Annotated in this window: 110 protein-coding genes, 1 pseudogene and 1 riboswitch (1 of these 112 running past the window's edge); of the genes and pseudogenes, 56 read left to right on the top strand and 55 right to left on the bottom strand. The window is 73.4% G+C overall.

The genetic code is table 11. The features are described 5' to 3' along the window. Both ACZ67Q_RS27435 and ACZ67Q_RS27430 read right to left on the bottom strand, forming a co-directional pair. Nucleotides 1–857, bottom strand: partial view of a SpoIIE family protein phosphatase gene (locus tag ACZ67Q_RS27435; RefSeq protein ID WP_471187518.1) — the 5' portion only. The gene continues 433 nt to the left of window position 1, outside the view; only the first 857 of its 1,290 coding nucleotides appear in the window; the start codon lies at nucleotides 855–857; the stop codon falls past the left edge of the window. Next, a complete protein-coding gene (locus tag ACZ67Q_RS27430; RefSeq protein ID WP_471187175.1) occupies nucleotides 857–1,660 on the bottom strand; it encodes an alpha/beta fold hydrolase in 804 nt (267 codons plus the stop codon). The genes ACZ67Q_RS27435 and ACZ67Q_RS27430 overlap by 1 nt, the downstream gene beginning before the upstream one ends. A 211-nt stretch (nucleotides 1,661–1,871) precedes the next feature. Between ACZ67Q_RS27430 and ACZ67Q_RS27425 the strand changes: the two genes are divergently transcribed. The 4 genes from ACZ67Q_RS27425 (at nucleotide 1,872) to ACZ67Q_RS27410 (ending at nucleotide 5,078) form a co-directional block, all read left to right on the top strand. Beyond that, complete coding sequence (locus ACZ67Q_RS27425) at nucleotides 1,872–2,432, top strand: hypothetical protein (protein ID WP_471187172.1); 561 nt, start codon at nucleotides 1,872–1,874, stop codon at nucleotides 2,430–2,432. A 31-nt stretch (nucleotides 2,433–2,463) separates the two neighbouring features. Beyond that, complete coding sequence (locus ACZ67Q_RS27420) at nucleotides 2,464–3,048, top strand: hypothetical protein (RefSeq protein WP_471187170.1); 585 nt, start codon at nucleotides 2,464–2,466, stop codon at nucleotides 3,046–3,048. A 226-nt stretch (nucleotides 3,049–3,274) separates the two neighbouring features. Further along, entirely contained in the window at nucleotides 3,275–3,991 is a 717-nt protein-coding gene (locus tag ACZ67Q_RS27415; RefSeq protein WP_471187167.1) for a lysophospholipid acyltransferase family protein, read from the top strand. A gap of 58 nt (nucleotides 3,992–4,049) precedes the next feature. Next, on the top strand, nucleotides 4,050–5,078 hold the full coding sequence (locus ACZ67Q_RS27410; RefSeq protein ID WP_471187165.1) for an NAD-dependent epimerase/dehydratase family protein: 1,029 nt from the start codon (nucleotides 4,050–4,052) through the stop codon (nucleotides 5,076–5,078). Nucleotides 5,079–5,146: 68 nt separating this feature from the next. On the opposite strand, the gene ACZ67Q_RS27405 is transcribed toward ACZ67Q_RS27410, so the two are convergent. The 8 genes from ACZ67Q_RS27405 to ACZ67Q_RS27370 all read right to left on the bottom strand — a co-directional run bounded on the left by ACZ67Q_RS27405 (nucleotide 5,147) and on the right by ACZ67Q_RS27370 (nucleotide 12,124). Then, complete coding sequence (locus ACZ67Q_RS27405; protein WP_471187162.1) at nucleotides 5,147–6,742, bottom strand: alpha/beta hydrolase; 1,596 nt, start codon at nucleotides 6,740–6,742, stop codon at nucleotides 5,147–5,149. Between the two features lie 130 nt (nucleotides 6,743–6,872). Next, nucleotides 6,873–7,628, bottom strand: a complete 756-nt coding sequence (locus ACZ67Q_RS27400; RefSeq protein WP_471187516.1) for an urease accessory protein UreD — start codon at nucleotides 7,626–7,628, stop codon at nucleotides 6,873–6,875. A gap of 209 nt (nucleotides 7,629–7,837) precedes the next feature. Then, nucleotides 7,838–8,515 carry an urease accessory protein UreG gene (gene ureG, locus ACZ67Q_RS27395; RefSeq protein ID WP_471187159.1) on the bottom strand — a complete coding sequence of 226 codons (678 nt, stop codon included), beginning with the start codon at nucleotides 8,513–8,515 and terminating at the stop codon, nucleotides 7,838–7,840. Nucleotides 8,516–8,573: 58 nt separating this feature from the next. Beyond that, a complete protein-coding gene (locus ACZ67Q_RS27390; RefSeq protein WP_471187157.1) occupies nucleotides 8,574–9,248 on the bottom strand; it encodes an urease accessory protein UreF in 675 nt (224 codons plus the stop codon). Between the two features lie 10 nt (nucleotides 9,249–9,258). Further along, nucleotides 9,259–10,980, bottom strand: coding sequence for an urease subunit alpha (locus tag ACZ67Q_RS27385; RefSeq protein ID WP_471187154.1), 1,722 nt, complete (start codon nucleotides 10,978–10,980; stop codon nucleotides 9,259–9,261). After that, nucleotides 10,973–11,284, bottom strand: a complete 312-nt coding sequence (locus ACZ67Q_RS27380) for an urease subunit beta (RefSeq protein ID WP_471187151.1) — start codon at nucleotides 11,282–11,284, stop codon at nucleotides 10,973–10,975. The genes ACZ67Q_RS27385 and ACZ67Q_RS27380 overlap by 8 nt, the downstream gene beginning before the upstream one ends. 12 nt (nucleotides 11,285–11,296) lie before the next feature. Beyond that, entirely contained in the window at nucleotides 11,297–11,599 is a 303-nt protein-coding gene (locus ACZ67Q_RS27375; protein WP_471187148.1) for an urease subunit gamma, read from the bottom strand. A gap of 237 nt (nucleotides 11,600–11,836) precedes the next feature. Beyond that, entirely contained in the window at nucleotides 11,837–12,124 is a 288-nt protein-coding gene (locus ACZ67Q_RS27370; RefSeq protein ID WP_471187145.1) for a type II toxin-antitoxin system Phd/YefM family antitoxin, read from the bottom strand. 97 nt (nucleotides 12,125–12,221) lie between these two features. Here ACZ67Q_RS27370 and ACZ67Q_RS27365 point away from each other — a divergent pair, with 97 nt between their 5' ends. The 3 genes from ACZ67Q_RS27365 (at nucleotide 12,222) to ACZ67Q_RS27355 (ending at nucleotide 14,146) form a co-directional block, all read left to right on the top strand. Continuing rightward, the gene (locus ACZ67Q_RS27365) at nucleotides 12,222–12,845 is read left to right on the top strand and encodes an ATP-dependent Clp protease proteolytic subunit (RefSeq protein ID WP_471187143.1); all 624 of its coding nucleotides are present in this window, start codon (nucleotides 12,222–12,224) and stop codon (nucleotides 12,843–12,845) included. A gap of 8 nt (nucleotides 12,846–12,853) precedes the next feature. Continuing rightward, nucleotides 12,854–13,159, top strand: coding sequence for a hypothetical protein (locus ACZ67Q_RS27360; protein ID WP_471187140.1), 306 nt, complete (start codon nucleotides 12,854–12,856; stop codon nucleotides 13,157–13,159). 376 nt (nucleotides 13,160–13,535) lie between these two features. Beyond that, nucleotides 13,536–13,669: riboswitch (cyclic di-AMP (ydaO/yuaA leader) on the top strand. A 3-nt stretch (nucleotides 13,670–13,672) separates the two neighbouring features. After that, nucleotides 13,673–14,146 (top strand): C40 family peptidase, encoded by a 474-nt coding sequence (locus tag ACZ67Q_RS27355; RefSeq protein WP_471187137.1) that lies wholly within the window; start codon nucleotides 13,673–13,675, stop codon nucleotides 14,144–14,146. A gap of 308 nt (nucleotides 14,147–14,454) precedes the next feature. Here ACZ67Q_RS27355 and ACZ67Q_RS27350 read toward each other — a convergent pair whose 3' ends face one another. Further along, nucleotides 14,455–14,928, bottom strand: a complete 474-nt coding sequence (locus ACZ67Q_RS27350) for an ATP-binding protein (protein ID WP_471187134.1) — start codon at nucleotides 14,926–14,928, stop codon at nucleotides 14,455–14,457. A gap of 212 nt (nucleotides 14,929–15,140) precedes the next feature. Here ACZ67Q_RS27350 and ACZ67Q_RS27345 point away from each other — a divergent pair, with 212 nt between their 5' ends. Together ACZ67Q_RS27345 and ACZ67Q_RS27340 are read left to right on the top strand one after the other, a co-directional pair. Continuing rightward, a complete protein-coding gene (locus ACZ67Q_RS27345) occupies nucleotides 15,141–15,998 on the top strand; it encodes a helix-turn-helix domain-containing protein (protein ID WP_471187131.1) in 858 nt (285 codons plus the stop codon). 9 nt (nucleotides 15,999–16,007) lie between these two features. Next, on the top strand, nucleotides 16,008–16,238 hold the full coding sequence (locus ACZ67Q_RS27340; RefSeq protein WP_471187128.1) for a DUF397 domain-containing protein: 231 nt from the start codon (nucleotides 16,008–16,010) through the stop codon (nucleotides 16,236–16,238). Between the two features lie 42 nt (nucleotides 16,239–16,280). Here ACZ67Q_RS27340 and ACZ67Q_RS27335 read toward each other — a convergent pair whose 3' ends face one another. Then, the gene (locus ACZ67Q_RS27335; RefSeq protein ID WP_471187125.1) at nucleotides 16,281–17,408 is read right to left on the bottom strand and encodes an 8-amino-7-oxononanoate synthase; all 1,128 of its coding nucleotides are present in this window, start codon (nucleotides 17,406–17,408) and stop codon (nucleotides 16,281–16,283) included. 146 nt (nucleotides 17,409–17,554) lie between these two features. Here ACZ67Q_RS27335 and bioB point away from each other — a divergent pair, with 146 nt between their 5' ends. The 4 genes from bioB (at nucleotide 17,555) to ACZ67Q_RS27315 (ending at nucleotide 21,810) form a co-directional block, all read left to right on the top strand. Beyond that, the gene (gene bioB, locus ACZ67Q_RS27330; protein WP_471187122.1) at nucleotides 17,555–18,811 is read left to right on the top strand and encodes a biotin synthase BioB; all 1,257 of its coding nucleotides are present in this window, start codon (nucleotides 17,555–17,557) and stop codon (nucleotides 18,809–18,811) included. Continuing rightward, a complete protein-coding gene (locus tag ACZ67Q_RS27325; protein WP_471187119.1) occupies nucleotides 18,804–20,084 on the top strand; it encodes an adenosylmethionine--8-amino-7-oxononanoate transaminase in 1,281 nt (426 codons plus the stop codon). The genes bioB and ACZ67Q_RS27325 overlap by 8 nt, the downstream gene beginning before the upstream one ends. Before the next feature lies 1 nt (nucleotide 20,085). Further along, nucleotides 20,086–20,802, top strand: coding sequence for a dethiobiotin synthase (bioD, locus tag ACZ67Q_RS27320; protein ID WP_471187116.1), 717 nt, complete (start codon nucleotides 20,086–20,088; stop codon nucleotides 20,800–20,802). Between the two features lie 327 nt (nucleotides 20,803–21,129). After that, the gene (locus ACZ67Q_RS27315; RefSeq protein WP_471187114.1) at nucleotides 21,130–21,810 is read left to right on the top strand and encodes a class I SAM-dependent methyltransferase; all 681 of its coding nucleotides are present in this window, start codon (nucleotides 21,130–21,132) and stop codon (nucleotides 21,808–21,810) included. Nucleotides 21,811–21,819: 9 nt separating this feature from the next. Here ACZ67Q_RS27315 and ACZ67Q_RS27310 read toward each other — a convergent pair whose 3' ends face one another. Together ACZ67Q_RS27310 and ACZ67Q_RS27305 are read right to left on the bottom strand one after the other, a co-directional pair. Beyond that, a complete protein-coding gene (locus ACZ67Q_RS27310) occupies nucleotides 21,820–22,194 on the bottom strand; it encodes a fic family toxin-antitoxin system, toxin component (RefSeq protein ID WP_471187111.1) in 375 nt (124 codons plus the stop codon). A gap of 4 nt (nucleotides 22,195–22,198) precedes the next feature. Continuing rightward, entirely contained in the window at nucleotides 22,199–22,465 is a 267-nt protein-coding gene (locus ACZ67Q_RS27305; RefSeq protein WP_471187108.1) for an antitoxin, read from the bottom strand. A gap of 147 nt (nucleotides 22,466–22,612) precedes the next feature. Here ACZ67Q_RS27305 and ACZ67Q_RS27300 point away from each other — a divergent pair, with 147 nt between their 5' ends. The 9 genes from ACZ67Q_RS27300 to mug all read left to right on the top strand — a co-directional run bounded on the left by ACZ67Q_RS27300 (nucleotide 22,613) and on the right by mug (nucleotide 34,078). Continuing rightward, complete coding sequence (locus ACZ67Q_RS27300; RefSeq protein WP_471187105.1) at nucleotides 22,613–23,428, top strand: ABC transporter ATP-binding protein; 816 nt, start codon at nucleotides 22,613–22,615, stop codon at nucleotides 23,426–23,428. A gap of 3 nt (nucleotides 23,429–23,431) precedes the next feature. After that, on the top strand, nucleotides 23,432–25,999 hold the full coding sequence (locus ACZ67Q_RS27295) for an ABC transporter permease (protein ID WP_471187102.1): 2,568 nt from the start codon (nucleotides 23,432–23,434) through the stop codon (nucleotides 25,997–25,999). Nucleotides 26,000–26,035: 36 nt separating this feature from the next. Then, nucleotides 26,036–26,926, top strand: a complete 891-nt coding sequence (locus ACZ67Q_RS27290; protein WP_471187099.1) for an LLM class F420-dependent oxidoreductase — start codon at nucleotides 26,036–26,038, stop codon at nucleotides 26,924–26,926. 160 nt (nucleotides 26,927–27,086) lie between these two features. After that, entirely contained in the window at nucleotides 27,087–27,512 is a 426-nt protein-coding gene (locus tag ACZ67Q_RS27285; protein WP_471187097.1) for a GNAT family N-acetyltransferase, read from the top strand. A gap of 143 nt (nucleotides 27,513–27,655) precedes the next feature. Next, complete coding sequence (locus tag ACZ67Q_RS27280; RefSeq protein ID WP_471187094.1) at nucleotides 27,656–28,999, top strand: hemolysin family protein; 1,344 nt, start codon at nucleotides 27,656–27,658, stop codon at nucleotides 28,997–28,999. Then, nucleotides 28,996–30,009 carry a hemolysin family protein gene (locus ACZ67Q_RS27275; protein WP_471187090.1) on the top strand — a complete coding sequence of 338 codons (1,014 nt, stop codon included), beginning with the start codon at nucleotides 28,996–28,998 and terminating at the stop codon, nucleotides 30,007–30,009. Before ACZ67Q_RS27280 ends, ACZ67Q_RS27275 begins: the two co-directional genes overlap by 4 nt. 527 nt (nucleotides 30,010–30,536) lie before the next feature. Beyond that, a complete protein-coding gene (locus ACZ67Q_RS27270) occupies nucleotides 30,537–31,307 on the top strand; it encodes an SGNH/GDSL hydrolase family protein (RefSeq protein WP_471187088.1) in 771 nt (256 codons plus the stop codon). A 769-nt stretch (nucleotides 31,308–32,076) separates the two neighbouring features. Continuing rightward, the gene (purB, locus tag ACZ67Q_RS27265; protein ID WP_471187085.1) at nucleotides 32,077–33,519 is read left to right on the top strand and encodes an adenylosuccinate lyase; all 1,443 of its coding nucleotides are present in this window, start codon (nucleotides 32,077–32,079) and stop codon (nucleotides 33,517–33,519) included. Between the two features lie 13 nt (nucleotides 33,520–33,532). Then, nucleotides 33,533–34,078 carry a G/U mismatch-specific DNA glycosylase gene (mug, locus tag ACZ67Q_RS27260; RefSeq protein WP_471187082.1) on the top strand — a complete coding sequence of 182 codons (546 nt, stop codon included), beginning with the start codon at nucleotides 33,533–33,535 and terminating at the stop codon, nucleotides 34,076–34,078. Nucleotides 34,079–34,295: 217 nt separating this feature from the next. Here the strand turns inward: mug and ACZ67Q_RS27255 are convergent, their stop codons facing one another. The 3 genes from ACZ67Q_RS27255 to ACZ67Q_RS27245 form a co-directional block, all read right to left on the bottom strand. Next, nucleotides 34,296–34,742, bottom strand: a complete 447-nt coding sequence (locus tag ACZ67Q_RS27255; protein WP_471187079.1) for a hypothetical protein — start codon at nucleotides 34,740–34,742, stop codon at nucleotides 34,296–34,298. An 88-nt stretch (nucleotides 34,743–34,830) separates the two neighbouring features. Further along, entirely contained in the window at nucleotides 34,831–35,553 is a 723-nt protein-coding gene (locus ACZ67Q_RS27250; protein WP_471187076.1) for an ABC transporter permease, read from the bottom strand. A 2-nt stretch (nucleotides 35,554–35,555) separates the two neighbouring features. Continuing rightward, a complete protein-coding gene (locus tag ACZ67Q_RS27245; RefSeq protein WP_471187074.1) occupies nucleotides 35,556–36,476 on the bottom strand; it encodes an ATP-binding cassette domain-containing protein in 921 nt (306 codons plus the stop codon). A 109-nt stretch (nucleotides 36,477–36,585) separates the two neighbouring features. On the opposite strand from ACZ67Q_RS27245, the gene ACZ67Q_RS27240 reads away from it, so the two are divergent. The 4 genes from ACZ67Q_RS27240 (at nucleotide 36,586) to ACZ67Q_RS27225 (ending at nucleotide 40,532) form a co-directional block, all read left to right on the top strand. Further along, nucleotides 36,586–37,767, top strand: coding sequence for a sensor histidine kinase (locus ACZ67Q_RS27240; RefSeq protein ID WP_471187070.1), 1,182 nt, complete (start codon nucleotides 36,586–36,588; stop codon nucleotides 37,765–37,767). A gap of 14 nt (nucleotides 37,768–37,781) precedes the next feature. After that, entirely contained in the window at nucleotides 37,782–38,444 is a 663-nt protein-coding gene (locus ACZ67Q_RS27235) for a response regulator transcription factor (RefSeq protein ID WP_471187067.1), read from the top strand. Between the two features lie 108 nt (nucleotides 38,445–38,552). Beyond that, nucleotides 38,553–39,710, top strand: a complete 1,158-nt coding sequence (locus tag ACZ67Q_RS27230) for an ROK family transcriptional regulator (protein WP_471187064.1) — start codon at nucleotides 38,553–38,555, stop codon at nucleotides 39,708–39,710. 39 nt (nucleotides 39,711–39,749) lie between these two features. Next, a complete protein-coding gene (locus ACZ67Q_RS27225) occupies nucleotides 39,750–40,532 on the top strand; it encodes an endonuclease/exonuclease/phosphatase family protein (protein WP_471187513.1) in 783 nt (260 codons plus the stop codon). A gap of 239 nt (nucleotides 40,533–40,771) precedes the next feature. Here the strand turns inward: ACZ67Q_RS27225 and ACZ67Q_RS27220 are convergent, their stop codons facing one another. Continuing rightward, nucleotides 40,772–41,533 (bottom strand): GntR family transcriptional regulator, encoded by a 762-nt coding sequence (locus ACZ67Q_RS27220; RefSeq protein ID WP_471187061.1) that lies wholly within the window; start codon nucleotides 41,531–41,533, stop codon nucleotides 40,772–40,774. Between the two features lie 230 nt (nucleotides 41,534–41,763). Between ACZ67Q_RS27220 and ACZ67Q_RS27215 the strand changes: the two genes are divergently transcribed. The 3 genes from ACZ67Q_RS27215 to ACZ67Q_RS27205 all read left to right on the top strand — a co-directional run bounded on the left by ACZ67Q_RS27215 (nucleotide 41,764) and on the right by ACZ67Q_RS27205 (nucleotide 46,077). Further along, nucleotides 41,764–42,597: an alpha/beta fold hydrolase gene (locus ACZ67Q_RS27215; protein ID WP_471187058.1), complete on the top strand. Its 834-nt coding sequence runs from the start codon at nucleotides 41,764–41,766 to the stop codon at nucleotides 42,595–42,597. Between the two features lie 212 nt (nucleotides 42,598–42,809). Further along, nucleotides 42,810–44,393: an alkaline phosphatase D family protein gene (locus ACZ67Q_RS27210; RefSeq protein ID WP_471187055.1), complete on the top strand. Its 1,584-nt coding sequence runs from the start codon at nucleotides 42,810–42,812 to the stop codon at nucleotides 44,391–44,393. A gap of 214 nt (nucleotides 44,394–44,607) precedes the next feature. Beyond that, on the top strand, nucleotides 44,608–46,077 hold the full coding sequence (locus tag ACZ67Q_RS27205) for a GNAT family N-acetyltransferase (RefSeq protein WP_471187052.1): 1,470 nt from the start codon (nucleotides 44,608–44,610) through the stop codon (nucleotides 46,075–46,077). 159 nt (nucleotides 46,078–46,236) lie between these two features. Here ACZ67Q_RS27205 and ACZ67Q_RS27200 read toward each other — a convergent pair whose 3' ends face one another. Beyond that, entirely contained in the window at nucleotides 46,237–47,445 is a 1,209-nt protein-coding gene (locus ACZ67Q_RS27200; protein ID WP_471187049.1) for a trans-sulfuration enzyme family protein, read from the bottom strand. Nucleotides 47,446–47,567: 122 nt separating this feature from the next. On the opposite strand from ACZ67Q_RS27200, the gene ACZ67Q_RS27195 reads away from it, so the two are divergent. Together ACZ67Q_RS27195 and ACZ67Q_RS27190 are read left to right on the top strand one after the other, a co-directional pair. Next, nucleotides 47,568–48,056 carry an Lrp/AsnC family transcriptional regulator gene (locus ACZ67Q_RS27195; protein ID WP_471187046.1) on the top strand — a complete coding sequence of 163 codons (489 nt, stop codon included), beginning with the start codon at nucleotides 47,568–47,570 and terminating at the stop codon, nucleotides 48,054–48,056. Nucleotides 48,057–48,173: 117 nt separating this feature from the next. Next, nucleotides 48,174–49,862 carry a DUF885 domain-containing protein gene (locus ACZ67Q_RS27190; RefSeq protein WP_471187043.1) on the top strand — a complete coding sequence of 563 codons (1,689 nt, stop codon included), beginning with the start codon at nucleotides 48,174–48,176 and terminating at the stop codon, nucleotides 49,860–49,862. Between the two features lie 111 nt (nucleotides 49,863–49,973). Here ACZ67Q_RS27190 and ACZ67Q_RS27185 read toward each other — a convergent pair whose 3' ends face one another. Continuing rightward, nucleotides 49,974–50,453 carry a rhodanese-like domain-containing protein gene (locus ACZ67Q_RS27185; protein WP_471187041.1) on the bottom strand — a complete coding sequence of 160 codons (480 nt, stop codon included), beginning with the start codon at nucleotides 50,451–50,453 and terminating at the stop codon, nucleotides 49,974–49,976. A gap of 184 nt (nucleotides 50,454–50,637) precedes the next feature. Between ACZ67Q_RS27185 and ACZ67Q_RS27180 the strand changes: the two genes are divergently transcribed. Further along, the gene (locus ACZ67Q_RS27180) at nucleotides 50,638–51,084 is read left to right on the top strand and encodes an Lrp/AsnC family transcriptional regulator (protein WP_469811287.1); all 447 of its coding nucleotides are present in this window, start codon (nucleotides 50,638–50,640) and stop codon (nucleotides 51,082–51,084) included. 21 nt (nucleotides 51,085–51,105) lie between these two features. Here the strand turns inward: ACZ67Q_RS27180 and ACZ67Q_RS27175 are convergent, their stop codons facing one another. The 5 genes from ACZ67Q_RS27175 to ACZ67Q_RS27155 all read right to left on the bottom strand — a co-directional run bounded on the left by ACZ67Q_RS27175 (nucleotide 51,106) and on the right by ACZ67Q_RS27155 (nucleotide 57,393). Then, a complete protein-coding gene (locus ACZ67Q_RS27175; RefSeq protein WP_471187037.1) occupies nucleotides 51,106–54,087 on the bottom strand; it encodes an AAA family ATPase in 2,982 nt (993 codons plus the stop codon). Nucleotides 54,088–54,157: 70 nt separating this feature from the next. Next, nucleotides 54,158–55,321, bottom strand: a complete 1,164-nt coding sequence (locus ACZ67Q_RS27170; protein ID WP_471187034.1) for an exonuclease SbcCD subunit D — start codon at nucleotides 55,319–55,321, stop codon at nucleotides 54,158–54,160. A 108-nt stretch (nucleotides 55,322–55,429) separates the two neighbouring features. Beyond that, nucleotides 55,430–56,056 (bottom strand): YigZ family protein, encoded by a 627-nt coding sequence (locus ACZ67Q_RS27165; RefSeq protein WP_471187031.1) that lies wholly within the window; start codon nucleotides 56,054–56,056, stop codon nucleotides 55,430–55,432. A gap of 40 nt (nucleotides 56,057–56,096) precedes the next feature. After that, nucleotides 56,097–56,642 carry a SixA phosphatase family protein gene (locus ACZ67Q_RS27160; RefSeq protein ID WP_471187028.1) on the bottom strand — a complete coding sequence of 182 codons (546 nt, stop codon included), beginning with the start codon at nucleotides 56,640–56,642 and terminating at the stop codon, nucleotides 56,097–56,099. Between the two features lie 16 nt (nucleotides 56,643–56,658). Continuing rightward, a complete protein-coding gene (locus ACZ67Q_RS27155) occupies nucleotides 56,659–57,393 on the bottom strand; it encodes a hypothetical protein (RefSeq protein ID WP_471187026.1) in 735 nt (244 codons plus the stop codon). 115 nt (nucleotides 57,394–57,508) lie between these two features. Here ACZ67Q_RS27155 and ACZ67Q_RS27150 point away from each other — a divergent pair, with 115 nt between their 5' ends. After that, nucleotides 57,509–57,916 (top strand): CoA-binding protein, encoded by a 408-nt coding sequence (locus ACZ67Q_RS27150; RefSeq protein ID WP_471187023.1) that lies wholly within the window; start codon nucleotides 57,509–57,511, stop codon nucleotides 57,914–57,916. Between the two features lie 28 nt (nucleotides 57,917–57,944). After that, on the top strand, nucleotides 57,945–59,153 hold the full coding sequence (locus tag ACZ67Q_RS27145) for a 4-hydroxybenzoate 3-monooxygenase (protein WP_471187020.1): 1,209 nt from the start codon (nucleotides 57,945–57,947) through the stop codon (nucleotides 59,151–59,153). A 48-nt stretch (nucleotides 59,154–59,201) separates the two neighbouring features. Here ACZ67Q_RS27145 and ACZ67Q_RS27140 read toward each other — a convergent pair whose 3' ends face one another. Further along, complete coding sequence (locus tag ACZ67Q_RS27140; protein ID WP_471187017.1) at nucleotides 59,202–59,561, bottom strand: ArsR/SmtB family transcription factor; 360 nt, start codon at nucleotides 59,559–59,561, stop codon at nucleotides 59,202–59,204. Between the two features lie 61 nt (nucleotides 59,562–59,622). Between ACZ67Q_RS27140 and ACZ67Q_RS27135 the strand changes: the two genes are divergently transcribed. Continuing rightward, entirely contained in the window at nucleotides 59,623–60,741 is a 1,119-nt protein-coding gene (locus ACZ67Q_RS27135; protein ID WP_471187014.1) for a cation diffusion facilitator family transporter, read from the top strand. An 18-nt stretch (nucleotides 60,742–60,759) separates the two neighbouring features. On the opposite strand, the gene ACZ67Q_RS27130 is transcribed toward ACZ67Q_RS27135, so the two are convergent. After that, on the bottom strand, nucleotides 60,760–61,317 hold the full coding sequence (locus ACZ67Q_RS27130) for a YbaK/EbsC family protein (RefSeq protein ID WP_471187011.1): 558 nt from the start codon (nucleotides 61,315–61,317) through the stop codon (nucleotides 60,760–60,762). Between the two features lie 43 nt (nucleotides 61,318–61,360). Continuing rightward, nucleotides 61,361–61,933, bottom strand: a complete 573-nt coding sequence (locus tag ACZ67Q_RS27125; protein WP_471187008.1) for a helix-turn-helix domain-containing protein — start codon at nucleotides 61,931–61,933, stop codon at nucleotides 61,361–61,363. 109 nt (nucleotides 61,934–62,042) lie between these two features. On the opposite strand from ACZ67Q_RS27125, the gene ACZ67Q_RS27120 reads away from it, so the two are divergent. Then, complete coding sequence (locus tag ACZ67Q_RS27120; protein WP_471187005.1) at nucleotides 62,043–62,900, top strand: EamA family transporter; 858 nt, start codon at nucleotides 62,043–62,045, stop codon at nucleotides 62,898–62,900. A 118-nt stretch (nucleotides 62,901–63,018) separates the two neighbouring features. Here the strand turns inward: ACZ67Q_RS27120 and ACZ67Q_RS27115 are convergent, their stop codons facing one another. Continuing rightward, on the bottom strand, nucleotides 63,019–63,810 hold the full coding sequence (locus ACZ67Q_RS27115) for an acyltransferase (protein ID WP_471187002.1): 792 nt from the start codon (nucleotides 63,808–63,810) through the stop codon (nucleotides 63,019–63,021). 113 nt (nucleotides 63,811–63,923) lie between these two features. On the opposite strand from ACZ67Q_RS27115, the gene ACZ67Q_RS27110 reads away from it, so the two are divergent. Further along, nucleotides 63,924–64,451, top strand: coding sequence for a gamma carbonic anhydrase family protein (locus ACZ67Q_RS27110; protein ID WP_471186999.1), 528 nt, complete (start codon nucleotides 63,924–63,926; stop codon nucleotides 64,449–64,451). Between the two features lie 64 nt (nucleotides 64,452–64,515). Here the strand turns inward: ACZ67Q_RS27110 and ACZ67Q_RS27105 are convergent, their stop codons facing one another. The 4 genes from ACZ67Q_RS27105 to ACZ67Q_RS27090 form a co-directional block, all read right to left on the bottom strand. After that, the gene (locus ACZ67Q_RS27105) at nucleotides 64,516–65,160 is read right to left on the bottom strand and encodes a DedA family protein (RefSeq protein ID WP_471186996.1); all 645 of its coding nucleotides are present in this window, start codon (nucleotides 65,158–65,160) and stop codon (nucleotides 64,516–64,518) included. A gap of 139 nt (nucleotides 65,161–65,299) precedes the next feature. After that, nucleotides 65,300–67,774 (bottom strand): beta-glucosidase, encoded by a 2,475-nt coding sequence (locus ACZ67Q_RS27100; RefSeq protein WP_471186993.1) that lies wholly within the window; start codon nucleotides 67,772–67,774, stop codon nucleotides 65,300–65,302. Between the two features lie 213 nt (nucleotides 67,775–67,987). Continuing rightward, nucleotides 67,988–69,808, bottom strand: a complete 1,821-nt coding sequence (locus ACZ67Q_RS27095; RefSeq protein WP_471186990.1) for an RICIN domain-containing protein — start codon at nucleotides 69,806–69,808, stop codon at nucleotides 67,988–67,990. A gap of 324 nt (nucleotides 69,809–70,132) precedes the next feature. Beyond that, nucleotides 70,133–70,585, bottom strand: coding sequence for a DUF4442 domain-containing protein (locus ACZ67Q_RS27090; RefSeq protein ID WP_391682777.1), 453 nt, complete (start codon nucleotides 70,583–70,585; stop codon nucleotides 70,133–70,135). Nucleotides 70,586–70,726: 141 nt separating this feature from the next. Between ACZ67Q_RS27090 and ACZ67Q_RS27085 the strand changes: the two genes are divergently transcribed. Then, nucleotides 70,727–71,794 (top strand): DUF8017 domain-containing protein, encoded by a 1,068-nt coding sequence (locus ACZ67Q_RS27085; RefSeq protein WP_471186987.1) that lies wholly within the window; start codon nucleotides 70,727–70,729, stop codon nucleotides 71,792–71,794. A gap of 103 nt (nucleotides 71,795–71,897) precedes the next feature. Beyond that, nucleotides 71,898–73,193 carry an MFS transporter gene (locus ACZ67Q_RS27080; RefSeq protein WP_471186983.1) on the top strand — a complete coding sequence of 432 codons (1,296 nt, stop codon included), beginning with the start codon at nucleotides 71,898–71,900 and terminating at the stop codon, nucleotides 73,191–73,193. On the opposite strand, the gene ACZ67Q_RS27075 is transcribed toward ACZ67Q_RS27080, so the two are convergent. From ACZ67Q_RS27075 to ACZ67Q_RS27065, 3 genes are all read right to left on the bottom strand, one after another. After that, nucleotides 73,155–74,000 (bottom strand): spermidine synthase, encoded by an 846-nt coding sequence (locus tag ACZ67Q_RS27075; protein ID WP_471186979.1) that lies wholly within the window; start codon nucleotides 73,998–74,000, stop codon nucleotides 73,155–73,157. The genes ACZ67Q_RS27080 and ACZ67Q_RS27075 overlap by 39 nt on opposite strands. Before the next feature lie 27 nt (nucleotides 74,001–74,027). Further along, nucleotides 74,028–75,197, bottom strand: coding sequence for an elongation factor Tu (gene tuf, locus ACZ67Q_RS27070; RefSeq protein ID WP_471186976.1), 1,170 nt, complete (start codon nucleotides 75,195–75,197; stop codon nucleotides 74,028–74,030). Nucleotides 75,198–75,473: 276 nt separating this feature from the next. Next, the gene (locus tag ACZ67Q_RS27065) at nucleotides 75,474–76,190 is read right to left on the bottom strand and encodes a DNA alkylation repair protein (RefSeq protein ID WP_471186973.1); all 717 of its coding nucleotides are present in this window, start codon (nucleotides 76,188–76,190) and stop codon (nucleotides 75,474–75,476) included. Between the two features lie 78 nt (nucleotides 76,191–76,268). Here ACZ67Q_RS27065 and ACZ67Q_RS27060 point away from each other — a divergent pair, with 78 nt between their 5' ends. From ACZ67Q_RS27060 to ACZ67Q_RS27045, 4 genes are all read left to right on the top strand, one after another. Then, complete coding sequence (locus tag ACZ67Q_RS27060) at nucleotides 76,269–77,045, top strand: TVP38/TMEM64 family protein (protein ID WP_471186970.1); 777 nt, start codon at nucleotides 76,269–76,271, stop codon at nucleotides 77,043–77,045. Nucleotides 77,046–77,184: 139 nt separating this feature from the next. Next, nucleotides 77,185–78,060 (top strand): undecaprenyl-diphosphate phosphatase, encoded by an 876-nt coding sequence (locus ACZ67Q_RS27055; protein ID WP_471186967.1) that lies wholly within the window; start codon nucleotides 77,185–77,187, stop codon nucleotides 78,058–78,060. 34 nt (nucleotides 78,061–78,094) lie between these two features. Continuing rightward, complete coding sequence (locus ACZ67Q_RS27050) at nucleotides 78,095–78,613, top strand: DUF1877 family protein (RefSeq protein WP_471186964.1); 519 nt, start codon at nucleotides 78,095–78,097, stop codon at nucleotides 78,611–78,613. A 103-nt stretch (nucleotides 78,614–78,716) separates the two neighbouring features. After that, complete coding sequence (locus tag ACZ67Q_RS27045; protein WP_471186961.1) at nucleotides 78,717–78,896, top strand: hypothetical protein; 180 nt, start codon at nucleotides 78,717–78,719, stop codon at nucleotides 78,894–78,896. A gap of 365 nt (nucleotides 78,897–79,261) precedes the next feature. Here ACZ67Q_RS27045 and ACZ67Q_RS27040 read toward each other — a convergent pair whose 3' ends face one another. Continuing rightward, entirely contained in the window at nucleotides 79,262–79,996 is a 735-nt protein-coding gene (locus ACZ67Q_RS27040) for an SDR family oxidoreductase (protein ID WP_471186958.1), read from the bottom strand. Between the two features lie 39 nt (nucleotides 79,997–80,035). After that, nucleotides 80,036–80,647, bottom strand: a complete 612-nt coding sequence (locus ACZ67Q_RS27035) for a DUF4291 domain-containing protein (protein WP_471186955.1) — start codon at nucleotides 80,645–80,647, stop codon at nucleotides 80,036–80,038. A gap of 113 nt (nucleotides 80,648–80,760) precedes the next feature. Between ACZ67Q_RS27035 and ACZ67Q_RS27030 the strand changes: the two genes are divergently transcribed. Both ACZ67Q_RS27030 and lnt read left to right on the top strand, forming a co-directional pair. Then, nucleotides 80,761–81,222, top strand: a complete 462-nt coding sequence (locus ACZ67Q_RS27030) for a nuclear transport factor 2 family protein (protein WP_471186952.1) — start codon at nucleotides 80,761–80,763, stop codon at nucleotides 81,220–81,222. A 71-nt stretch (nucleotides 81,223–81,293) separates the two neighbouring features. Further along, nucleotides 81,294–82,868, top strand: a complete 1,575-nt coding sequence (gene lnt, locus ACZ67Q_RS27025) for an apolipoprotein N-acyltransferase (RefSeq protein WP_471186949.1) — start codon at nucleotides 81,294–81,296, stop codon at nucleotides 82,866–82,868. Here lnt and ACZ67Q_RS27020 read toward each other — a convergent pair. Further along, nucleotides 82,786–83,697 carry a Gfo/Idh/MocA family protein gene (locus ACZ67Q_RS27020; protein WP_471186947.1) on the bottom strand — a complete coding sequence of 304 codons (912 nt, stop codon included), beginning with the start codon at nucleotides 83,695–83,697 and terminating at the stop codon, nucleotides 82,786–82,788. The two genes, lnt and ACZ67Q_RS27020, sit on opposite strands and share 83 nt — an antisense overlap. 11 nt (nucleotides 83,698–83,708) lie before the next feature. Further along, entirely contained in the window at nucleotides 83,709–84,893 is a 1,185-nt protein-coding gene (locus tag ACZ67Q_RS27015) for an FAD-dependent monooxygenase (RefSeq protein WP_471186944.1), read from the bottom strand. A gap of 93 nt (nucleotides 84,894–84,986) precedes the next feature. Between ACZ67Q_RS27015 and ACZ67Q_RS27010 the strand changes: the two genes are divergently transcribed. The 3 genes from ACZ67Q_RS27010 (at nucleotide 84,987) to ACZ67Q_RS27000 (ending at nucleotide 86,739) form a co-directional block, all read left to right on the top strand. Continuing rightward, on the top strand, nucleotides 84,987–85,580 hold the full coding sequence (locus ACZ67Q_RS27010; protein ID WP_471186941.1) for a TetR/AcrR family transcriptional regulator: 594 nt from the start codon (nucleotides 84,987–84,989) through the stop codon (nucleotides 85,578–85,580). 45 nt (nucleotides 85,581–85,625) lie between these two features. Then, on the top strand, nucleotides 85,626–86,141 hold the full coding sequence (locus ACZ67Q_RS27005; RefSeq protein WP_471186938.1) for a DinB family protein: 516 nt from the start codon (nucleotides 85,626–85,628) through the stop codon (nucleotides 86,139–86,141). A 112-nt stretch (nucleotides 86,142–86,253) separates the two neighbouring features. Then, complete coding sequence (locus ACZ67Q_RS27000; RefSeq protein WP_471186935.1) at nucleotides 86,254–86,739, top strand: hypothetical protein; 486 nt, start codon at nucleotides 86,254–86,256, stop codon at nucleotides 86,737–86,739. Nucleotides 86,740–86,849: 110 nt separating this feature from the next. Here the strand turns inward: ACZ67Q_RS27000 and ACZ67Q_RS26995 are convergent, their stop codons facing one another. The 5 genes from ACZ67Q_RS26995 to fabG all read right to left on the bottom strand — a co-directional run bounded on the left by ACZ67Q_RS26995 (nucleotide 86,850) and on the right by fabG (nucleotide 91,755). Then, nucleotides 86,850–87,323, bottom strand: a complete 474-nt coding sequence (locus ACZ67Q_RS26995) for a hypothetical protein (RefSeq protein ID WP_471186933.1) — start codon at nucleotides 87,321–87,323, stop codon at nucleotides 86,850–86,852. Nucleotides 87,324–87,646: 323 nt separating this feature from the next. After that, on the bottom strand, nucleotides 87,647–88,333 hold the full coding sequence (gene ung, locus ACZ67Q_RS26990) for a uracil-DNA glycosylase (RefSeq protein WP_471186930.1): 687 nt from the start codon (nucleotides 88,331–88,333) through the stop codon (nucleotides 87,647–87,649). Nucleotides 88,334–88,415: 82 nt separating this feature from the next. Then, complete coding sequence (locus ACZ67Q_RS26985; protein ID WP_471186927.1) at nucleotides 88,416–90,041, bottom strand: ABC transporter substrate-binding protein; 1,626 nt, start codon at nucleotides 90,039–90,041, stop codon at nucleotides 88,416–88,418. 172 nt (nucleotides 90,042–90,213) lie between these two features. After that, nucleotides 90,214–90,981, bottom strand: coding sequence for an SDR family oxidoreductase (locus ACZ67Q_RS26980; RefSeq protein ID WP_471186924.1), 768 nt, complete (start codon nucleotides 90,979–90,981; stop codon nucleotides 90,214–90,216). A gap of 12 nt (nucleotides 90,982–90,993) precedes the next feature. Next, nucleotides 90,994–91,755 carry a 3-oxoacyl-ACP reductase FabG gene (gene fabG / locus ACZ67Q_RS26975; protein WP_471186922.1) on the bottom strand — a complete coding sequence of 254 codons (762 nt, stop codon included), beginning with the start codon at nucleotides 91,753–91,755 and terminating at the stop codon, nucleotides 90,994–90,996. A 285-nt stretch (nucleotides 91,756–92,040) separates the two neighbouring features. Here fabG and ACZ67Q_RS26970 point away from each other — a divergent pair, with 285 nt between their 5' ends. After that, on the top strand, nucleotides 92,041–92,463 hold the full coding sequence (locus ACZ67Q_RS26970; protein WP_471186919.1) for an excalibur calcium-binding protein: 423 nt from the start codon (nucleotides 92,041–92,043) through the stop codon (nucleotides 92,461–92,463). A 270-nt stretch (nucleotides 92,464–92,733) separates the two neighbouring features. On the opposite strand, the gene ACZ67Q_RS26965 is transcribed toward ACZ67Q_RS26970, so the two are convergent. Together ACZ67Q_RS26965 and ACZ67Q_RS26960 are read right to left on the bottom strand one after the other, a co-directional pair. Beyond that, entirely contained in the window at nucleotides 92,734–93,183 is a 450-nt protein-coding gene (locus ACZ67Q_RS26965; protein WP_471186916.1) for a DUF3037 domain-containing protein, read from the bottom strand. A gap of 34 nt (nucleotides 93,184–93,217) precedes the next feature. Further along, the gene (locus tag ACZ67Q_RS26960) at nucleotides 93,218–93,982 is read right to left on the bottom strand and encodes a HipA family kinase (protein WP_471186913.1); all 765 of its coding nucleotides are present in this window, start codon (nucleotides 93,980–93,982) and stop codon (nucleotides 93,218–93,220) included. 95 nt (nucleotides 93,983–94,077) lie between these two features. On the opposite strand from ACZ67Q_RS26960, the gene ACZ67Q_RS26955 reads away from it, so the two are divergent. Together ACZ67Q_RS26955 and ACZ67Q_RS26950 are read left to right on the top strand one after the other, a co-directional pair. Next, a complete protein-coding gene (locus tag ACZ67Q_RS26955) occupies nucleotides 94,078–94,506 on the top strand; it encodes a Rieske (2Fe-2S) protein (RefSeq protein WP_471186910.1) in 429 nt (142 codons plus the stop codon). A gap of 91 nt (nucleotides 94,507–94,597) precedes the next feature. After that, complete coding sequence (locus ACZ67Q_RS26950; RefSeq protein ID WP_471186908.1) at nucleotides 94,598–95,062, top strand: pyridoxamine 5'-phosphate oxidase family protein; 465 nt, start codon at nucleotides 94,598–94,600, stop codon at nucleotides 95,060–95,062. On the opposite strand, the gene ACZ67Q_RS26945 is transcribed toward ACZ67Q_RS26950, so the two are convergent. Then, nucleotides 95,052–95,978: a LysR family transcriptional regulator gene (locus tag ACZ67Q_RS26945; RefSeq protein WP_471186905.1), complete on the bottom strand. Its 927-nt coding sequence runs from the start codon at nucleotides 95,976–95,978 to the stop codon at nucleotides 95,052–95,054. The genes ACZ67Q_RS26950 and ACZ67Q_RS26945 overlap by 11 nt on opposite strands. 104 nt (nucleotides 95,979–96,082) lie before the next feature. On the opposite strand from ACZ67Q_RS26945, the gene ACZ67Q_RS26940 reads away from it, so the two are divergent. Next, entirely contained in the window at nucleotides 96,083–97,021 is a 939-nt protein-coding gene (locus ACZ67Q_RS26940) for a DMT family transporter (RefSeq protein ID WP_471186902.1), read from the top strand. 341 nt (nucleotides 97,022–97,362) lie between these two features. Here the strand turns inward: ACZ67Q_RS26940 and ACZ67Q_RS26935 are convergent, their stop codons facing one another. After that, a complete protein-coding gene (locus tag ACZ67Q_RS26935; protein ID WP_471186899.1) occupies nucleotides 97,363–98,694 on the bottom strand; it encodes an aminotransferase class I/II-fold pyridoxal phosphate-dependent enzyme in 1,332 nt (443 codons plus the stop codon). 66 nt (nucleotides 98,695–98,760) lie between these two features. On the opposite strand from ACZ67Q_RS26935, the gene ACZ67Q_RS26930 reads away from it, so the two are divergent. Together ACZ67Q_RS26930 and ACZ67Q_RS26925 are read left to right on the top strand one after the other, a co-directional pair. Beyond that, nucleotides 98,761–99,438 carry a pyridoxamine 5'-phosphate oxidase family protein gene (locus ACZ67Q_RS26930; RefSeq protein WP_471186896.1) on the top strand — a complete coding sequence of 226 codons (678 nt, stop codon included), beginning with the start codon at nucleotides 98,761–98,763 and terminating at the stop codon, nucleotides 99,436–99,438. Nucleotides 99,439–99,548: 110 nt separating this feature from the next. Next, a pseudogene (locus tag ACZ67Q_RS26925) lies at nucleotides 99,549–99,788 on the top strand (FMN-binding negative transcriptional regulator); the annotation flags it as partial. A 76-nt stretch (nucleotides 99,789–99,864) separates the two neighbouring features. Here ACZ67Q_RS26925 and ACZ67Q_RS26920 read toward each other — a convergent pair. From ACZ67Q_RS26920 to ACZ67Q_RS26910, 3 genes are all read right to left on the bottom strand, one after another. Then, nucleotides 99,865–100,797 (bottom strand): DMT family transporter, encoded by a 933-nt coding sequence (locus tag ACZ67Q_RS26920; protein WP_471186893.1) that lies wholly within the window; start codon nucleotides 100,795–100,797, stop codon nucleotides 99,865–99,867. 181 nt (nucleotides 100,798–100,978) lie between these two features. After that, nucleotides 100,979–101,983, bottom strand: a complete 1,005-nt coding sequence (locus tag ACZ67Q_RS26915; protein WP_471186891.1) for an EamA family transporter — start codon at nucleotides 101,981–101,983, stop codon at nucleotides 100,979–100,981. Between the two features lie 46 nt (nucleotides 101,984–102,029). Next, a complete protein-coding gene (locus tag ACZ67Q_RS26910) occupies nucleotides 102,030–102,569 on the bottom strand; it encodes a hypothetical protein (protein ID WP_471186888.1) in 540 nt (179 codons plus the stop codon). A 200-nt stretch (nucleotides 102,570–102,769) separates the two neighbouring features. Here ACZ67Q_RS26910 and ACZ67Q_RS26905 point away from each other — a divergent pair, with 200 nt between their 5' ends. Beyond that, nucleotides 102,770–102,958, top strand: coding sequence for a hypothetical protein (locus ACZ67Q_RS26905; RefSeq protein WP_471186885.1), 189 nt, complete (start codon nucleotides 102,770–102,772; stop codon nucleotides 102,956–102,958). A 94-nt stretch (nucleotides 102,959–103,052) separates the two neighbouring features. Here the strand turns inward: ACZ67Q_RS26905 and ACZ67Q_RS26900 are convergent, their stop codons facing one another. Both ACZ67Q_RS26900 and ACZ67Q_RS26895 read right to left on the bottom strand, forming a co-directional pair. Next, entirely contained in the window at nucleotides 103,053–103,697 is a 645-nt protein-coding gene (locus ACZ67Q_RS26900) for a PadR family transcriptional regulator (RefSeq protein ID WP_471186882.1), read from the bottom strand. A gap of 188 nt (nucleotides 103,698–103,885) precedes the next feature. After that, nucleotides 103,886–107,908 (bottom strand): hypothetical protein, encoded by a 4,023-nt coding sequence (locus tag ACZ67Q_RS26895; RefSeq protein WP_471186879.1) that lies wholly within the window; start codon nucleotides 107,906–107,908, stop codon nucleotides 103,886–103,888. A 189-nt stretch (nucleotides 107,909–108,097) separates the two neighbouring features. Between ACZ67Q_RS26895 and ACZ67Q_RS26890 the strand changes: the two genes are divergently transcribed. Further along, complete coding sequence (locus tag ACZ67Q_RS26890) at nucleotides 108,098–108,913, top strand: PhzF family phenazine biosynthesis protein (protein WP_471186876.1); 816 nt, start codon at nucleotides 108,098–108,100, stop codon at nucleotides 108,911–108,913. Nucleotides 108,914–108,931: 18 nt separating this feature from the next. On the opposite strand, the gene ACZ67Q_RS26885 is transcribed toward ACZ67Q_RS26890, so the two are convergent. Beyond that, a complete protein-coding gene (locus ACZ67Q_RS26885) occupies nucleotides 108,932–109,732 on the bottom strand; it encodes a CPBP family intramembrane glutamic endopeptidase (RefSeq protein ID WP_471187510.1) in 801 nt (266 codons plus the stop codon). Nucleotides 109,733–110,203 lie beyond the last annotated feature (471 nt).

The raw sequence follows: 110,203 nt of genomic DNA, 5'->3' as shown, positions 1-110,203 counted from the left end.
ATCGCGGTGCAGTAGCGCGGGTCGCCACCGGAGGAGTAGCGCTCGTGCAGCACCGTGTTCAGGGTGGACAGGGCGGATACCGGGTCGGGGTCGTGCATCGCCGCGGCGCGCAGGGTGTAGCGGGTCAGCGAGGTGACCGCGGCCGCCTGGGGCCCCTTGCCGCACACGTCGCCGAGGAAGAAGGCGAAGCGCTTGCCGTCGACGGGGAAGACGTCGTAGAAGTCGCCGCCGAGCCGGTCGGGCGAGGCGGTGTGGTAGTGGGCCGCCGTCTCCACTCCGGGCACCACCGGCAGGATGTCCGGGAGCAGTGAGCGCTGGAGTACGGCGAGGGCCTCCTGGAGGCGGGCTCGGTCGGCCTCCGCCTGCCGGCGGGCCGCTTCGGCCGCTTCCCGGCGGCGCAGCAACTCCTCCTCGTAGGCGCGGCGGTCCCGTGCGTCGAAGACGGTGGTGCGGATCAGCAGCGGCTCGCCCATGGTGCCGTGCTTGACGACGGAGGAGACCAGTGCGGGCATCCGGCCGCCGTCGCCCTGCTTGATGTCGAGGGCTATGCCGCTGATCTCGCCCTGCATCCGCAGCAGCGGCGCGAAGTGCGTCTCGTGGTACAGCTTGCCCCCGACGGTCAGCAGGTCGGTGAACCGCATCCGGCCCACCACCGTCTCCCGGTCCAGGCCGAGCCAGCCCAGCAGCGTGGCGTTGATCTTGGCGATGGTGCCGTCCATCAGGGTGGACAGGTATCCGCACGGGGCGCTCTCGTACAGGTCCTCGGCGCTGTCCTCCAGCAGCGCGGCGAACGCCGCGGCCTCGGCTTTGTCGCGGTCGGCGCCGTGGGGTTCCGGCTGCCGGCCGGCCCGGCACATCATCGCAGGCCGGCCAGGAAGGTGGTGATCGCCGCGTTGGTGGCCTCCGGCGCGGACAGGTGCGGGCAGTGACCGGTGGCGTCGAGGGTGACCAGGGCGGAGCCGGGTATCGCCCGGTGGACGAAGGCGCCGACCTCGCGGGGCGCGATGACGTCCTGGGTGCACTCCAGGATCAGCGTCGGCACGCTCACGCCCTTCAGGTCGTCCCTGGAGTCCGACAGGAAGGTGGTGCGGGCGAAGACGCGGGCCATGTCCGGGTCGGTGGCGCAGAAGCTGTTCTTGAGTTCGTCGCCCAGCTCGGGCCGGTCGGCGTTGCCCATGATCACCGGGGCCATCGCCGCCGACCAGCCCAGGTAGTTCGCCTCCAGCGACTGGAGCAGTTCGTCGATGTCCTCGGCGCCGAACCCGCCGCGGTAGTCGTCGTCGTCGATGTACCGCGGAGACGGGGCGACCATGACCAGCGCGCCGATGCGCCCGGGGGCCGCGGAGGCGGCCAGCACCCCGATCATCGCGCTGACCGAGTGCCCCACGAACACCGCGTCCCGCAGGTCGAGCGCCTCGCACACCTCGACGACGTCCCGGGCGTACCCGTCCAGGGAGGAGTACCGGTCGGCCGAGAACGCCGAGGCGTCCGAGCGGCCGGAGCCGACGTAGTCGAAGAGCACGATCCGGTAGTCCTCGGCCAGCGCGGGCACCGTGAGCCGCCACATGTTCTGATCACAGCCGAAGCCGTGCGCGAGCACCACCGCGCGTCCTTGCGGGTTGCCGGTGACGGTCACGTTGTTCCTGCGGGCGATGTCCATACCCCCAGTCTCGCAGCCCGGAACGGTGTGCTCCGGCGCCCCCTTGCATCGCCCCGCCGGCGAACGCTTCCTGTTCATCGCCCCCCTCGCAGGCGGGTCGGGCCGATTCCGCACGGTTGATCACTGACAGCAGCGCGACAGAAATGAATAAAACGTACAAAGCGGGGCAGTCGGGGTCTGCACATCACTACTCCAAGGGGAGCGTGAACCCATGTCGACGGGAACGCTTCTGGCGATCATCATCCCGATCGTGGTGGTCGTCGCTCTGGCTGCTGTGGCGGCCTCGATGATGATGCGGCGCCGTCACCTCCGTGAGCGCTTCGGCCCGGAGTACGAACGGACCGTCGAGGGAGCCGACAACCGGCTCGCCGCCGAGCGTGAGCTCCGCGAACGCGAAAGGCGGCACGACTCGCTGGAGATCAAGCCGCTGCCCGCGGTCTCCAGGGACCGCTATTCGCGGGAGTGGACCAGCGTCCAGGCGGAGTTCGTCGACCGGCCGGAGGACGCGGTCCATGACGCGGACCGACTGGTGACGTCGCTCATGCACGAACGCGGGTATCCGACCGAAAGGTTCGAGCAGCAGCTGAAGGACCTCTCGGTGGAGCACGGTGCCACGCTGGAGCACTACCGGGCCGCGCACGAGGTGGAGACGCTCTCCACGCACCGGCAGGCAACGACCGAGCAGTTGCGCGGCGCCATGGTGCACTACCGTGCCCTGTTCGACGAACTGCTCTCCAATGGCGGCGGCCGGGCCCAGCCCTCCCGCTCCTGACCCCGATCACGACGCCGCATGGAGGAACGCCATGCACACCAACGAGGAACCGCACCGGACGACGGACGGCCTGTCCACCGACGACATCGCCCAGCCGACCGGCACCGGCGCCAAGACGGCGGCGGCCTCGACCGGAACCCCCGTCTACCCGGGGGAGAGCACGGCCGTGACGGGCGCCGAGCGCTCGGGCGGCGGGTTCGCACCCGACGGAGCCGATGCCGACGCCCCGGCCGGGGCGCGTACGCCGGAGACGTCCCGTGCCCCCGAGGAAACGCGTTCGCCGGAGATGTCCGGCACCCCGGCCGGAACACGTGCGCCGGAAGCCTCCGGCGCCGGGGACGACGAGCTTCCGCAGCTGCTGACGGACGACGAGGAGCGTGGCTTCCGCGACCGCTGGCAGGAGATCCAGAACCGGTTCGTGGACGACCCCCGCGAGGCGGTGCACCAGGCCGACGCCTTGGTCGCGGACGTCATGCAGACGCTGGCCTCCACCTTCGCGCAGCACAAGAAGGATCTGGAGGGACAGTGGGGCCAGGGCGAGCAGGTGGACACGGAACAACTGCGCGGAGCCCTGCGCCGCTACCGCTCCTTCTTCAACCGGCTCCTCAGCACCTGATCAGCGATGTGAGGCACGGTCCGGCTGATGCCGGGAGGATGAGTCGCACTCTCAAGGAGGGTGCGACTCATTTCCATGTCCCATCCGCACGGCTCTCGGGAGGGAGATCCTCCGCCGGCTGACGATCAATCAGCTTGGTCGGCAAGCGTCGGCATGGGTCCTGGCGGACATGGTTACAGATGACTGTGGGTGCGCACAGCGGAGCAGCTGGTGTGAGGAGAGAGCCGTGTTCTACTTCCTGCTCAAGTACGTGCTGCTGGGTCCGCTGCTGAGGGTGTTGTTCCGGCCGCGCATCGAGGGGCTGGAGCATGTCCCGGAGTCCGGTGCGGCGATCGTCGCGGGCAACCATCTGTCGTTCTCGGACCACTTCCTCATGCCGGCCGTGCTCAAGCGGCGCATCACGTTCCTCGCGAAGGCCGAGTACTTCACCGGCTCGGGGCTCAAGGGCAAGCTGACGGCGGGCTTCTTCCGCAGCGCCGGGCAGATCCCGGTCGACCGCTCCGGCAAGGAGGCCGGGCAGGCCGCCATCCGGGAGGGGCTCGGCGTGCTGCGCAAGGGCGAGCTGCTCGGCATCTATCCGGAGGGCACCCGCTCGCACGACGGCCGGCTGTACAAGGGGAAGGTGGGCGTGGCGGTGATGGCGCTCAGGGCGGGGGTGCCGGTCGTACCGTGCGCGATGATCGGCACCTTCGAAGCGCAGCCGCCCGGCCGGAAGGTGCCGCGGCTGCACCCGGTGGTGATCCGCTTCGGTGAGCCGCTGGACTTCTCCCGGTACGCCGGCATGGAGAACGAGAAGGCGATCCTGCGTGCCGTCACCGACGAGATCATGTACGCGATCCTTTCGCTGTCGCAGCAGGAGTACGTCGACGAGTACGCGGCCGTGGCGAAGGCGCAGCAGGCCGAGGGTGGTGAACGCCGCTTTCCGCGGATGCCGCTGAGCTGATCTCTGCCCTGGGCAGAACAGGCGTGCCGGGGCGGGCCCGGGGGCCTACGGTCGGCTCATGAAACATGCGTTGGTGATCGGAGCGACGGGCCAGATCGGACGGCCGACGGTACGGGCGTTGGCCGAGGACGGCTGGGAGGTGCTGGCAGCCTCGCGCGGTGGCGGCCGGGACGACAGGTGGCCCGAGGGGGTGCGGCCGCTGCGGCTGGACCGGGAGGACGACGCGGCGCTGGCGTCGGCCGTCGGCGACGGCTGCGAGCTGGTGGTCGACCTGGTCGCCTACGGGGAGCGGCACGCACGGCAGTTGACCGCGCTGACCGGCCGGGTCGGTTCGGCGGTGGTGGTCTCCAGCGTCGCGGTGTACGAGGACGACCGGGGCCGCTCCTTCGACACCCAGGACAGTCCCGACGGCTTCCCGCGCTTTCCGGTGCCGCTGACCGAGGACCAGCCGACGGTGGCACCGGGCGAGGCCTCCTACAGCACCGGGAAGGTGGCACTGGAGCGCGAACTGCTCGGTGCCGGGGAGAAGTTGCCGACGACGGTGCTGCGTCCGGCCGCGGTGCACGGGCCGTACAGTCCGCTTCCGCGCGAGCTGTACTTCGTGAAGCGGAACCTGGACGGGCGGCGCCGACGGGTCCTGGCCCACCGGGGCGAGAGCCGGTTCCATCCGTCGGGCGCGGGCACGATCGCCGAGCTGGTGCGGCTCGCGGCGGCCCGGCCGGGTTCACGGGTGCTCAACGCCTGCGATCCACAGGCGCCCACCGTGGCCGAGATCGGAGCGGCGGTGGACGCGGCGATGGGGGTGCGGACCGAGACGGTACTCCTCGACGGTCCGCCGCCGTCACCGTCCGTGGGCCAGACCCCGTGGTCGATCGAGTGGCCGGTGGTGTGCGACATGTCCGCCGCCGCAAGGGAGTTGGGATTCGGCGGCGGCGTCCCGTACGCGGAGAGCGTGCGCGCGTCGGTCGACTGGCTGGTGGAGCGGCTGACGGGCCGGGACTGGCGGGAGGAGTTCCCGCTGCTCGCCCGGGCCTACCCCGAGCTGTTCGACTACGCGGCGGAGGACGCCTGGTTCGAGGAGGCATGACGGAGGAGGCATGACGAAGGGGCGGCCCCCCGTGAGAGGGGCCGCCCCTGTGCCGTATGCGAAGACGGTTACGGCTTGGGCGTGGCGTGCGGGCCGCACGTCACGTCGGCCGCGTCCAGCTTGCCCTCGAGGAGGTAGGCGTCGACCCGGGTGTTGATGCAGGAGTTGACCAGTCCGGTCACACCGTGCGAGCCCGCGTCCTTCTCGGTGATCAGGCGGGAGCCCTGGAACCGCTGGTGCAGCTCGACGGCACCGGCGTACGGGGTGGCGGCGTCGTTGGTGGACTGCACGATCATCACCTGCGGCAGGCCCTTGCCGGTCTTGACGTTCACCGGGGTCTGCTGCTTGGTGTGCCAGGTGGCGCACGGCAGGTTCATCCAGGCGTTCGCCCAGGTCATGAACGGGTAGTCCTTGTTGAGCTGTGTGTTGTCGCGGTCCCACTTGCGCCAGCTGGTGGGCCACTTCGCGTCGGCGCACTCGACGGCCGTGTAGACGGCGTTGCCGTTCTCCGCGGAGATGTTGCCCGCGGTGTCCGACATGTCGGGGGCGGCGGCGTCGACGAGGGCCTGGGTGTCGCCCGCGAAGTACTTGCTGAACACCGTGGCGACCGGTACCCACGAGGAGTCGTAGTACGGGGCGCTCTGGAAGAAGGAGATCAGCTCGGCCGGACCGACGACCCCGCCGATGGGGCTCTTCTTCGCGGTGGCGCGCAGCTGGAGCCACTTGGCCTGGACGGCGTCACGGGTGGTGCCGAGGTGGAAGGTGGCGTCGTTCTTGGCGACCCAGTCCTCCCAGTCCTTCCAGCGGCCCTCGAAGGCGACGTCCTGGTCCAGGTTGGCCTGGTACCAGATGTTCTGGCGCGCGGGGTTGACCACGCTGTCCACGACCATGCGGCGGAGGTGGCCCGGGAACAGCGTGCCGTAGACGGCGCCGATGTAGGTGCCGTAGGAGACGCCCAGGTAGTTGAGCTTCTTCTCACCGAGCGCGGCGCGGATGACGTCCAGGTCGCGCACGGTGTTCGGCGTGGTCATGTACGGCAGCATCTCGCCGCTGCGCTCGTAGCAGCCGTCGGCGTACTCGCGGGCCAGCTTGCGCTGGGCGAGCTTGTCGGCCTCCGAGTCGGGCACCGGGTCCATCTTGGGTGCCTTGACGAACTCCTGCGGGTCCACGCAGGAGATGGGCGCGGAGTGGCCGACGCCGCGCGGGTCGAAGCCCACGAAGTCGTACGCCTTGGCCACGTTGGCCCAGATCGCGTTCTTGGTGACGACGCGGCGCGGGAACTTCATGCCCGAGCCGCCGGGGCCGCCGGGGTTGTAGACCAGGGCGCCCTGGCGCTCCTGCTTGGTCCCGGTGTTGCCGATGCGGTCGACGGCGAGCTTGATCTGCTTGCCGAAGGGGTGCGCGTAGTCGAGCGGCACGCTGACCCAGCCGCACTGGATCGGCTTCTCCAGGCTCCAGTCGGCCGGGCAGTCCTGCCAGTCGATGCCGGCCTGTGCGGCCCGCGCGGCGGCGATCGCGGCGCCGCGGGCCTCGCGGTCCTGTCCGTGCCCGGCGCTGGCGCTCGCCGTGGGCGCGGCGACCGCGCCTGCTATCAGGGTGGCTGCGGCGACGACGCTCGCCGAACCGAGTGTCGTGGTCCGCTTCTTCGGTCTGATGTCCCTCAAGTGGGCCCTCCCCGTACCTTGTGAGTACCTCATGACGACAGGTACGGGGATCCTTGCTGCTGTGAGGGGCCTGAGAACAGGGTTGATTGACCTTCTTTGCCAATCCGATAACCGGAAAATCGTGTACCGCTCAGCGGACCGGGGACGCAGGCCCTTCGACGAGCGCCAGTGCCGCGTCCAGAGTGCGGCGCAGCAGCAGCCCGTCGGGGGCGACGGCGGTGACGAGCACGGCCGGCCCGGGCAGGGGGACGATCGCGCACCCCTCCCCCACCGTCGTCGCGGCCGCCGGCGCGTCGGCGAACTCCGGCCGCACCACGAGGAGCTGCCCGACGGCCCGGTGCCCGGCCAGCACGGCCGGCCCGTCCCAGCCGCCCGGGGCGCCGGGACCGCAGGCCAGTTCCTGGTCGAGGACGGTTCGCTCGCCGATGCGCAGGGTGAGACGGCTGGAGAGCCGCCCGGGTTGCTCGGCGGCCCGGCCGAGGATCTGTTCCTCCCGGAAGACCAGGCGGGCGCCCGGGGCGAGGTCGAGCCCGGTGGTGACGGCCAGTTCACTGCCGGCGGCCGAGATCAGCGGCTCGGGCAGCCACACCAGCTCGCCGCCGTCGGCCACGCGCAACCGCACGTCGTAGCGGGCCTCGCCGCCCGCGGCGCCGGGCAGCGCGATGGTGGCGGCGGCCGAGCCGACGCTCAGCCGGGCCCCGGCGGCCACGTCGGCGGTGACGGTGAGGTGGTCGCCGCCGAGCGGGGCGCTCATCGCGCCGACCAGCAGGACGCGCGCCTCGCCGCCGGTGCCGCGGGTGCGGCGCGGGGCCAGCGGTCCCTCACCCTCCAGCACGGGCAGCGCGGTACCGCCCCGCCCGTCGGGCCGGGCATGGACGCGGGCCACGGCCCGGACCCGGTAGGCGCTGCCGTGGCCGGCGCGGGCGGCCGTGCCTGCACCGGGCGCGGAGGAATCCTCCGCGTGGGCGGCCGTGCCTGCACCGGGCACGCAGGCGTCCTGCGCATGGGCGGCCACGTCCGCGCCGGGCACGGTGACGCCGTCCGGGAGGGCGGGCCCGCCCGCCCTCCGGGTGGCCACCCCGGCCCCCGTGCTCGTCACGCCGTCCACGCGGTGAGCCGGCCGCGTACCCAGGCGGCGACGTCACCGACGCCCTTCTCACCGCGCAGGGACTGGAACACCACGGGCAGGTCACCGCGCTGCGCCTTGGCGTCGGCCGCCATCCGGGCGAGGTCGGAGCCCACGTACGGCGCCAGGTCGGTCTTGTTGACGATGAGCAGGTCCGCGGTGGTGACGCCGGGACCGCCCTTGCGCGGGATGTCGTCGCCGCCGGCCACGTCGATGACGAAGATCTGCGCGTCGACGAGGCCCTTGGAGAAGGTCGCGGTGAGGTTGTCGCCGCCGGACTCCACGAGGATCAGATCCAGCGGGCCGACCTCGTCCTCGAGGTCCTCCACGGCCTCCAGGTTCGCGGAGATGTCGTCGCGGATCGCGGTGTGCGGGCAGGCGCCGGTCTCCACGGCGGCGATGCGCTCCGGCGGCAGGACCGCCTCGCGCAGCAGGAACTCGGCGTCCTCGCGCGTGTAGATGTCGTTGGTGACGACGGCGAGGGACAGCTCGTCGCGCAGGGCGCGGCACAGCGCGGCGACGGTGGCGGTCTTGCCGGAGCCGACGGGGCCGCCGAGCCCGACGCGCAGCGCGCGGCGGCTGCCGTCGGGGCGGCGGGCGTCGGCGCTGACGGCGGCCGGGCCGTCGTGGGTGTGGTCGAGGTGCATGTACGACTCCTACGTTCAGGGGGCGCCGGGGCGTGGGACGCGCCGGGGCGCCGGTGTGTCAGGACGCGAAGAGGCGGACCGGCCAGGCGGCGTGGGCCTCGGCGCCGATCTCCAGCAGCGGGGCGGAGGCCGCGGGGAGGGCGTCGACGCCCTCGTCGGCGACCCGGTGGGCGGCGCGGACGGCCCGCTCGACGACCTGGTCCAGTTCCGGCGCCAGCCGTGCGAGCACGGCCGTGGCGTCGAAGGGGTCCAGGCTGAGCAGCCGCACGGTCGCGGTCGCCGGGCCGCCGATGCTCTCGTAGGCCGCGCAGTAGGCGGCGTCGAGCGGTGCACAGCCGGCCGCGCGCGCCGCGAGGCCGAGCACGACCGGCTGGTGCGCGCCCTTGGGGAAGCGCGCCGCGAGGGCGTCGAGGTCGGCGGACGGCCAGGTCGCCCGCGCGGCCCGCATGAGCTGCCGGCCGAGCTTGCGCGCGGCCGTGCGCAGCGCCGGTGAGGGGGTGCGGGCGTCGGCGGCCGCGTCCAGTGCCGCGGGGTCGGTGCCGAGGGCGGCCGCCGCGGCCAGCGCGGCGGACACCAGGCCCGTGGTGTGCAGCCGGCCGCGGCAGAACCGCTCCAGGCCGGCCGCGTCGGTGACGCGTCCCGCCCGGACGGCTTCCTCGGCCCCGCCGGAGTGCGCGTGCCCTCCGGCGGGGAACCGGCCGTCGGCCAGGACGAGTAGTGCTGCTCGTGTCATCGCCCGGCCGTCAGAAGAGGAAGTACCGCTGCGCCATGGGCAGTTCGGTGGCGGGCGTGGACTCCACCAGCTCGCCGTCGACGCGTACGGCGAAACTGTCGGGGTCGATGTCCACGCGCGGGCGGGCGTCGTTGTTGCGCATGTCCGCCTTGGTCACGCCGCGGGTGGACTCGATCGCGGTGAACCGCTTGCCGAGTCCGAGCCGCTCCGGCAGCCCGTCCTCCAGAGCGAGCGGGGCGACGAAGTTGACCGAGTTCGCGGCGGGCGCCCGGCCGATCGCCCCGTACATCGGGCGGGGCAGGATCGGCTGCGGGGTGGGGATGGAGGCGTTGGCGTCGCCCATCTGCGCGTAGGCGATCTGGCCGCCCTTGATGACGAGCAGCGGCTTGACGCCGAAGAACGCCGGTTCCCACAGCACCAGGTCGGCGAGCTTGCCGGTCTCCACCGAGCCGATCTCGTGGGCCATGCCCTGCGCCAGCGCCGGGTTGATCGTGTACTTGGCGACATAGCGGCGTACCCGCTGGTTGTCGGCGCGGCCGTCGCCGGGCAGGGCGCCGCGGCGGCGCTTCATCACGTGCGCGGTCTGCCAGGTGCGCATGATCACCTCTCCGACCCGGCCCATGGCCTGCGAGTCGGAGGAGATGATCGAGATCGCGCCCAGGTCGTGCAGGACGTCCTCGGCGCCGATGGTCGAGGGCCGGATGCGGGACTCGGCGAACGCCAGGTCCTCCGGGACGGCCGGGTTGAGGTGGTGGCAGACCATCAGCATGTCGAGGTGCTCCTCGACGGTGTTGACGGTGAACGGGCGGGTCGGGTTGGTCGAGCTGGGCAGCACGTGCGGCTCGGAGACGACCGTCATGATGTCCGGCGCGTGCCCGCCGCCCGCACCCTCGGTGTGGTACGAGTGGATACCGCGCCCGGCGATCGCGGCGAGCGTGTCACCGACGAAACCGGCCTCGTTGAGGGTGTCGGTGTGGATGGCGACCTGTACGCCGGTCATGTCGGCGACGGTCAGCGCGGCGTCGATGGCGGCGGGGGTGGCGCCCCAGTCCTCGTGGATCTTCAGACCGGCGGCGCCGCCGCGGATCTGGGACAGCATCGCCTCGTGCGAGACGGTGTTGCCCTTGCCGAGGAAGCCGACATTGACCGGGTAGGCCTCCATCGCCTCGAACATGCGGGCAAGATGCCAGGGTCCGGGCGTCACGGTGGTCGCCTTGGAGCCCTCGGCGGGTCCGGTACCGCCGCCGACGAGGGTGGTGATGCCGGAGGCGAGGGCCTCGTCGGCGACCTGCGGGCAGATGAAGTGCACGTGCGCGTCGATGGCGCCGGCGGTCAGGATGCGCCCGTTGCCCGCGATGACCTCGGTCTCGGGGCCGAGGACCAGATCGGGGTGGACGCCGTCCATGGTCTCGGGGTTGCCGGCCTTGCCGATGCCGGTGATGCGGCCGTCGCGGATGCCGACGTCGGCCTTGACCACGCCCCAGTGGTCGACGATGACGACGCCGGTGATGACGGTGTCGGGGGTGCCGTCCGCGCGGGTCGCCCGGGACTGGCCCATGGACTCGCGGATGACCTTGCCGCCGCCGAAGACGGCCTCGTCGCCGGAGCGCCCGGGGCCGCCGGAGCGGTCCTCCTCGATCTCGATCAGCAGGTCGGTGTCGGCGAGCCGGATGCGGTCGCCGGCGGTGGGGCCGAACAGGTCGGCGTAGGCGCCGCGGGAGATCTCAGGCATCGAGGGCACCTCCGACCTGGCCGCGCAGGCCGGACACCACACGGGCACCGGTGAGGGGGACGAGTTCGACGTCGACCGGCAACCCCGGCTCGAAACGTACGGCGGTGCCGGCGGCGACGTTCAGCCGCTTGCCGTGGGCGGCGGCGCGGTCGAAGTCCAGGCCGGGGTTGGCCTCGGCGAAGTGGTAGTGGGAGCCGACCTGCACGGGCCGGTCGGCGGCGTTGAGTACGGTCAGCCGGGTGACCTCGCGCCCTTCGTTGCACACGACGGGCTCCTCGGCGAAGAGGATCTCTCCGGGAATCATGGTGCGCCCCCGTCAGATGATCGGCTCGTGGACGGTGACGAGCTTGGTGCCGTCCGGGAAGGTGGCCTCGACCTGCACGTCGTGGATCATCTCGGCGACGCCGTCCATGACGTCGCTCCGGGTGAGCAGCTTGCGTCCGGTGGCCATCAGTTCGGCGACGGTGCGGCCGTCACGGGCGCCCTCGAGGATGTGCGAGGTGATGAGGGCGACCGCCTCGGGGTGGTTGAGCTTGAGTCCGCGCGCGCGACGTTTCTCGGCCACATCGGCCGCGACATGGATGAGCAGTCTCTCTTGCTCGTGCGGGGTCAGTTGCACGTGCCACCTCACAGTCCTTGCTCCGGACCGTGCGGGGTCCGGCTGCCGCAGCCACCGCGACGGGGACAGGTGTAACACACAGACAAATTTCCCGACCGCGCTCAATTGCGGGCAGAAAAGCCCCTGGTGGCGTGGGTCGCGAGGCTAGCCCGTCGGAGTTTCAACGACGTTAACCAGCCTTTGATCATCACATGACCGGCAGCAGACCTTCTTCATACCGGCGACAGGAGCGCCGGGTCAGCGCGCGTCGGGCCGCCGGTGCTCGGCCGCGATGCCGAAGCGCTGCTGTTCGCGCGGAGCGGACGCCACCTCGCGCACCGCAGAGACGGAGCTGATCATCTGCTCCCGGGCAGCCTCGTCCGCCTCCCGCAGCTCCTCGAGTCGCTCCAGGTCGGCGGCGGAGACAAGGGCGACGAGGGGCTTGCCGTGGCGGGTCACGACGACGCGCTCGCCGCCGTAGACCACCCGGTTGATCAGGTCGGCGAGCTCAGCCCTTGCTTGCGTCACCGGAATCTCGTAGGCCATGGACCCATTCTAACGTCACGTACATCCTGTACATTTTTTACAGATGCGTCTTACAGACGCAGCTTGCGCGTCGCGCATCGCTTCGAGGAGGCCCGTGATGTCCCGACCGTCCGCCCGCCAGGTCCTGCCGGAGTTCACCGAGCGCACGAGTTTCGGCCACCGGACGACGGATCCGTACTCCAGGCTGCTGGAGGGGCGGATCGTGTTCCTCGGGACACCGATCGACGACGCCGCGGCGTGCGATGTCATCGCGCAGCTCATGCAGCTGGAGCACCGGGACCCGGACCGGCCCGTGCAGCTCTACATCAACTCGCCGGGCGGCTCGTTCCAGGCGATGACGGCGATCTACGACGCGATGCGGTACGTCGCGTGCGAGGTGGAGACGTACTGCATGGGCCAGGCGGGCTCGTCCGCCGCGGTGTTGCTGGCCGCGGGCGCGCCGGGGCGCCGGTTCGCGCTGCCGGGCGCCCGGATGGTGATGCGTCAGCCCGCGTTGCCGGAGCCGGTGGAGGGGCAGGCCAGTGACCTCGCCCTTCAGGCCGCGGAGTTGACGCGCATCCGGGCGACCCTGGAGGAGATGCTCGTCCGGCACACCGGGCGCAGCCGGCGGCAGGTCGGCGCGGACATCGAGCGCGACCACGTCCTCGACGCGGCCGGGGCGCTGGCGTACGGGCTGGTGGACGAGATCATCACCGTCCGCGCGCAGCCGGGCGGGAGGTGAGCCGTCCGATGCTGCCGGATCTTCCGCCGCTGCCCGCCCTCACCCGGGCGGAGGGGGAGCTGATCGACCGTTACCTGGAGGTCGTGGACCTGCTCGGCCGGATCAACCCGGCCTGTCCCGGCGACACCTACCGGGGGCTGCGGGCCGCGCAGGCGCTGGTGACCAAGGCGGTGGCGCTGCGCGACGCGCTGACGCTGATGCACCAGCGCGGCGAGAGCGAGCTGCACGCCGGCACCCTGGCACGCGCGTTGCGGGTGCTCGACGGCGAGCGCCGCACGGCGCGGGTCACCCTGCCGCCACCGGCGGGGAGTTGAGCCGAGGGCCGAGCGGGTTCAAACGGACCGAACGGCGTACCCCCCATCGGCCTATCCGAACGCCTTTTTTTCGGGGGTCCGAGTTGCGTGACCGGCGGGACGAGAGGCCGGAATGAAGTGTTCCGCCGCTGGTCCGGGGCTCGCCGGATCAGTGAACACCCCACCGAACACAGGGCTGTCCACCCGAACGGGTGAGTGGTGAGGAACCCCACAAATACCCGTTTCCGTTGGGATTTTCGGACAGTTGTGGGCCAAGATCCCTGACTGACGACAAGCCCCCGCCGCAGCGGCGGGGCGATCCGGGCGGACGCCGAGTCCTGCCGCCGTCCGGATGACCGGTCGACAGGAGTGGATCGGCAGGAGTGGAGGACCCAAGCACGACGGGTCGCCGGAACGGTCATGCCACGACCGGGCCGAGCAGCCCTTGGGGTGAAGCCGCGTCAGCGGCCGGGCTACTTCGCCAGCCCGAATCCGACAGGTCATCCTTCACAGGCGGCTGACGAAGGGTTGCGCATGACTGCGCTCAATCGTGTCCCGTCGCTCATGGCCCGGGCCGGTACGGCTTCCGCCCTGACCATCGCCGCGGTGGGCGGCTCGATCGTGGTCCCGGGCCTCGCCTCGGAGGCCGCCGCCGCGACGCCGGCGACCAAGGCGCTGCAGATCGCCGCGTCCAAGAAGGGCGCGCCGTACCAGTGGGGCGCCACCGGGCCGCGCCGGTTCGACTGCTCGGGACTCACGCTGTACTCGTTCAAGAAGGCGGGCAAGAAGCTGCCGCGCACGGCCGCCCAGCAGTACAACAAGACGCACCACATCCCGGCCCGCAGCCGTAAGGCCGGTGACCTGGTGTTCTTCCACTCGGGGTCGAACGTCTACCACGTCGGCATCTACGCCGGGAAGAACAAGATCTGGCACGCCCCGAAGACGGGCGACGTGGTGCGCCTGCAGAAGATCTGGACCAAGAGCGTCTGGTACGGCCGGGTGAGCTGACCGACGCCCCTCCTCGGCACACGGCCCTCACGCGGCCACGAGCCCGACGGCACGGCCCTCAGCGGCCGCTGTCGGGCCGAGGAGGGCCGTCAGCGGGCTCCAGCGGCGGCTGCCGGGACAAGGCCGGGGTGGCCGCGGGCCAACGGCGCCAACGGCGCCAACGGCTCGGGCATACGGGTGAGCGGGTGTCACGCCCTGGGGCCCCCGTCGCCGAGGCTCACGGCGTGCGTTCGGCGGCGGTGCCGCCGGGGGCGGTCCGGTGGGCGCGGTGTGACAAGCCCGCGGGAGTCGTCCCGGAACCGAACGGTTCAGCAGGGCTGCGGTTTTGGTTCTGTCTGTTGCGTCGAGGGGACCGGCTCGGGCGGGAGTGCCCAGGGCAGTTCGATGGCGACCGTCTTGCCGCCCTCGCGGGTGGGGCGGACGCGGAGTCTGCCGCCGCACTCGGCGGCCAGCCAGCGGATGATGACCATGCCCCGGCCGTTGTCCTGCTGGACGGCCGCGGGCAGCCGCTTGGGAAAGCGGGGGTGGCTGTCCGTGACACCGATGCGCAGCAGCTCGTCGCGGTCCAGGGTGACGTCCACCGTGAACGTCGGGGATTGCCCGAACGTGTGCTGCACGGAGTTGGTGGCCAGTTCGGAGACGATCAACCGGATGCTGTCCGCCAGCTCCGCGTCCGACGGCAGACCCCATTCCGCCAGGGTGCCGGCCACGAAGCCGCGGGCCGCGGACACCGAGGCCGGATCGCTCGGCAGAGTGACGGATGCTTCCAGGTGGTCTGCCATGGCGACGTCGTCCCTTTCCCACGGGACCGCAGTCCGGCACGGAGCCGGTGGTTCGAGTACGGTCCCGGACTGGTGCTTCGCCGCCAGACTGCCATCACCACGCCGGTCACGGAGGCGATCCACCAAGATATGCATATATCTGTCGCTCGAAGCGGTGAACTCTGCCACGGCAGACCGTATCCGGGCGGCTCGGACGGAGTAAGGAGGGGCGCATGCAGCACGGTCCCGCGGTGCGCCGCCGGAAGCTGGGCGCCGAACTGCGCGCGCTGCGCGCCCGGGCGGGACTCACCAGCGGGGAGGCCGCCCGGCTGGTGGGCTGGCACCAGTCGAAAGTCAGCCGGATCGAGACCGGCTCGAGTGGCGCGAAACCGTCCGATGTGCGGTTACTGCTGAACGCGTACGGCGTCGAGGACGACGAACTGCGGGACCTGCTGCTGGTGTTGGCCGGCTCCCAGGTCGGCGGCAGGGAGCACTGGTGGCACGCCTACCGCGGGGTGCTGCCGCCCACGTACCGCGACTTCATCAGTCTGGAGTCGCAGGCCAGCGCGATGCGCACGCTGGAGACCTCGGTCGTGCCGGGGCTGCTGCAGACGCCCGCCTACGCCCGCGCGGTGACCCGGGCGGCCGTCGGCGCGGTGGACGAGGAACGGCTGGACGCGCTGGTGGAGGTGCGTCTGGCCCGCCAGGACGTGCTGCACGCGCCGCGTCCGCTGAAGCTGAGCGCCGTGCTGGACGAGGCGGTGCTGCGCCGGGAGGTGGGCGGTCCCGAGGTGATGGCGGAGCAGCTGCGGCGGCTGCTTCAGGCCGCACGGCTGCCGCAGGTGCGGTTGCAGGTGTTGCCGTTCTCCGCGGGGGCGCATGTCGGCATCACCGGGCCTTTCGTTATTTTCTCATTTCCGAGCACTTCTGATCTGGACGTGGTTGTTCTCGACCACATGACGAGTAGCCTCTACCTCGAACGGAAAGAAGACCTCCGGGCCTACGCGGAGGCCTTCAACTCCCTTCGGATCCACGCCCTTTCCCCCGAGGACTCGTTGGATTTCATCGCCTCACTAGGTGACGGCGCGTAAGGAGGCACCATGACCGCACTGCCTCGCACCATCCCTTTCAGTACCGATCTGCACGGCGTGCGCTGGCTGCGCAGCAGCTACAGCACCGGAGCGAACAACTGCGTCGAGACGGCCCGGCCGGCCTCCGGGCACTGGGCCGGGCTGCTCGCCGTACGCGACTCCAAGGCCCCGGACGGGCCCGCGCTGCTCTTCTCCCCCGGGAGCTGGGCGGCGTTCACCGCCGCCGTGCGCCGCGACTGAGCACGGCACACCCCGGGCGAGGGCACGGCCGTGGACGCCGACTCATGGCCGCGTCTCGCCGATCACCCGTACAGCGCGTTCGATCTGATCTTCGGTCAGGTCCGCACGGGCGGTCAGCCTGAGCCGTGAGATGCCGTCGGGCACGGAAGGAGGTCGGAAACAGCCCACAGCCAGGCCGGCCGTCCGGCAGTCGGCCGCCCAGCGCACGGCCTGCTCCGGGGACGGAGCGCGCACCGAGACCACGGCGGCGTCCGGCCGTACCGCCTGATGACCCGCGGCCGTCAGCCGGGCGTGCAGCTCTGCGGCCACCGCGCGGGCCCGTGCCGCCCGCTGCGGCTCGCGGCGCAGCAGCCGCAGGGCCGCGAGGGCGGAGCCCGCCGCGGCCGGGGCGAGCCCCGTGTCGAAGATGAAGGTCCGGGCCGCGTTGACCAGGTGGTCGATCACCCGTGCGGGCCCCAGGACGGCGCCGCCCTGGCTGCCGAGCGACTTCGACAGCGTCACGGTCACGACCACGTCGTCCCCGCCGGCGAGCCCCGCCGCGTACGGCGCGCCGCGCCCGCCGTCACCCAGGACGCCCAGCCCGTGGGCGTCGTCGACCACCAGGCCGGCGCCGAATTCCCGGCAGGCGACGGCCAGTTCGGCCAGTGGGGCGGCGTCGCCGTCCACCGAGAACACGGTGTCGGAGACGGCGATCGAGGTGCCCTCATGGGTGCCGAGCGCCTTGCGCACGGCGTCCGGTTCGGCGTGCGCGACGACCTGCGTGGTGCCGCGGGCCAGCCGGCAGCCGTCGATCAGGGATGCGTGGTTGCCCGCGTCGGAGACGATCAGCGAGCCGTGCGGGGCGAGTGCGGTGACCGCGGCGAGGTTGGCGGCGTAACCGGAGGAGAAGACGAGCGCGGCCTCGAAGCCGCAGAAGTCCGCGAGCTCGCGTTCCAGCTCGGTGTGCAGCTCGGTCGTACCGGTGACCAGGCGGGAACCCGTCGCGCCGCCGCCCCATGTCCGGGCGGCCCGTGCCGCGCCCTCGGTGACCTCCGGATGGCGGGCCAGACCCAGGTAGTCGTTGCTCGCCAGGTCCAGCAGCGGCGTGTCGGCGGGGCGGGGACGCAGGGTGCGCACGAGTCCCGCACGGCGGCGCGCGTCCGCCTGCTCGTCGATCCAGCCGAACGCCATGGGTCCTCCGGGATTTTGTAGGCAGTGCACAGACACTAGCGGGACACACCGCAGCTCAGGATGTGGCAATACCCACACCTCGAACGGCCTTGTTTGTGCGAACTCTCCTTGGCCTGGCCTACCCCCGTAAGACAGGATCAGCTCCCATGGACCTGCTGAACACGCTGGTGGACAAGGGACTGCGGCGCGAGCTGCCGACCCGCGAGGAAGCCCTGGCCGTCCTCGCCACGACCGACGACGAACTGCTCGATGTGGTGGCCGCGGCCGGCAAGGTACGCCGGCACTGGTTCGGCCGACGGGTGAAACTCAACTACCTGGTCAACCTCAAGTCCGGCCTGTGCCCGGAGGACTGCTCGTACTGTTCGCAGCGCCTGGGGTCCAAGGCCGACATCCTGAAGTACACCTGGCTCAAGCCCGACGAGGCCTCCCAGGCCGCCGCCGCGGGTCTGGCCGGCGGCGCCAAGCGGGTGTGCCTGGTGGCCAGCGGGCGCGGCCCGACGGACCGGGACGTGGACCGGGTCTCCGAGACCATCAAGACGATCAAGGAGCAGAACGAGGGCGTCGAGGTGTGCGCCTGCCTCGGTCTGCTCTCCGACGGCCAGGCCGAGCGGCTGCGCGAGGCGGGCGCGGACGCCTACAACCACAACCTCAACACGTCCGAGGGCACGTACGCGGACATCACGACCACGCACACCTACGCCGACCGGGTCGACACGGTGACCAAGGCGCACGCGGCGGGCCTGTCGGCCTGCTCCGGTCTGATCGCCGGCATGGGCGAGAGCGACGAGGACCTGGTGGACGTGGTCTTCTCGCTGCGCGAGCTGGACCCGGACTCCGTTCCGGTGAACTTCCTGATCCCCTTCGAGGGCACCCCGCTGGCCAAGGAGTGGAACCTCACCCCGCAGCGCTGCCTGCGCATCCTGGCGATGGTCCGCTTCGTCTGCCCGGACGTGGAGGTCCGTATCGCGGGCGGCCGCGAGGTCCATCTGCGCACGATGCAGCCGCTGGCGCTGCACCTGGCCAACTCGATCTTCCTTGGCGACTACCTGACCAGCGAGGGCCAGGCCGGTAAGGCCGACCTGGAGATGATCGCGGACGCCGGGTTCGAGGTGGAGGGCGCCGGCGAGGTGACGCTGCCGGAGCACCGGGCGGGCGCGGCCGGCGGCTGCGGGTCGCACGAAGCGGCAGGTGGCTGCGGTTCCGACGCGGCGGCGGGCGGCTGCGGTGGCCACGAGGGCGCGGAGGGCTGTGGGTCGCACGCCTCGGCCGGCGGCTGCGGATCGCACGAAGGCGCCGGGATCTGCGGTACGGCCGCCCCCGCGCCGGCGGCGAGCGAGCCCCGTACCGACCTGGTCGCCGTGCGCCGGCGCGGCGCGGGAACGGACCTCGCGCCCAATGCCTGACCTGAGCGTGCCCGAGCTGCTGGAACTGGACCGGCGGCATGTGTGGCATCCGTACGGCCCGATGCCCGGGCAGACCGAACCGCTCGTCGTCGAGGCGGCGAGCGGGGTCCGGCTGAAGCTCGCGGACGGCTCGGGTGAACTGGTCGACGGCATGTCGTCGTGGTGGTCTGCCATCCACGGCTACAACCACCCGGTGCTCAACGAGGCCGCGACCGAACAGCTGGGCCGGATGAGCCATGTGATGTTCGGCGGGCTCACGCACGAGCCCGCCGTGCGGCTGGCGAAGCTCCTTGTCGACATGTCGCCCGACGGCCTGGAGCACGTCTTCCTCGCCGACTCCGGTTCGGTGTCCGTCGAGGTCGCGGCCAAGATGTGCCTGCAGTACTGGCGTTCGCTCGGGCGCCCCGAGAAGCAGCGGCTGATGACGTGGCGCGGCGGCTACCACGGCGACACCTGGACGCCGATGTCGGTGTGCGACCCCGAGGGCGGCATGCACGAGCTGTGGTCCGGGGTGCTCCCGCACCAGGTCTTCGCCGACGCGCCGCCCGCCGACCACGACGAGGCGTACGCCGAGCACCTGCGCGCGACGGTGGAGCGCCACGCCCATGAACTCGCCGCCGTCATCGTCGAGCCGGTGGTGCAGGGCGCGGGCGGCATGCGCTTCCACTCCCCCGCCTATCTGCGGGTGCTGCGCGAGGCGTGCGACGCGCACGACGTGCTGCTGGTGTTCGACGAGATCGCGACCGGGTTCGGCCGTACGGGCGCGCTGTTCGCCGCCGACCACGCGGCGGTGTCCCCGGACGTGATGTGCGTCGGCAAGGCGCTCACCGGCGGCTATCTGACGATGGCGGCGACGCTGTGCACCGCGCGCGTGGCGGACGGCATCTCGCGGGGCGAGGTGCCGGTGCTGGCGCACGGGCCGACCTTCATGGGCAACCCGCTCGCCGCGTCCGTCGCCTGCGCCTCGATCGAGCTGCTGCTCGGGCAGGACTGGCTCGCCGAGGTCAAGCGGATCGAGTCGGGACTGCGCGAGGGTCTCGCGCCGGCCCTGGACCTGCCCGGCGTACGGGACGTGCGGGTCCTCGGCGCGATCGGCGTCGTCCAGCTGGACCACCCGGTGGACATGGCCGCCGCGACCCGCGCCGCGGTGCGGGAGGGCGTGTGGCTGCGGCCGTTCCGCGACCTGATCTACACGATGCCGCCGTACGTCACGTCGGACGCGGACGTGGCACGGATCTGCCGTGCGGTGTACGCGGCGGCCGAGGAGGGATGACATGCCGGTACTGGTGATCTCGGGCACGAACACGGATGTCGGCAAGACGGTCGCGACCGCCGCGGTGGCGACCGCGGCCCTCGCGGCCGGCCGCTCGGTGGCCGTGCTGAAGCCCGCGCAGACCGGGGTGGGCCCCGACGAGCGCGGGGACGCCGACGAGGTGGCGCGGCTCTCGGGCGGCGTCACGGTGGCCGAACTCGCCCGCTACCCCGAGCCGCTGGCGCCGGCCACCGCCGCGCGACGGTCCGGACGGGCGCCGCTGCATCCGCAGGAGATCGCCGAGGCGGCCGCCAAGCTGGCCACCGAGCACGATCTGGTGCTGGTGGAGGGCGCGGGCGGGCTGCTGGTGCGGTTCGACGCGGCGGGTGGCACGCTCGTGGACGCGGCGGCGCTGCTGCGCGCGCCGGTGCTGCTCGTGGCCTCGCCGGCGCTCGGCACGCTGAACATCTCGGAGCTGAGCGCGCGGGAACTGCGGCGACGGGACGTGGAGCTGCTCGGCGTGGTGATCGGCAGCTGGCCGCGCACGCCCGACCTGGCCATGCGCTGCAACCTGGAGGACATGCCGGTCGTGGCCGGCGCCCCCCTCCTCGGCGCCCTGCCGGAGGGCGCGGGCGCCCTGTCCCCGGCCGACTTCCGCACGGCGGCTCCCGGCTGGCTGGCCCCGCGCCTGGACGGCACCTGGGACGCGGAGGCGTTCCGGGTACGCGAGGCGCCCTGACGGCCGGTCCGGGCCGGCCCGCGAGGGCGCGACGCGGACGTGGGCGGTGCGCTGCCGCGCGGTGCGGTGCAGTGCGGTGCAGGGGGCTCAGTCTCCGGTCGGTCGCCTTTCATCCCGCGCCACGGGGAGGGCCGGCACGGGCGGGGTCCGAAGGGGTGGCTCCGCCTCACCGTCGCACCACGGCGGGCCGGTCGTGTCGGCGCCAGGCGGGCGGGCCCGCGCGGGGGGTTTCCCGGCGTGCCGGTGCCGTAGGCGGAGCGGAAGGGGTGGGTCCGGGCGGGGCGGGGGAGAATCGGCGTAAGGCCCGTCCTGCCGAGGAGGTCTCCCATGCCGTTGCGAGCCGCCGGCTCCGGCAAGGTGCCACCGGACGCCGTCCACCATCCGCTGTTCGCCCGCTACTACGCCCGCGTGAGCGTCGCCATGGAGTCCCGGGCCGGTATGGCCGGTATCCGCGGGCGGCTGCTGGCCGGGTTGTCCGGGCGGGTGATCGAGGTCGGCGCGGGCAACGGACTGAACTTCGCGCACTACCCGGCGGAGGTCGCGGAGGTCGTCGCCATCGAACCGGAGCGCACCTTGCGGCAGTTGGCGCAGCAGGCGGCCCTGCGCACAGAGGTACCGGTCGACGTGGCGCCGGGCGCGGCGGAGGCGCTGCCCGTCAAGAGCGAGGCCTTCGACGCGGCGGTGGTCTCGCTGGTGCTGTGCAGCGTGCGGGACGTGCCGCGCGCGCTGGCCGAGGTGCGGCGGGTGCTGCGCCCGGGCGGGGTGGTGCGCTTCTTCGAGCACGGCGCCGGCGGCGGTACGGCGATGCGGTTCACCCAGCGGGCCCTGGACCGCACGGTGTGGCCGGCGCTGAACGGCGGCTGCCACCTCTCGCGCGACCCGGTGGCCGCCTTGCGCGCCGCCGGGTTCGAACTCGGGCCGTACCGGCGGGTACTGATGCCGGAGCAGGGGCTGCGGCTGCCTCCGTCCTACTGTGTGCTGGGCACAGCGTGGCGGCCGGTGGAGTGACGCGGTGACTCACGCGCTCCACTGCCGCAGCTCGCGCGCGATGTCGTCGACGGACGCCTCACCGCTCTTGACCAGCCGGGCCAGTTCGCGGACCTGCTCGGGCGAGGTGACGACCTTCAGACCGCTCGCGACCAGGTAGGCGTAGGCCACGGCGGAGGCGAACAGCGCGTTGGAGCGCTCCAGCGCGGGCACGTGGATCAGCAGATGCAGCAGGGCGGCGGCGCGATCGTACGGGGTGTCGTAGACGGGGACGTCGAAGATCTCGGCCTGATGGCGGGCGACGGCGGCGACCAGCGCGCCCCAGTCGGTGACCTGCGGGTCTCCCGGTGTCTGCTGCTCGGCGAGCATCAGCAGCCAGGCGAGATCGATGCGGAGGCTGCTCAACGGATCAGCTGTGTCCGTCCCGGGCCCCGTCCCGGGGGCCCTCCCGCCGCGCGCCGTCCCGGTCGGCGCCGAACTCCTCCGCGAACACCGACGCGTAGCTCTTCATGAAGTCGGCGGCGGCTTCCACGAACGTGCGCCCCGCCTCACCGGCGTCCTGCCGGACCAGTTCCTCGATGTAGCGGTTGACGCTCATCCCGCGGGCCAGCGCGCGCTCCCGGGCGGCGCGGGCGGTGTCCTCGTCCACCCGCACGTTCAGCTGGGTCTTCGCCATACCTCGACGCTAGCGCCGATGCGCTAGCACCGGCAAGGGCGCGCGGGAGGCCGCACGTGTACCGCGTGTGCGCCGGGTCACACTACGCTCGGCCGGGGACGACCGCCCGGGCCGTACCGCCGCTCCGGGCCGCCACGAGGAGGCAGCGTGTCCAGAACTGCAGCGGAGCACCCGCCCGGCTCCGCCCCGGCCGACGTCACCGCGGCCCGTGCCCGCGGGCTCACCAAGGCGTACGGCCAGGGCGAGGCCGCCGTGCTCGCCCTGGACGCGGTGGATGTGGACATCGCCCGGGGCCGCTTCACCGCGGTGATGGGCCCCTCGGGTTCCGGCAAGTCCACGCTGATGCACTGCCTGGCGGGTCTCGACTCCGTCTCGGCCGGCCGGGTGTGGCTCGGCGACACCGAGATCACGGGGTTGCGGGAGCGGGAGCTGACCCGGCTGCGGCGGGACCGGATCGGGTTCATGTTCCAGTCGTTCAACCTGATCCCGACACTGAACGCGCTGGAGAACATCACCCTGCCGATGGACATCGCGGGCCGCCGGCCGGACCGGCAGTGGCTGGACCGGGTCGTGGACACCCTCGGCCTGCGCGACCGGCTCGGCCACCGTCCGGCCCAGCTCTCCGGTGGCCAGCAGCAGCGTGTCGCGTGTGCGCGGGCACTGCTCTCCCGGCCGGAGCTGATCTTCGCGGACGAGCCGACCGGGAATCTGGACTCGCGGGCCGGCCTGGAGGTGCTGGGGTTCCTGCGGGAGGCCGTCGACGCCCTCGGGCAGACGGTCGTCATGGTCACCCACGACCCGGGCGCGGCCGCCCATTCCGACGTGGTGCTCTTCCTCGCCGACGGACGGATCGTGGACCGGATGGAGCATCCGACGGCGGAGGCGGTGCTCGAACGCATGAAGCGGTTCGACGTGCTGCGCGCCCAGGCCGACAGCGCCGCCCTCCCCGTCGAGGAGGGCTGACGCGTGCTCCGCGCGACCCTGCGCAGCTTCCTCGCCCACAAGGGCCGCCTGCTGCTGTCCGCGCTGGCGGTCGTGCTGTCCGTCGCGTTCGTCGCGGGCAGCCTGATCTTCTCCGACACGGTCACCCGCACCTTCGACCGGCTCTTCGCCTCCACCGCCGCCGACGTCACCGTGGCCCCGAAGGAGGACCTGCGCACGTCGGGGCCCAGCGGCGCCGTCCAGACCCTGCCCGCCTCGCTCGCCGCCCGCGCGGCGAAGGCCCCCGGGGCCGCCTCGGCGCACGCGGACGTGAGCGTGCAGAACGTCACCGTCGTCGACAGCCGGCGCCGGTCGGTGAGCCCGACCACCGGCGCGCCCACCCTCGCGCGGGACTGGCACGTCACCGACCGCAGCCCGGTGAAGCTGACCTCCGGGCACGCCCCGCACGGAGTGCACGAGGCGCTGCTGGACGCCGACACCGCCCGCAAGAAGCACGTGCGGATCGGCGACACGCTGACCGTGCTGGCCCAGCCGGGCACCTTCACGGTCCGCGTGACCGGTATCGCCACGTTCACGACGACCAACCCGGGCTCGGCCCTGCTGTACCTCGACCCGGCGCACGCGGCCCGGCTGCTCCTCGGGTCCGCCGACCGCGCGACGGCCATCTCCGTCACGGCGGCCCCGGGCGTGGGGGACACCGTGCTCAAGCACGGGGTCGCGGCGGCGCTCGGCACCGGGCCGTACACCGTGAAGACGGCCGGTGAGCAGGCGAAGTCGGCGGCGCAGCAGCTCGGCACCTTCCTGAAGGTCATCAAGTACGTCATGGTGGGCTTCGCCGGGGTCGCCGTGCTGGTGGGCATCTTCCTGATCGTCAACACGTTCTCGATGCTGATCGCCCAGCGCACCCGTGAACTGGGGCTGCTGCGCGCCCTGGGCGCCGACCGGCGGCAGGTGCGCCGTTCCGTACTGACCGAGGCCGTGCTGCTCGGCCTGGTCGGTTCCACGCTGGGCCTGGCGGCCGGGATCGGTCTCGCGGCCGGGCTGATCCACCTCATGGCCGCCTTCGGGATGCATCTGACCACGGCCGAGATGGCCATCGGCTGGGTGACCCCGCTGACGGCCTACGCCGTCGGGGTCGGCGTCACCTTCGTCGCCGCGTATCTCCCGGCGCGGCGGGCCTCCGCCGTCTCCCCGATGGCGGCGCTGCAGGACGCCGAGGTCGCCGGGGTGGGCCGGCCACTGAAGGCGCGCGCGATCGCCGGCGCGGTGGTGGGCGCGCTGGGCGCGGCGGCGCTCGCGGGCTGCGCGGCCTCCTCCCGGACCGCGACGGCGGCCTCGCTGCTCGGGCTCGGTGTGGTCCTCACCCTGATCGCGACCGTCGTCGCGGGACCCCTGCTGGTGCGCCCGGTGATCCGGGTGCTCGGCGCGGCCTTCCCGGCCGTGTTCGGTTCCGTCGGCCGGATGAGCCAGCGCAACGCGCTGCGCAACCCGCGCCGGACGGGGGCGACCGCGGCCGCCCTGATGGTCGGGCTCGCCCTCGTCGGCGGGCTGTCGGTGGCGAGCGCCTCGATGTCCCGCTCGTTCGACGAGCGGATCGACAAGACGCTCGGCGCCGACTTCGTGGTGCAGAGCGGCCGGTACGCGGCGTTCTCCAAGGACGTCACCGCTCAGGTTCGCGCCACGAGGGGCGTGGGTCTGGTCGTACGGCAGCGGTTCGCGCCGGTCGCCGTGCGGCTGCCGGACGGGCGGCGCGTCGTCTCGACCGCTTCGGGCTACGACCCGCGCCTCGACGACGTCGCGCACCTGACGTACGCCGCGGGCGGCACGTCGGGCGCGCTGGCCCCGGGCGGCATCGGCATGGACGCCGGGTTCGCGCGGGACCACGGCGTCCGGCTGGGCAGTGTGCTGCCGGTGGAGTTCCCGGGCGGCCGGCGCGCGCAGCTGCGGGTCGGCGCGCTCACCGAACAGGAGGCCACCGAGGGCTTCGGCATGAGCGGCGGACTGTTCCTCGGCATCGGCACAGTGGAGCGGTACGTGCCGGGCGGGCAGGACGCGGCACTGTACGTCAACGCCGCCCCCGGCACGGGCCCCGAGAAGCTGCGCGCCCGGCTGGAGCGGGCGCTGACGCCGTATCCGCAGGTGCAGGTGCGCAACCAGGCCGACTACAAGAAGTTGGTGCACGACCAGATCGCGGTGCTGCTGTACCTGGTGTACGCGCTGCTCGGGCTGGCGATCGTCATCGCGGTGCTGGGCGTGGTGAACACGCTGGCGCTGTCGGTGGTGGAGCGCACCCGGGAGATCGGGCTGCTGCGGGCGATCGGGCTGAGCCGGCGACAGCTGCGGCGGATGATCCGCCTGGAGTCGGTGGTCATCGCGGTGTTCGGTGCGGTGCTGGGGCTGGGGCTCGGGCTGGTGTGGGGGCTGTGCATGCAGCGGGTGCTGGCCCTGCAGGGCATGAAGGCGCTGGCGGTACCGTGGTCCACGATCGTCGCGGTGGTGATCGGATCGGCGGTCGTCGGGGTCGTCGCGGCGCTGCTCCCGGCGTTGCGTGCCTCACGCATGAACGTGCTGGCGGCGATCGCGCACGAGTGATGGAATCGCGAAGTCCCTTGATGGTGAGGAGAGTTCGTGTCACGTCCATTCCGCTTCGGTGTCAATCTGCTCGATCCGTCGTCCGCCGGCGAGTGGCGGGCGAAGTGCCGCCGCGCCGAGGAGTTCGGCTACGACGTGATCCTCGTCCCCGATCACCTCGGCATGGTCGCGCCGTTCCCGGCGCTGGTCTCGGCGGCCGAGGCCACCGAACGGCCCCGGGTCGGCACCTTCGTGCTCAACGCCGGCTTCTGGAACCCGGCACTGCTGGCGCGGGAGGTGGCGACGACGGACGCGCTCACGGGCGGGCGGCTCGAACTGGGCCTCGGCACGGGATATGTGCAGTCCGAGCACGAGAGCGCGGGGCTGCCGTTCGGCTCGCCGCGCGAGCGGGTGGACCATCTGCGGCGGACGGTGGAGGAGCTGGAGCGGCTGCTGGGCTCGGCCGAGCACCGGCCGCGCCCCGCGCAGCAGCCGCGGGTGCCGCTGCTCATCGGCGGGAACGGCGACCGGATGCTGCGGCTGACGGCCGAGCACGCCGACGTGGCCGCGTTCACGGGCGCGCGGACCGTGCCGGGCAGCAGGACGGGGCAGCTGGCGCCGGTCGGCGCCGAGGAGCTGGACGAACGGGTGGCGCGGTACCGCGCGTTCGCGGCCGGCCGCAAGGAACCCGCGGAGCTGAACCTGCTGATCCAGTCGGTCGTGGTCACCGAGGATCCGGAGGCGGCGGCCCGGCCGCTGCTGGAGCGGATACCCGGCACGACCGTGGAGGAGCTGCTGGCGCTGCCCATCTTCCTCTTCGGCACCGAGGAGGAGATCGTCGCGCGGATCCTCGCACTGCGGGAGCGGTACGGCTTCACCTATCTGACGGTGCTCGAGCCGTCCATGGAGGAGCTCGCACCGGTCATGTCACGGCTGCGGGGGCGGTGACCAGGCGGCTTGCGTGGGTGCTGAGGCCGGCTCGCGCGGCTGCGAGGCCGGCTCGCGTGGGTGGTGACGGTGGGTGGTGACGGTCCTGCCGTGTGGCCGGCGGCGGTCCGCATCGTGGAATTGCGGGTCGGCGCGCTTCCCTGCCTGATGTGATCGCCGCATGTCTGATCTTCGGATACGGGCCGCGACGCCCGACGACCTGGACACCGTGCTGGCCTTCTGGAAGACGGCCGCCGAGGGTACGAGCATCAGCGACGACCGGGACGGGGTGGAACGGCTCGTCACCCGCGACCCCGAGGCGCTGATCCTGGCCGAGCACCACGGTGAGCTGGTCGGCACGGTGATCGCGGGGTTCGACGGCTGGCGCTGCCATCTGTACCGGCTCGCGGTCCACCCGGAGCGGCGGCGCCGGGGCATCGGCTCGGCGCTGCTCGCGGCGGCGGAGGAGCGGTTCGCGGCGCTGGGCGGGCGGCGCGCGGACGCGATGGTGCTGGTGCGCAACGAGACCGCCCACCGCGCGTGGGGCGCGGCCGGGTACGGGCCGCAGGAGCAGTGGCGGCGCTGGGTCAAGCCGCTCCCCTCCTGAGCGTTTTTGCCCATCCTTTACTATTGGTGGACCACTCGGTCCTCCATGAAAGGTTGTGAGCCTCCGCCCATGGGCGAGCCCCCCAGTAGCCGACATCGCGCGATCCTTCCTGCCCTGTCCGACCATGGGACGGAGGTGACCCGATGATCGAAGTCCTTCTGCTGCTCGTCGCCGTGCTGCTGTCGCTCGCCTGCGGTGCCTTCGTCGCGGCCGAGTTCTCGCTGACCACGGTCGAACGCGGCGAGCTGGAGCGGGCCGTGGAGCGCGGCGAGCGGGGCGCCGCCGGCGCGCTGAAGGCGGTACGGAACCTCACCTTCCAGCTGTCCGGGGCGCAGCTCGGCATCACGGTCACGAACCTGGTCGTCGGCATGCTCGCCGAGCCCTCGATCGCCAAGCTGCTCGCAGGTCCGATGGAGGCGCTCGGCCTGTCCGGGACGGCGGCGAGCTCGGTCGCGCTGGTGGTGGGCACGGCCCTGTCCACCGTGTTCCTGATGGTCGTCGGCGAGCTGGTGCCCAAGAACTGGGCGATCTCCGCGCCGCTGGCCATGGCCAAGCGGGTGGGGACCCCGCAGCGCCTGTTCAGCGCCGCGTTCCGCCCGTTCATCACCCACCTGAACAACACCGCCAACCGCGTGGTGCGCCGCTTCGGCATCGAGCCGGCCGAGGAACTGGCCTCCGCGCGCGGCCCGCAGGAGCTGGCCGCGCTGGCCCGGCACTCCGCCAAGGCGGGCGCCCTCGAGCCGGACACCGCCGAGCTGTTCGTGCGCACGCTCAACCTCGCCGACCTCACCGCGGAGAACGTCATGACCCCGCGCGTGCAGGTCATCGCCCTGGACGCGCAGGCGACCTGCCAGGACGTGGCGAACGCGACCCGGGCGACGGGCCTGTCCCGCTTCCCGGTCTACCGCGGCAACCTCGACACGGTCGTCGGCACCGCCCACGTCAAGGACGTACTGGCCGTCCCGGCCGACCGGCGCCACCGGGTGCCCGTGTCGGAGCTGATGCGCGAGCCACTGCTCGTCCCCGAGTCGCTGACCGTGGACCGGCTGCTGGACCGGCTGTCCGGCAAGCGGACGATGGCCGTGGTCATCGACGAGTACGGCGGTACGGCGGGTGTGGCGACGCTGGAGGACATCGTCGAGGAGGTCGTCGGCGAGGTCCGCGACGAGCACGACCCGCACGAGACACCCGACCTGGCCCCGGCCGGCACCGACGAGGACGGGCGCGCGGTGTTCTCCGCCGACGGCGCCGCCCGCATCGACCAGCTGGCCCGGGTGGGCCTCAGGGCGCCGGACGGGCCGTACGAGACGCTGGCCGGGCTCGTCGCCGCCGAGCTGGGCCGCATACCGGCCGTCGGTGACGTCCTGCACGTCGCCGGGTGGCGGATGGACGTGGTGGACGCCTCCGGGCGCCGGGCGGCGCGCGTGCTGCTGCACGCACCGCTGGACGACGAGAAGCCGCACGGCGAGAAGGAGGTGCCGCGGTGACCGCGGTGCAGTTGCTGATCGGTCTGGCGACGCTGGTCGTCAACGCCTTCTTCGTCGGCGCCGAGTTCGCCCTGATCTCGGTTCGGCGCTCGCAGGTCGAACCGCACGCGGAGGCCGGCGACCGGCGGGCGCGCAGCGTGCTGTGGGGTCTGCAGCACGTGTCGGCGCTGATGGCCGCCGCGCAGCTCGGCATCACGCTGTGCACGCTGGTGCTGGGTGTGGTCGCCGAGCCGGCGATCGCGCATCTGCTGGAGCCGGTGTTCCATGCCGTGGGCGTACCGCAGAGCGCCGGGCACGCGGTGTCCTTCGTGATCGCGCTGGCCCTCGCGACTTATCTGCACATGCTGCTCGGTGAGATGGTGCCGAAGAACATCGCGCTCGCGGAGCCGGTGCGCAGCGCGCTGGTGCTCGGGCCTCCGCTGGTCGCGCTCGCGCGGGCGCTGAAGCCGGTGATCTTCGCGATCAACGCCTTCGCGAACGCGCTGCTGAAGCTGATGCGGGTCGAGACCAAGGACGAGGTGACCGCCACCTTCTCGGACGCCGAGCTGGCGCAGATCGTCAAGGACGCCGGTGAGGCCGGTCTGCTCGACGACCGCGCCACGGAGCGGCTGCACGACGCGCTGGAGCTGGGCAGCCGCCCGGTGCGCGACGTGGTGATGCCGCTGGAACGGGTCGTCTACGCGCGCGTGGGCGTCACGCCGGAGCAGCTGGAGGGTCTGTCGGCCGAGTCCGGGTTCTCCCGCTTCCCGGTGGTGGACGAGGGGCGGCGGATCGTCGGCTACCTGCATGTGAAGGACGCGCTGGACGCCTCGCCGCGGGATCTGCCGTTCCGGCTGCGCGACATGCGGCCCATCGCGCGGGTGCGGGAGACGACGCCGCTGGACGACGTGCTCACCGCGATGCGGGGCAGCCGGACCCATCTGGCGGCGGTACTGGGCGCGGACGGGCGGCTGGCCGGGCTGGTGACGATGGAGGACGTACTGAGGGAGCTGTTCGGCCAGCGCGCCTGACACCGGCAGACCTGAGGCCTGGGCTGGAGGGGGTGCGGGTGGGGACGGCGCCGGAGCGGGATCCCTGCGGGGGCGAGCGCCGCACTTCGAGCACCCGGGGCTGAGGTCTGGCCCGGCTGCGGGCGGAGGCCGGACGCCTGTGACGCGGTGGCGCCGGTAGCGCGGGGGTGCCGGAGCGGGGCCCCTCCGGGGGCGAGCCCCGCACTTCGAGCGCGCGGGGCCGAGGTCTGGCCCGGCTGCGGGCGGAGGCCGGACGCCTGTGGCGCGGTAGCGCCTGTGGCGCGGGGGTGCCGGAGCGGGGCCCCTCCGGGGGTGAGCGCCGCTGTTCGGGCAGCGGGGCTGACGCCGGGCGGTGTGCGGACGCCGGTGGTACCGGGAGCCCCAGGGCCGAGCCCGGCTGTTCGGGCAACGGGGCTGGCGGCTCGCCCGGGGCGCGGCGCGGACGCCGGTGGCGCCGGGCCGAGTCACGGTGGGGTCGAGGGTGACCGACCGCTGGGTATGCCGTGCGGGTTACCATCGCTGTCGCCATGGACACGAACCCCGCCTACACCAGCCTGGTCGCCGTCGGCGACTCCTTCACCGAGGGCATGTCGGACCTGCTGCCGGACGGTTCCTACCGCGGCTGGGCCGACCTCCTCGCGGCCCGGATGGCCGCCCGTACGCCCGGCTTCCGGTACGCCAACCTGGCCGTGCGCGGCAAGCTCATCGGGCAGATCGTCGAAGAGCAGGTGCCCATGGCGGCCGCGATGGAAGCCGATGTGATCACCCTGGTCGGCGGCCTCAACGACACGCTGCGGCCCAAGTGCGACATGGGGCGGGTCAAGGGGCTGCTGACGGAGGCGGTGGAGCGCCTGGCGCCGTCCTGCAAACAGCTCGTGCTGATGCGCAGCCCCGGCCGCCAGGGGCCCGTACTGGAGCGCTTCCGGCCGCGTATGGAGGAACTCTTCGCGTGCGTCGACGACCTGGCCGCGCGACACGGGGCGCTGGTCGTCGACCTGTACGGGGCGCCCGGGCTGGGCGACCCGCGGATGTGGGACGTCGACCGCCTGCATCTGACCGCCGAGGGGCACCGGCGGGTCGCGGAGGCGGTGTGGCAGACCCTCGGTCACGAGGCGGAGGATCCCGACTGGCACGCCGCGCTGCCCACGGCGCTCCCCCCGAACTGGATCGCCCGCCGCATCGCCGACGCCCGCTTCACCCGGCAGCACCTGCTCCCGTGGATAGGCCGCCGCCTCACCGGCCGCTCCTCGGGCGACGGCCGCCCACCGAAGCGTCCGGAGCTGCTGCCGTACGACTGAGCGGGCGGCTCCGCCGAGCTGAGGACGGGGTGGGACGCCGGTCGCCGAACCGGGCCGGGCCGGGCCGGGCGAGTCTCCGCGCCCGGGCCGGGTGCGGTGCGGCGCCGCCGACCCGCACGGCGCCGCCCCGCCCGGCGCCATGACGGGGTCCAGGGCGGGTCGCCACGGCGTTGGCGCTGCCGCGTGTGGTGGTCTTCCGGGTGCGGGCCCGGTGGGGGCTGGCCGCGCAGTTCCCCGCGCCCCTTCTTCGGCCGGACACGGCGCCCGGCGCTGGAGGGCGCCGTACGGCTCCGGCACCGAGGAGGCGTGGGGCCGGCCGGGCCGAGCTGGCCCCCGGGCCGAGCCGCCCCGGCGCCGGGCCGTCACCCCCCGGGCTGGGTCGGCCGGGGTCGTTACGGCGGGACCGGGCCCTCACGGCAGGCGGAGCCGCCACGGCGGGGCCGGGCCGCCGACCCAGGCCGGGGGCACCACGGCGCGTCCGGGCCGCCACCCGGGCCCGGAGCACCACGGCGCGGCCGGGCCGCCGACGCGGGCCGGGGGCACCACGGCGGGGTCGGGACGCCGACCCGGACCCGGGGCCCCCACGGCCCCCGGGTTCCGGCCCAGCCCCGCCCCCTCTGACCTGCCCACGACCGCGCGTCGCCCCAGGTATCCGTGGGCCGGGCCGGCCGGGCCCGTCGTGCCGCGCGGGCGTGATCGGCGTCTCGTAGGTTCCGCCGATCGGTACCGCGGCGCTGGCCTGCAGGAATCGCCAGTAGAATCTGGACACGTGACTTCTGCGCCCGCCAAGCCCCGCATCCCCAACGTCCTCGCCGGACGCTACGCCTCCGCCGAGCTCGCCACGCTCTGGTCGCCCGAGCAGAAGGTGAAGCTGGAGCGTCAGCTCTGGCTCGCCGTGCTGCGCGCCCAGAAGGACCTCGGGATCGAGGTTCCGGACGAGGCGATCGCCGACTACGAGCGCGTCCTCGACACCGTCGACCTGGCCTCCATCGCCGAGCGCGAGAAGGTCACGCGGCACGACGTGAAGGCCCGTATCGAGGAGTTCAACGACCTCGCCGGGCACGAGCACGTGCACAAGGGCATGACCTCCCGCGACCTCACCGAGAACGTCGAGCAGCTGCAGATCCGGCTCTCCCTGGAGCTGATGCGCGGCCGCACGGTGGCGGTGCTGGCGCGCCTCGGCAAGCTCGCCGGCGAGTACGGCGAGCTGGTCATGGCCGGCCGCTCCCACAACGTGGCCGCCCAGGCCACCACCCTCGGCAAGCGCTTCGCGACCGCCGCCGACGAGCTGCTCGTCGCCTACGGCCGCCTCGAGGAGCTGCTCGGCCGCTACCCGCTGCGCGGCATCAAGGGCCCGGTCGGCACCGCGCAGGACATGCTGGACCTGCTCGGCGGTGACGCCGCCAAGCTGGCCGACCTGGAGAACCGGATCGCCGGGCACCTCGGCTTCGCGCAGGCCTTCACCTCCGTCGGCCAGGTCTACCCGCGCTCGCTGGACTACGAGGTCGTCACCGCGCTGGTCCAGCTGGCGGCGGCGCCCTCCTCGCTGGCCAAGACGATCCGCCTGATGGCCGGGCACGAGCTGGTCACGGAGGGCTTCAAGCCGGGCCAGGTCGGCTCCTCCGCGATGCCGCACAAGATGAACACCCGCTCCTGCGAGCGCGTCAACGGCCTCATGGTGATCCTGCGCGGCTACGCCTCCATGACCGGCGAGCTGGCCGGCGACCAGTGGAACGAGGGCGACGTGTCCTGCTCCGTGGTGCGCCGCGTCGCGCTGCCGGACGCGTTCTTCGCGCTGGACGGCCTGCTGGAGACGTTCCTGACCGTCCTCGACGAGTTCGGTGCCTTCCCGGCGGTCGTGGCCCGCGAGCTGGACCGCTACCTGCCGTTCCTCGCCACCACCAAGGTGCTGATGGGCGCGGTGCGCGGGGGCGTCGGCCGTGAGGTCGCGCACGAGGCGATCAAGGAGAACGCCGTCGCCACCGCGCTGGCGATGCGCGAGCAGGGCGCCGAGCGCAACGACCTGCTGGACAAGCTCGCCGCGGACGAGCGCCTGCCGCTGGACCGTGAGCAGCTCGCGGCGCTGATGGCGGACAAGCTGTCCTTCACGGGCGCCGCCGCCGACCAGGTCGCCACGGTCGTCGGCCGCGTCGAGGAGATCGTCAAGCAGCACCCCGAGGCCGCGGGCTACACGCCCGGCGCGATCCTCTGACCTGCGCCGCACGATGCCCCGTTTCACCCAGGCGGAGCTGGAGGCCGCCCGCGACCGTCCCGTACCGGACGTGGTCGCGGACGGCCTCCGCGTGCTCTTCTGCGGCATCAACCCCGGTTTGATGAGCGCCGCTACGGGCCATCACTTCGCCCGTCCCGGCAACCGCTTCTGGCCCGCGCTGCACCTGTCCGGCTTCACACCCCGCCTGCTCAAGCCCGCCGAGCAGCACGAACTGCCGCGGTACGGCCTGGGCATCACCAACGTGGTCGCCCGGCCGACGGCCCGCGCAGACGAACTGAGCGCCGAGGAGTACCAGGAGGGCGGCCGGCTGCTGACCGCCAAGGTCGAGCGGCTGCGGCCGCGCTGGCTGGCCGTCGTCGGCATCACCGCCTACCGGGCCGCCTTCGCGGACCGCACCGCGCGGGTGGGGCCGCAGGAGCGCATGATCGGGGGCACCCGCGTGTGGGTGCTGCCCAATCCGAGCGGGCTGAACGCGCACTGGACCGTGGTGACCATGGCCGAGGAGTTCGCCCGGCTGCGGCGGGCCGCCGAGGAGTAGCCGGTGACCGCCCCGCCCGTCTCGGCGCAGGCGAATCGCCGGTGACCGCCCCGCCCGTCTCGGCGCAGGCGAATCGCCGGTGGCCGCCCGGCGGGTCTCGGCGGTCTCGGTGGTCTCGGTGGTCTCGGTGGAGGCGAAGCGCCGGTGGCGCGCCCGCAAGTCATGGCGGGTCTCGGTGGTCTCGGTGGAGGCGAAGCGCCGGAGGCGCGCCCGCAAGTCATGGCGGGTCGATCTCGGTGACGACGGCGAGCAGTTGGACCTCGTCGTGCGCGTCCCGGTCGGCCACCCCGAGGGCGACCCAGCGGCCGCTGTCGTCCGGGTCCCACAGGTCCAGCTCGTCCACCCGGACGCTGACCGTGGCCCAGGGCTCGGGTATCTCCTCCCCCCGCGCGGCCCGCATCCGCAGGCCCTGCATGCCCAGAGGCGGCGGGTGCGCGCCCCTGCGCTCGTCCAGCTCACGCGCCACACGGTCCTTCAGCGCGTGGACGTCCGCGGCCGTCGGCGCCCGCTCTCCCGGGTCGCCCTCCCGCAGCCCGTGGCTGGTCATCAACTCCGCTATGAAGTACCCCGGCCCGGCCGTGCCCACGTCCGTCCGGCCGCGCTGCCCGGGAAACACCCGGCAGCGCAGCCGGTCGATCACGGCGAGATGCTGCGCGCTGTCCATGTGATCCAGTAAAGCGGCCCCCACTGACAATTGGCGGGGCGTCAGCGTGCGGCCCGGCTGCGGACGCCCCGCACAGGGCTCTTCAGCCTCAGGCGTCCCGGCGCAGCACGCTCCAGGCGCCCGCTCCCAGCGCGGCCGACGCCCACGCCGCGGTCACCGCGAGCCCCGCCCAGGGACCGAGCAGCCCGTCAGAACCGTGGTGCAGCACGGCCTGACCGGCGCGGTCGGGCAGGAAGTCGGCGACGCCGCCGGACACGTCGCCGACGACGAAGGAGACGATGAGCAGGAAGGGGATGAGGATGCTCAGGGTCGCGACGCCACTGCGCAGCACCGCGGTGAGCCCGGTCGCCAACAGGGCCATGAGCATCAGATAGATCCCGCAGCCCACGACGGCGCGCAGTTGTTCACCCCCCGACAGTCCTGCCGCCTTGTCGCCCAGGGCGGCCCGGCCCACCGCCAGGGTGACCAGGCCGCTGACCAGGCCGACGGCCAGCGCGGGCGCGGCCACCGCGGTCGCCTTCGCGGTGAACCAGCGGCCCCGCCGGGGTACGGCGGCCAGGGAGACGCGAAGCGCGCCGCCCTGGAACTCCGCCGCCATGGCCGTCGTACCGAAGGTGATGGCGGCGATCTGGCCGAAGCTGACGCCGAAGAAGGCCGAGAAGAGGGGGTCGAAGTCCGATCCGCCGGTGTCCAGTGCGGCGAGCGCGGAGAAAGCGGCGGTGGCGGCCAGGACCGCGCCGAGGCTCGCGAGCTGTGAGCGCAACGTCCGGATCTTGATCCACTCGGCGTGCAGGGCGGGGGTGAATCCCATGGTCAGGCCTCCTGTCGGGGTGCGGTGAACTCGGCTTCGGCCGCGGTCAGATCGAGGTAGGCCTGCTCCAGCGTGCCCGCGTCGGCGGCCAGTTCGAGGAGGGGTACGCCCGCCGCGGACGCGATCCGGCCGATGTCCTCCACGCGCGCGTGCGGCACGCTCCACGCCCCGTCGTCCGTCTCGGCGGCGTCGTGGCCGTGCCGGGCGAGCGCCTCCTTCAGTGCGACGCCGTCCGTGGTGCGTACCCGGACGCGGGGCTGCACGCGTGCGTCGATGAACGCGCGCATCGGCATGTCGGCGAGCAGCCGCCCCCGGCCGAGCACCAGGAGGTGATCGGCGAAGGACGCCGTCTCGTTCATCAGGTGGCTGGAGACCAGGACGGTTCGGCCCTCGTCGGCGAGCCGGCGCAGCAGGTGACGGATCCAGACGATCCCTTCGGGGTCGAGGCCGTTGGCGGGCTCGTCGAGCATCACCACCCGCGGGTCGCCGAGCAGCGCGGCGGCGATGCCGAGGCGCTGACGCATGCCCAGGGAGTACGTCCGCACCCTGCGGTGCGCGACAGCGGCGAGCCCGGTCTCCTCCAGCACCTGCTCGACCCGGCGCGGCGCGATGCGGTTGCTCGCGGCGAGGGCGAGCAGGTGGGCGCGGGCGGTGCGGGAGCCGTGCGCGGACTGCGCGTCCAGCAGCGCGCCGACCTCGCGGAGCGGTTCGCCGAGCGTGGCGTAGGGGCGGCCGCCGACGGTCGCGGTGCCGGTGGTCGGCCGGTCCAGGCCGAGGACGAGCCGCATGGTGGTGGACTTCCCGGCGCCGTTGGGGCCGAGGAAGCCGGTCACGCGGCCGGGTTCGACGCGGAAGGTGAGGTGGTCGACGGCGCGCCGGGAGCCGTACTCCTTGGTGAGGTCGTGGACGTCGATGCGGGTCATGTCCCTCACCCTGACGGACCGTCGGGGTCCGGCTCCTCCCCCGCCGGTGGAGATCGTCTCCCCCGTGCGGGGGAGGTCCGTTGTCAGTGGTGGCTGGCACGATGACGTCATGATCCGCTGGTTGCGCCCGTTCGCACGGGCGGTCACGTACACCCGGTGGCTGCATCTGTTCGTGGCCGTCGTGTGGCCGGCGATGTGGCTGTTCATCGACGAAGCCTGGTGGGCGCCGGCCGCCGCGGCCGTGGTGCTCGGCCTGTCCGGTCTGATCCCCGCGACGCGGACCGTGGAGGGCTTCCAGGCCCGGCTGTTGCTCCTCGGCCGCCGGGACGGCGATGCGCCGCTGATCGTCACCGGGCCGGCGAGGACGTGGGGCGACCGCGGGCGGATGGTGCTCTGGCTGGAGACCCGGCTGTTTCTGGGCGCCTTGGTCTCGCAGCTCACCTTCCAACTGCCCCTGACCGCCGTCGACCTGGTCCGGGCGGCGCTGGGCGGTCGGCCGGACAGCGGCGGATGGCTGCCCGTGGCCGGCCATCACTGGTGGTACGCGGTCCTCGCGCCGCTCCCCCTGCTCCTGCTGCCGGCCGTCGTGCTGGCCGGCGGTGAGCTGATCACCCGTGTCGCACTGCGTCTGCTCGGGCCCTCCCCCACCGAGCGGCTCGCCGCTCTGGAGGAGCGCACCGAACAACTGCTGGAGCGCAACCGCATCGCCCGCGAGCTGCACGACTCGATCGGGCACGCGCTGACGGTGGCGGTCGTCCAGGCGGGCGCGGCCCGGGCGGCGGGGGATCCGGACTTCACCGACCGGGCGCTGGCCGCGATCGAGGACACCGGCCGGGCGGCTCTGGAGGACCTGGAGCGGGTGCTCGGTGTGTTGCGGGAGGCGGAGCGACCGGTGAGCAGCCGGCCGACGCTCGTGGACGCCGGGCGGCTGCTGGAGTCCGCGCGGGCGTCGGGCGCCGAGGTCGACGCCGAGCTGAGCGGCCCGCTGGAGACGGTGCCCGGACCGGTCTCCCGCGAGGGGTACCGCATGCTGCAGGAGTCCCTGACGAACGTGCTGCGCCACGCGGGCTCGGTGCCGGTCCGGGTGCGGGTCGCAGCGGACGACGCCCGGCTCCTGCTGGAGGTGCGCAATCCGCTGCCCGGCGAGATACCCGGGCCCGGCCGGGACAGCGGCATCCGCGGCAGCGGCCTGCGCGGCATCCGCGAGCGTGCCGCCCTGCTCGGCGGCCGGGCCCGCACGGGCCCCGACGGACCCGACTGGCAGGTGCACGTCGAGCTGCCGGTGGGGTGATCTAGGCTGGCCGGATGCCGGTCAGCGTTCTCCTCGTCGATGACGAACCCCTGGTCCGCGCGGGTCTGCGGGCCGTGCTGGAGGCCCAGTCCGACATCGAGGTCGTCGGGGAGGCGGCCGACGGGGCCGCCGTGATCCCGCTGGTGCGGCAGCTGCGGCCCGACGTGGTCGCCATGGATGTGCGGATGCCCCTGCTGGACGGCATCGAGGCCACGCGCGCGGTGCTGCGCACGGTGACCGATCCGCCGAAGATCCTCGTGGTGACGACGTTCGAGAACGACGAGTACGTGTACGGGGCACTGCGCGCCGGTGCGGACGGGTTCTTGCTGAAGCGGGCCCGGCCGGCGGAGATCGTGCACGCCGTGCGGCTCGTGGCGGAGGGCGAGTCACTGCTCTTCCCCGCCTCGGTGCGGCGCATGGCCGCCGAGTACGGCGACAGCGGCGGCAACCGCGCGGCCCGTGACCTCTTGGAGCGGGCGCGGCTGACCGAGCGGGAGGGCGAGGTGCTCCGGTTGATGGCCCGCGGGCTGTCGAACGCGGAGATCGCCGCACGGCTCGTCGTCGGCACGGAGACCGTGAAATCGCATGTGAGCGGCGTCCTCGCGAAGCTGGGGGCGCGGGACCGCACGCAGGCGGTGATCGTTGCGTACGAGTCGGGCTTCGTCACCCCGGGCTGAGCCCGGCCGCGGCACGCCGGGCCCGATCCCTTGCGGCCCGCGTCTCGCCGGTGCCCGGCGGGCCGAGTACGATCCCGCCAACACGCGCACGAGCTGGGAGGACGGACGGTGGGGCGGCTGACCGGCGGGGATCCCTCGCTGCTGCGAAGGATCAATTCCGCGGTGGTGCTGCACGCGCTGCGGGCCACGGACTGCGCGACGCTGACGGAGGTCACCCGGGTGACCGGGCTGTCCCGGCCGACCGTCGAGGGCGTCGTGGACGATCTCATCCAGGCCGGCCTGGTCGTCGAGAAGGCGGCCGAGGAGGGCACGGCAAGGCGCCAGGGCCGCCCAGCGCGGAGGTTCCGTTTCCGTGCGGAGGCGGGGCATCTGCTGGGCGTGGAGATCGGCGCGCACCGGGTGGCCGCGCTGCTGGCGGACCTCGACGGGCGGGTGGTCGGCGCGCAGGCCAAGGACGTGGAGGAGACGGCCGGGGCGGACGAGCGGCTGGAGCGGCTGCGGACGACGGTGGCGGAGCTGCTGCGCCGCGCCGGGGTGCCGCGCAGCTCGCTGCGCGCGGTCGGCGTGGCCACACCGGGAATCGTGGAGGCCGACGGGACGGTACGGCTGGGCACCGCGCTTCCGGGGTGGACGGGACTGCGGCTGGGTGAGCGGCTGAGCCGTTCCTTCAAGTGCCCGGTGCTGGTGGAGAACGACGCCAACGCGGCGGCCGTCGCCGAGCACTGGAAGGGCGCCGCCACCGAGTCCGACGACATCGTATTCGTCCTGGCGGGGCTGAGTCCGGGCGCGGGTGCGCTGATCGGCGGGCGGCTGCACCGGGGCTACGGCGGAGCGGCCGGCGAGATCGGCGCGCTGCACCTGCTGGGGCGCGAGGCGACACCGGAGACGCTGCTGTCGACGACCGACGAGCCGCTGCACCCCTTGGACGAGCAGGCCGTGGCCGCGGTGTTCACCCAGGCCCGCGAGGGCGATCGCCGCGCCCGTGCCGCGGTGGACCGTTTCATCCAGCGCCTCGTGCACGACGTGGCCGCGCTGGTGCTGGCGCTGGACCCGGAGCTGGTCGTCATCGGCGGCTGGGCGGCCGGTCTGGACGGGGTGCTCGCCCCGCTGAGCAAGGAACTCGCCCGCTACTGCCTGCGGCCGCCGAAGGTGACCCTGTCCCTGCTGGGCGAGGCAGCGGTGGCGACGGGCGCGCTGCGGCTGGCACTGGACCACGTGGAGGAGCAGCTGTTCGCCGTGGACGGCACGGTGACCGCCCGCCGGTGACCCCTTGATGAAGGCGACGCCATGGTGGAAGACGTCATGATGAAAGACGTCTTGGTGACAGGCGAAAGGGGAAGCGTGCGGGATCTGCCCGAGTCCGCGACGGAGCACGACGGCTCCGTGGTCGTGCGCGTCCTCAGTTACAACGTCCGCTCCATGCGCGACGACGTCGCGGCCCTCGCCCGGGTGATCCGGGCCTGCCGGCCCGACGTCGTCTGCGTTCAGGAGGCACCGCGGTTCTTCCGCTGGCGCAAGGCCGCGGCCCGCCTCGCCCATTCCTCCGGACTCGTGTACGTCTCGGGCGGCGCCACCGCGTCCGGCCCCATGATCCTCTCCTCGCTCCGCGCCCATGTGGAGCACACCGAAGCCGTCCTGCTGCCCCGCACCCCCGGCCTGCACCAGCGCGGCTTCGCCACCGCCGTCCTGCGGTTCGGCCGGGCACGGCTCGGAGTGCTCAGCTGTCACCTGAGCATCCAGGACGAGGAACGCTACGAACAGGGCCGGCTGCTCCTCGAGCGGCTGTCCGCCCTGGACGTGGCGCACGCCGTCGCCGCCGGCGACATCAACGACCGGCCCGACGGCCGCACCTTCAGGCTGCTCGCGGACGCCCTGCAGGACTGCTGGGCGACGAAGCCGTGGGGGCGGGAGCACACCACCCGGCTGGGCGATCCGTTGCAGCGAATCGACGCGGTCTTCGCGACGGCGGGGATCCAGGTGCTGGGCTGCGGGGTGCCGATGGGACTGCCCGGGATCGCGGAACGGGACCTGCGGGCCGCAACGGACCACCTGCCGGTACTGGCCGCATTGCGGGTGCCCGCCGCGTGACGCGGGACGCGGGGAACGCCTCGTTGCGGGTGCCCGCCGCGTGACGCGGGACGCCGGTAACCCCTCGCTCCGTGCCAGGAACGGCTTGCGGGGAGCGTCTGGCCTTACCGGACCGTCGCTCCGTAGCTCACGAGGTCACCCCGCGCTCTCACAGCCCGGTCAGCCGCGCCGGCACCCACCCCGCCCGGTTCGGCCCGGTGCGCCCCGGTCGGCCGGGGCGCGGGTGCGGTGACGGTGGGTCAGGACGCCCGGCGCTCCGGGTCGTGGTGGATCTCGACGCTGCCCGAGTCGCCGAAGGTGAGCCGGCAGGTGTCGGCGCGGTACGTGGCGACGGACAGCGCGGCGGTGCGGCCCTCGGCGAAGTACCGGGTGGTGACGACGAGGACCGGCGCCCCCGGGAGCCGGTCCAGCGCCTTGGCGTCGTCGGCCCCGGCCGAGCCCAGCTCGACGGCGCGGTCCTGGCCGGCCGCCTCCCGCCGCTGCAGTTCGCGCAGCACGGCCCGCGCACGGGCCGGCCCGGAGGGAGCGTCGATGCCGGTCAGCTCGGGCACAGAGCCCTGCGGGATGTAGAGCAGTTCGGCGGCCACCGTCTGGCCGTTGTTCACGCGGGTGCGGCGCACGATGTGCACCGCCTCGTCGCGGCCGGTCTCCAGCGCGTCGGCGACAGCGGCGGGCGGCACGGCCAGGTCGCAGTCGGCCGGCTGCCAGGCGTCGCTGCCGACGCTCGGCCAGGCGTGTTCCTCGGTGCCGACGGCCACACCCATGCGGGGCGGCGCGACGGTGGTGCCGACGCCGCGGCGCCGCTGCAGCCGGCCTTCCAGCTCGAGCTGTTCCAGGGCCTGCCGGAGGGTGGCGCGGGCGACGCCGAAGCGGGCGGCCAGCTCACGCTCGTTGGGCAGGATCTCACCGACCGCGAACTCGGAGTCGAGCGCCTCGGTGAGCACGGTCTTGAGATGCCAGTACTTGGGTTCCGGCACCGTCTCCAGCTGCGTGGTCCCCACCCTGTCCTCCGCGATGCCTGATCCGGCGGCGTTTAGCGCCCTTGTTTATTAAAGGTTGTTGCACTTGTCTGCGACCATAGGACGGCCCACACCCTTGGTCAAGACCAATCCTCGACCTCTCGTCGCGTTCATCGGCGCGCCATGGAGCCGCCCTTGGGGCTACCCGTCAGTAGCAATTACTGACAAGCTGTCTACTCGGCGTCCGTCCGTGAGTCCCCGAGGAGCCCCGCATGTCCGCCACGCTCTCCTTCAAGGTCCCCTCCCCGCACGGCCCGCAGCCGGTGACCGTCTCCTACGCGCGCGTGGGCCGCGGCGCACCGCTGCTCCTGCTGCACGGCATCGGCCATCACCGGCAGGCCTGGGACCCCGTGGTGGACATCCTCGCCGCCGACCGGGACGTGATCGCCGTGGACCTGCCCGGTTTCGGTGCCTCCCCCGCACTGCCGCAGACACTGGCGTACGACCTGCCGACGACGACCGCCGTGTTCGGCGCGCTGTGCGAGGCGCTGGAACTCGACCGCCCGCACGTGGCGGGCAACTCCCTGGGCGGGCTGATCGCCCTGGAACTCGGCCGCGAGCGGCTGGTGCGGTCGGTCACCGCGCTGTCCCCGGCCGGCTTCTGGTCCGAGGCCGAGCGGCGGTACGCGTTCGGCGTCCTGCTGGCCATGCGCGGCATCTCCCGCCGGCTGCCCCTGCCGCTGGTCGAGCAGCTGTCCCGCTCGACGGCCGGCCGCACGGTCCTGACGAGCACCATCTACGCCCGGCCCGGCCGCCGCACCCCGCAGGCCGTGGTCGCCGAGACCCGGGCACTGGCCGAGGCGACAGGGTTCGCGGCGACGCTCGCGGCCGGCGCCACGGTCCGGTTCGACGAGGACATTCCCGGCATCCCGGTCACCGTGGCCTGGGGCACCCGGGACCGCTTGCTGGTGCCCCGTCAGGGTGTGCGCGCCAAGCAGGTCATGCCGCGGGCCCGGCTGGTACGGCTGCCCGGCTGCGGGCACTGCCCGATGAACGACGACCCGGCCCTGGTCGCGCGGGTCATCCTCGACGGCAGCCGAGACTGACGTCACACCGGCATCGACTCAGGGGCTGACGCCACGTCAGCCCCTGTGCCGTGCACGGGAAAAGGCGGCATTACGGCGATCGGCCGCACCCCGGCGTCGCCTGCCGCCGTCGCGTCACGGGCAGTTGTTCACTTGTGGTTTCCGTGTGCGCCGGGGAGCGCCAGTAGGTGTGGGGTGCACATCGGCTGATTCCCGCCCCCTGGAGGCCCTCCATGTCGCACCGTCCGCATCCCGGCCGCCGCAGTGTGCTGCGCGGCTCGCTGGCCGCGTCCGCGGCTCTGTCCCTGCCGGCGGGGCTCGGCGCGGCGCCGGCCTTCGCCCTCTCCGGGCGCCCCGAGGCGGGCTGGGGGGTGCAGGCAGGAGACGTGACCTCGAACTCCGGCCTGATCTGGGTGCGTTCGGACCGCGCCGCCCGCATGATCGTGGAGACGTCCGCGACCGAGTCGTTCCGCAATCCGCGCCGCTGGCAGGGCCCGCTGCTGGGCTCGGACACCGACTTCACCGGCACGACCCGGCTGCACGGGCTGCCGCCCGGCGAGCAGATCCACTACCGGGTGCGGCTCGCCGACCCCGACGACCCGCGCCGTACCGGCGAAGCGGTGGCCGGAACGTTCCGGACGGCGCCCGTGCGGCGGCGGCAGGGCGTGCGGTTCGTGTGGTCAGGCGATCTGGCCGGCCAGGGCTGGGGCATCAACGAGTCCATCGGCGGCTACCGCATCTTCGACGCGATGGCGAAGCTGGACCCGGACTTCTTCCTGTGCAGCGGCGACAACATCTACGCCGACGGCCCCATCGCGGCCACGGCCGCGCTGCCGGACGGCTCGGTGTACCGGTCGGTGACAAGCGAGGAGAAGTCCCACGTCGCCGTGACGCTGGCCGACTACCGCGGCAACTTCCGCTACAACCTGCTCGATGCGGCGCTGCGCCGGTTCAACGCGCAGGTGCCGAACATCATCCAGTGGGACGACCACGAGGTCCGCAACAACTGGTACCCGGGCGAGGTCATCGCCTCCGGCACCCCCTACCCGGCCGGCACCCGGCTGGACGACCTGGCGGCGCGCGCCCGGCGCGCCTTCGCCGAGTACTTCCCGGTATCCACCGTGGGCGCACGCGGCGACGGCCGCATCTACCGGGTCGTCCACCACGGCCCGCTGCTGGACGTGTTCGTGCTGGACATGCGGACCTACCGCAACGCCAACTCCCCCGACGACCAGACCACCGACCCGCAGGGCATCCTCGGCCGTGAGCAGCTGGAGTGGCTCAAGCGCGAGCTGGCCCGCTCGCGCGCGGTGTGGAAGGTGATCGCCGCGGACATGCCGCTCGGGCTGGTCGTGCCGGACGGAGTGGAGGGCCGGCCGAACTTCGAGGCCGTGGCGCAGGGCGATCCGGGCGCCCCGCTCGGCCGTGAGCTGCAGATCGCCGAGCTGCTGCGGTTCGTCAAGCACCGCCGGATCACGGGCACGGTGTGGCTGACCGCGGATGTGCACCACACCTCGGCCCAGCACTACGACCCGTCGCGGGCCGCGTTCAAGGACTTCGAGCCGTTCTGGGAGTTCGTCTCCGGGCCGCTGAACGCGGGGGCCTTCCCGGCCAGTGCGCTCGACGGCACCTTCGGCCCCGACCGGGTGTTCGTGAAGGCGCCTGCCAGGGGGAACGTCTCACCGGCCGAGGGCTACCAGTTCTTCGGCGAGGTCGACATCGACGGCGACAGCGGTGAGCTGACGGTCCGGCTGCGTGAGCAGGACGGCACCGTGCTGTTCACGCAGGTCCTCCAGCCGGGCCGCGTCGGCCAGTGAGGACGGTGTGAGGTCTCGCGTACCCTCGGTGCCCGCGCCGCGCCCCGGAGTCATCCCCCGGAGCGCGGCGCGTGGCAACTCCCCGGTGGCGTGGGGCCGTCGGCACCGCCGCAACGCAGCTGTGACATAACGGACAAAATCTCTAGAAGCACGCTTTACCCATCGGTCACAAGACGTTCGTGATCACGCAACACCGTTCCTTCACAGTGGGTGCATGAAGAGAGAGATTCCCGATGTGAAGCGTGCCCGGCACGGCCGGCCCGTCCACCACTGGCGTCGCGACGTGGTGGAGCTGGCAGCGATGTTCACAGCCGTGGCGGTGGCCGACGGCGTGGCGAACCTGATCGGGCACGGCCCCGACGGACCGGTGCTGCTGGTGGCGTCGGCGGTGGTACTGACGGCCACGGCCGGCTTCCACACATGGTGGTCACGCAGGCACGGACACGCCCCGCCGACCGGTGATACCGGCGCCCGGCCGGGCTCCGCCGAGCCGCCGGCCGGGCAGGACTCCCCGGCGCCGGGGACCGCGGACGCGGTGGGCGCCGAGAGCACCCTGTGGCGGATGCGCACGACCGTGCGGGACCAGCCCGGCTCGCTCGCCGCGCTGTGCACGGCCCTGGCCGGGCACCGGGTCGACATCCTGAGCCTGCAGGCGCACCCGCTGGGCGACACCGCCGTGGACGAGTTCCTGCTGCGCTCCCCCGGCACGCTGACGGCCGCCGAGCTGACCCGGGTGGTGGCCCTGGCCGGCGGCACCGGCACCTGGATCGAGCGCGCCGACGCCCACGATCTGGTGGACGCCCCCACCCGGGTCCTGGCTCTGGCCACCCGTACCGCCCTGGACACCGCGGAACTGCCCCTGGCCCTGCGCCAGCTGCTGGGCCGCTGCACCATCCGGTCGCTGCCCGCGGCCACGGCCGGCGGCGACGACGCCGTCCCGGAAGAGGGCGTGCTGGAGGACACCGTGCTGCGGCTGCGGGCGCCCGAGGGCGGCGTCCTCACCGTCGAGCGGCCGTATCTGCCGTTCACCCCGACGGAGTTCGCGCGGGCCCGCGCCCTGGTGGAGCTGGACGCGCGGCTCGGGCCGCGGGTCCCGGTCGGCACTGACCTGCTGACGCTGCCGGAGGGAAGCCCGATCACCGTGCGGCGGGCCGACACCGGGGACCTCAAGGCGGCGAAGGCGATGCACGAGCGGTGCTCGGCGCGGACGCTGTCCCTGCGCTACCACGGGCCGGTCCGGGACGCGGACCGCTATCTGAACCACCTGCTCAGCCCGCGCTTCGGGCGCACGCTCGCCGTGCAGACCGCCTCCGGCCGCATCGTCGGCCTCGGCCATCTGCTGTGGGACGGCGACGAGACCGAGGTCGCCCTGCTGGTCGAGGACGAGTGGCAGCGGCGCGGCATCGGCAGCGAACTGCTCGGCCGGCTGGTGTCCATGGCGGTCGAGGCGGGCTGCGAGAGCGTGTACGCCGTCACGCAGGCCTCCAACACCGGGATGGTCGCCGCGATGCGCGGGCTCGGGCTGCCCCTCGACTACCAGATCGAAGAGGGCACCCTGGTCATCACCGCCCGCCTTGACGCGGTCCCGGTCGGCTCCCGGCTGCCGTACGACCGGCCGCGGCTGGGCGTGCAGCAGTACGGCGGGAACAGCGCCCGGTACGACGAGAGCGTGACGCGGGACTGAGGCGACCCGGGGACGGGGCCCGGCGGTGTTCCGCCGGGCCCCGTCCCCGTCGCCCTTTGCGGCGCACCGCCGAGCCGCCCCCGTCGGCTTTCGCGGCGCACCGCCGGCGCGCCCCCGCCGGTGTGCGAGGTCAGCGCACGATCACGCTCTGCCCCAGGGTCAGCGCGCGGTGGCCGCGCTCGTCCGGGACCGGTCCGAGGCCCCGGCGAGCGCTCCGTCCAGATCGGCCCAGAGATCCTCCACGTCTTCCAGACCCACCGACATCCGCAGCAGCCGGTCACTCACGCCCGCCCCGCGGCGGTCCCCCTCGTCCACGATGCGGTGGCTGATCGACGCCGGGTGCTGGATCAGCGTGTCGACGCTGCCGAGGCTCACCGCCGGGGTGATCAGCCGAACCCCGGCGATGACCTCGTGCGGGTCGCCGTGCACCTCGAAGGCGACCATCGCGCCGCCGATGCGCGGGTAGTGGACGCGGGCCACACGCGGGTCGGCGGCGAGCCGGCCGGCGAGTTCGGCGGCGTTCGCGGAGGCGGCGCGCACCCGGACCGGCAGGGTGGACAGGCCGCGCAGCAGCAGATAGCCGGCCAGCGGGTGCAGGACGCCGCCGGTGGCGAACCGCACCTGGCGCAGGCGCCCGGCGAACTCCTCGTCGCAGGCCACCACGCCCGCCATCACGTCGCCGTGGCCGCCGAGGTACTTGGTGGCGCTGTGCAGCACGAGCCGCGCGCCCCGCTCGGCGGGCCGCTGGAGCACCGGCGTGGCGAAGGTGTTGTCGGCGAGCAGCGGCACCGAGCCGCAGGCGTGGGCGACGGCCCGCAGGTCGATCTCCGCGAGGGTGGGGTTCGCCGGGGTCTCGACCATGACCAGGCCGGTGTCCGGGCGCAGCGCGTCGGCTATGCCGGCCGGGTCGGTCCAGGTCACCTCGGTGCCGAGCAGTCCGGCGGTGAGCAGGTGGTCGCTGCAGCCGTACAGCGGCCGTACGGCGACGACGTGCCGCAGGCCCATCGAGGCGCGCACCAGCAGGACGGCGCTCAGCGCGGCCATGCCGCTGGCGAACGCGACCGCGGACTCGGTGCCCTCCAGCTTCGCCAGCGCGGTCTCGAAGCGGGCGACGGTCGGGTTGCCGAGCCGGGCGTACACGGGCGGCCCGTCCAGTTCCGCGCCGGTGGTCGCGAAGGCGTCGATGCGAGCGGCCTCACCGCGGCTGTCGTACGACGGGTAGGTGGTCGACAGGTCGATGGGCGGGGCGTGCAGGCCCTGGCGGGCGAGGTCGTCGCGGCCTGCGTGCACGGCCTCCGTGGCCAGTGCTCTGCGGGTCGTACGGGCGGTGTCCACGGGCGCCTCCACAGGGGTCTCCTCGGGGTCCACGCGGGCACCCCTGGCCGTTCCAGGGGTCCCCCGGGCGGGACGGCTGTCGATCAGCTCGCCCTGACCGGAAGGGTGAACACCGGCCGGGGCGATGTGGCCGAAACCCGTGCTACGTTCGGCGCATGACCGAATCCGTCGTACTGGATCCGGTCGATCTGCATCTGCTGCGGCTGCTGCAGAACGACGCCCGGACCACCTATCGGGACCTCGCCGCGCAGGTCGGGGTCGCACCGTCGACCTGTCTTGACCGGGTGACGCGCCTGCGCCGCTCCGGCGTGATTCTCGGCCACCAGCTGCGGCTGAACCCGGCCAAGCTGGGCCGCGGCCTGGAGGCGCTGCTGTCGGTGCAGGTCAGACCGCACCGGCGGGAGCTGGTGGGACCGTTCGTCGAGCGCATCCGGGCCCTGCCGGAATCCCGGACCGTCTTCCATCTCACCGGCCCCGACGACTACCTCGTCCATGTCGCGGTCGCGGACATGGCAGATCTGCAACGCCTGGTGCTGGACGACTTCACGGCCCACCGCGAGGTGGCCCGCGTGGAGACCCGGCTGATCTTCCAGCAGTGGGACTGCGGGCCCCTGCTGCCGCCGGAGCGCCCTGGGACACCCTGACGAGGCGCCGGGCAGGCGGCCGGCTCCGGCGAGCCGCTGGTCGGAATCCGGCCGACGCCGGCAGCCGTAGGGGAAACCCGGCAGACGCGGTGGCGGCACGCGTACGAGGATGGCGGCATGTCAGAGACCAAGAGCTCGCTGCCCCGCGAGGTCGCCGACGCCTACGTCGACGAGCTCATCGCCCTCGATCCGATCACCGGCACCTACCTCGGCGTACCGGAGAGTTCGCGCCGGATGCCCGACACGTCCCCGGCCGGCGCCGACGCGCTGGCCGATCTGGCGCGGGCCACCCTGGCGAAGCTGGACGAGGCGGAGCGCCGGCCCGGCGCCGACAGCGACATCGAGCGGCGCTGCGCGCGGCTGCTGCGCGAGCGGCTCACCGCGGAACTGGCCGTGCACGGGGCCGACGAGCACCTGCGCGCCGTCGGCAACCTGCACACCATGCCGCACCAGGTGCGCGAGGTGTTCACGGTGACCCCGCAGGAGACCGACGAGGACTGGGCGGCGATCGCCGAGCGGCTGCGGGCCGTACCGCGGGCGCTGGCCGGGTACCGGGAGTCCCTGACGCTCGGCCTGGAGCGCAAGCTGTACGCCGCGCCCCGCCCGACGGCCACGTTCGTCGGGCAGCTCACCGAGTGGGCGGACACCGGGCAGGGCCGGGGCTGGTTCGAGGACTTCGCGGCCGCCGGGCCGGACGCGTTGCGCGCGGAGCTGGACGGCGCGGCACGCGAGGCGACCGCCGCCGTCGCCGAACTGCGCGACTGGATGCGCGACGTGTACGCCCCCGTGGTCGAGGGCGCCCCGAACACGGTGGGCCGCGAGCGCTACGCCGTCCTGTCGCGCTCCTTCAACGGCACCGACATCGATCTGGACGAGGCGTACGCGTACGGCTGGGCGGAGTACCACCGCCTGCTCGGCGAGATGCGGCAGGAGGCGAAGAAGATCCTGCCCGGCGCCGCGACCCCGTGGGTGGCGCTCGCGCACCTCGACGAGCACGGCCGGCACATCGAGGGCGTCGAAGAGGTCCGGGCGTGGCTGCAGGGTCTGATGGACGAGGCCATCGAGGCGCTGGACGGCACCCACTTCGAACTCGCCGAGCGGGTGCGGCGGGTGGAGTCCCGCATCGCTCCGCCCGGCGGTGCGGCGGCGCCGTACTACACGTCCCCGTCGGAGGACTTCTCCCGCCCGGGGCGCACCTGGCTGCCGACGATGGGCCAGACCCGCTTCCCGGTGTACGACCTGGTGTCGACCTGGTACCACGAGGGCGTCCCCGGCCATCATCTGCAGCTCGCCCAGTGGACGCACGTGGCCGGGGACCTGTCCCGCTACCAGTCCTCGGTCGGCATGGTCAGCGCCAACGCCGAGGGCTGGGCGCTGTACGCGGAGCGCCTGATGGACGAGCTGGGCTTCCTCAAGGACGCCGAGGAGCGCATCGGCTACCTGGACGCGCAGATGATGCGGGCCCTGCGGGTCATCGTGGACATCGGCATGCACCTGGAGCTGGACATCCCGGGGGACTCGCCGTTCCACCCGGGTGAGCGCTGGACGCCGGAGCTGGCGCAGGAGTTCTTCGGCGCGCACAGCAGCCGGCCGGCGGACTTCGTGGAGAGCGAGCTGACCCGCTATCTGACGATGCCGGGCCAGGCCATCGGTTACAAGCTGGGTGAGCGGGCGTGGCTCACCGGCCGGGAGAACGCCCGCGCGCGGCACGGTGACGCCTTCGACCTCAAGGCGTGGCACATGGCCGCCCTCTCCCAGGGCTCGCTGGGCCTGGACGACCTGGTGGAGGAGCTGTCCCGGCTGTGACCGGCCGCCGCCCGGCGCGGTGCCGGGCTGCCGCGGCCCGCACGCCGGCGGCGTGACCCGCGTCGACGGGACCGGGGGTGCCGGTGTGCACCGTCACCCCCGGTTGCCGGGTCAGCAGCCGCAGTCCTCCGCGTCCACCGGAGCGGTCAGCGGGTCGGCGGCGCGCTGCTCGTCGCCCTCCCAGGTCTCGTACGCGAATCCCTCGCGCACCCAGTACTCGAAGCCGCCGAGCATCTCCTTGACCTGGTAGCCGAGTTCGGCGAGGGCGAGCGCGGCGCGGGTCGCGCCGTTGCATCCGGGGCCCCAGCAGTACGTCACGACCGGCGTGTTCCTGTCGAGGAGCTGCTCGGCCTGCTCGGCGATCAGCGCGGTGGGCAGGTGGACCGCGCCGGGGACGTGGCCCTGGTCCCAGGAGGCGGTGGAGCGGGAGTCCAGGACCACGAAGCCGGGGTCGCCCCCCGCCGCGAGTGCGGCGGCGACGTCGGAGACGTCGGCGTGGAAGACGAGCGAGGCGCGGAAGTAGGCGGCCGCCTCGGCGGGGGCGGCGGGCGCCACGCGCAGGACGGGGTTGGCGGTCGTCGTGGTGGTCATGGGCCGGCCTTTCAGTGGAGTCCGAAGCGACGAGCGCGGTCGTCGGTGCGACGCAGGCTGTCGTCGGGGTGACGCAGGCTGTCGTCGATGTCCTGAAATCTACGGCCCGTTGATCATCTTCTTGAAGGGGCGTTCCCCGGCGTGAACCTTGTGCGACCGTCGATTCCCCTGCTATCCCTCGGGGATGACCGCGTTTTCCCCGGACGCCACCGACTGGCGCATCCTCGACGTCCTCCAGCGCGACGGGCGCGCCAGCTTCGCCGAGCTGGCCCGCGCCGTCTCCATGTCCGCGAGCGCGGTCACCGAGCGGGTGCGCCGGCTGGAGGAGGCCGGGGTGATCAAGGGGTACGCCGCGGTCGTGGACCCCGAGCGGCTGGGGCTCGGGATCCTGGCGTTCGTGCGCCTGCGCTACCCCAACGGCAACTACAAGCCGTTCCACGACCTGGTCGCCGCGACACCGGAGATCCTGGAGGCGCATCACGTGACGGGCGACGACTGTTTCGTCATCAAGGTCGCCGCCCGGTCCATGCGGCACCTGGAGGAGGTGTCGGGCCGGATCGGCGCGCTCGGCTCGGTGACGACGAGCGTGGTGTACTCGTCGCCGCTCGCCCGTCGCGCGCTCGGTCAGTAGACGCGTCCACCGCTCGCCCGGTCAGTGACCGCGCCGTCGCAGCACCGAACCCGATCTGCCCTTGACCACCTCGAGCTGGGCGTGGATGCGGCGGCGCAGGTCGGGGACATGGCTGACGATGCCGACGCTGCGGTCCCGCTCGCGCAGTGAGTCGAGCACGTCCAGGACCTCGTCGAGGGTCTGGTCGTCGAGGCTGCCGAAGCCCTCGTCGATGAAGAGGGTGTCCAGCCGCACCCCGCCCGCCTCGTCGGTGACGACGTCCGCGAGGCCGAGCGCGAGCGCGAGGGAGGCGAAGAAGGTCTCGCCGCCGGACAGGGTCGCTGTGTCGCGTTCGCGGCCGGTCCAGGCGTCGACCACGTGCAGGCCGAGACCGCTGCGGCCGCGCCCGGTGCGGTCGTCGGAGTGGACGAGGGTGTAGCGGCCGGACGACATGCGCCGCAGCCGTGCGGTGGCCGCGGCGGCGACCTGTTCCAGCCGGGCCGCGAGCACGTAGGACTCCAGGCGCATCCGTCGTTCGTTGTCGGCGGAGGTGCCGGCCGCGAGTGCGGCCAGCCGGGCCACCCGGTCGTACTCCTCGCGCAGCGGGGCGAGCCGGCGCACGCCCTGCGCGGCGCGCGCGGAGAGGCGGTCCAGTTCGGTGCAGCGGCGGGCGGCGGCGTCGCACGCGGAGGCGGCGGCGCGCAGCCGTTCGGCGGCCGCGGCGGCGGCCCGCTCGGCGGTGGCCAGGCCGGCGGGGGGCTGACGGTCGGCGGCCGCAGCGTCGGTCTCGGCGAGCATGGCGCGGACGGCGGCTTCCTCGGCCTGCCAGGCGTCCAGCCGCCGTTGCAGCTCGCGGTGCTCGAGGTCGGTGAGCAGCGCCTCGGCGGCGGCCTGCGGGGTGTCGAACCCGGCGCGGAACGCGGCGTCCGCGAGCCGTGCGTCGGCGTCCTTCAGCCTCTGGGCGGCATCTTCGGCGGCGCGTACGGCTTCGGCGGCGTCGGTGAGCAGGGCGGTCCGGCGCTCCAGTTGCGCGGCCCGCGCGGCGACGCTGCCGGCGGTGCCGCGGGCCTGCGCCAGCTCCTCCTCCAGCAGGGCCCGTTCCCGCTCCAGGCGCTCACGGTGGCCGACACGGGCGGCGGCGCGCACGGCCGCCTCCTGCCGGTCGGCGCTGCGGCGCTCGCGTTCCTGCTCCGCCCGGCGCAGTTCCTCCTGGGCGGCGTGCAGCGCGGAGGCGTCCCGCCGGGCGGTGGCGAAGAGGCGCTCCACCTCGTCGGCCTCCCGGGCGAGCCGGTCGGCCGGGTCGTCGCCGGCCTCGGCGGTGGCGGCGGCCAGCGCCTCGCGTACCGCGGCCAGGCGCCGCTCGGCGTCGCCCTGCCGCTGCTGTGCCTGCTGGTAGGCGGCCAGCGCCGCCTCCTCGGCGTCCCGGTCGATGTGCCCGGCGTCCTTGCGGGCGGGCGCGGGGTGCTCGGTGGCGCCGCACACGGCGCAGGGTTCGCCGTCGGTGAGGCGGGCGGCGAGTTCGGCGGCGATGCCGTCGAGCCGTTGTTCCTTGACGTCGAGCCAGTGCTCCTTGGCCGCCAGCACGGCCTGCCCGGCCCGGCGGGCGAGGTCGGCCGCCGCCGCCGTCTCCTCGGTGAGCCGGTCGCGCTCGCGGGCGGCGCGCAGCCTCCGCTGGGCGGGCTCGCGCCGCTCGGCGAGCTGCTCGGCCCGGGTCGCGGCCTCCTGGGCGGCGTCGATACGGCTCTGCAGGCCGGCGCGGGTCTCCTGCCACCCGGCGAGCCACTGCTCGGCGTCGGCGAGGACGTCGTCGTCGGCGCGCTCCTGACGGTCCAGCCCGGCGCGTTCGGTGAGGAGGGCGGTGAGGCGCTGTTCGGCGCGGCGGGCGGACTCCAGCCCTCCCAGTTCCTCGGCGGCCCGGCGCGCGGCGGCGGCGAGGCCGGCCGCCCCGGCGTCCGCGTACCTCTCGGGCAGCAGGGCACGCGCGCGTGTCTCCTGCCGGGCGGCGCGCTCGTGCTCGGCCTCGGCGTCGTCCCGCAGCTGCAGCGCCGGGGCCACGGCCTCCGCCTTGCGGGAGCGCTGCATGCGCGCCTGCGCCGCGTGGTACGCCTCGGCGCGCTCCTCCAGCAGCCGGGCCCGCTCCCGGGCCTGGGCGAACCTGGCCTGGAGCCGGGCCAGTTCCCGGGTGTCCTCCAGCGCACGGTCGGCGGCGGCCTGCGCGGACTCGGCGGCCGCCAGGCGGCAGCGGGCTATGGCGAGCTGCTCACGGGCGGTGGAGCGGGCGACGGCGGCGGCGCTCAATACGGCGTCGGCCAGGCCCGGCTCGCCCGGCGTCAGTTCGGGCAGTTCCATGGCGTCACCGGCGGCCTGCTGCATCCGGTGGGCGTCGGCGAGCAGCGCCGCGTCGCCGTCGCGCACCCGAGTCTCGGTGGTACGGCGGCGCTCGGCGAGCCGTTTCTCGGCGTCCGCGAAGCGCTGGGTGTCGAAGAGCCGGCCGAGCAGGCGACCGCGGGCCTCGGCGTCGGCGCGCAGGAACCGGGCGAAGTCGCCCTGGGGCAACAGGACGACCTGGCAGAACTGCTCGCGGCTCATGCCGAGCAGCTGGGTGATCTCCTCGCCGATCTCCTGGTGGGAGCGGCTCAGGTCCTTCCAGGCGCCGGTCACGGAGTCGTACTCGCGCAGCCAGGTCTGGGCCTTGTCGACCGTGCTGCCCTTGCCGCGCAGCTTCGGGCGCTCCCACGGCGGCTGCCTGGTGATCTCCAGCCGCCGGCCCGCGACGGTCACGTCGAGGGTGACCTGGGTGCGGATGCGCGGGTCGGCGTGGTCGCTGCGCAGGGTCATGCCCTGGCGGGCGCCCGGCACGGAGCCGTACAGGGCGTAGCAGACGGCGTCGAGCACCGACGTCTTGCCGGCGCCCGTCGGGCCGTGCAGCAGGAAGAGACCGGCCGCGGAGAGGGCGTCGAAGTCGACGCTCTGCTCGCCGCCGAACGGCCCGAAGGCCGTGATGTCCAGCCGGTGCAGCCTCACCGGGCCACCTCCCCCACCATCGCCGCACGCAAGTCCGCCGTCACCGCACACCCGCTCATCGCACGCCCGCTCACCGCGCTACCTCGCGCACCGCCGCGTCGGCGCGCGCGGTGTCGAACGCCTCGCGCAGGACTGCCTGTTCGTCGGCGTCCGGTCCCGCGCCGCGCACATGGGCGACGAAGTCCTCCGCGATCTGCTGGTCGCTGCGCCCGGCGAGCCGGCGGGCATAGGTCACCTGGGGGTCCTCGGGCGCCCGCTCGGGTGCGAAGACCAGGCTGAGGGTGTGCGGGAAGCGCTCGGTGAGCCGGGCCATGGGGTCGGCGGGGCGGACGGCGTCCGTCAGGGTGGCCTCGACCCACGCCTCCTCGTGCCGGTCGAGGCCGGGGTCGGCGAGCAGCTCCTCCAGGGTGCCGCGCAGCCGGGCGAGCGGGCGCGGCACCGGGCAGTCGATCCGCTCGGCGGTGAGCGCGCCGCCCTCGCCGAGGTCGACCAGCCACATGCTCTTGCGGTGGTCGGCCTCGGAGAAGGAGTACGCGAGCGGTGAGCCGGAGTAGCGCACCCGCTCGGTGATGGTCTGGCACCCGTGCAGATGGCCGAGGGCCGTGTAGTCCACCCCGTCGAAGACGGCGGCGGGCACCGCGGCGACCCCGCCGACGGTGATGTCCCGCTCGCTGTCGCTGGCCTGGCCGCCGGTGACGAAGGCGTGCGCCAGGACGACGGAGCGGGTGCCGGGCGCGCGGCCGGCGAGGTCGGCGCGGACGCGGTCCATCGCGGCGGCCAGCACCGCCTCGTGACCCGCCTTCTCGACGCCGAACTCGTCCTTGACCAGGGCCGGTTCCAGATACGGCAGGCCGTAGAAGGCGACGTCGCCGAACGCGTCGCGCAGCACCACCGGGACGGCGCAGCCCGCGGGGTCGGTGCGCAGGTGTATGCCGGCGCGGTCGATGAGTCCGGCGCCCACCCCGAGGCGGCGGGCGGAGTCGTGGTTGCCGGAGATCATCACCGTGGGCACGCCGAGGTCGGCGAGCCGGTGCAGGGTGTCGTCGAACAGCTCGACCGCGGCGAGCGGCGGCACCGCGCGGTCGTACACGTCTCCCGACACGACCACCGCGTCGACGCCGCGCTCGCGCACGGTGGCGACCAGGTGACCGACGAAGGCGGCCTGGGCGTCGAGCATGTTCACCCGGTGGAACGCCCGGCCCAGATGCCAGTCGGAAGTGTGCAGCAGCCTCATGATCCCCGAGACTAACGGCCGGGTCTGACATCACGGGTGGTTACTCCCGTAACGGCCCGCCATGACCGTTCCCCAGCAGGCCAGTTATATCCGCTTTGTCCCGAATTGTCAGGCGTCCCCGTAGGCCTCCCCGCCCAGTTCGAACCCGGCTGTGCCCGCCGTCACGTCCGCCAGCCAGGCGCGGAAGGCGTCCACGTCCGCGTCCGGCAGCCCGATCTCGATCGTGACCTCCTCGCCGTAGCGCACGTCCCGCACCTCGCGGCCGGTGGCCCGCAGGTCGTTCTGCACCTTGCCGGCCCGCTGGTGGTCGACGGTCACCGTGGCCAGACGGAACCGCCGGCGGGTGATCGTCCCCAGCGTGTCCAGGGCCTCGCCGACCGCGCCGCCGTAGGCACGGATCAGTCCGCCGGCGCCCAGCTTGACGCCGCCGTAGTACCGGGTGACGACGGCGACGACGTAACGCATGTCGCGGCGCAGCAGCATCTGGAGCATCGGCACGCCCGCGGTACCGCCGGGCTCCCCGTCGTCGCTCGCCTTCTGGGTCGAGGCGTCGGCCCCGATGACGTACGCCCAGCAGTTGTGCGTGGCGTCGGCGTGCTCCTTGCGGACCGCGGCGATGAAGGCCTGCGCCTCCTGCTCGGTGGCCGCCGGGGCCAGCGCGCACAGAAAGCGGGAGCGGTTGACCTCGGTCTCGTGCACCCCGGCGCGGCCGATCGTGCGGTACTCGTCCTGCATCCGGCCAGCCTATGCGCACGGCGGGACACGCTCGGCCGCGCTACTTCTTGGCGCCCCGGGCCACGGTCACCGAGGTCAGCAGGGCGGCGCCCGGCGCGAGGCCGGACCAGCGGTGGCCGTACCAGGTCAGCACCGCGATCGCCGAGGTGGGGAACTTCACCCGGACCCGCTCCAGGGTGTCGTCGATAAAGTCCCCGGCCAGCGTCAGGACGAGGTCCTCGAGGCCCGGGTTGTGCCCGACGAGCAGCAGGGTCTCCACCTCGGGCGGGGTCGCGCGGGCGACCGCGAGCAGGTCGGCCGCGTCGGCCGCGTACAGGCGTTCTTCGTAGCGCACCGGCGGCGGGGTGCCCCACTGCGCGGCCGCGAGCTCCCAGGTCTGCCGGGCGCGCAGCGCGGTGGAGCACACGGCGAGGTCCGGCAGCAGGTCCGCCTCGGCGAGCGCCCTCCCGGCGGCGGGGGCGTCGCGGCGGCCGCGCTTGCCGAGCGGGCGGGCGTGATCGGGGACGCCCTCCGGCCACGCCGACTTCGCGTGCCGCAGGACGACCAGCCGGCGCAGCGGCCCGGAACCGGAGCGCGCGGCGGTCATCCGGGCCACCTCGCGCTCACACCGCCCCCAGATCACGGACCAGGTCGAGGCCGAGCAGCCGGTCGGCATAGGCGTACGTCTCGAAGCGGGCGCCCTCCGGCAGCTCGGGCCCGGCCGCCTCGACCCGGCGCAGCACGTCCAGCACGGCGGGCATGTCCAGGTCGTCCTCCCAGGCGGTGCGCAGGTCGCCGCGCACGTCCTCGGGGATGGGCCGCGAGGGGTGGCGCGCCCAGTCGGCGACGGCGCGGCGCCACCGGGCGAGGGTGCCGCGGGCGGCGGCCACGGTGTCCGGGTCCAGCCGGGCCGACGCGGTGCGCGGCTCGGACAGCAGCGCGAGGCGTACGGCCGCGGGGTCGGCGTCGCTCCGCAGGCAGTCCGCGGGCAGACCCGCCGGCGTCACGGGTCCGACGGCGAGCCGGACGCCGTCGGGGGCGCCACCGCCCTCCGCCACGACATGGATGACCTGGGCCTCACCCAGGCCGGCCCCCACGTCGTGGCTGTCCTCCAGCGGCCGGATGCCGAGGGCCGCCGCGCTCGCACGCAGCTCCGCCTGCCCGCCGCGGCCGGCCAGCAGCGCCCACACGGGCGTGCCGCCCAGTTCGAGGGCGCGCACGAGCAGATCGGTGACGAGCAGGACCCGTAGGGACGCGGAGTCGTGCGCGGGCGCGTGCGCCTCGATGCGGGTCAGCCCGCGGCGCACGGGCGCGGCCTCGAGGGTCTCGCCGGTTCGGGCGTCGGTGATGCGCAGCACGCAGCGAGCCTAGGCCCGTCGCCGTCGGCGCGCAGGTGGAATCCCGGCCGCCCCTCGTCGGTTGTGGTTCGCAGAACCGTTTCATTTCCACTTCCGAGGCCGAGGGAGGCCGCCGGTGTACGGCGACGAGGCAACCATCCGCAAGATCCTCACCGAGCTCGGGGACACCTGGGCCGTGGTCGGCCTGTCCGCGAACCGCGACCGCGCCGCGTACGGCGTGGCGCAGGTGCTCCAGCGGTTCGGCAAGCGGATCGTGCCGGTGCACCCGAAGGCGGAGACCGTGCACGGCGAGCAGGGGTACGCCACGCTCGCGGACATCCCCTTCGACGTGGATGTGGTCGACGTCTTCGTCAACAGCGACCTGGCCGGGGGTGTCGCGGACGAGGCCGTCGCCAAGGGCGCCCGGGCGGTCTGGTTCCAGCTGGGGGTGATCGACGGGGCCGCCTACGCGCGCGTGCGCGACGCGGGTCTGGAGATGGTGATGGACCGCTGCCCCGCCATCGAGATCCCCAGGCTGCGCTGACCCGCGGGGCCGCCGCCATAATGACGGCGTGACCCCCAACTCCCCTGATATACAGCACGTTCCCGTCGTTGTCGTGGGCGCAGGACCCGCCGGCCTGACGGTCGCCAACCTCCTCTCGGCCGCAGGCGTGCGCTGCGTGGTGCTGGAGACCGAGACCCGGCGGTTCGTCGAACGGCGGCCCAGAGCGGGGGTCCTGGAGGAGTGGGCGGTCCGGGAGCTGGACAAGCGGGGCCTCGGCGAGAGGCTGCTGGGCGCTGCCCAGCGGCACACGGCGTGCGAGTTCCGCTTCGACGGCGGCCGCCACCGCTTCGCCTACGGTGAGCTGACCGGGCGCCATCACTGGGTGTATCCGCAGCCCTTGCTGGTGAGCGACCTGTTGCGCGTCTACGCCGACGAGCGCGGCGGGGACGTCCGGTTCGCGGTGCGCGACGTCGCCGTCCACGACGTGGACGCCGACCGGCCGTCGGTGTCGTACACCTGTCCCGACACGGGTGAACGACGGTTGCTGCGCTGCGACTTCGTGGCCGGTTGCGACGGGGCGCGCGGGGTGACGCGGGCCGCGCTGGCGGGCGGCCGGGCCCGGGTGGCCCGGCACGACTACGGCCTCGGCTGGCTGGCGCTGCTCGCCGAGGCGCCGCCGTCCACGGACTGTGTGCTGTTCGGCGTCCACCCTCAGGGGTTCGCCGGGCAGATGCCGCGCAGCCCCGAGATGACCCGCTACTACCTGCAGTGCCCGCCCGGCGACGCCCCGGAGAACTGGTCGCACGCGCGCGTGTGGGACGCGTTGCGGCTGCGGCTCGCGGCCGAGGGGGCGCCGGAGCCGGTCGAGGGGCCGCTGATCGAGAAGCGCGTGCTGGACATGCACGACTACGTCGTGGAGCCGATGGCGTCCGGCCGGCTGTTCCTGGCCGGGGACGCCGCCCATCTCGTCGCGCCGATCGCGGCCAAGGGCATGAACCTCGCACTGTACGACGCTTTCCTGCTCGGCGACGCGCTGGTCGCGCGGCTGACGAGGGGTGACGACAGCGGGCTCGAGGGCTACTCCGAGGCGTGTCTGCGCCGGGTCTGGGACTACCAGGAGTTCTCGCAGTGGCTGTCGCAGGTGTACCACGGGGCGGCGGCGGGCGACGCGTTCCGCACGGGCACCTCACTGGCCCGGCTGCGGCGTCTGTTCAGCTCGCCGGTGGCGGCCGCCGCCTTCGCCGAGCAGTACCTGGGCAGCGCGGAGCGCTACTGACACGGCGGAGCGCTGCCCTCACCGCTGAGCGCCGGCGGCGCCAGTGGCTCAGTCGTGCGGGGGCCGGTCGGTGAGGCGGTGGTCGGCGACGCTGAGCGCCTCGTCGACCAGGCGCCGCAGATGGCCGTCGCGCAGGGCGTAGATCACCCGGCGCCCCTCCTTGCGGGTGATCACCAGTCCGGCCAGGCGCAGCCGGGCCAGGTGCTGGCTGACGGCCGGGCGGGCGGCCCCGCACGCCTCGGTGAGCGTGGTGACGTCGGCCTCCTCGGCGGCGAGGGCGTGCAGCAGCGCCAGCCGGGTGCGGTCCCCGAGCAGCGCCAGCAGCTCGGCCGCGAGCGCGAACTGTTCCTCGCCGGGAGTGCGCGGGTGCGCATCGTTCGCAGATGAGAGGTGCATGCGTGCGCTCATACGCACATAATGGCGCCGTGGGCGGGGTACGTCCACCTCCGCGCACCGAAAGGGGACAGGCGTGAGCGACCGGCACCAGCACGAGCACCGGCCCGAGCGGCACGGCGAGCACCCCCACCACCACGGCCACAGCCACGACGGGCACGCGGGCCACCCGCAGGAGGGGCACGCCCCCCACCGGCACCCGCACTCCCGCTTCCGCCACCGCCTCGCCCATCTCCTCACCCCCCACTCCCACGAGAGCGCCGACAAGGTGGACGCCGCCCTGGAGTCCTCCGCCCGCGGGATGCGCGCGCTGTGGGTCTCGCTGGCCGTGCTCGGCGTGACGGCGCTCGCGCAGGCACTGGTCGTGGCGGTGTCCGGGTCGGTGGCGCTGCTCGGCGACACGGTGCACAACGCGGCGGACGCGCTGACGGCCGTACCGCTCGGGATCGCGTTCGTCCTGGGCCGCCGCGCCGCCACCCGGCGCTTCACCTACGGCTTCGGGCGCGCCGAGGACCTGGCCGGACTGGTGATCGTGCTGACCATCGCGGCGTCGGCGGCGTTCGCCGGGTGGGCGGCGGTCGGCAGACTGCTCGATCCGCGGCCCGTGTCCCATGTCGGGGCGGTCGCGGTGGCCGCCCTGGTCGGGTTCGCCGGCAACGAGTGGGTGGCCCGGTACCGGATCCGGGTCGGCCGGGAGATCGGCTCGGCCGCGCTGGTAGCCGACGGGCTGCACGCCCGCACCGACGGGTTCACGTCGCTGGCCGTGCTGGCGGGCGCGGGCGGGTCGGCGCTGGGCTGGGACCTGGCCGACCCGCTCGTGGGACTGGCGATCACGGCGGCGATCGCGCTGGTGCTGAGGGACGCGGGCCGCGAGGTGTTCCGGCGGATGCTGGACGCCGTCGATCCGGCCCTGGTCGACAAGGCGGAGGCGGCGCTGCGCACGGTTCCCGGCGTGCGGGGGGTGGGCGAGCTGCGGCTGCGCTGGACGGGGCACCGGTTGCGGGCGGAGGTCGCGGTCGTGGTGGACGGCGAGGTGTCGGTGCGCCGGGCGCACGCGATCGCCGTGGACGCCGAACACGCGCTGCTGCACGCGGTGCCGCGGCTGACGGCGGCCCTGGTGCACGCGGACCCGGCGCCGGTGCCGGGCGAGGCGGACCCGCACCTGGCGCTGGCCCACCACGCACGGGCCGCCTGACACCAAGGCAGCGGCGACTCAGGCGACGCCCAGCCCCTCCAGCACCACCGCGCCGGGCAGTTCGGCGAACGCCTTGCCCGGCACCAGCAGCTTGCCGCGCCGCCGCCCGCTGCCGACCAGCACGTACGGCAGGTCGACGACGGCCGCGTCCACCAGCAGCGGCCAGTCGGCGGGAAGTCCGACGGGCGTGATGCCGCCGTACTCCATGCCGGTCTCCCCGGTCGCCGTGTCCATGGACGCGAAGGACGCCTTGCGCACGCCGAGGTGACGGCGGACGACGCCGTTGACGTCGACCCGGGTGGTGGACAGGACGAGACACGCGGCGAGCGTGGTCTCGCCGCCGCGCTTGCCGGCCACGACGACACAGTTCGCGCTCTGTTCCAGCAGCTCACGGCCGTAGTGCTCGACGAAGACGGCGGTGTCGGCCCACTGCGGGTCGGTGTCGACGTAGACGATCTGCTCGGCGGGGACGCTGCCGCGCCAGTGCCGTACGGCGTCGGCGACGGGGCGGGTCAGCTCGTCGAGGCAGTCGGGGGCGGGGGTGGCCCGGTCGAAGTGTCCGATGGGTGCCTGCATGACCGCACGCTAGCAAGTGCGGCGGGCGGGACGCGGGGGCGTCTCAGCGCACGGCCGGCACCGAGACGGCCATGATCATCTCCATCGGCTCGTCGCCCTCGTTGCCGTAGGTGTGCGGGGTGTCGGCCTCGAAGGAGGCGCTGGCGCCGGCCGGAATACGGTGGGCGACGCCGTCCACGGTGAGGGTCAGCTCGCCGGCGGTGACGTGCACCAGCTCGACCGTGCCGGCCGGGTGCGGGTCGGACGGGCTGGACTCGCCCGGCATCAGCCGCCAGTCCCACATCTCCAGCGGGCCGGGGGCCTCGGCACCGGCGAGGAGGCGGTTGTAGCTGCCCGCGTCGGTGTGCCACAGCCGTACGGCCTGCTCCTCGGGGACGATGCGCACCTTCGGACCCTGCTCGTAGTCGAGCAGGGTGGTGATGCTGATGCCCAGCGCGTCGCCGATCTTGACGACCGTGCCGATGCTCGGGTTGGTGCGGGCCTGCTCGATCTGGATGAGCATGCCGCGGCTGACGCCGGCCCGTGCGGCGAGCGCGTCGAGGGTGAATCCGCGCTCGGTACGCCAGCGCTTGACGTTGCGTGCCAGGGACTGGGTCAGCAGGTCGAGGTCCGACACATTCCGTCCAATATCCGGGAAGTCCAATATTCTGAATGGTAGAGTTCACCGTACTGAACTACGGTGGGCTGCACCCGATCGTCCACCGAACTGTACTGCGAGGCGTCCCGTGACAGCATTCTTCGCACTGGCCACCAGCCTGCTGTGGGGTCTGGCCGATTTCGGCGGCGGGGTGCTGACGCGACGCGCACCGGCCCTGACCGTGGTGGTGGTCTCGCAGACCATCGCCGCAGCCGTACTCGGTGCGATCGTGGCCGCCACGGGCGGCTGGAGCGAGGCGGGACCGCGCCTGTGGTTCGCCTTCGCGGCCGGCCTGGTTGGCCCGGTGGCGATGATCTGCTTCTACCAGGCGCTCGCCCGCGGGCCGATGGGCGTCGTCTCCCCGCTCGCGTCGCTGAGCGTGGCCGTGCCGATCGGCGTCGGGCTGGCGCTCGGCGAGCGGCCCGGACTGATGCAGGTCGCGGGTGCCGCCGTCGCCGTCGGCGGCGTCGTCCTGGCGGGCGGGCCACAGCGCAAGGGGGCACCGGTCCAGCGGCAGACCATCGTGCTGACGCTGGTCGCGGCACTCGGTTTCGGCGCGGTGTTCGCGCTGATCGCGGAGGCGTCGACCACCGTCACCGGGCTGTTCCTCGCGCTGTTCGTCCAGCGGCTGACCAATGTGGCCGCGGGCGGCGCCGCCCTGTACGTCTCGGTCAAGCGGGGCGCGCCCGCGCTGCCCGAGGGACGCTTCCCGTGGGGGGCGCTGCCCGCACTGGCCTTCGTCGGACTGGCGGACGTCTCGGCCAACGGCACGTACTCGGTCGCCGCCCAGCACGGCCCGGTCACCGTGGCCGCGGTGCTCGCCTCGCTCTACCCGGTGGTGACCGCGCTGGCCGCTCGCGGCTTCCTGCGCGAACGGCTGCGGGGCGTACAGGCGGCGGGAGCGGGACTCGCGCTGCTGGGCACGCTGCTGCTGGCGACGGGGTGAGCCGGTCGCCGCGACCCCGGACACCCGTCACCAGCAGGCCGACACCCTCTCAGACACCCGTCAGCAGCAGACCCGCCGCGGCTCGGGCACCCGTCACCAGCAGGCCCGCCGCACCGGATCAGGCGTCCGTCTCCAGACGGGCCAGCCCCGTCCCCTCTTCCTCGTCCAGCTCGGCCAGGCGCGCCACCGTCTCCTCGTCCAGCCCGGACAGTGCCAGAAGCTGCTCGGGCGTGACACCCTCCGGTATCGGCACCGGCGCCGGAGTGCGCAGCGGCGGCTGCCAGCCGTCCTCGGGCGTCCAGCGGCGTACGACCCGGGCGGGCGCGCCCGCCACCACCGCGTGGTCGGGGACCGTGCCGCGCACCACGGCGCCCGCCGCGACCACGACGTTCCGGCCGATCCGCGCGCCCGGCAGGATCACCGCCCCGGTGCCGATCCAGCAGCCGGGCCCGATCTCCACCGGCTCCATCCGCGGCCACTGCCGACCGATGGGCTCGTGCGGGTCGTCGTAGGAGTGGTTGGTGGACGTGACGTACACATACGGCCCGAAGTAGCAGTCGCTGCCGATCGTGACCGTGGTGTCGGCGATGACATGGCTGCCGCGGCCCAGCACCACGCCGTCCCCGAGGCGCAGGATCGGCTCGGGGCCGAGGTCGAGATCGGGCATCAGACCGGCGGTGAGGGTGACCTGCTCGCCGACGATGCAATGGGAGCCGAGGTGGATCCACGGCTCGCCGAAGACCGTACCGAGCGGGAAGGCGAGTCTGGTACCTGTTCCCATCGCGCCGAAGCGGAAGCGCCCGGGGTGCTCCGCCGTCACCGAGCCGGTGCGCTGCACCCAGCCCCAGCCGGCGTGGACGGCGCGCTGCGCGAGGCGGCGCCGCCAGGACGAGAACGTGTTCTTGCGCATAAGCACCCGCTCACCGTAAACCTCGCGCCGGGCACGCCTCACGTCCAAGCCCTGTGATCTTCACCCCACCGGGTGGCGTACGGTGCTCACGGACGACGATCGAGGAGGCACCCATGACGCACCAGGCGTTGATCATCGGCATCGGCGGCAAGGAACCGAAGGTCGCGGACGAGGCGTTCGTGGCGCCGACGGCCTCGGTGATCGGCGACGTCACGCTGCGGGCGGGCGCGAGCGTCTGGTACGGCGCGGTGCTGCGCGGCGACGTCGAGCGGATCAGCGTCGGCGCGCAGAGCAACATCCAGGACAACTGCACCCTGCACGCCGACCCCGGTTTCCCGGTCACGATCGGCGAGCGCGTCTCGGTGGGCCACAACGCCGTCGTGCACGGTGCGACCGTCGAGGACGACTGCCTGATCGGCATGGGCGCGACCGTCCTGAACGGCGCGGTGATCGGCGCGGGCTCGCTGGTCGCGGCGCAGGCCCTCGTACCGCAGGGGATGGTGGTACCGCCGGGCTCCCTGGTGGCCGGCGTCCCGGCGAAGGTACGGCGGGAGCTGAGCGAGGAGGAGCGGCAGGGAGTGACGCTCAACGGAACGATGTACGCGCAGCTGGCGCACGCGCATCACGAGGTGCATGGCTGACGTATCTGGCGGGTGCGGGCAGTGGGGCGCTGATCGCGCGGCTCCCCGCGCCCCTGAGGTGGGACTACTCGCCGGCGCCGACCGGTTCCGGTTCGGGATGGGCCGTCTGTGCCTTCTTGGCCTTGCGCTTCAGGATCAGCATCGAGCCCAGGCCGATCAGCACCGCCAGGACCAGGCCCAGCCAGGAGAACTTCTTCAGCCAGGACTCGGCGACGACACCGACGTAGTAGATGACGGCGGTCGTGCCGCCCGCCCAGACGACACCGCCGAGGAAGTTCGCCGTGAGGAACTTCCAGTACGGCATGTGCAGCACACCCGCGAGCGGCCCGGCGAAGATGCGCAGCAGGGCGACGAAGCGGCCGAAGAAGACCGCCCACATGCCCCACTTCTCGAAGGACCGCTCGGCGGTCGCGATGTGCCCCTCGCTGAAGTGCTTGGGGAACTTCCTTCCGAGCCAGGCCAGCAACGGGCGTCCGCCCTTGCGGCCGATCGCGTAGCCGATGGAGTCGCCGATCACGGCGCCGGCGCTGGCGCACGCGCCGAGCACGACGGGGTTGATACCGCCGCTCTGCGAGGACAGCAGCGCCGCCGAGACCAGGACGATCTCGCCGGGCAGCGGGATGCCCAGACTCTCGAGGCCGATGACGAGGGCCACCACCGCGTAGACGGCCCCGGCCGGTACCGTGTCGAGCCATTCCTGGACGTGCACTGCCGGTCCCTCCCGTTTCCGCTGCCCTGCCTGTCCCCGTGCGCGCCGCGAAGGGGCACGTCGGGAAGCCTACCGGGTCGGCGGGCGCCGGCGTCGAGCCGCGGATCGGGCCCGCGGCGCCGCTCGGGAACCGGCGCTCTCAGCTGCCCACCACCGCGCTGGTGCGCAGCCGCAGGTCACGCGACGACGCGCCGATCCACACCGTGCGGCGGCCGGTGCCGAGCACCCAGTCGTGGCGGGCGGTGTCCCAGCAGGACAGGGTGCGCGGGGCGACGCGCACGGTGACCCGGCGCCGCTCCCCCGGCGCCAGGGTGAGCCGCCGGTAGCCGCCGAGCAGCCGCACCGGCTGGTCGAGGGACAGCTCCCGGGAGGGTCCGACGTAGACCTGCGGCACGTCGACGCCCGTGCGCCGGCCGGTGTTGCGGACGGTGAAGTCCACCTCCAGGCCGTCGCCGGTCCAGCGGGCGGACGGATCGCCGTAGACGAAGGACGTGTACGACAGTCCGTGGCCGAAGGGGAAGAGCGGGCGCACGCCCTCGGCGTCGTACCAGCGGTAGCCGGCGTGGACGCCCTCGGAGTACTCCTCGACGCCGCCCGTGCCCGGGTAGCGGCGCGGATCGCCGGCGACGGGGTGGTGGTCGTCGTCGACCGGGAAGGACTGGGTGAGCCGGCCGCCGGGGTCGCAGTCGCCGAAGAGGACGGCGGTGGTGGCGGCCGCGCCCTCCTGGCCGGGGTAGTACATCTGGAGAACCGCGCCGGTGCGCTCCAGCCAGGGCATCGCGGTGGCGGCGGAGGTGTTGAGGACGACGGTGGTGCGCGGGTTGGCCGCGGTCACGGCCTCGATCAGCCGGTTCTGGTGCCCGGGCAGGGCGATGGTGGTCCGGTCCTGGCCCTCGGTGGCGTCCTCGTAGGCGAACAGGACGACCTGGTGGGCGGCGCGCGCGGCCCGTTCCGCCTCGGCGACGTCCGCGGCCCGGGTGGCGCCGGTGCTGTGCCGCAGCCGGAACCGCAGGCCGGCCGTTCCGCCCTGCGCGGTGATGTGCAGCCGGTGGGCGCCGGGGGTGAGGCGCAGGGTCGCGCGGCGTACGGCGAGGCCGTCCGGGGCGGTGCCGAGCAGCCCGCCCACGAAGGCCTCGCCCCAGCCGGACGCGATGGGGAACAGTTCGGTGCCGTCGAGCTGCACCTTCGGCCGGCCGGTGGGGGCCCCGGAGAAGTGGAGCACGAAGGTCCATTCGTCCGCCTCGCCGACGGTGAGGGTTCCGTCGTACGTCCAGGACTTCCCGGCGTCGACCCGTGCGCCCTCGCTCGTGAAGCCGGGGGCGAGCGCGTCCGCCGGGATCGGCTTGCCGAACACGTCCTCGCCGAGGGCGTACGTGACCTCCCCCGCGGCCCGGGAGCGCAGGGCTTCCAGCGGGCTGTCGGCGTGGTCGGGGGCGACGTGGGCGCTGCCGCCGCCGCTGACGAAGGGCAGGGCGCCGGTGGGGCCGATCACCGCGATGCTGCCGGCGGCGAGCGGGAGGGTGCCGTGCGGGTTGTGCAGCAGGGTGGCCCCGGCCTTGGCGACCTCCAGGGCGAGCGCGACGCCCGCCGGCGCGTCCCGCGCGGGGCGGGGCGGCGCGCTGCCGTCGAGCAGTCCGAAGCGGTCCATGACGGTCAGGACCCGGCGTACGGCGCGGTCGACGTACGCCTCGGAGACACGGCCGTCGCGTACCGCCGTCCGCAGCGCCGCACCGAAGTACGCGCCGTTCGGCATCTCCATGTCGAGCCCTGCGGTGAGGGCCTTCTCCGTGCTGTGCGCGGCGTACCAGTCCGTCATCACCCAGCCGTCGAAGCCCCAACGCTCGCGCAGGATGTCGGTGAGCAGGGCCTTGTTCTCGCAGGCCCAGGTCCCGTCGACCTTGTTGTAGGCGCCCATCACGGCGCCGGCGCCGGCCCGCACGGCGGCTTCGAAGCCACGCAGCTCGACCTCGTGCAGGGTGCGTTCGTCGACGCGTACGTCGACGGACATGCGGTCCTTCTCCTGGTTGTTCAGTGCGAGGTGCTTGACCGTCGCGATGAGCCCCTCGCGCTGGATGCCCTCGATCTCGGCGGCGACCAGGTCGGAGGCGAGCAGCGGGTCCTCGCTGAACGTCTCGAAGTTGCGCCCGGCGTACGGGGTGCGGATGAGGTTGACCATCGGGGAGAGCAGGACGTCCTGGCCGAGGGCGCGGCCCTCGCGGCCGATGACCTGGCCGTAGCGGCGGGCCAGCTCGGGATCGAAGGCGGAGGCGAGGAGGACGGGAGCGGGCAGCGCGGTGGCGTGCCGGGTGACCCGGACCCCGGCCGGGCCGTCGGCCAGGCGCAGCGGCGGAATGCCGAGGCGGGGGACGCCGGGGACGTAGCCGGCCTCGCCGAGCGTGTCCGGGTCGGGGGCGCCGTGCAGCAGGGTGACCTTCTCGTCGAGGGTGAGCGCGCTCAGGAGGTGGTCGACGCGTCGGCCTCGGGAGCGGGCGCCGGATCCGCTCCGCGCGGCGGCGCGGGGTGCGAGGGAGAGGGATCCGGCGGCCGCCGCGACGACCGCGATCGTGCCGCTCAGCAGGGTCAGGGCGGATCGCCGGGGGACCGTGTCGGACATGGGCCGTCGCTCCTTCGGTGCACGGGCACGACGAGGGCGTCCGGGACAGATGTTGACGAACCGTCAGAAACGCCGTGCGCGTCGGCAACGTACGACTCGGGGTGGACCGAGTCAACGAGGCGAGGCGGTGAGACGCCGGATGGCGACGGTGGGGCGGGGGGGAAAGAGGGGCGGGGGCCGCCGGACGGGTGGCCCCCGCGAAGGGTGGTCGGGTCAGGGTGCCGGTGTGAGGGGCAGCGGGGCGATCGGTGCGGCAGCCGACGCGAGCCGCTGGGCTGCGGCGGTGACGGATACGACGCCGGTGACGCCGTGGAGGGTGGAGGCCACCGCGGCGACAGGGGCGGGCGGCCGTCCCGGCGTGACCGGCGAGGGCACGGCCGGTGAAGGCTCGGCGCAGCAGCCGACCGGGGCGAACCGTGGCGTGGCCGGCTGGGCGCCGGGGACGTAGCCGGGGACGTAGGAGGGCCCGGGCGGATCAGACGGATCAGTCGGCTCGGCCGGTGCGCCGGGCGGGACGGCACCGTCCGATCGCGGCCCCGGCGGGCCGCCCGCGGTCCCGGTGTCGAACACCCACCGCCCGCGCGCCGACGCGTCCCGCGGCGCGACGGTGACCGTGGTGGCGGAACCCTCCGGGGACGCGAGGCCGAGTCCGGTCCGTCCGCGCAGCAGCAACTCGCCGCGGACGGTGAGGTCGTACACGGTCGCGTCGGCGCAGTCGGTGAGTGTGACGCGGCGGTCGGACGGGTCGGCGCGGAGACAGAGGGCGGGGTCGGCGGCGCTGCGCAACCGGCCGTCGGCGCCGTATGTCCAGCGCTGGGAGGCGGCCGTCGAGCAGTCGGCGAGCTCGGCGGCGGCTTCGGGCCGCACCTGCGCGGCATCGGCGACGAGGCAGCGACCGGTGGCGGCGCTGCGCAGCCGGCCCTTCAGGATCGCAGCCGGGGCCGGACGGGCGACGGAAGGCGAGCCGGGTGCCGGCGGGGTGGCGACGGGTCCGAGCGAGCGGCTGGAGGCCCCGGTCCCGGCGGCGGGCGGCCCCCACGTACGCACGGACCGGCGGCCGGCCCCGGAGCCGGGGACAGCGTTGTCGGCGGAGCGGCTCTGGGTGGCGAGCACCGTGGCGAGCAGGGCCAGAGCGGCCAGTCCGACGCCGGCCACTACGGCCTTGGTGCGCCGCGCGGAAGCGGCGGGACGGCCCGGCGGCGGTGCCCCGCGATGGCGCCCTCCGGGACGGGCGTGCGTGACACCGGCGGTCGCGCCGCGCCCCGGACGGGATTCGAGGTAGCGCCGGGCGCCCCAGCCGAGCACGGTCTCGGCGAGCAGGACGCCGAGCGCGCCGTCGAAGTGGCTGAGCTGTTCGGCGGCGTGACGGCAGTAACGGCACTCCGCGAGATGCCGGCGGACGTCGGGCAGGAGATGTCCGCCGCGGCGCAGCGGAACGTCGAGGAGGCGGGTGTGGAAGCGGCACTCGTCGGTGGGGGCGAGTTCGCGGTGGGCGCGGACGCAACCGGCGCGGAATTGTTCCCTGGCCTGTTCCAGAGCGGCGGCAGCGGTGGCGGGGTGCACGGCCAGCAGACCGGCGGGTATGGATATCGGTTCGACCTCGACCTCGGTGTGCCACAAGAGGCATTGGGCGGCGCCGGGAAGGGCGCGGAATGCGCGTTCGGCGAGTTGTCGCTTTTCCGGGGTTCCGCCTCCGGTCGCGCGCAGACCGCGGCCGCCGGTGGTTTTGCGCAATTCCGGCAGGAGTACGGAAATACCGTGGTCCGCGGCCCAGGTGCGGACGGTGTCGCGCACGGCGACGAGGATCAGTGGGCGCAGGGCGCCGCCGACCCGGCCGGCGGCGAGCCGGTCGAGCACCTGGTGGACCGCCGCGGTGGCCACGAGCTGGGCGGTTTCGCCGGGCGAGGCGAGACAGACGGCGGCGTAGTCGCGGGCGGCGGACCAGTGCCGGGCGAGCAGCAGGGCGACGGCGCGGCCGTGCCCGTCCGGGGTGGCCAACCGGGCGACGAGGTCGCGGTCCGACTCTCCGGGCATCCCTCCCGGGCGGGGCGGATATGGGGGGCGTGGGGGGTGTGGGGACTGCACGGAACCATTTCCTTCCGAGCTGAAGGGTGGCACTGCGTTCCCGCGGGGGGCTCACTTTCGCACAGGCGACTCACGGGAAACAAGGAGTTCGCATGACGTCCCCTCAGAAGGCGGCGGCTTCTTATTGGTTACCGCCGGTATCACTTTCCGAATTCGCCTGCAATGGGCGGTGGACGACTTGAACGACGGTCAGGGAGGGGCTGGTTGGACACGACAAAGGCCGAGGCCCCGCACCAACGCGGGGCCTCGGCCACACTCCGGAAGAACGCCCGCTCAGCCGTTGGGCCGCAGGGTCCACACCACCGTCATCTCCCCGGTGACGGCTCCGTCCTCGCGCCGGATCTCGATGGCGACCGGGAACTCGGGCCGCTGCCCCGCGTCCAGCTCCGCGACGACCTCGGCGGCCGGCCGGCCCAGCGTCGCGGTCGCGGTGACGGCCCCCATGGCCAGCTTCTTGTAGGCGATCTCGGCCCGCACGGCCAGCGGCACGGCCCGCGCGAGCTGGTCCCCGAACGCGGCGAGCACGATCGCCCCGCTGGCCGACTCCCCGAGCGTGAACATCGCACCGGCATGCGGCCCGCCCACGTGGTTGTGGAACTCCCCTTGATCCGGCAGGGCCACCACCGCCCGCTCCGGCGTGGCCTCGACGAACTCGAGCTTCAAGGTCCGGGCCATCGGCACGGTGGCGGCGAGCATCTCGCCGATCGACATCTGATCTGCGCTCATGGCGACATGTTACCCATGAGTAGCCTGCGGGGCCAGGCATCCGGCCCGGGAACCCGTATCCCCCGGGCGACCGTTTTCGGTACGTCCCTGACAAGGCCCGGTGACCGATTCGTGTCCGGGGCGGCACTAGGGTGGGGCGCCATGTGGCCAGGACAGCAGCAGCCGCCCGGGGGCGAGCCGAACCCGAACGCGCAGAACAACCCGTATCAGCAGCCGAGTCAGCCGGGGTACCAGCAGCCGAATCCGTATCAGCAGACCGGTTACCAGCAGCCCAACCCCTATGCGCAGCAGCAGTGGGGGACGCCCACGCCGGCCGGTGTTCCGCAGCCGGCGACGCCGCCGCCCGGGAACCTCGGCAGCGGCAACGGGGGTGGCGGGAACCGGACCAAGCTCGTGGCGATCATCGCGGCCGGCGCGGTGGTGCTGACGGCCGCCGTCACCGGGTTCCTCGTGCTCGGTGGTGACGAGGACGACACGGCGAAGGGCGGCTCGGACAAGCCGACGACCGCGCAGTCGGTGTCCTCGTCGCCGACACCGTCGACGCAGCCGACGGCGTCCGGCGGGGGCGACAACCCGCGTGGCGGCGAGGCCGAGAAGGCGACCGTCCCGGGCTGGAAGGTCGTCGTGAACCCCAAGTACGGCACGGCCTTCGACGTACCCGCGGACTGGCACGTGGAGGATCCCGGCACCTTCATGGGCTTCGAGGACACGCAGAAGGGCGACGGCTCCCCCTACATCGGGTTCTCCGCGCCCGCCGTCTTCAAGCCGGACTGGTGCGTGTCCGACGACGACAAGGACGGCCGCAAGGACTCGACGAAGCTGGCGGCCGCCGGCACCAAGGGCGAGAACGGTGCCAAGGACACCGCGAGCGTCGCCCGCGGTGACGCGGCCGCGTTCGCGTTCGGCGGCTACACCGACCAGAACGAGAAGACCTCCCGCAAGTACCTGAAGATCGGCCAGGCCAAGCCGTACAAGACGAAGTCCGGCGTGCAGGGCAGCGTGGCCGTCTCCTACACGCAGGGCGTGCCCAAGCACGGCACGTGCGACAGCGACGGCAAGGCGATCACGTTCGCGTTCAAGAACTCCGTGGGCAACTTCGTCTCCTGGAGCATGTACGCCGCCAAGGGCGTCAAGGGCGAGCTGCCGGACGCGACCATCCAGCAGATCCTCAGCACCGTGCGACTGCACGGCGATCCGATCGCGAGCTGACCCGATCGCGAGCTGACCGGCGCGTTCCCCGCCCGCTCCGCGGTGGGTGGGGACGCCGGGCAGCGAATTGGCGTGCGCGGAGCCGGTCGGCCATAGTCACCCGGTGACCGCCTCCTCCGACACCCCCCGTCCCGCGCGTCGGCCCGTGTGGGCCGGGCGGAACCACCGGCTGCTGACCGCTGCCGCCTTCCTCACCAACGGCGGCAGTCAGGCCGCTCTCATCGCCTCCGCGTTCGCCGTGCTCGGCGCGGGCGGGGACGGGGGTGACGTGGGTCTGGTGGCGGCCGCGCGGACGGTGCCGCTGGTGGTGTTCCTGCTGATCGGCGGTGCGGTGGCGGACCGGCTGCCGCGGCACCGGGTGATGGTCGCCGCCAACGCCGTCAACTGCCTGTCCCAGGGCGCCTTCGCCGCCCTCGTGCTGGCCGGCGAGCCTCAGCTGTGGCAGATGATGCTGCTGACCGCGCTCGGCGGGGCCGGGCAGGCGTTCTTCAGCCCGGCCGCCGAGGGCATGTTGCTGGCGTCCGTGGAGGGTGAGCACGCGGGGCGGGCGTTCGCCGTGTTCCGGATGGCGATGCAGGGCGCGGCCCTGGGCGGCGCGGCGGCGGGCGGCGCGCTGGTCGCCGCCGTCGGCCCGGGCTGGGTCCTCGCCGCGGACGCGGCCGCCTTCGCCCTCGCCGGTGCCCTGCGCTCCTTCCTCGACGTGCGGCACATCCCGCCGCGCGCTCCGGGCGGCGGGATCCTCGCCGATCTGAGGGAGGGGTGGCGGGAGTTCGCCGGCCGGCCCTGGCTGTGGGGCGTCGTCGCGCAGTTCTCGATCGCCAACGCCGTCGTCGGCGCCGCCGACGCGGTCTACGGCCCGCTCGTCGCCCGCGACCACCTCGGCGGCCCGGGCCCCTGGGGCCTGGCGCTCGGCTTCTTCGGCGCGGGCACGGTCGCCGGCGCGCTGCTGATGACCCGATGGAAGCCCCGTCGGCTGCTGCTGGCCGGCACCCTGTGCGTCTTCCCGCTGGCCCTGCCCTCGGCCGCCCTCGCCGTACCGGTGCCGCTGGGCGTCCTGTGCGCGGTGATGTTCACCACCGGGGTCACCCTGGAGGTGTTCGGCGTGTCCTGGATGACGGCGCTGCACCAGGAGATCCCGGAGGAGAAACTGTCGCGGGTGTCGGCCTACGACAGGTTCGGGTCGATCGCGCTGGTCCCCCTCGCCATGGCCCTGGCAGGCCCCGCGGAGAGCGCCTTCGGGCGGACCGCGTCCCTGTGGGGCTGCGCGGCCCTGGTCGTGGGGGTCACCGCGGCCGTGCTCGGCGTCAAGGACGTACGCACCCTGCGCCGTCGTACCAGGCCCGTCGCGCTGAGCACGGCGTCAGCCGATGCCGAAAGCCCCGTCGGGCGGCACGGGTGAGGGCACCGCGTCCTCGTCCGTGACCGGGCGGACGTCGCCGGTGAGGTCGCGCAGCGCCCGTCCGTGCTCCACCCGCGCCGGGAAGGCGTCCGCGGCGGCTCGCCGGGCCAGCGCGGCCGTGTCGAGAGGGTGGTGCGCGGCGACGAGGATCGCGTTGCCGAAGCGCCGTCCGCGCAGCACGCCCGGCTCGGCGATCAGCGCCGTCTCCTCGAAGAGCGCGCCGAAGGTGGCCAGTTGGGAGCGCAGGAAGGGGAACGGCGCTGCGTCGGCCAGGTTGGCGACGTAGACGCCGTCCGCGCGAAGGACCCGGTCGGCCTCTCGGGCGTAGGCGAGGGTCGTCAGGTGGGCGGGGATGCGCGAGCCGCCGAAGACGTCGGCGACGATCACGTCGGCGCTGTCCGAAGGCGCCGCCTCCAGCCAGGCCCGCGCGTCCGCCATGTGCAGCGCGACGCCCGAACCGGCGGCCAGCGGCAGGTGCTCCACGACCAGCTCCAGCAGCCCCCCGTCGGCCTCGACGACGTCCTGCCGGGAGCCGGGACGGGTCGCGGCGACGTACCGCGGCAGGGTGAGCGCCCCCCCGCCGAGGTGCAGCACGTCCAGCGGACGTCCCGGATCCGCGACGGTGTCCAGCACGTGCCCGAGCCGCCGTGCGTACTCGAACTCCAGGTACGCCGGGTCGTCGAGGTCGACGTACGACTGGGGCGCGCCGTCGACCGTGAGCAGCCAGGCCCGCTCACGGTCGACGTCGGGCATCAGCTTGGCGGTCCCGTGGTCGGTGATCCGGGTGACGGGTATGGCATCGCTCACGAGACCATTGTCGCCTCAGCCGTCACCTCAGCCGACCGAGGTCACCGTCCCCGCGCCCACCGTCCGCCCGCCCTCACGGACGGCGAACCCGAGCCCCGGCTCCAGCGGCAGTTCGCGCCCCAGGTCCACGGTCACCTCGACCGTCTCCCCGGGCCGCGCGAGTGCCGCCTCGCCGAGGTCGAGGCAGCCGACGACGTCGGCGGTGCGGACGTAGAACTGCGGCCGGTATCCGGTGGTGACCGGCGTCGCACGGCCGCCCTCACGCGTCGAGAGCACGTACAGCCGTGCCGTGAACCGTCGGCTCGGGGCGACGCTGCCCGGCGCGGCGACCACGTGCCCGCGCCGCAGGGCGTCCCGGGGCACCCCGCGCAGCAGCAACGCCACGTTGTCCCCGGCCTGCGCCTCCTCCATCGGCTTGCCGAAGGTCTCGAGACCGGTCACAACCGTGTCGACACCCGCGCCGAGCACCTCGACCCGGTCTCCGATCCGCACCGTGCCGCGCTCGACGGCGCCGGTGACGACGGTCCCGCGGCCGGTGATGGTGAGCACGTTCTCCACCGGCAGCAGGAACGGCGCGTCCAGGTACCGCTCCGGCATGGGCACATAGGTGTCCACCGCGTCGAGCAGCGCCTCGACGGACGCCGTCCAGCGCGGGTCGCCCTGAAGCGCCTTCAGCCCGGAGACCCTTACCACGGGCGCGGCGTCACCGCCGTAGCCGTGCGCGGTGAGCAGGTCGCGGACCTCCAGCTCGACCAGGTCGGTCAGCTCCTCGTCGCCGGCGTCGGCCTTGTTGAGCGCGACGACGATGTGGTTCACGCCGACCTGACGGGCGAGCAGCACGTGTTCGGCGGTCTGCGGCATGATCCCGTCGAGCGCGGAGACGACGAGGATCGCCCCGTCCAGCTGCGCGGCACCGGTGACCATGTTCTTGACGTAGTCGGCGTGGCCCGGCATGTCCACGTGGGCGTAGTGCCGGGTGTCGGTCTCGTACTCGACGTGCGCGATGTTGATGGTGATGCCGCGGGCGGCCTCCTCCGGGGCGCGGTCGATGCGGTCGAACGGCACGAACGTGCCGGTGCCGCGCTCGGCCAGCACCTTCGTGATGGCGGCGGTCAGCGTCGTCTTGCCGTGGTCGACATGACCCATGGTGCCGATGTTGAGATGCGGTTTGGTGCGCGTGTACGCCGTCTTGGGCATGGCTGTACCTCGAAGCCTCGTGAGAGAGAAGGGGACCCCAAGGAACCGCCGACCCTCCCCCTGCGGGGTCCGCGGGACGATCCGGGGAGGGTCAGCTTCGGGCGCCGTCGACAGCGGCCAGGATGACGGGAACGGCAGCCTTCGGCGCATCCGCGACCGCGGATGCTGCGAGAGGGAAGGCGTACCGGAACATGGCGTCGATCATTGCCGAGCCACGGGCCGCCGTCGAATGATTTATCGCTGTACGGCCGGTGACGGGGCGTTCCTCACGAGGTGTCAGGCGCCGATGGTCTTCAGTGCCTCGCGCACCGTCAGCGCCGCGAACCGGCCCCGCTCGCGGGCGAGGAAGTCGCGCACGGCCTCCGGGTCGGTCTTGGCGTACTCGCGCAGGGCCCAGCCGATGGCCTTGCGGATGAAGAAGTCGGGGTGGCCGCTGCGCCGGAGGCAGTAGCCGAACAGCCGCCCGGTGTCGGTGTCCTGCCGGAACCGCAGCTGGTGCAGCAGGGCGGCGCGGGCCACCCACAGGTCGTCGTCGGCGATCCAGGTATCCATGGTGGCAGCGAGGGCCGGGTCGGCCGCGACGAGCGGGCCGACGACATGGACGGCGAGCAGGTCGACGGTGTCCCACCAGGGGACGGTGGTGATCAGATGCCGGACCACCGGCAGGAAGGCGGACGAGCAGCGGCCGACGTGGCGGCGCAGGTAGTCGACGGCGAAGTAGTGGTACTCCCGCTCGGGCAGGGCCCAGCAGCGCAGGGCGAGCGCCGCGCAGTCGTCCTCGCCGGGGCGCGTGGTGCCGGCGAGAACAGTGCGCGACAGCGCGCGCCGCTCGGGGGTGGGGATGCCGAGGAAGGGGGCGACGTCCTTCATGTACGCGCGCATGACCCCGGCCCGTTCGGGGTCGGCCGCGGCGCCGTACACCTCGGTCAGCCGCGGCAGGACGGCGTCGGCGAGCGCGCTGTGCGGCACGGCGGCCGCTCCCCCCTCTGTCACGGTCGTGAGCCCGTACCTGTGACGGTCATGAGACAGACCATACGGCGATCAGACACCCGCGTCGGTTACTGTCGCCGGATGCCCGATGCACCCAACCGCTCTGGGGGCACCGCAGTGGCCTCTCCCCCGGCCCCCGCCATGGAGCTCGCGATTCCCGCGCCGCCCGTGCCCTTGCCCGCCACGCTCGGCGCGCGCTGCACCCGTGTCCTGCGCTCCCCCTGGTCCCGTTTCTCCCTGCTGGTCGCGTTGCTCGCGGCGGCCGGCTGCACGGTGCTGCTGTTCGAGCCGCAGCGGCTGCTGGCGCACGGCTGGCCACCCCAGCTGGGCGGTGCGGCGGCCATCGTGGTGTTCACGGTGGCGTACGGGCTGTGCACGGTGGCGTTCGTGCCGCGGCCGCTGCTGAACCTCGCGGCCGGCGCGCTGTTCGGCACGTCCATGGGGCTCGCCACCTCGCTGGCCGGCACCGTGCTGGGCGCCGGGATCGCCTTCGGCCTGGGCCGGGCCCTCGGCCAGGACGCGCTGCGCCCACTGCTGCGGGGCCGGTTGCTGAAGGCGGCGGACGGCCAGCTCACCCGGCACGGTTTCCGCTCGATGCTGATGGCCCGCCTGTTCCCCGGGGTGCCGTTCTGGGCCGCGAACTACTGCGCCGCCGTCTCCCGGATGCGCTGCCTGCCGTTCCTGCTGGCGACGGGGATCGGCTCGGTCCCGAACACCGCCGCGTACGCCCTCGCCGGCGCCCGGGCCGGCTCCCCGACCTCCCCGGCCTTCCTGCTCGCGATGGCCGGCATCGCGCTGCCGGCCGTGGCTGGGGCCGTGGTGGCCTGGCGCAAACGGCACCATCTGCGCCGCGGCTGACGAGTCAGAGCCCGCCGCCCCAGCCGAGAGCCCGTCATTCGGGGGCGCTACGCTGCCCTGGACACACGTGATCATCGCGTACGGCGGCCCCAGTGCCCCGTCGCCCCTCCACGACCGGCACTTGGACTGACGTAACTTCATGTCTTGGTTTGAATCGCTCGTCCTCGGACTCGTCCAGGGGCTGACCGAGTTCCTTCCCGTCTCCTCCAGCGCGCATCTGCGGCTGACCGCGGCCTTCTCCGGCTGGCGCGACCCGGGCGCGGCCTTCACGGCGATCACCCAGATCGGTACGGAGGCGGCGGTGCTGATCTACTTCCGCAAGGACATCGCGGGCATCCTGACCGCCTGGTCCCGCTCGCTGTTCGACAAGAGCATGCGGCGCGATCACGACGCCCAGATGGGCTGGCTCGTCATCGTCGGCTCGATCCCGATCGGCGTGCTGGGGGTGACGCTCAAGGACCAGATCGAGGGGCCGTTCCGCGATCTGCGGATCACCGCGACGATGCTCGTGGTCGTCGGTGTCGTCATCGGCATAGCCGACCGGCTGGCGGCCCGCGACGAGACGGGCGGCCGGCACCGGGCGCCGAAGCAGCGCAAGACGCTGAAGGACCTGGGCGTGAAGGACGGCCTGATCTTCGGCCTGTGCCAGGCCTGCGCGCTCATCCCGGGTGTCTCCCGCTCCGGCGCGACCATCAGCGGCGGCCTGTTCATGGGCTACCGGCGCGAGGCCGCCGCCCGCTACTCCTTCCTCCTGGCCGTCCCCGCGGTGCTCGCCTCCGGGCTGTTCGAGCTGAAGGACGCGATGGAGAGCGATCACGTCTCCTGGGGGCCGACGATCTTCGCGACGGTGATCGCGTTCGGATCCGGATACGCCGTCATCGCCTGGTTCATGAAGTACATCTCCAGCAAGTCCTTCATGCCGTTCGTCTGGTACCGCGTGATCCTCGGGATCGTCATCATCGCCCTGGTCACGGCGGGCGTCCTGAGCCCGCACGCGGCTGAGTCGGCCGGCTGAATCACAGACCGGCGCAGCGGGGAGGAATGAACCCATGGCTCTCACCCAGCAGTTCGCCCGTGTGTCCCCCGAGTACCTGGAACGCTGCCGTCAGTCGGCCCTCGACTCCCCGGGCGCCGCACCCGGCTGGGACCCGCCCGCGTCGGACCTGCTGGACACCGGCTGGGCGAGTTGGGGGCTCGCCGCGTACTGCCGTTCCACCGGGGCCGATCCGTCCCTGGCCGACCTGATCGACCGCGCGGTCTCGGCCACGTTCGGCCAGACCGCCGGCTATCTGGACCACGACGAGGTGTACGACGGCTTCACCGACCCGCCGCGCGTGCTCGACCCGGCCGAGGTCGAGAAGATCGCCCGCGATCTGCGGGACGTCGACGTGGACACCGTGCTCGCCGGCGTGCCGGGCGACGCGGCCGAGGCCGCGGCGCTGTGCGGTCATCTGGAGAGCTTCAGCGGTGACGTAGGCGCTCATCTCGGCGAACAGTTCGCCGCGCTCCGGGAGTTCTACGACGGTGCCGCGCGCCGGGGGCAGTGCGTCGTGGTCTGGATCGACTGACACCGGCTGCCGTCCGGTGCGGACCGGTCCGTTGACCGACTCCCTACGGGATGCGTAGCCAATCGGTAGCGCAGTGTCAGTTCTTGCCCCTAGGCTGAGGCACATGTCCCCCGATTCCATGACCTCTGGTTCCGTGCGCTCCGCCGCCGAGGTGAACGAGGAGATCCGCGCGCTGTGGCTGCGCGCGGGCGGCTCACTGTCGGCACAGGAGCGCGAGGAGTACGAGCTGCTGGTGGTGCAGTGGGCCGCGGCGGTGCGGAGCAAGGTGGTCGAGGCGGCGTGAGGACCGCCCTCGCTTGATCGAGGGCCGAGGCCACCCCCTCACCGGCCACCGGAGACCGCCCGCCCTCACGAGCCGGCCCCGGACCGCACTCCTCTCGAGCCGGCCCCGGACCGCACTCCTCTCGAGCCGGCCCCGGACCGCACTCCTCTCGAGCCGGCCCCGGACCGCACTCCTCTCGAGCCGCCCCCGGCCCGCCGGCCTCACCAGCCACCCCGGGCCCCCGCCTCACCGCCCGTCCAAAGCCGCCCGCCTCACCGTCCGTCCAAGGCCGCCCGCCTCACCGCCCGTCCAAAGCCGCCCGCCTCACCGCCCGTCCAAGGCCGCCCGTCCGAGGCCCGTCTCACCGCTCGCTCGCGACTGCCCCCTCACCGCCCGCCGGAGACCCGCAGCACCGCGCCCGTCGTGTACGCGGCGTCCGGGGACAGCAGCCAGGCGATGGCCGCGGCGATCTCCTCCGCCCGGCCCGGGCGACGCAGCGGAATCCCCGCCGCCGCGCGTTGCGCCCGCCCCGGGTCGCCCATCGTGGCGTGCATCTCCGTGTCGATCATGCCCGGCGCGACCGCGTTGACCCGGATGCCGTCCGGGCCCAGCTCCTTGGCCAGCCCCACGGTGAGGGCGTCCACGGCGGCCTTGGCGGCGGCGTAGTGGACGTAGTCGCCGGGGCTGCCGAGGGTCGCGGCGGCCGACGACACGTTCACGATCGCCCCGCTCCCCCGCTCCGTCATCAGCTGGGCCGCGCGCCGCGCACACAGCAGCACGCCCAGCAGGTTCACGTCGACGACCCGCCGCAGATCGGCGGTGCCGGTGTCGGCGAGCCGGCCGAGCGGCCCGGTGACCCCGGCGTTGTTCACCAGCCCGGTCACCGGCCCCACCTCCCGTTCCACGGTGGCGAAGAGACGGTCGACGTCAGCCTCCACGGACGTGTCCACCCGTACCGCGACACCGCGCCGCCCGATGGCGCGGACAGCCTCCACGACCCGCTCGGCGGACCCGGCGTCCCGGACGTATCCCACCGCCACGTCGTGGCCGTCGGAGGCGAGCCTGAGACAGGTCGCGGCGCCGATACCGCGACTGCCGCCGGTGACGACGGTGAGCGTCATGAGTACCTCCGCAATGCGTTTGATCGATCATCGATCACTCTAGGCGCACAGATGCGCCAGCACATCCCGGTCGACCGGGTACGGCCGCTCCTCGGGCAGCTTCGCGGCCGCCGTGTCGAGTTCCCCGGCCCGCACGTGCGCGTGGATCTCGGCGGCCAGCGGCGTCACGTCCTCGATGCCGACGATCCACTCGTCGGCGTAGCGGGCCACGGCCTGCCCGCCAAGGCCCAGTTGCAGCGAGCGGTGCGGCAGCGCCGTGAAGTGCAGGTCGCGCTCCGGGTCCCACTGCACGCGCGCCGGGGCCTGCCTCAACTGCCGCCTCCAGCCGTCCCGGTCGCCGTGCAGGCCGGGCACATGGTGCGACAGGCACGCGTGGCGCAGCGCCCACTCGAACCCCTCGCGGGTGATCTCGACGGCGAGGACGGTCTCCTGGTCCGGCTTCGTGCCCCAGCCGCAGCGGTACATCATCCACAGGAACGACGGCTTGATCCAGGTCATGCGCTCCCGCTTCCAGTTGGACGGGAAGCGCCCGGTCCGGGCCGCCGGGAGGCCGATCTGCGGGCGGTAGGCCTGGTAGACGGTGACGGTGGTGTCCGTGTACCGGGCGCGGATACGGAACCGGGGTTCGGGAGCGACGGTCTGATCATTCACGGACGCAAGGCTGCCCCGGCCCGGGGCGTGTCGGCCACCGAAATATCGGCGCCGTCGGCGAACAGTGCCGCGCGCCCCTTGGCTGCGTCCGCGCCATGCCCAACACTGAGGCGATGACGCAGCGTGTGGAATTCGCCACGGTGAGGGACCGCCTCGCCGTCGACGCCCTGATCACGGACTACGCGGCGGTGGTCGACGACGGTGACTGGGCGGCGTATCGCGCGCTGTTCACGCCGGACGGGCGCGCCGACCACCGCTCGGCCGGGGGTGTCGAGGGGGACGTGGAACAGGTCGCCGCGTGGCTCGCCGACAGCATGCGCCCGGCCGTGATGCGGCAGCACCTCATCGTCAACCGCCGGCTGCGCTTCGGCGTCCTGGACCAGGCGGCCGGTGACACGGCCGAGATGCGGGCGGACTACGTCAGTGCGTTGCGCCTGTCCGGTACCGAGGGTGTCCCCACCGCGCCGGACTTCGTGTGCGGAGGCCGGTATGCCTTCGGCGTGCTCCGCACGGACGACGGCTGGCGGCTGCACCGGGTGGCCGTCCAGGAGAAATGGCGGCGCGCGGACCGCTGAGCCATGGTCCTCTGTCCCCGGATCGTCCCGGGCGCGCACACTGGAGCCCCCACCGGGTAGGAGGGCGGCATATGAAGACGTTCAGCGGTTGGCTCTCCTCCCCCTGGCGGCGCGCGGCCCTCGGTGCGCTGGCCGGCGCCCTGCCCGTGCTCGCGTTCCCCGCGCCCGCCGCGTGGTGGTTCGCGTATGTCGCCCTGGTGCCGTGGATCCTGCTCGCCCGGGGCGCCCCCACCCAGCGGCGGGCGGCGTACGACGGCTGGTGCGGCGGGTTCGGGTTCATGCTCGGCATGCACCACTGGCTGCTGCCGGACCTGCATGTGTTCACGCTCGTGCTGGCCGCCCTGCTGGGGGCGCTGTGGGCTCCCTGGGCCTGGCTGGTGCACCGTTTCCTGGCCGGTGTGCCCTCGCGGGGCCGGGTCGCGGCGGCGCTGCTGGTGCTGCCGTCGGCCTGGCTGATGGTCGAGCTGGTGCGCTCTTGGCAGGGGCTCGGCGGGCCGTGGGGCATGCTCGGCGCCAGTCAGTGGCAGGTGGGTCCCGCGCTGCGGCTCGCTTCGGTGGGCGGGGTGTGGCTGCTCAGCTTCCTGGTGGTGGCCGTCAACGTGGCGGCGGCGGTCCTGCTGGCGGTGCGCGAGTCGAGGGTGCCGGCCGTGGCCGGGCTGGTCGCCACCGCGGCGGCGACCTCGGCGGCCTGGATGTGGTCGCCGCGCCCGCACGTGGACGGCCGCGCGCGGATCGCCGTCGTCCAGCCCGGGGTCGTGGACGGCACCGACAGCGGCGACCGTCGGTTCGCCGTCGAGGAGCGGCTGACCCGGCAACTGGCCGGACAGGGCGTCGACCTGGTCGTCTGGGGCGAGAGCAGCGTCGGCTTCGACCTGACCGCGCGGCCCGACCTGGCGCGGCGCATCGCGGCCCTGTCACGGGAGACGGGCGCCGACATCCTGGTCAACGTGGACGCGCGGCGCTCGGACCAGCCCGGGATCTACAAGAGTTCGGTGCTGGTGGGACGGGACGGGCTCACCGGGGACCGCTACGACAAGATGCGCCTCGTGCCGTTCGGCGAGTACATCCCGGCGCGTTCGCTGCTCGGCTGGGCGACCTCCGTCGGCAAGGCGGCCGGTGAGGACCGCAGGCGCGGCACCGAGCAGGTGGTGATGAACGCCGGGCACGGACTGCGCGTAGGCCCGCTGGTGTGCTTCGAGACGGCGTTCCCCGACATGAGCCGGCGGCTCACCCAGGACGGCGTGGACGTGCTGGTGGGCCAGTCGTCGACGTCGTCGTTCCAGCACAGCTGGGCGCCGGAGCAGCACGCCTCGCTCGCCGCCCTGCGCTCCGCTGAGACGGGCCGGCCGATGGTGCACGCCACACTCACCGGCGTGTCTGCGGTGTACGGCCCGGGCGGTGAGCGCGTCGGCTCCTGGCTGGGCACCAGCGCGAGCCGGGCCGCGGTGTACGAGGTGCCGCTCGCCGACGGCGTCACGCCCTACGTCCGCTACGGGGACTGGCCGGTGGACGTGGCGGTGCTGGTGCTGGTGGCGCTGGGTCTGACGGAGGGCGTGCGCGCGGTCAGGCTGCGCCGGAGCGCTCCTGCACCGCTTGTACCACCCGCTCGCACAGTTCGTGAGTCTCCAGTGCGTCACGGGCGCTGAGCGGCCGGCCGGCGCGGACGGCGTCCAGGAAGGCGAGCACGGCCTGTTCGATGCCGCGCTGCCGGGCCACCGGCACCCAGTCGCCGCGCCGGCGCACGGTCGGCTGCCCCTTGTGGTCGATCGTCTCGGCGAGGTTGACGACCTGGCGCTTGGTGTCCTGCCCGGACACCTCGAGGATCTCCTCGTTGGAACCGCTGAGCCGGTTCATCACGCCGAGCGCGGTGAAGCCGTCGCCGGCGAGCTGGAGCACGACGTGGTGCAGCAGCCCGTCCTCGACGCGGGCCCGCACGGTGACGTCGTCGACCTGCCCGGGCACCAGGAAGCGCAGGGTGTCCACGACGTGGATGAAATCGTCGAGGACCATGCTGCGCGGCTCCTCCGGCAGCCCGATCCGGTTCTTCTGCATGAGGATCAGCTCACGCGGGTGCTCCAGACACTGTGCGTACCCGGGCGCGAAACGCCGGTTGAAGCCGACGGTCAGCGACACTCCGCGCTGCTCGGCCAGCTCCACCAGCCGGGCGGAGTCGCCGAGTTCGTAGGCGAGCGGCTTGTCGACGTACGTCGGGACGCCCGCCTGGAGCAGCCGGGTGACGATCTCGGGGTGCGCAGAGGTGGGCGCGTGCACGAACGCGGCGTCCAGGTCCCGGTCGAGCAGCACGTCGAGGTCGCGGTGCCGCTGCGCGGCGGGCAGGTGCAGATTGTCGGCGACCCGGTCCAGCGTCGCCGGGGTGCGGGTCTGCAGGTGCAGCTCCACACCGGGCTGGAAGGCGAGCACCGGCAGGTACGCCTTCTGCGCGATGTCGCCGAGTCCGATGACGCCGACCTTCACTGCGGGCTCCTTCACTGCGTGTCCGCTGCTGACGTGACGGCAGCATACGGGTCCTGCGGAGGCCGCCAGTCGGCGATCCCGTCGAAACTCCGCAGGAACAGCGCGGGTCCCGCCTTCGAAAGGGAGGCGATCACCGCGTTCCGTGCGGCGATCAGCGGCCGGTTGGCGGTGAGGTTGAGGCGCGCGACCTTCACCGCCCGGCGCGCGATCGCCGTCGTACGCGGCAGCCGGGCTGCGGTGTAGGCGGCGAGGTCGTCGCAGTGGTGGGCGAGCACGATCGCGTCCTCGACGGCCTGGTTGCCGCCCTGGCCGAGGCTGGGCGGCATGGCGTGCGCGGCGTCGCCGAGGAGGGCGACGCGGCCGCGGTGGTGGGCGGGCAGCGGCTCGGCGATGTGATGCACGTCGTGGCGCAGCACGTCCTCGGGGCGGGTGGCGGCGAGGACCGCGGGGATCGGGTCGTGCCAGCCGCCGAAGCGGCGCAGGAGTTCGGCCCGTTCGTCGTCGCGGGAGCGTGAGCCGGCGGGGACCGTGGCGGCGGCGTAGGCGTAGACGCGGCCGTCCCCGAGCGGGTGGGTGCCCCAGATGCGGCCCCTGCCCCAGGTCTCGTGCGAGGCGAAGGCGACGCCGGGCAGGGGGACCACGACCCGCCAGGTGGTGAACCCGGAGTAGACGGTTCCGGGGTGGTCGGGGAACAGGGCACGGCGTACGGCGGAGTGGATGCCGTCCGCGGCCACCACGAGGTCGGCCTCCAGTTCGCCGTCGGCGGTGCGCACCAGGGCCGGGCGGCGCGCGTCGCCGGGGTCGGTGACCGCCGCCTCCGCGTCGACGCGCACGACGCCGGGCGGCAACTGCGCGGCGAGGAGATCGACAAGGGTCGCGCGGTGCAGCAGGACCAGGGGACCGCCGAACCGTGCGGCGGCGGCGTCGGCGTCGGAGCGGGACAGCCAGCGGCCGCTCGGGGTGCGCAGCCCGCCGTCGCCCTGCCAGGCGGCGAGGTCCCGGATCTTGTCGCCGAGGCCGATGACGTCCAGCGCGCGCAGGGAGTTGGGCGCGAGCGAAATGGCGGCGCCGACCGGTTCGAGGGAGCGGGCCCGCTCCAGGACGGTGACCTGCAGGCCCCGGCGGTGCAGGGCGGCGGCCGCGGTCAGCCCGCCGATACCACCGCCGATGACGAGAGCGCGCTGCGCCTGGCTCATGGCTCCTCCTGACGTCACTACATCCGTAGTACGCCGTCGACTTTACTACAGATGTAGTGACCCGGGTGCGGAGCGCCGGGTAGCGTGATCTCCATGTCCGTAAGCACCTCCGGCGCCTCCGGCGCCTCCCGCGCCGACCTCGTCGCCGACACCGCCCTGGCCCTGCTCGCCGAGCGCGGGATGCGCGGGCTGACCCACCGGGCGGTGGACGAGACGGCCGGCCTGCCGCAGGGCTCGACGTCCAACGTGGCGCGGACCCGGCAGGCGCTGCTGGAGCTGGCGGTGCGTCGCCTCGCCGAGCGTGAGGCCCGGGTGCTGGCACTGGACGAGATGCCCGAGCCGAGCCGGGGCACCGACGCGGTGGTGGACGCACTGGCCCTGGCACTGCACCGCGCCGTGACCCGCCACCGCGACCTCACGCTGGCCCGTTACGAGCTGGCCCTGGAGGCCACCCGCCGACCCGAGCTGCGCATGTCCTACGACACCACCGGCGCCCGCTTCCGCGACCGGCTGACCGCCCTGGTCACCGCGCTGGGCTCACCGGACCCGGACCGCCACGCGCTGTCGCTGGCGGCCTGGGGGGACGGCCTGATGTTCTCGTGTGTGGCCGGCTCCTACGAGCCCCCGCCTCTCGCGGCGGTGCGGCAGGGGCTGCGGGAACTGCTGACGGGCATGCTCGGCAGCTGAAAATCCGCTGGTCCGCCTCCGCCCGCCTGCACGAGGATGCTGGGCATGACGACGCAGCGCCACATCCCCGCAGCCGACGCCGACGAACGCACCATGCTGGAGGGCTGGCTGGAGTACCACCGCCGGACGCTCGCCGTGAAGTGCGAGGACCTGACGGACGCCCAGCTGAGGACCGCGGCCGTCGAGCCCTCCGAGCTGTCCCTCATGGGGCTGGTGCGGCACATGGCGGAGGTGGAGCGGATCTGGTTCCGCAAGGTGCTCGCCGACGACGGCGCCGGGCCGATCTGGTTCAGCGACGAGGACCCCGACGGCGAGTTCCATCTCACCGAGGCCGACACCTGGCAGGAGGCGTACACCGCCTGGCAGTCGGAGATCGACGCCGCCCGGCGCCACGCGGCCGGCTTCGGCCTGTCCGACCTGTCCAAGGGCGTCACCAGGCTGGGCGACGGAGGACCCGTGAGCCTGCGCTGGATCTACACCCACATGATCGAGGAATACGCCCGCCACAACGGCCACGCAGACCTGATCCGCGAGCGGATCGACGGCGCCACCGGCCACTGACGTCAGCCGGGACCCGCGCGGGACCTCCTTACGGGGCGGGAGATCACCCGTGCGGGGCATCCTGCGCCTGTCCGCCGCCCTCTCGCAGCGCGCAGCCAGCAGAGTGACGCGGGTGCATCGAACGACGACCACCGCAACGCTCCTGGTCACCGTGGCTGTCTCGGCCCTCTCCGGCTGTGTGACGGTCCAGCGTCCACCCGCGTCGGGGCCGCCGGCCCCCTCCGTCCGCTCCGCGTCGCCGTCCGTCCCACGGCCGGACGGCGACGCGGAGCAGCGGGTCGTTCAGGCGCCGGCCCGTGAGGCGCTGGAGATGGTCGGACCGTCCCGCCGCCCGGAGCCTGTGAAGCCACCCCGGCCCCACCGACCGGCCCACGCCGAGCCCCCGGCGCCGGCGCGGCCGCAGCACCGGCACCAGCAGACCCCGCACCGCGCTTCCCCGCCGGAACACCGCCGGCCGCAGGCCCGCCGCGGGAAGGTCCCCGACGTCCCGGACGTCGCGCGCCGGAACGCCGACGTGTGCGCCCTGGGCGAGCAGTACGGCGGCTGGCGCCCGGACAGCCCGGAGGCACGGATCTGCAAGCAGACGTACGGCCGCTGAGCCGACGGTTGCGGACGGCGCGGCGGGGTCGGGTCCGGTCGCAGGCCCGCCTCACCTCCCGCCAGGCCCCGGCAGGGCGGCGGGGTCCGGCCCGGACGCAGACGCCCGCCTCACTCCCCCAGCCGCAGCTCCATCCGCCGGATCGCCGCCCGGATCCCGTCGCCGTAGCCGTCGTCGGCGAGGGCGCCGGAGGCGTGGCGGGCGCGGGCGAGGTGGGTGCGGGCGGCGTCGGGGTGGCCGAGGCGGACGTAGTCGGCCGCGAGGTTCAGATGCAGCGAGGGATACAGCGCCCGGGCCGCGGGCGCCCCCTCGTGCCGGTCGAGCCGGTCGCCGGTGAGTTCCTCGGCGGCCGTCAACGCCCTGAGGTCCCAGGCGAGTTCGTCGGCGGGGTCGTCCTGGGTGTCGGCCAGGTAGTGGGCGAGGGTGCAGCGGTGCAACGGGTCGCCGTCCTGACCGATCTCCGCCCACAGGTCGAGGAAGCGGTGCCGGGCCTCCTCGCGGTCCCCGCCGTGGAGCAGCATCACCACCTGACCGATCCGCGTCAGCACGGCGTCCGACGCCGCCTGCTCCTGTCGCTCCGTCACCGCGTCGCCCTCCGTCGGCCGTCCTGCTCCTTGCCCCGACGCTAACGGCCGGCACGGACGATCCCGCTCAGGCGGCACCGGGACGGACCCGCGCGGGCGGTACGGGACACCGCCCCGGCGGCGGGGGGCTTCCTCTCGCGCGACACGGGCGAGCCGCGACACGAGAGGACTCCGTTCGCGTGCCACGGGGCTCACCCGCTCGGCAGTGGGACGACTCCGCTCACGCGACGCGGGCGACCGATCCGGACGGCACGGGACGACACCCCGGGCGGCGCGACGACCCCGCCCGGGCCGGCCCCCCGTGGAGTCGGCCCCGCGGCGGCTCAGACCAGGAGGTTCGGCACCGTCCAGTCGATCGGCTCGTGGCCCTGGCGGGCGACCGCCTCGTTGATCTGGGTGAACGGGCGGGAGCCGAAGAACTTCTTCGCCGACAGCGGGGAGGGGTGCGCACCCTTGACCACCGCGTGCCGGCTCTCGTCGATCAGCGGGAGCTTCTTCTGCGCGTAGTTGCCCCACAGGACGAACACCGCCGGGTCCGGGCGATCGGCCACCGCGCGGATCACCGCGTCGGTGAACTTCTCCCAGCCGCGGCCCTTGTGGGAGTTGGCCTCGCCGCCGCGCACGGTCAGCACCGCGTTGAGCAGCAGCACGCCCTGCTGGGCCCACGGCATCAGATAGCCGTTGTCCGGGACGGGCGTGCCCAGCTCGGCGTGCATCTCCTTGTAGATGTTGCGCAGCGACGGCGGGATCTTCACGCCCGGCCGCACCGAGAAGCACAGGCCGTGGCCCTGCCCCTCGCCGTGGTACGGGTCCTGACCGAGGATCAGGACCTTCACCTGGTCGTAGGGCGTGGCCTCCAGCGCGGCGAAGACCTGCTCGCGCGGCGGGTACACGGGACCGTTCGCCCGCTCCTCCTCGACGAACTCCATCAGCTCCTTGAAGTAGGGCTGCTGCAGTTCCTCGCCCAGAACCCCGCGCCAGGACTCGGGCAGCATGGCGATGTCGGTCACGTCAACGTCCTCAAGATTCGTGCGGTCGCTTCCTGACTCCAGAACCTACCGGCACCCACTGACAACGCCGCCCGCGCGGTCCCTACCAGCTGGTCTTGCGGGACAGCTCCCACATCATCATGATCGTCGACGGGTCCAGCGCGCGCTCCGGGCCGGCGATGTCCTCGCTGGCGGCCACGTACTGCTTGCCCTGCCACAGCGGCAGCAGCCGGGCGTCCTCGACCATGATCTTCTGGGCTTCCTCGAAGTCCTTCACCACGTTGGCGCGGTCGCTCTCACGGCGGGAGCGGGGCAGCAGGATGCCGGTGATCTCGGGCTGCGGGTAGGGCGTGCCGAGGGCGTTCTGGTCGCCGACGAACGGGGCGATGAAGTTCTCCGGGTCCGGGAAGTCGGGGAACCAGCCGCGCCCGAAGACCGGGTACTCGCCCTTCTGGTAGCCCTCGACGTAGGTCTTCCAGGGCCGGCTCTTCAGCGTGATCGTGAACAGCCCGGAGTCGTCGAGCTGCCGCTTGAGTTCCTGGAACTCCAGGGCGGTCTCGGAGCCGTAGCGGTCGCTGGTGTACCAGAGGGTGAGCGGGACGGGCGTGGAGATGTTCGCCTCGGAGAGGATCTTGCGGGCCTTGGCGGTGTCCGGCTCGCCGAAGTCGTCGAAGAAGCCGGTGGTGTGACCGGTGAGGCCCTTCGGGACCATGGAGTACAGCGGGTCGACGGTGTCCTTGTAGATCTTGTGCGCGATGGCCCCGCGGTCGACGACCTGGGCGACGGCCCGGCGCACGGCGGCCTTGCCGGCCCACTTGTCCTTGGGGTTGAACACCAGGTAGTTGATGTCCGCGCCGGTGCTCTCGACCAGCTGCAGGCCGGGCGCGCTCTCCTTGCGCTGGAGGGCCACGATGTCGTCGGCGGCCAGACCCCGGTAGGTGACGTCGATCTGCTTGTCGCGCAGCGCCTTGACCATGACGGCGGAGTCCTGGAAGTAGCGGATCGTCACCGCGGTGTTCTTGCGCTGGGCGTAGCCCTGGTAGTTGTCGTTGCGCTCGAGCCGGGCCTCCTTGCCCTCGTCGTAGGAGGCGAGGGTGTAGGGGCCGGAGCCGAAGACCTTGCCGTCGTCCCGCAGCTTGTCGGCCGGGTAGTCGTCCGGGTCGACGATCGACATGGCCGGGGTGGCCAGCACGAACGGGAACGTGGCGTCTGACTTGTTGAGGTGGAAGACCACCTCGTCCGCGCCGGTGGCCTCGACGCTCTGCAGGCTGCCGAGGAGTCCCGCGGGGCCGCCGGGGACGTCGATCCGCCGGATGCGCTCGATGGAGTAGGCGACCGCCTTGGCGTCGAGGGCGTCACCGTCGGCGAACTTCATCCCGGACCGCAGCCGGCAGCGGTAGGTGCGGTTGGAGCTGTCGGTGAACGAGCACTCCTCGGCGGCGTCCGGCTGGGGCGTGGTCGCGCCGTTCGGGTAGGCGAGCAGCGTCTGGTAGATGTTCCGGAACAGCTCCCACGAGCCGTCCCAGGAAGCCGCCGGGTCGAGGGTGCTGGGGGCGCTCGTCGTGCCCACGACGATGGGTCCCGCGTCCTTGGAATCGTCTCCCGACAGCAGGCCGCAGCCGGACATCAGGGACGTTATGGAAGCGATCGCCGCCACTTGCCGCAGGCATCGGTTCCGGTTGAACACGCGCACGCTCCTCGATCTGCCATGCCAAGGTCGGCAGACCATACCGCAGTGCGACGGGTGTTGAACCAGGTTCGTTCGTCATGTGAACACACTGTTGATGACAGCGTTGTCCTTGGCCCCGGAACACGCCCTTTGCGTACACGGGCGCCGTTTCCGTCAAGAGTGCGACGGTAACGGCGCCCGAATCGTCATACGGCGCCGGGGACGGCGGGCGTCAGGCGACGCCGGCGTTCAGGAACAGCCCGCCGTCGACGACGAGGGTCTGACCGGTGATCCAGTCGGACTGCTCCGAGGTCAGGAACGCGGCCGTGCCACCGATGTCGGAGGGCACGCCGAGCCGCTTCAGCGGGTAGGCCGCGGCGGCCTCCTCCTCGCGGCCCTCGTACAGCGCCTGGGCGAACTTGGTCTTCACCACGGCCGGGGCGATCGCGTTGACCCGCACCTTCGGCGCGAACTCGTGCGCGAGCTGGATGGTCAGGTTGACCATCGCGGCCTTGCTGATGCCGTACGCGCCGATGAACGGCGAGGGGGCGAGGCCCGCGACGGAGGCGATGTTGACGATCGCACCGCCGTTGTCCTTCTGCCAGGCGTGCCAGGTGCGCTGGGCGAAGCCGAGCGCCGAGACGACGTTGGTCTCGAACACCTTGCGGGCGACGTTCAGGTCGAGGTCGGCGATGGGGCCGAAGACCGGGTTGGTGCCGGCGTTGTTGATCAGGTGGTCGACGCGGCCGAAGGCCTCCATCGTGCGCTCGACGGCCTCGGCCTGGTGGGCCTCGTCGTGCGCCTTTCCGGCGACGCCGATGACCCGGTCGGCGCCGAGCTTCTCGACGGCCTCCTTCAGGGCGTCCTCGCCCCGGCCGGTGATGCAGACCCGGTCACCGCGGGCGACGAGCGCCTCGGCGATGCCGTAGCCGATGCCGCGGCTGGCGCCGGTGACGAGGGCGACCTTGCCCGACAGCTCGGGGAGTTCCACGGAAGTCATGTGCGCTTCCCCTTAGTTGAGCGGTCCGCCGGCGACGTACAGGACCTGGCCGGAGACGAAGCCGGCCGCCTCGCCCGTGAAGAAGGCGACGGCGTTGGCGATGTCCTCGGGCTCACCGACGCGCGCCACCGGGATCTGGGTGGCGGCCGCGGCCTTGAAGTCCTCGAAGCCCATCCCGACGCGGTCGGCGGTGGCCTTGGTCATCTCGGTGGCGATGAAGCCGGGGGCGACGGCGTTGGCGGTGATGCCGAACTTGCCGAGCTCCTTGGCGAGGGTCTTGGTGAAGCCCTGCAGGCCGGCCTTGGCGGCGGCGTAGTTGGCCTGGCCGCGGTTGCCGAGGGCGGAGGACGACGACAGGTTCACGATCCGGCCGAAGCCCGCGTCGACCATGTGCTTCTGCACGGCGCGGGACATCAGGAAGGAGCCGCGCAGGTGCACGTTCATGACGGTGTCCCAGTCGGCGACGCTCATCTTGAACAGCAGGTTGTCGCGCAGCACGCCCGCGTTGTTGACCAGGATCGTCGGCGCGCCGAGCTCTTCGACGACGCGCGCGATCGCCGCCTCGACCTGGGCCTCGTCCGAGACGTCCGCGCCGACGGCGATGGCCCTGCCGCCCGCCGCGGTGATCTTCTCGACGGTGTCCTTGCAGGCGGCCTCGTCGAGGTCGATCACCGCGACCGCACGGCCTTCGGCGGCCAGTCGTACGGCGGTGGCGGCGCCGATGCCGCGCGCGGCACCGGTGACTACGGCGACCCGCTGCTCAGTGGTGGACATTGCTGTTTCTCCTCGCCCTCGAGAAAACCTGAACGCCTGCGGCTCAGTGTTGCTCCTACGGTACGCCCGTCAGGTGAGCGACCGCTTAGTACCTTCGGCAGGGCTGACGCTAGAAGCGTTGGCACCCGGTGTCAACGGCACACCGGCGCGGTGTGATCCATTACCTGATCGCCGGCCTGTGCCGACGCGCCGGAACACCCGTTCGGCCGACGGCCGCGCGCCGCCGGAGCGCCGCGCCCCTAGCGTCGAAGCGCGAGCCAACCGTGCCCGGAAAGGAGGCGCTTCATGCGCCGCAGCACCGGAGCCGTCGGCACCCTGATCGCGATAGCCGCGCTCATGCCGCTGGCCGACCCCGCTCATGCGCAGGACCTGGACTGCCGCGACTTCCGCTTCCAGGAGGACGCCCAAGCCGTCCTCGACGCCGACCGCAGCGATCCGAACCGGCTCGACGAGGACCAGGGCCCGGACGACGGCATCGCCTGCGAGGCGCTGCCGCGGCGGTCGCAGGGCCTCACGTCCTCGACCTCGAGGCCCGTCACACCCGTGCCGGTCACACCCGCGCCCGTCGTCCCGACCCGGGGCGTGCAGGGCGGACTGGGCGGCGGCTCCAGCGCCGGGCCCACGGACTGGGACATCGCGATCGGACTGACCTTCGTCACCGCCGCGGTGCTGGGCACCGGGTACGTGGTGAAGCGCCGCCGCGGCTGAGGCGGCGGCGCAGGTGGGGGCATGGGCGGACGCGCTGCCGGTCGAGCCGGTCCGCACCGGACCGCGCTCAGCCACCGGACGCAGCGCGACGGTCCTTGACCGCCGCGCGTGCCGCGCTCACGCCACCGGACGCGGAGCCGACAGCTCCCGGACCCGCCCGGACCGCGCTCAGGTCACCGGACGCGGCGTCACGGTCCCGTGCGATGCGGGCCGGGGCCGGTCCACCGGCGGTCTGGAGGCGTGCCACAGCGGCCGCGGGTCGGCGCCGGGTCAGCGCACCAGCAACTCCAGCAGCCGTTCCGTCTCCGCCGCCGGGTCGGTGGTGAGGCCGGTGTGGACCGGGCCCGGCTGGACCACCGTGGAGCGCGGGGCGATCAGCCAGCGGAAGCGGCGGCCGGCGTCGTCACCGGCGGCCTGGCCCGCGCCGGTCCCGCCGGCGCAGACCGCCTCCACGGCTCGCAGCGCGGCCCGCACGCCGGCCACGTCCGCGTCGGGGTCCAGGGCGAGCAGCCGCGCCTCGTCGAGGTGCGTACGGGCACCGACGTAGGCCCGGGCGCGGCAGTAGACGAGCACGCCGGCGTTGATGCACTCGCCGCGCTCGACCCGCGGCACGACACGCAGCAGGGCGTACTCGTAGACGTCCCGGCCGCCGCCCTGCCCGGCCCGGATGATGTGGCGCTCGGCGAGCCCGCCGGCCATGTGGATGTGCTGCTCGCTCACTTTTCCGCCTCGCTTCCCGTCGCGTGCCGCTCGCTCACTCGTCCCCCTCGATCCCCGTGACGCGTTCGTGGATGACGGCGGCCCGGGCCAGCAGCGGGCGGACGTAGGCGCGGCGCAGGTCGTCGGGGTCGTCGAAGCCGGGCTCGCCGGTCAGCCAGGCGTCGGGCACCTCGGCGGTGACCTCGGCGAGCAGGTCCTCGGTGACGAGTGGCGCCAGCTCGGCGGCGGCGCCCGCGAGGTCGGGGGCGAAGCCGCGCAGGGCGTGGTCGCCGGCGTCGTACGGACGCGCGGCGGAGGTCTCGGCGCCGGGCCAGTTGTGGTGCCAGATCATGGTGGCGCCGTGGTCGATGAGCCACAGCTCGCCCCGCCGCACGAGCAGGTTCGGGTTGCGCCAGGACCGGTCGACGTTGTTGATCAGGGCGTCGAACCAGATGATCCGCCCCGCCTCCTCGGAGGTGACCGCGAAGGCGAGCGGGTCGAAGCCGAGCGCGCCGGAGAGGAAGTCCATGCCGAGGTTGGTGCCGCCGCTGGCGCGCAGCAGCCCCTGCACCTCGGCGTCCGGCTCGCCGAGGCCCAGCACCGGGTCGAGGTCGAGGGCGACCAGGCGCGGCACGCGGAAGCCCAGTCGGCGGGCGAGTTCGCCGCACACGACCTCGGCGACGAGCGTCTTGCGCCCCTGCCCGGCCCCGGTGAACTTCATGACGTAGGTCCCGAAGTCGTCGGCCTCGACGAGTCCCGGCAGCGAGCCGCCCTCCCGCAGGGGGGTGATGTAGCGGGTCGCGGTGACTTCCTTGAGCATCGCCCCAGGTTACTTGGGTCCTTGCGGTGAACCGCCGGTCCCCCGGCGCCGTATTGGGAGGCAGATCTCCAGGCAGTCAGCGAAGGGATGTCGGCATGACCAGCGAATCGCTCCAGGGCACCTCGGGCCCCACCCGCCGTACGGTCGTCGCCGTGGTCGGCGCGGCCGGGGCCTCGGTCGCGCTGAGCGCGTGCGGCTCGGGCGACTCGGGCGGCGGCACCACGGCCGCGAAGTCGGGAACGGTACTGGCGAAGACCTCGGACATCCCCGAGGGCGGCGGGAAGATCCTCCCCGAGCATCAGGTGGTGGTCACCCAGCCGACGGCGGGTTCGTTCAAGGCGTTCTCGTCCAAGTGCACCCACCAGGGCTGCGCGGTCAGCGGCGTGCGGGACGGCGTCATCAGCTGCCCCTGCCACCACAGCGAGTTCTCCATCGCCGACGGCAGCGTGAAGAAGTCTCCGGCGACGCGACCGCTGCCTGAGGTGCGGATCACCGTGTCCGGGAACGACATCACCCTCGCATGACGTCCGGCCGCACGCGGCAAGCCGCCATTGCGCGGTCGGGGGGAACGACCCATGATTCCCGACGTCATGTCAGGCGAGCGGAGGGGGCCGGATGACCGCCACACAGCGCCGGGGCCGGAAGATCATGATGACGCCCGGGGAGCTGGACGCGTTCCTCGCCGAGCAGCGCACCTGCCGGGTGGCCACCGTGTCGGCCGACGGCGCGCCGCACGTGAGCGCCCTGTGGTTCCTGTGGGACGGCACGGCGCTGTGGCTGTACTCGGTGGTGCGCAGCAGGCGGTGGGCCGACCTGCGCCGCGACCCGCGGGTGGCGGTCGCGGTCGACACCGGCGAGGAGTACGGCGAGCTGCGCGGCGTCGAGCTGTCCGGCGCGGTGGAGAGGGTGGGCGAGGTGCCGCGCACCGGGGAGCTGTGCGCCGAACTCGACGCGGTGGAGACGCGGTTCGCGCGCAAGTACTTCGACCTGGACATGCTGCCGCACGACGGCCGCCACGCCTGGCTGAAGCTCGTCCCGGAGAAGGTCGTCTCCTGGGACTTCCGCAAGCTCACTCCGTAGTGGCCGCGGGCCCACCCCCCACGTGCTCGGCCGCCGCCCGCAGAGCCGCGACCGCCGCGCGGATCGAGGGGCGGCGATCGGCGTCCGCGCGCCAGACGACGTACACATGACGGCGGACACGCTGCTTGAGGGGCACTGTCACGACGCCCTCGGGCACCGGGTGCCGTCCGAGCAGCGGCGCGATGCAGACGCCGAGGCCGGCGGCGACCAGGCCGAGCTGAGTGTGCGTCTCACCGGCGCGGTGTCCGACGATCGGCTCGACGCCGCGCGAGCGCAGCGTGTACATCAGCCACTCGTGGCAGAACTCGCCCTCGCCCCAGGTGATCCACTCGTCCTCGGCGAACTCGCCGAGGTCCACCTCGGCGCGGTCGGCCAGCGGATGTCCGGCGGGCATGGCGACGTCGGCGGGGTCGTCCAGGACGGATGCCTTGACCAGCCCGTCGGGCAGCGGCATCGGCTTGTTGTACCAGTCGAGGGCGACGGCGAGGTCGAGGTCGCCGCGCACCACGGCCCGGATGCCGGCCTCGGGTTCCAGCTCGCAGGAGCGGATCCGGAGGGCCGGATGCCGCGCGCGCAGGGCGGCGAGGGCGGCGGGGAAGAGGCCGCGCGCGGCCGTCGGGAACGCCGACAGCCGCAGCTCGCCGGCCACCTGACCGCGCTGCGCCTCCAGGTCGGACTGGGCGAGCTGGACCTGGGAGAGGATGCGCGCGGCATGCTCCGCGAGCAGCCGCCCGGCGTCGGTGAGCCGGACGCCGCGCCCGTGCTTGGCGAGCAGTTGCTGACCGCACTCGCGCTCCAGCTTGGCGAGCTGCTGGGACACGGCGGAGGTGGTGATGTGCAGGCCCTCGGCGGCGCCGCTGACCGAGCCGTGCCGGGCGACGGCGTCCAGGGTGCGCAGGCGCTCGAGGTTCAGCACGGCAGGGCTCCTTCGGCGAGGGACAACGCGTTAGCAATGCTACGAGGTACCGGGTGTGAATTCTCGATTGTGCTACGAGATCCTCGTCCCGCAAGGTTGCCTGCATGAGCACCGTCTCCGTCACCCGCCCCCGCTCTCGTACCGGCGGCGCCCCCGAGCCCCGCTCCCCCCGCTTCGGCTGGCGGCTGCGCTTCGCCGCATTGTCGCTGATCTGGGGTTTCAGCTTCCTGCTCATCAAGGTCGGCACGCAGGGCTACGCCCCCTTCCAGGTCACCCTGGGCCGGCTGGTGTTCGGAACGGCGGTGCTCGCCGCGGCGATGGCGGTGCGGCGCGAGCGCCTCCCGCGCGGGCCGCGCACCTGGGCGCATCTGACCGTTGCCGCCTTCCTGCTGAACGCGCTGCCCTTCTCGCTCTTCGCCTACGCGGAGCTGACCATCCCGTCCACGCTGGCCGGCATCTGCAACGCCACGTCACCGCTGTGGGGCATGGCGCTGTCACTGGTCGCGCTGTCCGAGGACCGCCCGACGCGCCTGCGCGTGGCGGGGCTCGGCATCGGCTTCCTCGGCGTGCTGACCGTCCTCGGCGCCTGGCAGGGCTTCAGCGGCCTGGACGCCAAGGGCACGGCGCTGGCCCTGCTGGCGTCCTTCAGCTACCCGGTCGGCTGGATCTACGTCCGCCGCACGCTGGCCGGAAGCAGTCACTCGAACCTCTCGCTGACCGGCGCCCAGCTGCTGCTGGCCACGCTGCAACTGGCCGTCGTCACCCCGCTGTTCACCGGCGTGCCGACGCACGTCGCCGCGCTCCCCCTGCTCGCGGTCGCGGCCCTGGGAGCCCTCGGCACGGGCCTGGCGGTACTGATCCAGTACGGCCTGGTCGCCGAGGTCGGCCCGACGACGGCCCAGATGGTCACGTACTTCATCCCGGTCATCGCCACGGCGGCGGGCGTCGCCCTGCTGGACGAATCCCTGCGCTGGTCCACCCCGGCGGGCGCGGCGATCGTCCTGGCGGGAGCGGCGCTGACGCAGGCGCGCTCGAGACGCTGAGCGGAACGCGAGCACATCACGCAGGGCGGGACGGGACCACGCGTCACGCAGGGCGGGACCAGCGTCACGCGGAGACGGGACCCGCATCACGCAGGGCGGGACCGCACGTCACGCAGGGCGGGACCCGCGTCACGCAGGGACGGGGCCCGCATCACTCAGGGCGGGGCGAGACCCACGCCCCGGCCGCCCCCGGCCGCCCCCGGCGCCGCCCGCGCCCGCACCGGCCGCCCCACTCCGCCCCCCTCCCGCGCCCGCACCGGCCGCCTCATCCCGCCTCGCCGGCGCCTCAGACCGGCCGTCCGACTCCGCCCGCCCCCAGAGCCGTGGCGATCGCCGTCGCCTCAGACCGGCCGTCCGACTCCGCCCGCCCCCAGAGCCGTGGCGATCGCCGTCGCCAGTGCGGCGGCCTCTCCCTCCGGCAGGGTCGAGACCGTCACACGGATGCCCGGCGCCGCGCCCATCCGGAACCGCGCGCCGGGTGCGACCGCCCAGCCGGCCTGCAGGAGCCGGGCGACGGCGCCGGTCTCGTCGGGGACCGGGATCCACACGTTCAGCCCGCTGCGCCCGTGCGCGCGCACGCCCCGCTCGGCGAGCGCGCCGATGAGCGCGTCCCGGCGGCGGCCGTACGCGGCCGCCACGGCCGGCACGTCCACCGCGCCCTCGGCCCACAGCCGGGCCACCGCCCGTTGCGTGATCCGGCTGACCCAGCCGGGCCCGAGCAGCTGCCGCCCGCGCACCCGGTCGAGGGTGACGTCGTCGCCGGTGAGCACGGCGAGCCGGAGGTCGGGTCCGTAGGCCTTGGCGGCCGAGCGGACGAAGGCCCAGTACCGGGTGACCCCGGCCAGGGGATGCAGCGGCAGGTCGACGATCGCGTGTCCGTGGTCGTCCTCGATGAGCAGCGTCTCGGGGTACTCGCGCAGGACCGCCCGCAGGGCACGCGCGCGTGCGGCGCTCACCGCGGCACCCGTGGGATTCTGCGCGCGGTCGGTGACGATCACCGCGCGGGCACCGGCCGCCAGCGCGCCGCGTACGTCCTCGGGCAGCGGCCCTTCGTCGTCGACGCGGACCGGCGCGGTGCGCAGTCCCAGCGCCGGCACGAGGTCGAGGAGGCTGCCCCAGCCGGGATCCTCGACGGCGACCGTGTCCCCGGGCTTCAGGTGCGCCGCGAGCACGCGCTCGACGGCGTCCAGCGAGCCGGAGCAGACCGCCAGCGGACCGTCCGGCACCCCGTCGGCACGCAGTGCGTCGCACGCCGACGACTCCAGTTCGGGCTCGACGGGAGCGGCGCCGTAGAGGACCGGGTCCCGGTCGCTCTGGGCCGCGGCCGCGGCGAAGGCGGGAGCGAGCGGCGGCAGCAGCGCGGGGTCCGGGTTGCCGTTGGTCAGGTCGCGCACCCCCTCGGGGATGTCCACACCGATGTACTCGCGCCCCGTCGTGGCCGGCCGGGGCCGCACCCGGCTGCCGCGGCGACCGGCGGTCTCGATGACCCCCCGCTCGCGCAGGGTGCGGTACGCGGCCGCGACCGTGTTCGGGTTGACGCCGAGCCGCACCGCCAACTCCCGCATGGGCGGCAGGAGTTCGCCCGGCGTCAGCGCCCCGGCGGCCACCGCGCGCTCGACATCGGCGGCAATCTCTGCTGCACGCCGCCCGCTGATCGGATATTCTCCTAGCACAAACCTCATTATGCACTAGTGCAATACAGATCGCCAGTACGACGACGCCACCTCAGGGAGAGCGCCATGCAGGGGACCACGACCACACCGGCCACCACCTACGCCCCGACCGACCGCACCGTCCCCACCCGCTCGGCCGAACGCGCCCGCTACGACGCGGAACTGGTGCACGCGATACTCGACGAGGGCTACGTCTGCCACCTCGGCTTCGTCCGCGACGGCGCGCCCGTGGTGTTGCCGACGCTGTACGCCCGGGTCGGCGACCGGCTCTATGTGCACGGCTCGACCGGCTCGCGCCCGCTGCGGATGGCCGGCCAGGCCGACCCGGGGCTCGCGGTGTGCCTGACCGTCACCCACGTCGACGGGCTGGTGCTGGCCCGGTCCGCCTTCCACCACTCGATCAACTACCGCTCCGTCGTGGTGCACGGCATCGCCCATGACGTCACCGACGCCGAGGAGAAGCGGCTCGCGCTCGACGCCCTGGTCGACCATGTCGTCCCGGGCCGCGCCGCGGACTCCCGGCCGGCCAACAAGAAGGAACTGGCCGCCACCGCCGTGATCCGCCTCGACCTGACCGAGGTCTCCGCCAAGCTGCGCACCGGAGGCGTCAACGACGAGCCGGAGGACCTCGCCCTTCCCCACTGGGCCGGCGTGGTCCCCGTGCGCAAGGTCTACGACGCCCCCCTCGCCGACCCCCAGCTCGCCCCCGGCACGCAGCTCCCGGACTACCTGACGGCCCTGTGACGCCGGCCCAGCGGTTGCCCCCATCGCCTACGACGCCGACCACGCCGAGGTGGTCAGGCACCCGGCCCGTCCCGACCCGCCCCTGACAGGCGCCGGCCGACGCACCGCCCGGCCTTTTCCAGCCGGAGGGCGGCTCGACCCCGGCGGCTGTGGGCGGGGCGCCGTACGGGCGGCTGCTGTCCGGGATCCGCGGCATCGGCTGGAGGTGACCGGCGTCCGCGCGAAGTTCGGGTACGCCGGTCACCGCCCGGCCGAGACGCGGGACCGGATCGCGGCCGGGCTCGCCGACCGCAGGGGGGCCGCGGGACCCGGCAGCCCATGAGCACCTGCTGCGCCGCCCTACCGCCTGAGCGGCAGGCGTAGGCCGGTCCCCCGCACCACTGAGTCGCAGGAGTCGGCCGGTCCCCGCACGGCTCGGGCAGCCGGTCAGGCCGGCGCCGGCGTCCGGGCCTCCGCGAGCGCCAGCCCGGTGACCGAGGCCAGCATCAGGACCGTGCCTGCGCAGGTCGCGGCCGTGAGCCGTTCGCCGAGGAGGGCCACGGCGAGCACGGCCGCGCTCACCGGCTCCAGCAGCATGATCACGGACACCGTCGCCGACCGGACCACCGCGGCGCCCGCGAAGTACAGGGCGTAGGCCAGGGCGGTCGGCACGGCGGCGATGTACACCAGCAGCCACACCGTCCGCACGGGGTCGGCGGTGTGCGGGATCAGGCCGTCGGCCAGGGCGAAGGGCAGCAGGCACAGGCTGGTGACCGTGAACGCCCCGACGGACGTACTGGCGGCGTCCGCGCCGCCGTCGCGCCCCCACCGGCGGGTCAGCAGCGTCATCGTGCTGTAGCCCGCGGCGGACAGCAGCGCCAGGCCGACGCCGTACGGCCGGACCGTCGCCGCTCCCCCGCCGAGTACCAGGACGCCGAGCCCGGCGAGCGCGCCGGCCACCGCCGCCAGGCCGCCGCCGCCGAGCCGCTCGCCCAGGGTCAGCCGGGCGCCGAGCGCGATCAGGACGGGGCCGGCGCCGAGCGTGACGACGGTCGCCACGGCGAGGCCGGTGGCGGAGACGGCGGCGAAGTACGCCGTCTGGAACACCGCGAGCCCGACGCCCGTGGCCCCGGCCCGCAGCAGCCTGCGGCGCAGCGGTCCGGGGGTCGCGGCCGCCGCCGGACGGGGGCCGAAGCGGCGGGCGGCCAGCAGCAGGACGAGTCCGGCGGCGCAGCGCCAGAAGGACAGGGTGACGGCGCTCATGTCGCTGGTCCGGTAGACCAGGGAGGCGGCCGCGCCGGCAGTGCCCCAGGCGGCACCGGCGACGATCAGATAGAGCAGGCCTCGCCCGACGGGCAGGCCGGAAGCAGGAGTGGACACGCGTTCTCTCCGCAGAAGGCAGAAGGTCGTGGAAGGATCCCGTCCGTGCGGGATCCGCTGACGTCTTCTGCGGGCAGCACCGTTCGGCCCGGCGACGCGCGCCGGGCGTACTTCACCGGATGGCCCGCCTCAGGCGGCCGGAGGCGGAAGAACGAGTGCGTCCGAAGGCATGACCGGCACCTTATGCGGCCGTTCCGCGGGCCGACAACTCCCTTTCCGCGCCGCCGGCGGCCACCGGCTCCCCCGAGCCCTTGGCGGGCGTGGCGGACTGGGCGATGAACGCGCCGACCAGGACCACCGCGCCGCCGGCGATCTGTGGCGCGGACAAGTGTTCGCCGAGCAGCACCCAGGCCAGCACGGTCGCGATGACCGCCTCCAGACAGGCCACCACGCCGGCCACCTGCGGGGACAGCCGGCGCACCGAGAGCACCCCGGTGACGTAGGCGACGACCGTGGCGAGCAGGACGATCCAGGCCAGCAGCAGCCAGGCCGCGACGGGCGAGCCGTCCATGCGGGCGGTGTGCGCGAGCACGGACCAGTCCATGCCCCATGGGCGGGCCACCACGGTGAGCACGACGGCGCCGATGAGCAGGCCGTAGGCGATGACACCGAGCGGGTCGGGCGCGTCGGCACCGGAGTCGCTGCCCTGGTCGGACAGGACGAAGTAACCGACCTGGCAGCAGGCGGCGCCGAGCGCGAGCAGCAGGCCGAGGACGTCGAAGCTCAGCCCCGACCACACCTCGACGACGCAGGCGAGGCCGCCGACGGCGAGGACCACGCCGAGCGCCGCGGCCCGCGTCACCGGCCGCCGCTGCACGAACCGCACCCAGCCCAGCACCAGCGCCGGGGCGAGGTACTCGATGAGCAGGGCGACCCCGACCGGGATCCGGGACAGCGCGGCGAAGTAGAACGCCTGGACGCCGGCGACGGCGAGCAGTCCGAACCCGGCGAGCAGCACCGGGCGGCGGCGCAGCAGCGCGCGATGCCGGACGGCGAGCGGCAGCATCACCAGAGCCGCGCCCGTCACCCGCAGCCACACCACGTCCAGCGGGTCGAGCCCCGCCTCGATCAGCGGTTTGGCCGCGACGCCGGATCCGCCGAAGGCGAGGGCCGATGCGAGGGCGAGTGACAGCCCGGCGCCCTTGCCGCGGTTGCCCTGAATGCTTCCAGACGTATGCACCGGCACATGATGACAGGGCCCGACAGGAGCGTCATCCTCTATGGCTGCTGTCTCACCGGCTGGACGAGGCGCCGTCTCCGGACGGTTCCCGGCCGAGGCGCGCGGACAGCTCCCGGGCGTCGATCCCGGCGTGGTCGAGCACCTGGACGGCGCGCGCCTCGGGGTCCGCGACGAGCGCGGCGAGCAGGTCGACGCCGCGGGCCGGGCGTCCGTCCCGCGCGGCGCGCTCCTCGGTCCGCGTCAGGGCGAGCGCCGCCAGCGGAGAGCAGCCCTCGGCCGGGCCCGCCGCGGGCAGCGCGCCGGACTCCTCCACGGCGGCCTGCCAGCGCAGCCCGTAGCCGATGCTGCGCTGGACGAGATAGCCGAGCAGCCGGGCGACCTGCGCCGCCTCGAACACTGCGCGCACGCCGGGGTCGGACTCCAGCAGGGAGTGCAGCAGGTGGGCGGTGTCGATGTGCCGGTCCCCGTCCCGTACCGCCCGGCGCCGGGCACCGGCGACCACCGCGGCCAGCTCTGCGCCCGACGGGACATCGTTGTCGTCACGGCGAACGCCCGGGTCACGGCCGGCTTGCTGGGGTATACGCGGGTGCACGTCTCCTACCCCATCAGTCCCGAGCGGTGCCCGCATCCACGGCGCGAAGCATTTGTGCGTCCCACGAGGAGTGGACCGGGCCGGCCGGAATCTCCTCCTTGAGGATGAGATCACGCCGTTCCCCCACGAGGAGCGCGCGCCGCCTTGCTTTGCGCCCCCCGAGGGCAACCACCCCGCCCCCTGGTTCGTCCAACACGGACATGGAGAGCGAGTGCTGGCTGGTGGCCCTGCCGGCCGTCGACGGCCGGCAGTACGTGTACCGGGTCTACGCCCCGCAGGACGCGCTGCTCGCCGACCTGTTCTGGGAGGCCTGGCACTGCCACGACGAGGGTCCCTTCCCGCGGGCGTGGGACCTTTTCGACGCGGCGCACATACAGCGGGTCGGCTGAGCGGGCAGGCGGAGGCCCCCACCGGTCATGACCATGCGGACACACGAAGGCGCCCCGCGCGTCACCGCGCGGGGCGCCTTCACCGCCGTACCGCTCAGTCCTCGTCGGCGAGGATCAGGTACAGCTTCTTGCGGGCGTCGTTGAGGACGGCCAGCGCCTTGTCGCGCTGCTCCTTCGTGCCGGTCTTCCAGACCTGGCCGAAGGCCTCCATGAGGCCGACGCCGGCCTGGCGGATCTCGCCGAGCGCCTCGAAGTCGATCCCTCGGGAGGCCTCTTCCCAGGGGGCCTCCGGGCCCGCTTCGGCCGCCGTCCGGCCCTCCTCGGTGAGCGAGAAGAGCTTCTTGCCGCCCTCCGACTCACTGCTGATCAGCCCCTCGTCCTCCAGCAGCTGGAGGGTGGGGTACACCGAGCCGGGGCTCGGCTTCCAGGCACCGCCACTGCGTTCGGCGATCTCCTGGATCATCTCGTAGCCGTGCATCGGCCGGTCCTTGAGCAGGGCCAGGATCGAGGCCCGTACGTCACCGCGCCGGGCCCTTCCGCGCGGTCCGCCGCGCCCTCGCCCGCCCCAGGGGCCGTGTCCGCCGAAGCCGGGACCGCCGGGGCCGAAGCCGGGCCCACCCGGACCGAAGGGACCGAAGGCCGCGCGCCGGCCGTCACCGCCGAAGCCGCCGAAGCCGCGCTCCGGGCCACGCCCGGGGCCGCCGTGCCGATGTCCGTGCTCGAAACCGTGGGTACGCATCGCGATCACTCTCCATTCCATCATCATTCGATCGTTGATCCTTCGCGATGCTTCAACGATATATCGGAACAGTTCGCATGACAAGACCCTTCGCAGTGGACGGGGCGACGCTCCCCCGGAACGCGAAAGCGGCGAGGGCCGGACCGCGTGCAGGCGGTCCGGCCCTCGGACGAGCGGCGTGGGGGCGGTCAGCCGTTGAACCAGCCGTTCAGGTCGGCGATGACCTGCACGCCGCCCGTGTGGTTGGTGAAGGTGATCCTGCCGTCGACGACCGGGACGACCACCAGGTTGGAGATCGTCTTCCCAGCCGTGTAGTTGAGGTTCGACACCCCGGGTTGCGGGCGGCCGTGCGGGTGGACGATCAGGAAGCTGCCCGCGGTCGGCGCCGCGGCCGTCACGTTCAGGACGACGGCCGTGACGCCCTCGCCGGGAACGCCCGCCACACCCGTGACCCGCAGGCTCACCACACCGCCGGGACCGACCGCCCCGGCGCGGGCGCCCAGACCGCTGCGGGTGTCGAGCAGCCGCACCGGCTCGGCGGCGGTGAACGCGGCGCCGGTGGCGGAGTAGTAGCCCGTGACGTCGGCGAGCAGATCGACCGCGCCCGCGCTGTTGCGCAGCGCCACCGAGCCGTTCACCACCGGTACGACCACCAGGTTGGGCAGGGTCTCCCCGGCCGTGTAGTTGATGTTCGACGCGGTCGGGACGGCCTGGCCGTCCGGGTGGACGGTGACGAAGCCGTTCGCGGTGGGAGCTACGGCCGTGACGTTCATGACGACCGCGGTCACCCCCGTCGCGGGCACCCCGCGCACGCCGGCGACCTTCAGCTTCAGCGTGCCGCCCGCGCCGACGCGGGCCTTGGGCGCGCCGATGCCGGAACGGGTGTCCAGGAAACGCGTCGGGTCGATCGGCGTCAGGTGGGAACCCGTGCCCTGCGCGGCCGTGTAGTAGCCGGCCACGTCGGCGACGACGTCGACCGTGCCCGCGCTGTTGCGCAGGTCCACGGTGCCGTTGCTCACGGCCACCGTCACCAGGTTGGAAAGGGTCTTCCCCGCCGTGTAGTTGAGGCTGGAAGCCGACGGCACGGGGCGGCCGTCGGGGTGGACGGTGAGGAAGCCGTTGCTGGTCGGAGCGACAGCCGTCACGTTCATGACGACCGCGGTCACCCCGGTGGCGGGGATGCCGCCCGCGCCGGCGACCTTCAGCTTCACCGTGCCGCCCGCGCCGACGCGGGCCTTGGGCGCGCCGGTGCCGGAACGGGTGTCCAGGAAGCGCTTCGGCGTGATCGGGACGAACCTGCCGGGCGTCGTGGCCGCGGCCTCCGTCACTGTGTAGGCGTCCGGCAGGTAGCCGGGGGAGCGGGTGCCGCTCGTGTAGCCGGGGCTGTCGGCCAGCAGATCGTAGCGGCCCGGCGGCAGGTCACGCGTGCTCAGCAGCACGGTCAGCGAGGTGCCGCCCGGCCCGACGGAAACCGCCGGGTTCATCCGGTACTCGCTCCTCGTCTCGCTGTTGCGCAGTTCGATCTCGGTGCCGAGCGTCAGCCCGGAGCCGTACAGCACGACCGGGTGCGCCGTCCCGGCGGCTCCGCTCGTGCTGCTCAGCCGGGACACGTCGGCATGGGGCACGGAGCCCCCGCAGCCCGACTTGCACACGCCCTGCATCGAGTACTCGTACGGCGCCGCGGCGTTTCCGGCGCCCAGGACGAGCACGTACTGTCCAGTGGGCGCGTAGCTGTCGGTCAGGCAGTGGAACCGGAACTCGCCGTAACTGCCGGAGCACTGGTACGAGTAGTCGGGGGGCCCGGCGAACGCGGTCGGCGCCAGCAGGCTCATCGACGGCATGTCCGTGCCCTGCGAGCTGTCCGCGCCGTACACGTCGAAGGACAGGTTCGGCTTCATGTCGAGCACGGCGCAGTAGGCCGTGGCGGACTCCGTCAGAACCCCGCTGCGCGGCGCGAAGCCCGCCGGGGACACGGTGTTCGCCGTGCACTCCGGCGCCCAGCCGGCCGCGGTGCCGATCCGCCAGGTGTCCAGGTAGGCGGTGATCGGCGTGGTGTCGTATCCGTTCGCCAGGGCGAAGACGAGGTACGACGTGGAACCGCTGACCCGGCAGGTGCCGGCGGTGCCCGGTGCGCGGCACAGGACCGTCCCCGAGCCGTCGACGACCCCGAGGGACGCGCCCGTGCGGTAGGCCGCGTCCGGGGTGCGCACGGACAGCCACAGTTTGTCCGTGGCCGCCGCCGTCACCCGCAGGCAGGTGCTGTCGAGATCACCGTGGAAGGTGTACGCGGTCGAGGGTCCGCCGACGACCAGCGACTTCGGAGCCGTGCACCGGGCCGTCGCGGAGATGTCCCGGCGGACCAGCTTGTACGTGTCGGTCGCGTAGCCGTTGTTGGTCAGCAGGGCCGTGTACACGGCACCGCTGGTGAAGCGGCAGGTGGCCGTGGAAGAGGCGAAGGTGGCGCACACCTGGTTGCCGGCGGTGTCGTGGATCGCCAGCGACGCGTTGACCCGGTTGCTGTCGTTCGTGTAGTCGAGCATCTCGGCGGTGGAGTGCGCGTCGGCCGCGAGGGCCAGGCATGCGGTCTGCCCGGGCTCGAGGGCGGCCTGGGCGCCGAAGTGGTCACCGTAGGAGGACTGCGCCCACGCCGTGCAGCCCGCGGCCTCGCCGGTGCGCTGGACGGCCAGCCGGTACGTGCCGGCCGCCCGCGCGGACAGCACCGCGTGGAACGGTGCGGTGCCGGTCAGCTTGCAGACCGTCGGCGCGCCGTCGTTGGCGCACTGGGCGGCGCCCTCGGCGTCGAAGACCCGCACGGCCGGGTGGACGCCGTCCGGCGTTCCCTGGTCGACGAGGTAGACACCCCGGCCGGAGCCGGTGGGCAGCCCCAGGCACAGCGTCTGTCCGGCGCCGGTGAAGGTGCCGGTCGCCGGGCCGGACGCGAAGCCGTCGTCGCGCACCGTCGCACAGCCCTGCCCTTGAGAGGTCGGGTAGAACCAGACGCCGTACGCGTCGGTCCCGGTGCTGCTGCGGCCGTCCCGGGCCCAGGTGTAGTCGCCGGCGGTCAGCCGGCAGGTCGTGGTCGTCTCGGAGACGCAGACCGGTGTGCCGTCCTCGCGGTGCAGCCGGCCGTCGGCTCCGGTCGCGGTGTCGCCGTCAGCCCTGAGCGCGCCGAACAGGTAGGGCCCGGGGGTCCGGACCCGCAGGATGCGACAGCGCGCGGCCGAACCGGTGTCCGGGACCGTGCCGTACGCCTGCGGCTCGACGGCCGGGCAGCCGGCCGGGTGGGACAGCCGGGCCAGGGTGACCGTGTTGCTGTCGTCGGCGGCACCGGACCGCTCGTTCGCAAGGACGCGGAACGGCGCCTCGCCCTTCAGCGCGCAGTCGAGGTCCGTCGTGTCGCCGGTGCGGGTGTCGCAGACCTGCGTGCCGTCGGCGTCGTACACCGTCGCGTGCACGGGCCAGTGGGCCACGTGCAGGCGCAGCGTCTCGCCGGCCGCCGTCGGCAGGTCGTAGCAGACGCCGGCGGCACCGGCTGCGAGGCCACCCGCCAGAACGGCCGGCGCGCCGAGAGCCGTGTCAACCTCCGTCACCGCGGTGCAGGAGGTGTCCGACAGCAGCGGCCTGTACGCCACGGAAAACCCGCCGCCGGCGCTCCAGGAACTGCTGACGCTGAGCGTGTGGGCACCGGCCTGCTTCGTCGGGCAGCGCCGTATCCCGTAGGAGTCGTCGGGCTGGTCGCAGGTGACGGTGCCGCCGTCGGGCGCGGTCAGCGAGACGTCCGCGGGATAGCCCTGCGCGTCGACGACCTGGACGAACACAAGGTCGCCGGCGCGGGGCACGTCGAGCGCGTAGCTCGCGCCGCCTGCGGGCAGGGCGGAGCAGGTGTGGACGGCGTCGGGCGCGATGGGCCCGGAACAGACGTCGGAGAGGCCGCCCTCGCCGATGTCGTCACGGATCTGGCGGGCGGCGAGGAGATGCGAGTCGGCGGCCGCGGCCGGCTTGGGTGCCGCTTTGGGCTTCTGGGCCGACTTGGACGTCTGGACCGACTCGGGTGCCGTCTTGGACGTCCGGGCCGGCGTCGGCGTGGGTGCGGCGGCCGCCGAGGCGGCGCCGACGGGTCCGAGTACGGAAGCAACGACGGCGACGATCAGCGCGAAGACCGCGCCGACGCGCGGTCTTCTCCCCTGTTTCCGCGTGTACTCGTGTGTCAAGTGGCCCCCCCTTGGGACAGCTGCGTCAGAAAAGCACCGCAGTCTACGGTGATCCGATCATGCGTTCCCCTCGGTTTCCCGGCGGCCGTCGGGCCGTTGACGCAGCTGCTGCTCCGCGGGACGCCGACCGGTCCAGCGGCGTCCGATTGGCCTTGGTCGGCGCCTTCCGCGGAGCACTACCGTCGGGTCATGCGCATTCGAATCGTCGACGCCTTCACCGACCGCCCCTTCGCCGGCAACCCGGCCGGTGTGCTCCTGCTCGACTCGTTCCCGGACGACGACTGGCTGCAGAACGTGGCCCTGGAGGTCAACCACGCCGAGACCGCGTTCGCCCACCGCTTGCCCGAGGGCGACGAGGCCGACTGGGCGCTGCGCTGGTTCACCCCGGCCGCCGAGGTCGCGATGTGCGGCCACGCGACCCTCGCCACCGCACACGTCCTGCACACCACCGGCGCTCACGAGGGCCCGGTACGGTTCGCCACCCGCAGCGGCGTCCTCATCGCCACCCCTCGCGAGGACGGCTCGATCACGCTGGACTTCCCCACCGCCCCGCTCACCCCCGTCGAGGTCCCGGCCGGGGTCGCCGAGGCCCTCGGCGCGGAGCCGCGCGCCGCTCTCGACACCGGGCCGAACGTCGGCGACCTCCTGGTCGAGCTCGCCGACGAGAAGACCGTGCACGGTCTCACCCCGGACCACAAGGCCCTGTCCGCCTTCTCCGAGCGGGGCATCATCGCCACCGCCCCCGCCGAGGACCCGGCGCGCGGCTACGACTTCGTCTCGCGCTGCTTCTTCCCCAACGTCGGCATCGACGAGGACCCGGTCACCGGCAGCGCCCACACCGCCCTGGCACCGTTCTGGGCCGAGCGCTTCGGCCGCCCGGACCTCATCGGGCTGCAGGCGTCGCCCCGCTCCGGCCGCGTGCGTACCGAGGTGCGCGGCGAGCGCACGCTGCTGAGCGGCCGGGCGGTCACGGTGATCGAGGGTGACCTGCTCACCCGGCCGTGACGCCGTGCTGCCGGCGGTTCACACCGTCGGCAGCCAGCCCACCTTGCCGGCCAGCAGCGCGTAGCCCACGAACGCCCCGATGTCGAGCAGGGAGTGCGCCACGACCAGGGGGCCGACCCGGCCCCAGCGGCGGTACAGCCAGACGAAGACGACGCCCATCACCATGTTCCCGATGAAGCCGCCGATGCCCTGGTAGAGGTGGTAGGAGCCGCGCAGCACGGAGCTGGCGACCAGCGCGGTGCCGGGTGTCCAGCCCAGCTGCCGCAGCCGGCGCAGCAGATAGCCGACGACGATGACCTCTTCGAGGACCGCGTTCTGCACGGCGGACAGGATCAGCACGGGGTACTTCCACCACACGTCGGGCAGCGCCTCGGGCACCACGGTGAGGTTGAAGCCGAGGCCACGGGCGGCCAGGTAGAAGGCGATGCCGGTGCTGCCGATCACCGCGGCGATCGCGGCGCCCCGGCCGAGGTCGGGCCAGGGGCGGGAGCGGTCGAAGCCGAGGGTGCGCAGGCTGCCGCCCTCCCGCAGCAGCAGGTGGGCGACGAGCGCCACCGGCACCAGCGCGGTGGCGATGCCGAACAGCTGCCAGGCGAGGTCCAGCCAGGGGCGGCCCGGCGCGGCGGAGGCGTTGAGCGTGGCGGCCTGCTCCTTCAAACCGCCTGGCTTGGTCACCGAACCGACAAAGCTGATCAGCGCGGACACTCCGCTCGCACCGAGCGAGAGCCCGAGGACGAGCAGCGTCTCGTCACGGAAGATCCGTCGCGAGAGCCGCTGTTCGGGAAAAGTCTCGGTCACCTGACCCGCCTCCGCCTGCACACCGTGGGAGGTCACAGCATGCCGGATCACGACGAGGCGAAGTCCCTCGGCCCCCGATGCGGGGCGCGTCCGAGAGCGGAGTCCGCCGGCCCGCGCCGCTCTGCGGGTCCGGCGGCACAGGCCGTCGGCCCATTGCGATGGACGTCCGGCAGCGCAGTCCGTTCGGCCCCTGATGCGATCCGCGTCGGGCCGCGCAGTCCGTTCGGCCCCCGATGGGGGGCACGTCCGGCGCCCGACTGCGGCGGCCACGCGTCGCGCTGCGGATCCGGCGGCGAAGCGCATCGGCCCCCACTGCGATGCGCATCCGGCAGCCCAGTCCGTTCGGCCCCCGATGCGATCCGCGTCGGGCCGCGGAATCCGTTCGGCCCCCGATGCGGGGCACGTCCGGCGCCCGACTGCGGCGGCCACGCGTCGCGCTGCGGATCCGGCGGCGAAGCGCATCGGCCCCCACTGCGATGCGCATCCGGCAGC

This window comes from Streptomyces sp. NPDC036813, assembly GCF_055609245.1.
The sequence above is the reverse complement of the archived record's forward strand: the minus strand, read 5'-3'. Positions and strand labels throughout refer to the sequence as shown.

Coding starts and splice junctions, on each gene's coding strand:
- ACZ67Q_RS27430 (WP_471187175.1), bottom strand. CDS start 1,660: ATGGACATCGCCCGCAGGAACAACGTGACCGTCACCGGCAACCCGCAA.
- ACZ67Q_RS27425 (WP_471187172.1), top strand. CDS start 1,872: ATGTCGACGGGAACGCTTCTGGCGATCATCATCCCGATCGTGGTGGTC.
- ACZ67Q_RS27420 (WP_471187170.1), top strand. CDS start 2,464: ATGCACACCAACGAGGAACCGCACCGGACGACGGACGGCCTGTCCACC.
- ACZ67Q_RS27410 (WP_471187165.1), top strand. CDS start 4,050: ATGAAACATGCGTTGGTGATCGGAGCGACGGGCCAGATCGGACGGCCG.
- ureG (WP_471187159.1), bottom strand. CDS start 8,515: ATGCACCTCGACCACACCCACGACGGCCCGGCCGCCGTCAGCGCCGAC.
- ACZ67Q_RS27390 (WP_471187157.1), bottom strand. CDS start 9,248: ATGACACGAGCAGCACTACTCGTCCTGGCCGACGGCCGGTTCCCCGCC.
- ACZ67Q_RS27385 (WP_471187154.1), bottom strand. CDS start 10,980: ATGCCTGAGATCTCCCGCGGCGCCTACGCCGACCTGTTCGGCCCCACC.
- ACZ67Q_RS27380 (WP_471187151.1), bottom strand. CDS start 11,284: ATGATTCCCGGAGAGATCCTCTTCGCCGAGGAGCCCGTCGTGTGCAAC.
- ACZ67Q_RS27370 (WP_471187145.1), bottom strand. CDS start 12,124: ATGGCCTACGAGATTCCGGTGACGCAAGCAAGGGCTGAGCTCGCCGAC.
- ACZ67Q_RS27365 (WP_471187143.1), top strand. CDS start 12,222: ATGTCCCGACCGTCCGCCCGCCAGGTCCTGCCGGAGTTCACCGAGCGC.
- ACZ67Q_RS27360 (WP_471187140.1), top strand. CDS start 12,854: ATGCTGCCGGATCTTCCGCCGCTGCCCGCCCTCACCCGGGCGGAGGGG.
- ACZ67Q_RS27355 (WP_471187137.1), top strand. CDS start 13,673: ATGACTGCGCTCAATCGTGTCCCGTCGCTCATGGCCCGGGCCGGTACG.
- ACZ67Q_RS27350 (WP_471187134.1), bottom strand. CDS start 14,928: ATGGCAGACCACCTGGAAGCATCCGTCACTCTGCCGAGCGATCCGGCC.
- ACZ67Q_RS27345 (WP_471187131.1), top strand. CDS start 15,141: ATGCAGCACGGTCCCGCGGTGCGCCGCCGGAAGCTGGGCGCCGAACTG.
- ACZ67Q_RS27340 (WP_471187128.1), top strand. CDS start 16,008: ATGACCGCACTGCCTCGCACCATCCCTTTCAGTACCGATCTGCACGGC.
- ACZ67Q_RS27335 (WP_471187125.1), bottom strand. CDS start 17,408: ATGGCGTTCGGCTGGATCGACGAGCAGGCGGACGCGCGCCGCCGTGCG.
- bioB (WP_471187122.1), top strand. CDS start 17,555: ATGGACCTGCTGAACACGCTGGTGGACAAGGGACTGCGGCGCGAGCTG.
- ACZ67Q_RS27325 (WP_471187119.1), top strand. CDS start 18,804: ATGCCTGACCTGAGCGTGCCCGAGCTGCTGGAACTGGACCGGCGGCAT.
- bioD (WP_471187116.1), top strand. CDS start 20,086: ATGCCGGTACTGGTGATCTCGGGCACGAACACGGATGTCGGCAAGACG.
- ACZ67Q_RS27315 (WP_471187114.1), top strand. CDS start 21,130: ATGCCGTTGCGAGCCGCCGGCTCCGGCAAGGTGCCACCGGACGCCGTC.
- ACZ67Q_RS27305 (WP_471187108.1), bottom strand. CDS start 22,465: ATGGCGAAGACCCAGCTGAACGTGCGGGTGGACGAGGACACCGCCCGC.
- ACZ67Q_RS27285 (WP_471187097.1), top strand. CDS start 27,087: ATGTCTGATCTTCGGATACGGGCCGCGACGCCCGACGACCTGGACACC.
- ACZ67Q_RS27280 (WP_471187094.1), top strand. CDS start 27,656: ATGATCGAAGTCCTTCTGCTGCTCGTCGCCGTGCTGCTGTCGCTCGCC.
- ACZ67Q_RS27270 (WP_471187088.1), top strand. CDS start 30,537: ATGGACACGAACCCCGCCTACACCAGCCTGGTCGCCGTCGGCGACTCC.
- mug (WP_471187082.1), top strand. CDS start 33,533: ATGCCCCGTTTCACCCAGGCGGAGCTGGAGGCCGCCCGCGACCGTCCC.
- ACZ67Q_RS27255 (WP_471187079.1), bottom strand. CDS start 34,742: ATGGACAGCGCGCAGCATCTCGCCGTGATCGACCGGCTGCGCTGCCGG.
- ACZ67Q_RS27250 (WP_471187076.1), bottom strand. CDS start 35,553: ATGGGATTCACCCCCGCCCTGCACGCCGAGTGGATCAAGATCCGGACG.
- ACZ67Q_RS27245 (WP_471187074.1), bottom strand. CDS start 36,476: ATGACCCGCATCGACGTCCACGACCTCACCAAGGAGTACGGCTCCCGG.
- ACZ67Q_RS27240 (WP_471187070.1), top strand. CDS start 36,586: ATGATCCGCTGGTTGCGCCCGTTCGCACGGGCGGTCACGTACACCCGG.
- ACZ67Q_RS27235 (WP_471187067.1), top strand. CDS start 37,782: ATGCCGGTCAGCGTTCTCCTCGTCGATGACGAACCCCTGGTCCGCGCG.
- ACZ67Q_RS27225 (WP_471187513.1), top strand. CDS start 39,750: ATGAAAGACGTCTTGGTGACAGGCGAAAGGGGAAGCGTGCGGGATCTG.
- ACZ67Q_RS27215 (WP_471187058.1), top strand. CDS start 41,764: ATGTCCGCCACGCTCTCCTTCAAGGTCCCCTCCCCGCACGGCCCGCAG.
- ACZ67Q_RS27210 (WP_471187055.1), top strand. CDS start 42,810: ATGTCGCACCGTCCGCATCCCGGCCGCCGCAGTGTGCTGCGCGGCTCG.
- ACZ67Q_RS27205 (WP_471187052.1), top strand. CDS start 44,608: ATGAAGAGAGAGATTCCCGATGTGAAGCGTGCCCGGCACGGCCGGCCC.
- ACZ67Q_RS27195 (WP_471187046.1), top strand. CDS start 47,568: ATGACCGAATCCGTCGTACTGGATCCGGTCGATCTGCATCTGCTGCGG.
- ACZ67Q_RS27190 (WP_471187043.1), top strand. CDS start 48,174: ATGTCAGAGACCAAGAGCTCGCTGCCCCGCGAGGTCGCCGACGCCTAC.
- ACZ67Q_RS27185 (WP_471187041.1), bottom strand. CDS start 50,453: ATGACCACCACGACGACCGCCAACCCCGTCCTGCGCGTGGCGCCCGCC.
- ACZ67Q_RS27180 (WP_469811287.1), top strand. CDS start 50,638: ATGACCGCGTTTTCCCCGGACGCCACCGACTGGCGCATCCTCGACGTC.
- ACZ67Q_RS27170 (WP_471187034.1), bottom strand. CDS start 55,321: ATGAGGCTGCTGCACACTTCCGACTGGCATCTGGGCCGGGCGTTCCAC.
- ACZ67Q_RS27165 (WP_471187031.1), bottom strand. CDS start 56,056: ATGCAGGACGAGTACCGCACGATCGGCCGCGCCGGGGTGCACGAGACC.
- ACZ67Q_RS27160 (WP_471187028.1), bottom strand. CDS start 56,642: ATGACCGCCGCGCGCTCCGGTTCCGGGCCGCTGCGCCGGCTGGTCGTC.
- ACZ67Q_RS27140 (WP_471187017.1), bottom strand. CDS start 59,561: ATGAGCGCACGCATGCACCTCTCATCTGCGAACGATGCGCACCCGCGC.
- ACZ67Q_RS27130 (WP_471187011.1), bottom strand. CDS start 61,317: ATGCAGGCACCCATCGGACACTTCGACCGGGCCACCCCCGCCCCCGAC.
- ACZ67Q_RS27115 (WP_471187002.1), bottom strand. CDS start 63,810: ATGCGCAAGAACACGTTCTCGTCCTGGCGGCGCCGCCTCGCGCAGCGC.
- ACZ67Q_RS27110 (WP_471186999.1), top strand. CDS start 63,924: ATGACGCACCAGGCGTTGATCATCGGCATCGGCGGCAAGGAACCGAAG.
- ACZ67Q_RS27100 (WP_471186993.1), bottom strand. CDS start 67,774: ATGTCCGACACGGTCCCCCGGCGATCCGCCCTGACCCTGCTGAGCGGC.
- ACZ67Q_RS27095 (WP_471186990.1), bottom strand. CDS start 69,808: ATGCCCGGAGAGTCGGACCGCGACCTCGTCGCCCGGTTGGCCACCCCG.
- ACZ67Q_RS27090 (WP_391682777.1), bottom strand. CDS start 70,585: ATGAGCGCAGATCAGATGTCGATCGGCGAGATGCTCGCCGCCACCGTG.
- ACZ67Q_RS27085 (WP_471186987.1), top strand. CDS start 70,727: ATGTGGCCAGGACAGCAGCAGCCGCCCGGGGGCGAGCCGAACCCGAAC.
- tuf (WP_471186976.1), bottom strand. CDS start 75,197: ATGCCCAAGACGGCGTACACGCGCACCAAACCGCATCTCAACATCGGC.
- ACZ67Q_RS27060 (WP_471186970.1), top strand. CDS start 76,269: ATGCCCGATGCACCCAACCGCTCTGGGGGCACCGCAGTGGCCTCTCCC.
- ACZ67Q_RS27055 (WP_471186967.1), top strand. CDS start 77,185: ATGTCTTGGTTTGAATCGCTCGTCCTCGGACTCGTCCAGGGGCTGACC.
- ACZ67Q_RS27050 (WP_471186964.1), top strand. CDS start 78,095: ATGGCTCTCACCCAGCAGTTCGCCCGTGTGTCCCCCGAGTACCTGGAA.
- ACZ67Q_RS27045 (WP_471186961.1), top strand. CDS start 78,717: ATGTCCCCCGATTCCATGACCTCTGGTTCCGTGCGCTCCGCCGCCGAG.
- ACZ67Q_RS27040 (WP_471186958.1), bottom strand. CDS start 79,996: ATGACGCTCACCGTCGTCACCGGCGGCAGTCGCGGTATCGGCGCCGCG.
- ACZ67Q_RS27030 (WP_471186952.1), top strand. CDS start 80,761: ATGACGCAGCGTGTGGAATTCGCCACGGTGAGGGACCGCCTCGCCGTC.
- lnt (WP_471186949.1), top strand. CDS start 81,294: ATGAAGACGTTCAGCGGTTGGCTCTCCTCCCCCTGGCGGCGCGCGGCC.
- ACZ67Q_RS27015 (WP_471186944.1), bottom strand. CDS start 84,893: ATGAGCCAGGCGCAGCGCGCTCTCGTCATCGGCGGTGGTATCGGCGGG.
- ACZ67Q_RS27010 (WP_471186941.1), top strand. CDS start 84,987: ATGTCCGTAAGCACCTCCGGCGCCTCCGGCGCCTCCCGCGCCGACCTC.
- ACZ67Q_RS27005 (WP_471186938.1), top strand. CDS start 85,626: ATGACGACGCAGCGCCACATCCCCGCAGCCGACGCCGACGAACGCACC.
- ACZ67Q_RS26985 (WP_471186927.1), bottom strand. CDS start 90,041: ATGGTCTGCCGACCTTGGCATGGCAGATCGAGGAGCGTGCGCGTGTTC.
- ACZ67Q_RS26980 (WP_471186924.1), bottom strand. CDS start 90,981: ATGACTTCCGTGGAACTCCCCGAGCTGTCGGGCAAGGTCGCCCTCGTC.
- fabG (WP_471186922.1), bottom strand. CDS start 91,755: ATGTCCACCACTGAGCAGCGGGTCGCCGTAGTCACCGGTGCCGCGCGC.
- ACZ67Q_RS26970 (WP_471186919.1), top strand. CDS start 92,041: ATGCGCCGCAGCACCGGAGCCGTCGGCACCCTGATCGCGATAGCCGCG.
- ACZ67Q_RS26960 (WP_471186913.1), bottom strand. CDS start 93,982: ATGCTCAAGGAAGTCACCGCGACCCGCTACATCACCCCCCTGCGGGAG.
- ACZ67Q_RS26955 (WP_471186910.1), top strand. CDS start 94,078: ATGACCAGCGAATCGCTCCAGGGCACCTCGGGCCCCACCCGCCGTACG.
- ACZ67Q_RS26950 (WP_471186908.1), top strand. CDS start 94,598: ATGACCGCCACACAGCGCCGGGGCCGGAAGATCATGATGACGCCCGGG.
- ACZ67Q_RS26940 (WP_471186902.1), top strand. CDS start 96,083: ATGAGCACCGTCTCCGTCACCCGCCCCCGCTCTCGTACCGGCGGCGCC.
- ACZ67Q_RS26930 (WP_471186896.1), top strand. CDS start 98,761: ATGCAGGGGACCACGACCACACCGGCCACCACCTACGCCCCGACCGAC.
- ACZ67Q_RS26905 (WP_471186885.1), top strand. CDS start 102,770: ATGGAGAGCGAGTGCTGGCTGGTGGCCCTGCCGGCCGTCGACGGCCGG.
- ACZ67Q_RS26900 (WP_471186882.1), bottom strand. CDS start 103,697: ATGCGTACCCACGGTTTCGAGCACGGACATCGGCACGGCGGCCCCGGG.
- ACZ67Q_RS26890 (WP_471186876.1), top strand. CDS start 108,098: ATGCGCATTCGAATCGTCGACGCCTTCACCGACCGCCCCTTCGCCGGC.